The organism is Candidatus Methanarcanum hacksteinii, assembly GCF_964305265.1.
Classification (GTDB): Archaea; Thermoplasmatota; Thermoplasmata; order Methanomassiliicoccales; family Methanomethylophilaceae; genus Methanarcanum; species Methanarcanum hacksteinii.
In genome coordinates this window covers 458436-573778 of record NZ_CAYATA010000002.1, presented here as the reverse complement: position 1 = coordinate 573778, position 115343 = coordinate 458436, and the positions used below count along the sequence as shown (strand labels likewise).

Below are 115343 nucleotides of genomic sequence, written 5' to 3'. Positions count from 1 at the left end.
TGCATACTCATGCCCTGAATGCGGTCAACTCACTGAAAAAGGTAAAGCGAACATCCAGAGTGCCGAGAGGAAGATCACGGCATTACCTGCAAAACCCAATCTCAATCCCCTGATATCGATAGCTATCGTAGTCATCCTCATAGGCGTCGCATTCTCAGGGATGACGTTCATGACCGACAAGAACGGGAGCAAGGATCCCTATCACATCGATTATGAATGGAGTGCCAAAGGTCAGAGTTTCAAGTACACCTTGGATATAGACAAGGACGATTACACTCGCATGATGAAGAGTGATATCGATAGGAGCGGCACTGTATCCTCCGATAATTATGTCAAGGTCGTCGATGACGTCAAGACCACCGTCAATGGTGTGAAGGACTACATCGTGGTGGACAAGTACATCGAGGCCATGGCGAAGGATCTGAAGAAGATGTGCGAAGAATACAATGAGAAGACCACAGTTAGCAATAGGGTCGGATATGCACAGTTCATCTCGTGGTTCGTACAATCTGCCATCGATTACGAAACGGATTCTAAATTCAAAGGTGTTGACGAATATTGGAAATATCCGCTTGAGACACTTTATGATAGGAAAGGTGACTGCGAGGATGGCGCGATATTGCTTGCAGCGTTACTCTATGCGGCAGGTTATGACGCCGGCATCTATCTCCTCCCAGGACATTCTGTCGCTGCGGTCAGTATGAAGAGCATCATGAAGATGGATATCACCGAGATCGGCAAATACGAATATCAGAAGAGATACCAAGGATACTATCCCATCGAGACAGCGTATGGAGCACATACGACCACATCGGATATCGGCGAGATAAACAACCTGTATCACAACTGCTACTTCCATCTGTACACAGGATATTCCAAGACATACTACATCAGTAAACCCAATTCCAACACATCATGGGTCGATCTGAACCTGTGAACGAATCATTGTCTTGTAGGTTCCCGTTACGAACGGCCATTTTGTAGAATAATAGGGCCGATGGGATGACGGATTCGTTGTCTTCGCCAATAATGCCCAGAACACTTCGACTGAGGATACGATCGACTTGCTACCTTGGCATGAATTGTTCCATAGCCTACGATCGATCGCGCGATATGCTCAATTTGAGGATGCCTTTCGGATCGGAATCCCCTTTCAATGAGAGTTCCCCATCCTTGAATGATTCATATGTTACAGATATCCCGCTCACACCGGCTATCTCAGGCATGATGCTCACATCCTTCACATAGGTCGATACGTCATAGAGATCGGCCATATCATCAACGGCACCTATCGCACTTGTACCTGTCCTATACATCAAGAATATGCTGAATGTCGGATTCTCGGAGGATGTCCTGAACTTACATGTGTTATTCTCACTCAGTACGAGATTCCCTTTGTTGACCTTGACCTTCCATTTCTGCGACTCCACCTCATCTCCGCCAGACGATATCTTGAGGAAGACGGTCGTATCCCCATTAGCATCGGAGTACACATAATCAGTGGAACAATCGATACCTATCTCATCGACGGTTATCGTATACGTATACTCTTCAGGCTGCATCAGATACGGAACGAGGATGGATGTCAATGCTATGACCGATAGGACGATCAATAACAATGGCATCAAACTCTTGGAACCATTGGTCGCCGATGGCCCCTGAGGTGGTACCTGCGGCATAGAATCGAGACGTGCACCGCATTTCTCGCAGAATGCATCACTATCGCCGACCTCCGAACCACATCTAGGGCAGAAACGCATACGCAGTGATTGTCTCACGATTATTTATCATGAACCATACCGACTAGTGACGATGCTCGATGATATTCCGAAGTGTGGTACGGATAAAGTATATAGTCTAAAATGACAACACCTGCCGCAATGAGCATCGAATCGGACGTACTTAAGAGAGTCAAACCGTCGGAGAGCGAAGTAGCCGAGATCAAGAAGAAGGCATACAGCCTTGAGATCCTTGTGAAGGACTACATCCTAACCCACGGGATCGATGCTGAGACCAAATATGTGGGATCCGTTGCGAAGGGTACGTTCCTCACAGGCCCCGATCTTGACCTTTTCATACTTTACCCTGAAGGGAAACCGAAGAAGGAGATGGAGGCAGAGGTCATCAAGATGGGAGAGGAACTCATCAACGGCAAGAAATCCTATGCAGATCACCCATATTCTAGTGGTAACTTCGAAGGACTCGACGTAGACCTCGTACCATGTTACCACATATCCGACACTTTGAAACTCCTCACGCCTGTGGATAGGTCACCGTTCCATGCGGAATACATCCTGTCAAAGGTGGACGAGAAGATGTGTGACGAGATACGCCTCATGAAGCAATTCATGAAAGGCGTTGGTACGTATGGCGCAGAACCTGATACGAGAGGTTTCTCAGGCTACCTCTGCGAACTCATAACGATACATTACGGCGGATTCCTCGATGCGCTCATCGCTGCATCCGAATGGAAGGATGGTACGACGATAACGATGGAGAAGAAAGGGCCTCTCATGAAAGCCCCGCTCATCGTTTACGATCCCGTCGATCCAAAGAGGAACGTTGCATCCGCTGTGCACATAGAGACGTTTGCGGAGTTCATCGTCGCATGCAGATCGTATCTGAACTCTCCGAAGATCGAATACTTCTTCCCTAACAAGAGAAAGCCATTCAAGAGGGAGGATATCGAGAGACTCGTGAACGCCCACGGGACCAGATTGATAACGGTGACATTCGACGACCCGATGATCAATAATGACAATCTCCACAGTCAGATATGGAAGACGCAATATGCGCTCGTCAAAAAGCTTGATTCATTCTCGTTCAACACACTCAGGGCCGTGCATGAGATAATCGATGGCAAGGTCACGTTCATATTCGAATTGGAACGTGATGTATTGTCGAAGACATGCAAACGTATAGGTCCGCCGGTATGGTCCAAGAGTTGCGAACCATTCTTCCTCAAGTGGAAGGACAATCCCTATGGAAGACCGTTCATAGAAGAAGGCAGATGGACAGTGATAGGTGAACGTCTGCATTGCACAGCATCTGAGATGCTGTATGAGGAAGCCGCCATATCCGGTATCGGGAAGGATCTCGAACCCGATACGATGGTCATCTTCGACCATGATGAGACACTGGAATCGTCGGATGCCATCCTTCTGACGGAATTACTGTATCCGCAGCACAGATGGGAGAATTGAGTGAGATTCGATAGAAACCATGAAGGTTAAGTGGTTTTAGGTCACGCGAATGGTGCATTGACCATCAGGATCCATACGCCCAATCCAAGAAGGATGAACAGGATGTAATTCCCGATCATCGTCTTCTGCTCCAGATATTCAGCCTTCAATCTGAAGAAACCAAGTATCTTCGGAAGACAGAACATGGAGAGGAAGAGCAATGCCAAACCAATCCAGAGACCGAGGGAATCGCCGAACGCTTTCTGAACGCATGAGCACAGTATCCCGATGATGATGGATAACAATGCGACAGCCATCAGTACCTTCGTGCCATAGATGTCCTTCAGAATAAACTCCTTCTCATCGAACTCGGGAGGTATGAACTCATATTCCTCTTCGACCTCCTTCTCGATGATACGCCTCTTCTTTGCCATCAAGCACCCAATCCTGATTCGGCTTATAAACATTATTGCACGAACAATACATTTATCGATACCATAAGTGCGAATGATGTTCGTACAGCGATTATTTTCATCAATCGGTGACCCCCTGATTTCGTTTAAATACTAATTTGATGTCATATGGGATGGTGAAAAACAATGGCCACAAAGACCCTTGAAGACATACCAGGAGTAGGACCAGCTATAGCAGAGAAACTCCAAGAAGCGGGTTATTCGGACATCATGGCCATTGCCGTGGCATCACCTGCGGATCTCTCGGAGAAATGTGAGATCGGTGAGAAGAAGGCAATGGACATCATCGAAGGAGCGAAGCTATGTGCTGACATAGGCGGTTTCGAGACCGGAGAGGACATTCTCGAAAGGCGCAAGCAGATAACGAAGCTGACGACAGGATCGAAAGCATTGGATGAACTCATTGGAGGGGGCGTAGAAAGCCAATCCATCATGGAGTTCTTCGGAGAGTTCGGAAGCAGCAAGACACAGATATGTTTCCAGCTTGCAGTCAATGCGACACTTCCCGAAGAGATGGGAGGACTCGATTCAGATGTCGTGATCATCGATTCCGAGAACACGTTCAGGCCTGAGAGGATCATACAGATGGCAACATACCTTGGTGTGGACCCGCAAGAGACACTCAGAAGGATCCATGTCGCGAGAGCATTCAACTCGCAACACCAGGTGCTCCTTGTGGAGAAAGCTATACAGCTCGCAGAGGAGAAGAAGATCAGACTCATGATCGTCGATTCGCTCACATCACACTTCAGAGCGGAATACGTAGGAAGAGGTGCCTTGGCAGAGAGGCAACAGGTCCTGAACAGACACATGCATGACCTGCTCAACTTCGCGACGCTCAACAACGCTGCGATAGTCGTGACGAACCAGGTCGCAGCGAAACCAGATGCATTCTTCGGAGACCCGACGAGACCTATCGGAGGACATATCGTCGGACACACTGCGACCTTCCGTGTCTACCTCCGCAAAGGGAAGGCAGGCAAGAGGGTGGCAAGGCTCATCGACTCACCCAACCTCCCTGAAGGCGAGGCAGTGTTCCTGGTCACCGAGGATGGTATTAAAGACTAAAACACATTGAAGGGGGCGTGAAGCCCTCTTTCCTTTTCGAATTATCTGGCGAACACAAGACGATGTGTACAGCCGAAGCTGTGAAATGCATTGAAGCCGAGGCGGATGATCATCAGATAGAGAAGATTGGACCAGGCTATGTGATCGCATCATTCGATGAGGATCTCCTACAACCCATTGCGGACCGCATATCATTGACACACAGGATGGGACGTCATCTCGGTTCATTCGATGTGGATGATCTCTCAGGATTCGAGGACATCGAAATCCCTGAAGGCTCTTTCGCCGTCAGATGCAAAAGATTTGAAGGGATGATGAAGGACATCGATTCACAGGACGTCATAAGAAAACTCGGTGCATCATTGTCAAGAAAGAATGATGTCAAACTGAAGGATCCTGAGCAGGAAGTATTCATCCTGATGAGTGATCGCATCCACGTATATCTGTCTGAGAAGGTCATCGACAGGAACATACTCGAGACACGCAAAGTTGGTGAGAGGCCATACTTCTCACCGATATCACTCCACCCCAGATTCGCTAGGGCCGCCATCAACCTTACCGGTGTAAAGAAAGGAGGTACTGTCCTCGACCCGTTCTGCGGTACTGGAGGGATTGTGATCGAGGCGGCATTCATGGGGATGAAAGCGATCGCATCGGATTTCGACCCCGAGATGATCGCAGGTACACAGGAGAATATGGATTTCTATGATCTCGAACTCCATGATTTCGATGTCTCCGACATATCCGACATCCACGACAGATTCGGAGAGGTGGATGCCATTGTGTGCGACCCGCCCTATGGAAGGTCCACATGCACAGGAGGAGAGGATATCGAGAGCATATACGCAAGGGCGATGACTGCATTCGATGATACGCTCAAACCTGGTTCTGCAGTCAGTGTCGTGCTCCCGCATCCGATAAGCAGCGACACGTTACAACTCGAGAGCATGTTCATACAAAGAGTGCACGGATCACTCTCCAGACATTATCACACATTTAGGAAACAGTTGTAAGTATCGATAAAGGAATTGTGAACTCACGAAACTGTCGAGGATGAAACGATATTGGAACATCACTGCATTGAAAATCCTTGAGTGAATTTATCAAATCAAGTGTTTTCACAACATGCAATATTTAATATACGCCGCAACCATCCTTTTCAAAGACCCACATAGGTCACGGAAAGTGACGGAGTTCACCTGGTGGTGGCTTTGATATCATCCGGTCAGGAGCGATTTGATGTCAGTAAAACAATACATATTGGATGGAATCAAGAAAGGTACGATGCACATGGCCCTCTTGGATCCAGACAAACAGACTCCTGAGGAAGCAGCAGAGATAGCTCTCAGATGCAAGGAAGCAGGGACCGATGCGATAATGATCGGTGGTTCAACAGGCATAACTACTGAGAATGTCGATGCTACCGCAGTCGCCATAAAGAAAGCGACCGGCTTGCCAACGATCTATTTCCCTGCAGGCCCGCATGCACTTTCCACGAAATGTGACGCATTGTACTTCATGAGCATGATCAATTCCACCGAATTGAAATATGTCATCGGTGCACAGATCTATGCATCCCCGATAATCAAGAAGATCGGCATAGAGCCAATATCGATGGGCTACATAATCATCGAACCTGGGATGAAGGTCGGTGAGGTTGGTAAAGCCAAACTCATCAAGAGGGATGACATCGAAAGCGCTGTAGCTGCAGCCTTGGGAACACAGTACCTAGGTATGGATATCGTCTATCTCGAAGCAGGAAGCGGTGCGGATGTACCCATAGATCCTAAAATGATCTCAGCTGTGAAGAATGAGATCGACATCCCGTTGATAATCGGCGGAGGCATAAACACACCAGAGAAGGCCAAAGCCGCAAGGGAAGCTGGTGCGGACATCATCGTCACAGGTACATTCGTCGAAAAATGTCACGATGAGAACATCCTCAGAGATGTTATCGCTGCTGCAAAAGGAAATTGAGATCTGATGCAGGTTTCCCTGCATCGATTCAATCTTTGTTATCCCTAAGGTCAATGATCTTCTTGGCCTTCACTGCATATTGCATAGTGCCCACATTGACGAAAGATATCTTGGGTACAGAGACCAGATCCTCTTCGATGCCTTCTTTGACCTCCATGATATTGGATACTGCAGACACTATCCTCTCGGCCAATTCATCCGATGGATGCTCTGCCTCCACATCGAATGTCAACAGATCCTTGTAACCGTCCTTCGTTATCTTGACCTGATAGTCCACCACGGATTTGTCTATGAATATAGCCTCATCGAACAATACAGGATAGATCTTGTGACCCATCCCTATCTTGAATTGAAGATCCATCCTACCGCAGGGCTTCATCAACTTCCTATTGAATTTGCATCCGCAAGCACATGGAGGTGCGATCATCGCTGCGATATCATGTGTGCGGTATCTTATCAATGCCGTTCCTTCGGCATTGAGCGACGTTATGACCAATTCTCCCTTCTGTCCATCAGGCACATGCCTCAATGTCTCTGGATCGATCACTTCGAAGAGCAAGTTTGCTTCATCTGTATGCAGACCATCCTGCTCATCGCATTCCACTGCGCAAGCGAGACCGAACTCCGTCATACCCCAGACGTCCAACACCTTACAGCCCCAAGCATCCTCCAAAATCTTCCTCATACTCTCTGAGAGAGGCTCGGATGTGGAGATGATCTTCCTTATCCCCAATGATCTGAGATCGCACCCTTCTCCCATGAGAACGGTCACGCGATAGATGAAAGATGGCAATCCGATTATGTATGTCGCACCTGATTCTTTGATGATATCATATTGTTTCTTGACATCCGCGTCGGAACAGACCGATGAACCGTATCCGAGGATCTTACATGCGCCGACCATTATCAGACTCGGGTCCCATGCTGCGACAAGAGGGAACATGATATGGAGCGAATCATCCGAACCCATGCCCACATTCTTCAATGCGGATGCCACGATATCGATCTTTGAGACCAGATCGTTGGTGGTGTACCCTATGAATTTCCTGTGGCCCGTCGTACCTGTGGTGGTGAACTCGGTAGCCATCTTGGTCCTTGAGACCGCATAGAAATACATGGAATTCTCGGCGAGATCGATAGGTTCCGTGAAGGGCACCTTCTCCAGATCCTCCCAAGTCCTGATGTCCTCTGGTCTCACGCCTGCATCCTTGAATTTGTTCCTATAGTATGGGGAATTCTCCTCGACATACTTCATCTGCTCTCTGAAACGGAAGAGCTGATATTCGTCGAAATCCTTCCTTGTCACATCGTCCAAGACGTTCTTGCCTATGCGTTCACGCAATTCCTTGTTCTTCTTGAAGGTCATGCGTGTCTTCACAGCGATCCATTCTTCCAATGGTGTCTTACAATCCGCAGGCACCAGGTTGGACAACAACCTGCGCCTAACAATGAACATCTTCATCGATTCCCATGCGCCCATGTTGGTCACGATGCCCATACCATCATATAAACAGTTCTAGAGCCAGTACGCATTATTCGTTACACATGACGACATCTATGTGATTATGTGGTGGATACCCCGTTCAATGTAAATACTGCTTCAGCCATAAGGGACAGTCGGAGGAATAGATTATGACCTTGACACCAGAGATGGCAAGAGCAGGTGTGACACCTCAGTTGCTCTCTTCGACACATAGGTTCACATGTCCGAACTGCGGAAAAGAGTTCAGCCTCTTCCAGTCCAGGGCTATCGCTTGCAGGGCATGTCCGCAAGCAAATAAGAACTGCAAGTATGTGAGATGTGTCCACTGTGATATGGAGTTCCCTATCAACGGATTCATCGTTAACACGAAAGAGAAAGAGAAATTCTTGTCGAATTACATGAGAGGAATCGTTGGTAACTACCACAACTCTTTCGGATACTACAGAAGATAAACCTATTGAAAAGGACTTTTCAGATGATCGTTCGCTCTGTCACGAACGACCATCTGACAACATTCATTGACAGAACGTCTTCTTCCTGTACAATGTCTCTCCTTCGTTGTTGGTTACGTTGAACAGACAGAATGGTATCAATCTGCCATCCAATGTGACCACATGGATACAACAGCGCTCCCATCTGTCGGTCTCACCGGTCCAAACATCCTGGAATGCCATTGCGGATACTGTGAGATAGTGAGTCTTCGCACGTGAGACGAATGTTCTCCATGAACCGTCATCACTCCTATTCTCATCCTCGCCATCCATGGAATTCTCTATGAATCTCCAGAATTGGGATACCTCTCCTCTGGTCTTATCTGCGACATCATCGGTCTTCTTCGGTGGACCCAATGCCATCGTTGTGAGCGGGAAGAGTGAATGATCAGGCAATACCACAGATAATGACTTCATGTCACAATGTACGTTGGAACATGAGGTGGGGATGAAGTTATCCGCCTTCAACATACCTTTGGTCTGTTTCTCTATGGCCTGTGCTAACTCGGGTATGGTCACACGATCATTGTTCTCAGGATCTACAGGATAACGGCCGAAATATGATATTGGCTGGAAGTGAACACCTTTCACGGTAGGCACTTTGGTTGCCGCATACTTGATTATCTCTCCTACATGGTCTAAATTGATGTTCGGAGATACTGTGACGACCAATGTTATCCCGATACCTACCTCGGCACAGTTAGCAATGGCCTGTTCCTTCAGTTCGAACAGCGATTTACCACGGGTCTGAAGATAGATATCATCCTTCGTACCGTCGAATTGCATATAGAAATCATCTACGCCTGCTTCTTTCAGTGCCCTGAGATATTCGATATCCTTTGCGATACGTACTGCGTTTGTGTTGACCTCAACATGTTCGATGCCCATCTCCTTGGCCATCCTCACGATCTCTGGAAGATCATCCCTGACAGTAGGTTCCCCGCCGGACAATTGGATGCACCTGGGGCTCTTGACATAATCCACCACTGTCTTGAACATTCCGCGGATGGTCTCCATATCGGGATGATAATCATATCCGCACCCATTCGCTGTTGCGAAACAGATTGGACAATTGAGATTGCAATGATTCGTGACCTCGACCACGTTGAGACACGAGTGTTGCATATGTTGATTGCAGAGACCGCAATCATGAGGGCAGTCCTTTATCTGAGGTACTGCGAACTTCTCGGGGGTCTTTGGTACGGCTGCGAATTCATATAGATACTTGTAGTGCTCGACACCATTCCATATCTTTACCTTCCATGAACCGTGTTCTGGACATGTCTTGACGATGTAGACAACATCATCCTCTGCGATCTTCTCAGCCTTGATTGTCTTCATACAAACGGGGCATAAGGTATTCGTTTCTCCAATCTTATCGACCATAGCAAATCCCGATAAGAGGGCGAATACAATCCAATGATATAATTGATTGTACCGTTTGAAATTTCAAATAAAGAATAAGGAAAAGGGAAAAGGTTTGTGGTTTGAGAACAGAATGCGAGCTTATGCTCTCTTCTGCTGGAACAGTCCCTCAGCTGTGGTGAGTGCACCGACTGCGAGGTACTCCTCGAACCAGGAGTTTCCTGATACGGGCTCAGTGAGTGAAGGTCCAGACCTTGTTGCACCGAGGTATGTGAGGTTGGTGTGTCCGTTCTTGAGCGGCTGGCCGTTCTTGACGTAGACCCATCCGGAATCCTCTTCTCCAGGGAGAACGATGTCCAAGATCTTCATCTTGTGGCTGTATGCCGACTTGACATCGCCTGCCTCATCGAAGACTGCGTAAACTGTTGCATCTCCGATCTCTTTCTTTGCGATGTAGAGACCTTTCTCCTTGTTAAAGATCTTGTCGTCACCGCATCCATCAATGATACCGATGATGTCTGCCTCTTTGAGTCCTCTCTTCTCGATGATCTCTTTCACTGCTGCTGAAATTGTAGCCATCTTTCTCACCTCACCATGTTCCGTATGTACCGAAGTCTCTGGCTGCCCTTGTAAGTGCAAGGAGCTGTCCGGGAATGGTGTACGGAGGCGTCTCACAGCTTGTACCGAGGATGTAACCCTTCTTTGCGTCACGTCCAGCAAGGAGTGTCTCCTTTGCCCTGTCGTAGACTTTCTTGGGGTTTGCCTGGATCATGAGTTTCGTATCGACTGAACCCATGATGGTTGTGACATCCTGGAACTCTTCTTTGAGGATCTGTGTTGGGAACTCTTTCTGTCCCATGTATCCTATGTGCAGAACGTTGAAGGGTGACCATACGAGGTTCTTCTTGAACACCTTGTAGTCTGTCTCGTGGTTACCACAGAGGTGATAGAAGATCTGAGGTCCTGCTCCCTTTCTGAAACACTGATCTACATAGTAGTGCATGAGTTTTGCAGAGAACTCCTCAACCTGTTCATCTGAGAAGATATCGTTGTTCGCGAGAACTGATCCGACGATAAGCATTGCCATTCCGTATGTGTCGGAAAGGAGGTCTGCTCCGTTAATCGATGTGTCGACGTAGACTTTCTGGAGCTTGTGAGCAATGTCAGGCTCTGTGAATGTCCACATGATGAAGTTCTCGACACCGCACAACTCTGCACCTGCTCCTGCAAGATCGAAACCATATGAGATGGGAACGAGTGTGTGCGGGAGGTTCTTCTGAACGTATCCATAGAGGTTGTGGAAGAGTGTATCTGTGCTTCCACCCTTGAGTTTGTCCTTGGGGATCGACTCGAGTTTCTCGACTTCCTCAGGCTCGCTGATTATAGGTCCTGTGGAAACTGGCGGCAGAGTGTCCTTGTACTCCAATGTGATTCCGAGATCTCTGATCCACGGGAGTGAGAAGAACCAGTGTGTAACCGGCAGAAGGTCGAAAAGTTCAGAGATGTATCCGACTGAGTGGATACCGAGTTCAGGTTTCTCATAGAAGTCCCTGATGGTGAAACCACACTGAACGGCAGCGTTAGACAGGATAATAGGATCCACGTCTATTCTGTCGTGGTAGTTGTCCACGAAAGGACTTGCGAATCTCTTTGCTGCATTTGCATGCCAGCCTTTGAGATCGTTTGTTGGGAATAATTCTTCATAGCCCATTGTAATCCCGGACTGGTGTAGGTCTTCTACGATATATATAGCTATTCGACTTAAAAATGCAACTTTGTTACATTTAGTATATTCTCAAACGGTTAAAATAAAACTTAATTCCATTAATTTCGAATTAATGAAACATTGTTGTAAAAACGAAAAAACGGAATCTGATTGTACGTACCGTTTTTTATAGTATAACAATCAGATTGGAAGAAAGTTGATAGGTTTTAGAGCTCAACGGTACTTGCTGTACTTGTCCATGAGCCTGTTTATCTTATCGCATTCGTCCTTTGTGAGGTCGCCGGAATCCATGAAACCCCTGACGAATTCCTTCGCTTCTTTGGTCGAGAGACGTGATGCTTTGGCGATCAAGGTTGCAAGAAATGCAGATGCTTTAGCTTCATCCATCTGTGTGTTGGATAATATCTCATTCATATCGTACTTGAATGGGGCCAGCTTATGGGTGTTGAGCATGGATTGTCTCTTAGTCGCTTCCTTCGTCCTTACCTTGCCCTTCTGTGAATTGGGTGTCGATGCGGGCCTTCCGCCGTTACCGTTAGGACCGTTGTTGCCATGGTCTTTTTCTGCAGGCACTTTGTTGTTGGACGAATTTTTGTAAACTACCAAGATTATAACTCCGCAAATGTCATTTATGAAACCCTATATAAACAACGCGGACGAATCCATAGAAATTGAGATCATATGACGGATTCTTTCGCGTATCGCACATAGCGAGAATCGGTCGTCAGTGCTACGCACATATTACACGATTAATATAAGAAATATAGAATGAAGGATTGGATAAGGCGATGGTCGGACCATCGCCTGAATTAGTTTATCGAAAAAAGAAGGACTACTCCTTGTCGCATCCTTTCTTCTCTTCTTTCTTTGCCTCGATGGCCTTGAGCTTTCCGATGGAGCGGGCAATTAACATCGTGGCTGCGACTGCGATGATGGTGACGATGATCGCGTAGATCAGGTTGCCCCAGATCGTGTCATCTGAAGAGAAACAGACTTCGATGATCGACTTTATCGTCTCATTCCATGCTAGAGCTGCGACCAGACCGAATGCGGCTGTGATCAATGCAGCTGTGGTCTCTAACAATTGAATCTTGAATGTGTTATCCATTGAAACACCTTGAGGCAAGCATCTTGATTGAAGGATATCAATCTTTAGTAATGATTATGAACGGACTCCATTGTAATTTGGATGGAGTTCATATCGAATTTCATGGGAATCTTTTACTCGATGGCATCAATCGGATACATGGCCATCTCCTTCCGAGATCCTTACCGTACAATTGGACCTTTCGTCATTGGATATCTTGATGTTACGTCTTGGATCCACTTCTATTGAGGCATCTATCTGATTGGTACCTCCGCCCTTCCTCCGGACATATATGGATACGACAGGTTTCTTCTTCCTGTGGACACTCCCTTTGATGTAGAGGATGTATCCATCATCGACTGGTATCCAATCATCATGATCGAAATCCTCCACGAATGAATCATCCACATCCTTGGATCCGTAATCCTTTCCATCGAGGAATTGTGTCATGTACACTGGAAGATACAGTATCCCATCCACATAGCTCAGATTCTTAGGGGAGATCACGACAGGCGTCTCGATCTTCAGACCGTTTCCAGACATGAATGCATCCAATGATCTATGACAAGTCGCACATGATGATTTTGTCTCTATGGGGCGCACTTTATCGCCTACTGCTGTCATGAAATCTATCTCATAGGAATGCTTCACATCACCCTCTTTCTTGAATGTGTGGTAATAGAGCTTGAACCCGATTGCAGTAAGCGCTTGCGCGACAGCATTCTCATAGACATAACCTAGATTGGCCGAAAGTCTTCCGCTGACTAGTTTTTGATATATGATGTTCTCTGAGAACTGTTTGTCATAGAAACATAAAGTGACGAACAATCCTGTATCTTCCGTGAACATCTTGAAGAAATCTTTATCAATTGTGGTCGTAAGGCCCACCCTCGGATCGCTGATATGTTGACATATTTGAACAGTCTGCGAATCCTCAAGATTGTAGAATGACTCCCTTTCCCTCTTCAACCTCCCGTTGGAAGTGATTCCTGTTATCTTATATCTAGTGGATTGACTCGAGAGTTCCGATGGTATTGCTAGATAGAATCTCCCAAGTTTTCCGCTAGGATCCATCTTTCTGAAATCATCCAAATACAATTGGATTATGTCTCTCTTAACTTTATCAATGGTCTGATAGTTCTCACCCTCCACATACTTCAGAACAGCTTGGGGCATGCCGCCAACGGCAAGATACTCTCTGAAAAGTTTCATCATGTGATGATGTACATTATCCTCTACCTTGGTCCTTCTTTCATAGTACGGGTAGAGAAGAGGCAATGTATCGATACCTTTAGCCCACAGGAATTCCTCAAAATCCAGAGGATGGAGTTTCATCTTCTCCTCTTCTGAGGGAATGATAATGTCTTTTACATTCTTCCTTATCGATACCAAAGAACCGGTCTCGATGAAATCATACCTCCCATCCTGCACCAATGCCTTGATGGCCTCTCTTGCCCGAGGGAACAATTGAACTTCATCGAAGATTATCACTGAATCCCTCGTCTTAAGTTTCGTATCATAGTACAATTGCAGACCGCGATAGAGATCATCCAGATCGTTCAAATCCTTGAATAACTCCTTCACCTCATCGTTAGCTTTGTAAAAATCCACTATGATGTTCGAAGCATATTCATTCTTAGCGAATTCTCTGACCAACGTCGTCTTACCTACTCTTCTGGCGCCCTCGACGAGCATGGCCGTTGAACCTCTTGACCTGTCCTTCCATTCTTTCAGGACATCATATGCCTTTCGTTTGAATACTGCCTCAGTCATCATTCTGAAGAAGTGCTTACGAATATTTGTACGTTTTCCATAAAGTTCAGAGAGCAAATTTGTACGTTTTCCATAAAGTTCGGAAGATTAAAATGTACGTTTTCCAAGTATTTTCACAAGGATAGGTACACATAATCGGAATCTGGTGGAGATTGAGAGTTCACGCTGAATCATAACACGATGATGGGATGGTGCGAGAGAAGGGATTCGAACCCTCGAACTTCTACAAGACAGAATCTTAAGTCCTGCGCCTTTGGCCAACTCGGCTACTCTCGCAACGGACGTGCGATGTACGATTTCACTTAAAAGACTAACGATTGCATAAATATAGATATCAATATACTGGATGTGATGACGTACAGCATACCCAGTGACGAGAAGGTCATCGATGCCATATTCTATGTGATGTACAGGCACCCTCAGGTCAGGTCCCAAAGGGAGATGGTGGAGCTCGTTTCCAATGAGCTGAACAGATCCGGAGGCAACTACCGCATCAGTGGCCAAAGGATAAGGAGACTCGCCATCAAGAACGATATGCTGGTATTGTCGATATCGTATAACGAATCCGAAGGGGAATTACCTACCGTCTGTCCTGTCTGCGGCGGAGGCATGACATCGGTCATGAACAGCACGTTGGACGGAAGGACCATAGAAGTCTGCAGGAGATGCGATGTATGTCCGTACACCATCGGCACGACGAAACATGTCCCTGGAAGATACTCATTCAGCAGGAAGAGAAGATGACGCCCGAAGAGAGGATCACAGCATTGAAGGAAGCAGAGGTCGAATTGCGCAGGATAGCTGCGATGATAGAGAAAGCTTTGCACATGTCGGGTTCAGAGAGAAGATTCGGCGGCATACCTGAGGATATCCTCACGATCCTAGACTCTGACGACGGTCTTGTGAACTTCATCAGAGAGCTCGAATATGCTGATGAGGAACACCCTCCGTGGACCCGCCCGTTCGCCTCACCCAAGAATGTCACGCGAAAGGATATATGAGGAAACGTGTTCCGTCCTCATCAGAGAGGGTCCTCATGAAGAACTGGGAATTTTCGAAGGTCAACGGAACCAAGATCATGCTCGACAATAGGATGTCGGACATGATGGGCATAGTCGAAGGCGGATTCGTATATAGCACACTTTTCGAATACGTCGACAAAGGTCCAAAGAAGTACGAGCTTCTGCTCTCGATGTTCCCACAGGAGAACTACCGTACACTGACGAACATCACCGTCTATATGCAGGATGTACCTGGTGCAAGTGCACAGAGTGCAAGATTCCTTGCTGACAGGAGCATAAACATCCTGAACTCGATCTCATTGGACGGGATTTCAGACACGACCATAGTTTGGAAGGTATTGGCCGACCTCAGCTTCGTCGGAGAGATGGATATCCTCAAAGAGACCTTCGATGAACTGAAAGCAAAGAACGATCCATCCGTATCGCTAATAGACCACATAGAGGTCAAACCTGCGGATATCGGCCGTGTCTTCCGTACAGAACCCTCCAAACAGAAGAATGAGGTGAAACGCGCCACACCTGTCGTGTTCGAAGGCGGCGCATACGACCTCGCACCCGAATATGGGGACATACTCAAGGATATCGACGGGAAGCACGTACTGATCGTCGCTGACGTATCATCATGGATAGTTTCGGTCACATTCTTCAAGGATGAGACAAAACTCGTCAAGATGGTCATCGAGATACCGGATTGCCCTGGCGCTACGACACAGGTGCTCGATTGGATAGCCGCGACGAACGTGAACCTGATATCCGTGTTCAGCAGGATCAAGATCTGCTACCACACCACCACGTTGGAATTAGTGGCGGATTTCAGTAACAGTAACTACTCCGTGGAGAAGATGAGGAAGGAACTCCCCATCGCATTGGAGAACATGAATGGGATTTTTGAACTCAAGGAATTCACTGAGTTCTGAGGTGAGATTGACATGGACCGCAACGAGATAAGATCGATGTACGGCATCAAGGATGATGCATTGCTCGATCGCACACTGAAGACATATCATGAGATAGACGTACCTCGCCTGCTCTCGATGGCGGCCGATGGTTCGAATGCCATCGTTGAGATGGCGAAGGGATTGGTGGATGACGCCATGGCGACCCACGGCGCGGATGCTGAGCTGGTGTATCCCGAGACAGGATACGGATTGCCGGCGATATTCGCATGGAAAGGGATAGAGAATCTCACATTGGAGAAGGCCAAGGAATTCCTTGACTCACTGCCTACAGCTGGAGAATCATCCGTCGAGGATGGTATGGTCGCTGGAGAGAATGCGATGTATGCCGCGGATATAATCGAAGCGATAGCATATCTCAACGGCAAAGGCAACGGATTCATCCCAGACCGTGTCCTCAGAGCATTGGGATTGCCTTTAGTCGATGATACGATCCCTGGTGCAGCGGTGTTCCTCGGAGGGCATGTATCCGGAGAGGACGTCAGCGCGATGATCAGGAGTGTTCAGGGCAAAGGGATGGTGGCGATAGCTTCCGGAGATTATCCTGCACTCATCCAAAGACAGGGCATAGAGATGGGACTCGACAGGATGCTGTATCCCGTCGGGATGTTCACAGGTACCGTTCACGCATTGAACTTCGCTGTCAGGGCAGCACTCACATTCGGTAACGTCGCTGGTGGCGACGCCGAGAGGTTATCAGATTATCTGAAAAAACGTCCGAAGGTGTTCGTGATACAGACAGGCCCGTTATGTGCATTGGATGCGGCGTTCGCATTCGCCGCCTTGAAACACAGCGCTTGCATAGTGACCGATCAGAACCTCCCAGAGATACCTGGTGCGGTGAAGGTCTGCAAGGATCATCTGAGTTCGATACAGACGGGTATCGAAGAGAGAGGCATAGTGATCAATGTCGAACCCATCGAACTACCCGTACCATATGGGCCATCGTTCGAGGGCGAGCTCATCAGGAAACCCGATACATACGTGGAAGCTGGAGGAACGAGGAGCACAGCGTTCGAGGTATTGCTGTCGAAGGACGAGGATTCCATCGAGGATGGTTCCATCAAGATGATCGGGAAGGAGATCGATGATTTCGAAGCAGGTTCCATCATACCTTTGGCGATGATCGTCGAAGTGTATGGGAAGGATATGCATGATGATCTCGAACCCGTCATAGAGAGAAGATTCCACAGTTCAATCAACTTCGCACAAGGCGTATGGCATGCAGGACAGAGAGACTCCGATTGGGTCAGGATAAGCAACAAGGCCAAGGAAGCAGGATTCAAACTCGCCGATCTCGGAAAGATATTGGTACATAAGGTGAAAGAAGAGTTCGGCGGTATCGCAACAAGGGTACAAGCGACCATCATCACCGATGAGTCCGAGATACAGAGACGTATGCCCGAAGCCAAGGAGGCATATGATAGAAGGGACGAGAGGATGAAGGGTCTGAAGGACGACCTGGTGGATGATTTCTACACGTGCACGATGTGTCAATCCTTCGCTCCCGCACACATATGCATCGTATCCCCTGAAAGGATCGGACTTTGTGGTGCCATAAACTGGTTGGATGCCAAGGCAGGACACGAGATCTCACCGAACGGTCCGAACCAGCCCCTGAAGAAGGAGGATGCTATAGATATCGACAAGGGTGAGTTCAGAGGCATCAACGACATGATATCATCAGCATCCCATGGTGACATCGAGAGGATATGCATGTACAGCCTGATGGACGCCCCCATGACCTCGTGCGGTTGTTTCGAGGTCATTGCAGCGATGACCGTGGATATGCAAGCAGTGGTACTTGTCGACAGGGACTTCCCAGGGATGACTCCAGTGGGCATGAAGTTCTCCACATTGGCCGGAAGTATAGGTGGAGGACGCCAAACGCCTGGATTCATGGGCATCGGAAGGAAATACATCACAAGCGAGAAATTCATATCCGCCGAAGGCGGTATAGCAAGGATCGCATGGATGCCTAAGCATCTGAAGGACCTCATCAAGGAGCAGTTCCAAAGAAGATGTGAGGACATAGGCATGCCCGATCTTTGGAACAAGATCGCGGACGAGACCATAACGGATGATGCGGAAGGTCTCATGGCATGGATGGCGCAGGTGGAACACCCCGCACTCACCATGAATCCGTTGTTATGAAGGTGATTTTAGGATGACAGAGATCCCGAATGTAAGCGAGAAATACAACGGAGAGACGATACAGGTCGCCCTCGGTAAAGGGGACTACGTCGCAGGCGGTGCTAAAGGCATGCCCTTCCTCTCCTTCGAGAATCCGAATAAGCTCAGGCCGATGATCGCAGGAGAGGTGTGGGATGATATCACCGATTACCCTGAGATCGCCAAAGAGATGTTCTCCGGAAGATGCGATGATCCTGTTGAATGGGCTACCATGTGGAAGGAATTGGGCGCGGACATAATCTGTATCCGTCTGATGAGCATAGATCCGTTCAAGAAGAATGCTTCCGCGGATGATGCTGCAACATTGGTACAGAGGATCGTCGATAAGACCAATCTCCCTGTCATGGTCAGTGGATGCGGGAACGTTGAAAGGGATATCGAAGTCCTCACTGTCGTCTGCGAAAAGGTGAAGAACACCAGATTGCTGATAAACAAGGTCGAAGAGGGAGAATACAAGAAATTGGCCACAGCCGCGATGGCGAACAACCACGTCATAATCGGATTCTCCAATCTCGATGTCAATCTTGCGAAACAGATGAACATCCTCTTGAGTGATTTCGGAGTCGAGACCAACAACATGCTCATGGATCCGCTCATGGCTGCATTGGGCATGGGATTGGATTATTCATATTCAGTAAATGAGAGGATCAAACTCTCCGCATACTCCGGAGACAAGATACTCCAGATACCGATGATATGCGATTGCACATCATCATGGGATGTCGGGGATGCGACCGAGGAGGATGATGGTACCATGGGGCCTGCATCATTCAGAGCCACATGGTGGGAAGCGATAACAGGGATGGCCGCGATGGTGTCCGGTGCGGACATACTCGTAGTACGTGGGCCTGGTGCTGCAGATATGCTCAAAGTATATGCATGCGAACTCACGGAGGTGATGTGAGTGCCTACAGCCATAGAATTCTTCAAACTGCTCCCTAAGACCAACTGTAAGGATTGTGGACAACCGACATGTTTAGCATTCGCGATGCAGCTCGCCAACCAGAAGGCGAAGATCGAGGATTGTCCACATGTTAGCGGCGAGACGAAGGAGACTTTGAATGAAGCCTCTGCGCCTCCTGTAGCGACCATAACGGTCGGCGTGAAGAACAAGATCGATATGGGCGGTGAGACCGTGCTCTATCGTCACGAACGCCGTTTCAACAATCCGATCGCATATGCGGTGACAGTATCCGATTCGTTGGATGATGAGAACGTATTGAAGAGGATAGACTATATCAAAGGACTCAGTTTCAACCGCATAGGCATGGTGTTCGGAGCTGATATGATCTCGATAAGGAACGATTCCAATGATGCTAAGAGATTCGCTGATGTGTGCAAGATCGTATCAGAGAATTGGGACAATCCGTTCGTGTTGGAGACGGATAGTGTCGATGCCATGAAGGCTGCCGTCGATGTCGTTGGTTCATTCAGACCGTTGTTGTATGGTGCAAAGAATGACAACCTCAAAGAGATGATAGATCTTGCAAAAGCATCCAAATGTCCGCTCGGTATCAAAGCGACATCATTGGAGGAAGCGGCTGAACTCTCAGAGAAGACGAAAGCAGAAGGATTTGATGACATCATACTCGATCTCGGTGCAGATCACATCAAGGATCTTCTTGAAGAGCAGACGATCGCGAGACGTGCAGCGTTGAAGAAGAAGTTCAAACCCTTCGGACACCCGCTCATGAACAAAGTGGGTTCTGGAGAAGGTGCAGTGATGTCGGCTGTCATCTCCACTCTTAAGTATGGAAGCCTCGTGATATTCGATGACCTCCACAACTATGAGGCATTACCATTGTTCACATTGAGACAGAACATCTACACTGACCCGCAGGTCCCGATACAGGTAAAACAGGACCTATATCCGATAAACAACCCGGATGAGCATTCCCCTGTTATGTTTACAACGAACTTCTCGCTCACATACTTCACAGTACGTGCGGACATCGAGAAGTCCAAAGTGCCTGTGTGGTTACAGATAGTGAATACCGAAGGCATGTCCGTCCTTACAGCATATGCCGCGGGTAAGTTCGATCCGGAACGTGTCGCTGATGCGTTCGAGGAATCCGGAGTCCTGAAGAAGACCGATGGTGTGGTCATCATCCCTGGTCTGGCATCTAGGATGTCCGGTAAGCTTCAGGAGATCATTGGAAGGGATGTCATCGTAGGTACGAACGAATCCAAACATATCCCCAAACATCTTAGAGGACTTCTGAAACACTGATGTGTGTTGACGGATGCGAAAGCATCCGTCAACATCATCACAATACATCGAATGTGAAGTACGGCTCCTTTTCGAAGAATGCGATGCCGTGGATTACGGCCTGACCTTTCAGACCATGCGCGTGATCCATATCCATAATCTGCTTAATGGCTTCTTCAGCATCATGTCGCAGCATCCTTTTCCTGACTCGAAATCAGCAGTGATCCCATACCTTCCAAACAATGACGTCGACATGTCCGCGATGAATGCTGATATGGATGTTCATCATCGAGTACGAACGAACTCAACGTCTTGACTATCAATGTGTATAGAGCCCTACAGAGATTCATCACATTGCAAACATTTATCATCATGTCAACGATTGTGAACCACATGCAACTGTCTGACCTCGTACGCTACATCTGGATGGTCTTCGGAGAACAGAAACTCTCAAGCAAAGAGGTCGAGACCAGATTGGCAGAGCTTTTCAACTACCATTGTCCCGACGCATTCATCAAGACGATGACCAAACTGAAGATGGTTGGCCTCGTGAAGGGCGAGTTCTCAGTGGACAAAGGCACATGGTTATGGTGGGTTGACGATGAATGTAAATCGCTCGATCCCAAAGAGGTGCTCTCTGCAGACACCGTCCATAGCGATGCCTGCAAGAGATGATGGTAACACTCTTATGCTAATGGGTGCATGGCCCATACATGGCAGACAAATCCTATTTCATAGAGACGGAGTTCAGTGAATACGAATCAGAGGTATTCACTGAGGAACAGATCAAGGATAACTTCATATCAGTCCTCAGGACAGTCGATGATGAGGATGAGGGGATCGTGATGGTCATGGGTGCATCAGAACCCATCGGAGACTACATATGCATCTCATCGATCGTATTCAGTGACCACTGCAGGGTGGAGCTTTATGATGATTTCAACAACAGGGTCCCGAATGTTGCGAAGGACCTTGCGATCGATGACGCCATGGCGGCATTCATCGAGTTCTTCCACGGGAATGTGCCTGACCTTGGAAAAATGAAGGATTGCGGAGAGGCATACACGCTTGAGACAGAGTACACGGACTTCCCTGTTCCCGTACGTGACAAGAGGCAGATCGAGGAGTGCATAATGGCGATCTCCACCGTATGCCCTGATGACGAGGAAGAAGAGTGCGACTGTGAGGACGACGATTGCTGCTGTGACGAGGGTTGTGACTGCGAATGCGGGGATGAGATGTCATTCATCGTCCTCCAGGCACCTGCTCCTGTGAACGGCGTGGATTTCGTTCAGGCAACACCTTCGGATTGCGGATGGTACGTCGAGATGAGCTTCCTCGATGGCCGCAGACACCAGAACTTCGGTACGTTCTTCGACAACGACAATGACGTTATCGACATCTTCTGCGCATTCATGGACGGAATGGTCCCTGAGACGGATGATTGGATCAAAGTGAGGATCTGAGAGGATCATCATCGGCGGAGAGGTTCCCTCTCCGCCAGAATATCTTTACTTCATGAAAATGAAGATTCTGTATCTATCTACGACATCATCCTTCGATGATGTCGATGAGTTCTGACATCGCTTTACCGAATGGAGTATCGGATGGCACCTCGATGACATCGCCTTCCATCGCAGCTCTGCTGATGAAATCATCGTGAGGCATGACGAACACGTCATCGAATCCATGCGATCTTGCCTCATCCATCAACTGCTCGCTGATGTCCCCGAATACATTGTTGATGATCAGTATCCTCTTATCGGATTCTATGTGCACCTCATCCGCCAACTCTGACAGACGAGCTGCTGTCCTCACACCGACCTTCGTAGGGTCGGAGACGAATAATATCACATCAGCCCTCGGCAGTACGCGTCTCGAAAGATGCTCCATGCCCGCTTCATTATCGATCACTGCATACCTGTACCTTGGGATCAGATCATTGAAACAGTTCTTTAGGACATCATTGGTGAAACAATAACAACCTTCGCCTTCAGGCCTCCCCATGACCAGGAGATCTATATCCTTGGTCTCCGTCATTATCTGACGGATGTGCGTTGAGATGTAATCCTGCTTGCTCACGCCTGCAGGTACCATATCGGGATGTGCTACTATCTCATTCCTGAGCCCACCGATGGTACCTGTGACCTCCATACCCAACTTATCGCATAGATTGGAGTTAGGGTCGGCATCCACAGCCAACGTCACATCCCTCTTGGAGAGCGCTCTGATCAATTGAGATGATATGGTGCTCTTCCCGACGCCTCCCTTGCCGACGAGTGCTATGATCATCAGAACCCGTATCTCCTCTTCATCTCCTTAGAGACTCCGTCAAGAAGATCGAACACCTTCTTTGCATTCTCTTCGGTGAGGCCGCTGAGACCGCACTGAGGCGTGATCATGGATTGATGTGCGACCTTCTTCCTATTGATGCCTTTCTCCTCCATCTTGTCAAAGAGGGATTCCAATCTTGCGACTATCGTATCCACAGTCTCCTTGGATACGGAATCATCGCTGTTCGGGATGATTCCCCATGCGATGCACTTACCCTTACTAAGGAAATCGGTAAGCTCATCGGGATACATCAGGAGATTGTCCCCATAGTTGTATGCATCAAAGCTTAGAATATCTATATCCGTGGACAAAATCATCGCCCAGTTAGTGTTCCCGCAGCAATGGATGCCGCGGAATGCATCCACGCCATCCATGGATTCATTGATCCATGCCCTGGCCTGATCATCCGATATGGATGCGAATGGCGTACCTAGGATCGATAATGATGGTTCGTCAAAGAATATGATGACATTATTGTTGGACATAGATAATCTTCTAGCTTGCCATTTGGCCATCATGTTGACCGTTTTCCTTACGATCTCACTGTATGATTCGTCATAGATCACAGGACGTGAGTTCTTGTCGAGGATCTGTAAGCCCTCGCTTATTGGTCCAGTGACCTGTCCTTTGACCGCATCATATTTGGATAGGTCACGGTTGAGGAACTCGTACATCCCCTCGTATAACTCTGGGGGGTGGATGAAGTGGTCGATGTCATCGGACAATATGGCGGTGTACGCTTCGGTCGGGTCGTAATCATTCAGATCGACGATTATCTTGTCATCGTCTATCTTCAATCCCGGCAAGTATGCTCCTGTCTGAACATACATACTCTCGTTGATTCCTCTCGTAGGCAACTGGGGCCATGATGGGCATGCTACCCTGCCGTCCAATGTTATATCGACACTGTCGATCGAGTTCGCAAAAGGCAATGAACCGATGAGTGTCGTGGCGAAATTCCAATCCATCGTCCACCTCTATCGAATACATATTTAATTAGATGACGGGAGCAGAGAACATAGTTATTGATGAATGTTCATGAGTTTCTAAGATAGATATAGTGTTCAGAATAAGATTCCGAATGAGTTGATGATCCATTCTGTCTCCGATCCTCCATATTTGGTGTTATTTCCTCGATGATTCTTGGATTTAGGAAAATGTGTCGAGAGATTTCAGTGCCCATCCCTAAAGAAAAGAATTAGCTACGGTCGTCTTCGTCGTTCTCAGATCATCCGGTTCATCTACAGGCGGAAGATTCGGGAACATCATATGATCAGACAATGATCAAAAATGAAGGATGCCGTCACCGAAGTGACGGCTGTTTATGTGAATTCAAGCTACGGTCGTCAGAAGATTGGAACTCTTTAGAGTTACGGTCGACGCCAGATCCTTCGTAGTGTACTCGATCTTGTAGATCACTCCGTTGATACCATAATAGATCTTGAACGTGACAGGGTTGTCCGGAATCGTTGTGTTGACCATCGTCCTGACGGAGACTGTACGCTTCCCGAACACCGTATCGATGACTTCAGTAACCTCATCACCCACCACCGTTGCATTCTGACCACTGGTTTTGAAACTCTCATGATAGAAACCGATACCAATGACGTCCAAGAAATGGTCCTTCGATTTGATTTCCTTGTCTTCGGTCGTATCCACAACGAGTTTTCCGTAGGGGCCTATCTCCTTGATGGTCCTGGTATGATCCGTCACGACTGTACTCGCGATGTTAGATATGGTGCCATATGTTCCATCATCATTCACGGAGGTTATCGTCTTTTTCAGCGTGATTTCCCCATCGGAAGTACTTGACACGCGACCAGAGATCTTGATATCGATGAAACTTCCATTCGACAACACCAGATCATCCTTCTTCTTGGACACGTCCATATTAGTGTCCGCGAGGGTCGTTGTAAGAAGTCCACCGAATTGGGATTCCTCCAATACATAGCAGAAACCTGAATCGACGGATATGTATGCCTTGGCCTTCTTCTCGGGCATCTCATAGATGAAACAATCAATCTGCTTTCCCTTGTATGTTATCTTTGTTTTCTCCAGATTCGGCGGGATGTCATAATAATGATCTCCGATGATTTCCTCCTTTGTATCTTTATCAGGTATTTCGAACTTATATGCGATCCTCTCGGTGAACGCGATACTGTCCCCGACTTTGAGGTCGGTCCTCAAAGTCTCCATGGCCGTTGGCTTCGTATCATCCTGTTTTTTGACTATGAGGTTAGTATCTTTGAGAATGAAGGTGCTATTCTCTCTCTTTTTTTCATTCACCATGTCGATCTCTTGCTTGTAAATGAGACCTTTTTCACCATATGTCACTGTGATGTTTTTGGTTTCCTTGTCCTTCACCATCTTAAGTGCTTCAATGGTCACTTTACGTTTTCCAAATTCGGTATCGATCGTTTTCGATGTCTTCTCGCCGTGAGTGATCGTATATCCATTCTTTTCCGAATATTTCAGAAGAGAATCATAGCTGACCATGCCGAGATATACATCCCTTGTTCTTTTGTTGACACTTTCTTTGATGATGACATCGCCATTGTAATCGAATCCCTTGATGGTGCCCTTGTAGTTACCAGGCTCAGATTTTACATTGATGGTGACAGTGGCTACCCCCCGTCTGGTGGTCTCATTAAAATCTGTCATCTTCGTTTCAGACTCGCCGGTGAATGTGCCGTCATATCCTGCTACTGTTCCAGAATATTGATATGTGTAGTATGAGCCTTTTTTCACATCCTGATCTGAAGATCCCTTACTTAAATCCAGATTCGAGTCCTTCAAGGTTGACTCTGAAACGAATCCGTCCGGATCGACATATCTGCTGTAGTAATTGACCCCTGATTTTGGTTCATTGTAATAACAGGATACTTCCTCTCCGGTTGACATCGTCACTTTGTAGACATCACACATGATCTTAGTGCCTTTATATGTGATCTCTTTCGTGCCAGACGGATCGCCACTGTAGTAATATAATGGTATCAAGAACCCATATATTGCGGTATCAGTATTATCAGTGCTTATTGTCAGGTTTGCACTCCCTGAATAGAAATCATTGATAGCTAATTGGTTAACGGTTTTGGGTGTATCAACGTCTAGTGATTCCTCAGAATCGTTCGATAGAGCAAATGCAGCGATACTCCCAGCAATGACAACAATAGCTACTGCGGCTATTGCAATTATGACTTTGGTATTCACGATGAAAAACCGTGGTCAGACTATTTTATAATATTCAAAGATACTAAGAACTATATTATACATTATATATTATTACTAGTATTGTATTCATTGATATCTTGGGGAATACGTCAATAATACCCCATCCCCAAGTACCTCTGAACCTTTGAATTCCAGTTGTATACCATCGTCAGCGACCCACCCATCTCCATCGACTGGTGTCGGTGATGTCCTTCCTCCGATCAGCATACTGCCTACGAACACGGTGTATCTGTCGACCAACTTCTCTTTGAAGAATGATGCTATGGTCTCTCCTCCGCCTTCGACAAGTACACTTTCGATACCGCATTGAGCGAGATGTTCCATGATATCCACAAGAACGATCTCATCACACCTGATTATACTCACACCAGGCCATACCTTATCACACGACTCCAATGTGATGATCACGGTCTTCGCCCTATCATCGACGACAGCTGCGTCCAAGGGCGTCCTTCCATGCGGGTCGATGACTATCCTGATGGGATTCTCATCGAAATCGCATCCTTTGACCGTGAGGTGCGGGTCATCCGCGAGTACCGTACCGACGCCGACCAATATCGCATCATATTGTCTTCTCAAACGTTTGACACGTTCCTTATCCTCAGCTGAGGATATCCTCACCTGTTTCCTGTCGGAACCTGCGATCTTCCCATCAGCGGACATCGCACAATTCACGTGAATGAATGGCTTCATTTCCTTCCCCCGGGTGTGATCGTGAAGTGATATAGATCTCCCTTTCTCTCCACTCCGAATCTCACATCGAGGAATGTCTCCAATGTATCCATCTGACTGAGCAGGTGTCTGCTTATCCTGGAGACGGAGAATGCGCTGTCCCCGTCGGCCATCGCCATATACGGTAACAATTGATCCGCCGTGTGTACATCCAGTGTCGCACCCGAATCTATGATCTGAACAAGATCGTTTGCGGCATCGATGCCTGCTTGATCGGCCGGACGTCCTCTCGTTGTGAGTACGTTACTTCCAAGCAGTCCATTGTCATATTCCGCCACCAAGGATAGTCCTGCCCCTCTGGAATCCCCTGTGGTCCTTTGGGTGACGATCTCCACATCGCAATAATCCTCGAGTATCGATCTGCATCCTTCGACCATCTGTTCGGAGATCCATTTCGGAAGGCGTTGCGAGAAACATGTGCCCCTCACCCTCCTTAATTTGCCCAGATCCGTGAGTTTCAATGGTTTGATATCATCTATAGGATAGAATGTAGCTTTCACCCTACCTCCGCCTTCGGGATAGAAACCTCTGCCGATGATATCGAGTTCAGCTTGTATGTTCATCCTCGCCATCAGAGGATAGAGTACCTGTTGATAGTAGTCTATCGGAGGTGCCCACATGACATTCGTCCCTCCGGATATGTCGATGTTCACCTTCTCCTTGAAACCTACGGTAGCCAATTGCATGGCCTGGAGCACAAGACTGACGCTGCCAGCGGTACCGATGTCCATCTTCATGTTGTATCTGTGCTCATTACCAGGTATGACCGTCAATTCCCTGGAACCGAGCGTGTTCCCGATGACCTGTGAACAGGTCATATCCGCTACGGCCTGTACCGCAGTGCAATGTTGTTTTGACAATCCGTTGGTTGGACGGTTCTCCCTTATCCTGATGAGATGGATCTCATTTCCGGTGACCGTGCTCATCGCTACGGACGTACGGACGCTCTGGCCTCCGCCTTCGCCCCTCGAACAATCTATCTCAAGCATTCGGTTCACCTCTTGTCCCCTATGTAACATAACTTAAAGAAACTAACCGTTAGATTTCTAGGAATTAACAATTGTTAAATTAAGATGAATGACAAGAGAGTGAAGAATCGGAATATGATGAGTGCTATCCGCACCTAGTCTAATCGCATTGTGCAGAACTCTAGAGAGATGGATGGTGCGATAGCCGGGAATCGAACCCGGGGCTGGTGCTTGGGAAGCACCTGTCTTAACCCCTAAACCACTATCGCGTGAATAGGATGAATGAGAAGGTAGTATAGATAAACTACTATCATCCCGATTTCTATAGCGACTCCATCGCAACAACATAGCATGATGACTGAAGTCAGATGAAATATATGATGTCTGATTGATGCCACATATATTTTATAGTAATTCACTAATGGGTGAGACAACGGGCCCGTGGTCTAGTGGTTATGACGCCACCCTTACAAGGTGGAGGTCGCCGGTTCAATCCCGGCCGGGCCCACCATTGGAATTTTAAGAACGATACTGACAAGCAATCCAATATAGCGAGCGCTTTCACATATAACTTAAGTCATAATGTGATTTGGCATGTCCTTTTTTTAGTCTCTCGAAAACCAACATCCATGCATCAAGCGTAATCTGATAATCTATTGACCAGTAGATGGACGGTAGTTCTAGAACGATCGCCCAAAAGACAGCGTCCCACTGCATTCTCAACGACATGGATGTCCTTCATACCTCTTCTGACGGCGTTATCGATCATATCGTCATCCGCCACAATACTCGCACCTTTCTCATACGGTCTTCTCAAATGATTTGACAGACGTTCTATCAGATCATCCCTCTCTATCCACTTCGTCATATCCTCGAAATGCATAAGAAGCCACACCTCAAAATCGATGTTAGAGACATAGAATTCGATATGCTCTTTGACACATACTCTCATTGTCTCTCTGACCTCGTCAGCAGTATGTTCATCGACATCGGCCACGATAGCCAATACATCACCGCCACCAACATTAATTTCAAATCAAGACTGTTGAACGTCGATTCGGATGAAAAGTATCATCAGAAATAGGATAATTTTAAAGAAAATTGTCTTTATTGTATCATTCTTTAAATTAACAGCGTTGAATATAGAGCCTAGTTAGGTAATCTTTATAAGTTCATCACACATATTTTATTCCGGTGATTTAACGGAACATAAGTCTCTAGTGATAGCTAGCACTATGGGCGGGAGGAACAGCGTCAGCTAGGCTGGGCCTCGTTGAGTGATCCTATTCTCGATATTGTGCGCTTCTGTCTTGCTTTGCGATTCCAAGTTGTCTCCAACCCATGGAGGCAATACCTATCGCACGCAGAAGATTGGACCCCGATATGTGGTCGATCGCCGATTCTTATCGAAATCGGTCGATTACGTCACATGTTTACGAAACCACTTAGAAACCAATTAGGGAACCGTCTATATGATATTCTGACAGGAATGCTCGATTGAGAGCGTATTCGTCCCAATATGATATCATCTTGTATTCTTATTTGCAGATATCATATCGATGCCAACGTTCGCCTTGTGTCATATATTGATATTTTATTACTACTAAAGGGGGACTTGCGTCGATGATGGGATATGATTTCACTCTGATGTGATGTCAGACTCGTATTCAAGTAAGTGTCCCTCAACATAAAGTGAACAAGAACCCACTATTGGTATTGAATAGGATTATTGAATTTTTGACGTAAAACTCACTTCGCCTTCAGAACACTAGGGAACAATGACGCATCCGTATGAGGAAGGAATTGTGCAGACATGTATTCATCGAAGAAAATAGGATCTGATGAGAGATCGACATATGTCATCTTCGGGAACACCTCATAGATACGTTCCCTGAACGTATGCGATAGCAATGCCTTCTTCGCACCAGACAATGATGAGTTCCCCAGATAATGGTACTTATCCCTATCCACATCAGGGAACAACCCTATAGCGATCGCAGAATCCATGTTTATGAAATTACCGAAGCCGCCTGCGATATAGATGTTCTCCAGATCGTTGAACTCCACGCCGAGATTACGTACCATAGACCTCGTTGCCGAATATATCGCCGCCTTCGTCATGATCACATTCTCGATCTCGCTCTCGGTGATGACCACATCACCGACCACCGTGAACACGCCATCCTTCGCACCCGATATCTCTGTGAACCTTCCGCGCTTATCCACATAACCATTCAGGAACAGCTGTGCTACCAGATCGATCACACCAGAACCGCATATCCCGATGGGTTCCGCATTCCCTATCACAGTATACTCGACCTTGCCGTCGGATATCCTCACACTGTCCACAGCACCCGTGCATGCGATCATTCCCGATGTCATCTGAGAACCTTCGAATGCGGGCCCAGCTGATGACGAACAGCACATCAGCATATCCTGATTGCCCAATGCTATCTCCCCATTCGTACCGACATCTATCAGCAGCGACAGACCATCTATCCTGTCCATCCCAGAATCCACTATGTCGCTGGTGATATCTCCTCCGACATACGAAGAGACCGACGGCATGCATATCACTGTTGCCGATGGATCGATATCCAACATACTCTCCTTGCCCGTTATCTTGGCATCCTTCACCACAGGTTCGAACGGTGGCAATCTTATCGGCGACGGATCTATCCCGAGGAAGAGATGCGTCATCGCAGTGTTGCCTGCGATGTATGCGGATTTTATCTTTGTTCTATCTTTGAATCCCGATAATAGACGATTTATGGAATCGATGACCAATAATCTAAGCTCATTGATCCCTCCTTCCTCCGCATATTGTATCCTTGCCAGCACATCCTCTCCCCTGGAGCGCTGTGCGTTGGCTCCGCTGGCGCTGTAGACCTCATCACCATTGGACATATCTAACACAGATATCGCAATGGTCGTCGTACCTATGTCCACGGCCAACCCATATCCGTCGGATATGGGTGACAACTCATCTACCTTGGATTTCCTATCCGTAGCGGCTATGACCTTGCCCACATCCTTCCTCGGTACCTTGACGACCATCCCATCATATACCGCGGTCTGACAGGACAACACCCTCTCATTGTCAACGAGTACGATGCATCTTCCGCATCTTCCCCTGCCTCCGCATGGAAGTCTTATCTCCACTCCCGCTTTGACAGCGGCATCGGATATCATCGTACCCTCAGGTACCTCTGCGACCTTATCATCTGGAAGGAATCTCACACGGCATGCCATATGTGCAACATATGGCCACATCATGATAAAAACAAAGCGGAATCAGAATTCGGATTCGACGATGGAATCATACAACGAATCCACTTCCTTGTCATCCATACCTATGGTCGGGAAATATACAGGAACGGAATGTTTGGTGACATCCACGGAATCCAGGTCCTTCAGGGAGGTACCTTTCACCACACCCAATATCTCCTTCTGCGTCTCGGTGCTTGATGGTTCTATGACTCTCAAAGTGGGATCATATCTCCTCAATAGATCGATGTCGTGATTACCCACTACCAATGCACGGCAGCCGCGCTTCATCATCATCCATGCGGATACTGTGCCTCTCTTGTCATAGGATTCTGCGATCACACGTCCCTGACTCCCCAATGGCAATCCTCCAGGGCATGCGATGTATTCGTCGAAGATGTATGCTTTATTGTTCCTAACCTCTACGTAGATTGTCTTGTCAGGTTCCTTCAGATCTACTTTGATCCCCTTATCCTCATTGCGTATGAAGATAGCAGAACCTGCCTCCCTGCCAACGTCCATACTCGTATACGGTTGGGAGCCTTCCCTCCTAGCCTTCACAGCGAACGATTGCCCTTCGGATATGCGTCCGACGGAATAGTCCGCCGCCGTATCGCAGATATCCTGCATATCCGATGAACATACCTCAGCCACGGACAATGAACCTATCCCAAATACTTTTTTTACGGACCTTACGCACCCTTCGATGTCCTCGGTCTCGATGTAATAGCGTGCATCGGCGAATGTGATGAATGCCTCTATGCCATCAGCTGCCAACATCGTCAGCATATTGTCCTTGAGTATGCTCTCGAACCTCCTCCTCACAGGAGTGCTCTTGAGCCCGATCTCACAGTACCTTACGAGGACTATCGTCACGATACAACCCTAACACACATCATGGTATAATTGTGACGGACGGCTTATTACATAGGCTACTATCCTGTCATAATCTAATTGAGCGCTGAATTCCTCGTTATCTTTATTTTCAGTAAAATTTTTACTGAAAACGGCCATAAGTTACTGAAAATCCTTCATATTATTACTTTAGCGTTTTTCTCAACACATGAACCATCGACCCAAATCGAAGTAAGGGTTTAACAACCGATAAAGATAATATGGGCGATAACATCCCACAGGACCATGGAACCGATACTGTTGCTATCGCTGATCATAATTGGCCTCTTAGCGGGTGTCCTCGGTGCATTGTTCGGTATCGGAGGCGGGATAATCATCATCCCTATGCTAACCATATTCTACGGCATGTCCGCAGCGGATGCTGCGGCAGTCAGTCTTATCGGTATCGTAGCGACATCCGTAGGCGGCACATTGTATTACATGGAGAATAAGGTCACCAACATACGCCTGGGCCTATTGTTGGAGATAAGTACCGTCATAGGTTCCATGATCGGTGTCTTCCTCACTCTGGCCTTGGAGAGTTGGATCATAATGCTTGTGTTCTCCGCCGTGCTCACACTCACGGCGATAAAGATGCTTCTCAATCCTTCTATGGATGTCACGGGTACGGAGGACGGAGAGTTCTCATACAACGATCTGAAGACTGGTGAAACAATAAGATACGATATCGAACACAAAGGGATCGGATTCTCATCATGTGTGCTGGCAGGGATAATATCCTCACTCACTGGTGTAGGTGGAGGATTGATCAAGGTACCTATCATGAACATGGTCATGAAAGTGCCTATGAAGGCCGCGACTGCGACCAGCAGCTACATGATAGGCATCACTGCATTCTCTGGTTCCATCCTCTACTTCCTGAGCGGACACGTTGACCTGGAGATGGCGGCATTCGTAGCAATAGGTACGTTCCTCGGAGCTGTGATAGGCAGCCGCTTATCAAGAAGATTCGACAGCTCTTCGATGAAGAAGTACTTCTCGATCCTCGTATTGGCGATAGCATTCGTCATGGTGTTGCAAGCAGGAGGCATCCTATGAATATCGAATCCATAACAGCGAGGACGATGAAATACTCCGTCACCGCCAGTATAATATTGATCATCATAGGCGTCATCATCGATATGATGGATGTCACCGATGTCGTACTCTATGCAGGCATTGGTGCGTTGATATTGTGCCCGTTGTTGGGAGTGATCGTGACAACGATATGTCTTCTCATCGAGAAGGACAGGAAATGGATCTTGGTCGCTATGACACTCATAGCGATTTCCGCCATAAATATGGCGATTTCCGTAATCATGATTGATTGAATTCGTAAACATATCTCGAAACCCATCGATTATCGTAAGAAAATTCCAATTTCTTAGGGCAAGTTAATATATCGGCTACGTCTCTATTATCCGATAATAACAGCCGCAAGGAGAGATTTCGATATGGCAGACAGTCTTGACAACCGTATCCTGGAGATCCTCAAGAAGGATTCCAGGTGCCCGTTCGTCGATATCGCGGCCAGACTTGGCGTATCCGAGGGTACGATCAGAAGCAGGGTCCGCAAACTCACAGAGGACGGGACGATCAGAGGATTCACGATAAAGACGAGCTCGAAGAACGTGAAGGCATTGGTGGAGATCCGTATCGATGTCAACACGGACACTGAGGAGATAGCCAAGGAATTGGCAGAATACTCTGGTGTTTCCGAGGTATACGAGGTCACAGGCGACCAGGACATAATCGCGATCGTGGATGTGGAATCATCACATCAATTGAATGAGATAATCGAGAAGGTAAGGCACTATGATAGTATCATCAGTACCCGTACCCGTCTCATATTGAAGGAACATGTGGGGGTGATCTGATGTTCGGAGGAACAGCAACAGCATTGATAACACCGTTCAAGGACGACGGTTCTGTCGACGAGGGCGGATTGAGGAGATTGGTAGATTTCCAAGAAGAGAATGGAGCGAATGTGCTCATTCCATGCGGTTCCACAGGGGAATCCGCAACGCTCAGTCATGAAGAACATATCCGTGTAGTGGAGATAGTGAGGGATCAGGCGAAGCATGCGAAGATCATCGCAGGCGCCGGTAGTAACTCCACGGCCGAGGCCGTATATCTCAGTAAGGCAGCTGCGGACTTGGGATGTGACGGTATCCTGTCCATCTCGCCGTACTACAACAAGCCTACTCAGGAAGGCATCTATCTTCACTTCAAAGCCATCAGCGAAGCGATCGATATCCCGCTGATCATCTATAACGTGCCTGGAAGGACGGGAAGTAACATCACTGCGGACACGACGCTCAGGTTGGCAGAATTGCCCAACATCTCCGCCATAAAGGAGGCTAGCGGCAATGTCAATCAGATACAAGAGATACTCTGTAAGAGGCCGAAGGGTTTCGAAGTCCTCTCCGGAGACGATGGACTCACATTCCCATTGATGGGAATGGGATGCGACGGAGTGATATCCGTCGCAGCTAACTGCTGCCCCCGCTCCATGAGCCAGATGATAAATCTCTGTAAGCAGGAGAAGTACCTTGAGGCAAGAGAGATACACTTCAAGCTCATGCCTCTGTTCAATGACCTGTTCATAGAATCCAACCCAATACCGATCAAATACGTCATGAAGAGACTCGGATACGGCAACGGTAGACCTAGGCTCCCGCTGACCGAACTCTCGGCGAAGAACCGTCCGATACTTGACATGGACATCGCAAGACTGGGATTGATATGATCAACCTTGTGGTAGGAGGAGCCACTGGAAAACTCGGTCGCATGGTATGCGACCTTGCGATGGAATCGGAGGATATCGAACTAGTCGGTGCTACGGTATCGAAGTCCGGAGGCAATGTAGGTAGGATGCTCTATGACGGCGTCAAGGCATCCGCACCAGAGGATCTTATGAGATTGTTGGATGATGCCGACGTATACGTCGACCTCACCACGCCCTCTGCTGCTTCGAAGATTATCGCAGATGTACCATCGACAGGTACGAACATCATAGTGGGAACCACAGGGATCGATGCCACATCGATACAGGAACTCACAGACAGAGTGTCCGAATATGGCGTATCAGGGATAATATCCGCGAATTTCGCTAGAGGCGTCAACGTATTCTGGAAGATGTGCGAGGTAATGGCCTCCGCACTCCAAGGATATGATATCGAGGTCATCGAGACGCATCACAGACACAAGAAGGACGCACCGTCCGGTACCGCCATGGAGGCCGTACGCAGGATACAGAGCGTCACAAATATAAACGATTTAGAATACGGCAGACAAGGCGTGACCGGAGAAAGGGGACAGGAAATCTGCATCCACTCCGTCAGAGCAGGGGATGTCTACGGCGACCATACTGTCATGTTCGGCGGCAGTATGGAATTGCTTGAATTGAAACATAGATCGGTATCGCGCGAAGTGTTCGCGAGAGGATGTATGGATACGATCAGATGGATAGCCGACAAGAAGGACGGGAAGATGCATACGATGAACGAGGTGTTCAATCTATGATCACGGTTTTGAAGTTCGGCGGAACGAGTGTAGGATCCGCTGAAGCCATAATGAGATCCGCAAGGATAATAACGAGCGAGAAAGGAAAGAAAGTGGTCGTGGTATCCGCCATGTCCGGGATAACGAACTTCCTCATCCATGCGATCGAGGATAAGACAACGGATACGGATACCATATTGGAACAGTTCAGATCGAAACATGTCGACACTGCCAAAGAGGTCGTCGCAGACGACCTCATGGACGAGTTCATGACAGAATTCGAGAAACGTTTCAAGGAATTCGAAGAACTCCTAAAGGATAAGAGCAGAAGGAAGGATCCCTTCTTCACAGACAATCTCACATCCCAAGGAGAGAGATTCTCCTCGTTGTTGCTCTCATTCGCGATACGTTCACTTGGATTCAAATCGGTAGCACTCACATCGGAGATGGCGGGAGTGTTCGCGATAGGTAAACCGTTATCAGGTTCATGCGACCTCAACAAGACATCCGCAAGGATGAACATGAACGTCAAACCGTTACTACATGACGATATCATCCCCGTGATCACAGGATTCTACGGGATAAATGAGGAAGGCAAACCCTTGACGTTCGGAAGGGGCGGTTCCGATTATGCGGCAGCCGCCATCGGTAACGCATTGGATGCGGATTCCATCGAGACCTGGACGGATGTGGATGGTTTCATGAGTGCCGACCCCAGGTTGGTGCCTACGGCTGTCGTCATCAGGGAGATGAACTTCAATGAAGCCGCTGAATTGGCCCATTTCGGTGCCAAGGTCCTCCATCCGAGAACGATTGAACCGGCAAGGATGAAGCACATCCCCGTATGGGTCAAGAACTCCTACAAGCCCGAGGAACCCGGTACACAGATACATCATATCAAGACACCGGGCGACACGCCGTTGAAGAGTGTCGCGATGAAATTGGATCTGTCCAGGATAACCATCATATCAGGAGAGATATCCTACAAACAATGCACAGTGGCAAGGATAATGGAGAAGTTCGCTGCCGCCGAGACGGTCATCTATGCGATATCCACATCATTGTCATCGATAGCATTCCTTGTTCACAGTCTCGATGTCAATAAGGCTCTGAAATATCTCAATGAATTGGACGATAAGGAGATAGAGAGGATCGATGTCAGAAGCAACTTCGCATTGATCTGCGCCGTAGGCGACGGATTGTTGCACAGAGTAGGATTCTGTGGCGATGTCTTCAGAGCTGTGAAGGAAGTTGGCGCAAGTGTCGAGATGATCTCCGAAGGTGCATCCGAAGTATGTCTCAACTTCGTCGTATCCACGGATATGGCCGCGAACGTCGTGAAGACACTGCATAAGAACTTCATCGACGGAGGCGAACAGCAATGATGAGGGACTTCGAAGGGAAGGATGGCATCATGCAGTTCGGCGGCATGTCCGCCGTGGAGATAGCCGAGAGATTCGGAACACCCATCTACGTCACGGATGAACAGATCGTCAGGGAGAATTACCGCAGAGTGTACGAAGCATTCTCTCGTTTCATGGAGACGGAGATACACTACGCGTGCAAAGCCAATACGAATCTTGCGATCCTCAGGATATTGGAACAGGAAGGGAGTTGCATCGATGCCGTTTCCATCGGAGAGGTACTCACTTGTCTCAAGGCAGGATTCTCCCCTGAGAGGATAATGTACACCGGAGTGAACGTATCTGACAAGGAATTGAAGGAGGTGGTGGACACTGGATGCAGGATAAACATCGATTCCGAGAGTGAATTGGAGAGATTGTCCGAGATACTCGGCGATAAGCGCAAGGGTTTCCCCATATCCTTCCGTGTCACACCTGGAGTCTCATCGGGACATGGTACGAAGGTCATGACCGGCGGCAAAGGTTCCAAGTTCGGGATCCCGTACAACAGGGTCATGGACACATATGCCAGAGCTAAGGAATTAGGCTATGACATAAAAGGCATTCACGCACACACCGGCTCCGGAGGGAACACGACCGATCCATTCATAGAAGTGGTGGAAGTGCTCATCGAACTCACCAACAGACTGAGGGATGAGTTGGACATACATCTCGAATTCATAGATTTCGGAGGAGGGTTGGGAGTACCTTACAAACCTCAGGAGGAGGAATGCGATGTCAACGAACTCGGTGCCGAGATAACCGATATGATATTGGAGGAGACCGATGTGAAGAAGGTCTGCCTCGAACCGGGAAGGTACATCGTATGCGATTCCACCATACTTCTTTCAAAGATCAATGATGTGAAGGATGCAGGACCAAAGAGATACGTCGGCATAGATGCAGGATTCAACGTCCTCATCCGCCCATCGTTCTATGATTCCTATCATCACGTCGCACTCGCCAACAAATTCAACAAGGCATGTGTCGCCAAATACGAAGTGGTCGGACCGATATGCGAATCAGGAGATTACATAGCGCACGACAGGATACTTCCGGACCCCAAGGAAGGGGACATCCTCTGCGTATACAACGCAGGAGCGTACGGATTCTCCATGTCATCGAGATACAATTCAAGACCGTTATGTGCAGAAGTCTTAGTTAACGATGGAAAGGCCGAGCTCATAAGGGAAGCAGAGACCATGGATGACCTCTGGAAACACCAGATCATACCGGAGAGACTCAGATGATATTCTGGAAATATCACGGCATAGGGAACGATTTCATCGTTCTCAATGGGATAGATGAAGATCTTGAGATCGATAACACTCTTTGCAAAAGGATGTGCGACAGACACTTCGGCATAGGCGCCGATGGCGTTCTGTATGTATTGCCCGGAAAAAATGGTTCGGACATCACCATGAGGATAATCAATGCCGACGGAAGCGAAGCTGAGATGTGCGGCAATGGGATAAGATGTGTCGCCAAGTTCGCATATGATTTTGGTAAGATCGATGGAAAGAGATTCACGATAAACACGCTCAGAGGCAATCTCACCGCCGATGTCACCGTTGAGAATGATAAAGTAAGGACTGTGACCATCGATATGGGCGCACCGATCCTAGAAGCTCCAGGTAAAACGAACATGGAGTCCTTAGAGACTACGACGATCAACACAGCAGCAGGACCTGTCAAAGGATTCTGCATCTCCATGGGCAACCCGCACTTCGTCACATTCGATAGGTTGACAGATGAGAAGATCGACGCATTGGGCCCGATACTCGAATCCCATAGAGTATTCCCTAAGAAGACCAACGTGGAGTTCGCCACCGTGGATGATGAAGGCAAGATACACATCCGCGTCTATGAACGCGGTGCTGCATGGACACTCGCCTGTGGAACAGGCGCGTGTGCTACAACGACCGCAGCTGCATTGAACGGCATGGTACCGTTCGATGAACCTGTCGATGTCGAACTCCCCGGAGGATGGTTGAGAGTAACCGTCGACAAGGATCTCAGATACGTGAGGATGGAAGGGCCTGCGACCTTCGTATACGCAGGAGATTATGAGGAATGAACATGAGATATGAATTCGCTGACAGATTACAGAGACTCCCTCCATACCTCTTCGTGAGACTGGAGGAAATGACAGCCAAGAAGAGGGCAGAGGGTATCGATATCATCGATTTCGGTATCGGTGACCCTGATCTCCCGACGCCTGATGAGATCGTTGAGGAGATGTGCATCCAATCCAGGATCAATGCTAATCAGAAGTACTCATCATCCGCTGGAGAGAGGGATCTCAGAGTGGCGGTTGCAAGATGGTACAAGAAGAAATACGGCGTTGATGTCGACCCTGATACACAGGTATGCGTCACAATAGGTTCGAAAGAAGCGATATTCAACATCGCACAGGCATTCGTAAATCCGGGAGAGACGATAATCGCACCTAGTCCAGGATATCCTGTGTATTCAGGCGCTTCGACCATATTCAACGAGGCTGAATGCGTCAAGGTGCCTCTCAGAGCAGAGAAGGATTGGCTGTTGGATGTGGACGAATGTCCGAAAGGAGCGAAGATGCTCTACATCAACTACCCCAACAATCCCACTGGTGCGACATGCGACAAGGATTATCTCAAGAAGGTCTACGATTGGTGCCAAGAGAATGATACCATCCTCTGTGTGGATGATGCATACTGCGAGATGACCTATGACGGATATCAAGCGCCATCCATCCTCGAGATAGGGGAGGATGCGATAGAGTTCGGTTCATTCTCCAAGACGTTCAACATGACGGGATTCAGATTGGGTTATGCTGTCGGACATCCCGACCTCATCGCCGGATTGAAGAAATGCAAAGGACAGGTGGATTCCGGAGCTCCGATCTTCATACAGAAAGCTGCCATCAAAGCACTCGAGATGTATGGCGAGAATGGGGAAGCGCCCGAAGCCGTCAGGAAGAACATGAAGGAATACTCCGACAGGAGGGAAGTTCTCGTCAACGGATTGAGGGAACTCGGATTCGATGTGAAGATGCCGAAAGGGACGTTCTACATCTGGTTCGACTCCAAATGCAAGACATCCCTCGAGTTCACCGAGAGGATGTTGGACCTCGGCATCGTGGTCACACCCGGTTCAGGATTCGGTGAATCCGCAGAGGGCTATGTGAGGATGACCGTCACACAGCCCATCCCCAGGATCAAAGAGGCCCTTCAGAGGATGAAGGAAGGGCTCAACTGAGTTTCCTTTGGAGATATGCGACTCCGGCGACCATCACGATTATCGAAGAGATGGTCACGATCGGGAGTATCAGATTAGCTCCTCCATCATCAGATGGAGGGGCGATCCTCTTCCATGATGCATAGACATCGGTACCCAAACCATCTTTGTAGGGGAATCTCTCGCCCTCTATGATCACATACCAACTATCGAACTCGTATCCTTCTTTCACTGGAATGGATGTCATATCTTTTACATTGCCTTCGAACCATACATCTCCGTTCTCATCCAGATGGAATCTGCTCTTCACTTCGACCCATGATGCATACACATCGATGTCCTTGTTGCATACGCCTGCGAATATCTTGTGTTCACCATCCTCGATGTAATACCAATGATCGAATCTCTTACCGTCTGATGTTGGTGTGGGCAATCCTCCCAATTCCAATGAATTGCATTTGTAATAAGCATCCTCTCCTTCGTTGAGGTGGAATGATATCACATAGCCTGGTGGAGACACAGGGATTGGATTCCAAGTGGCATAATAATCCGTATCACGATCGATGTGATCCCTCAATACGCCTCCCGTCGATTCCCATCCGCTGAACTCATATCCTGCTCTCGATGGTGTTTCGGGTGTCGTCACAGGACCTTCAGTGTAGTACTCCATGATGAGATTCCCACCTTGTGAATCGAAGAAACGGACGAGATATGTCTGATGTACCACCGGAGGAGGTGCTATTGCCGTCCACTTCGCTTTTAGTGTGATGTCTGAAACGAAACCTGTCGTATCATCTATCTTCGTGTCGCCATCATACCATCCGTCGAATATGTGTCCGTCTTTCGTAGGCGTTGGAAATGTCTTCATTTCGACCTCATTGAATATCAATTCCTTACTGCCGACACCTCCGTTGAGATCGAATGTTACCTTATGCTGGATAGGCGTTGCGATGATTGCGTATCTGATTGGCTCACAGACGTCATCGGTCGATATCGTGGCCGTACCATCAGCGTTTAGTGTGTATGTCGCTCCAACGATCGAGTCGGTGCTCTTAGGCAATGAATAATGAGGTTTTGGCGTTATGGTCGCAGACCATTTCTTACCATAATCTGCGAATTCGTATTCTGAAGTTGAAGTGCAATATTCTAGATCGGGAGTTATTTGGGCGGCCCATTGCGCACATAATACTATTTTATCCGTTTCTGGAAGTACTTCTCTAGTGAGAGTTAGCGTATTTCCTGAAAATAATTTTAAACTCCCAAACAACCAATATCTGAAAATAGAATCACTTTTTTTAAAAATCGGATCTTGAAGGCGAATGCTTTCGTCAATTCTCATCGATAATCCCATCGAGATGTCTTCATGAATGCCATCATTTACGTTACATACCACAGAATATTCTATTTTTATGAATTTTGGATAAAGAACTATCTTTTCCTTTGAAAAACAGTCAATACAACAATCATCTAGTAATTCTTCGGTTATTGTTACCATACCTGGGAATAAATCTATGCCACTTCCATCTTTTTTTGTATTCCAATTATGCGATTCGTATCCATATTTAACAAAAGAAGGTGAAACGTTTGGTAAATCGATTTTATCATAAAGGCACACATCTTCCTCCGAAAAATGAAAATTATCCTTTCTCATATCAATTACATCTACATCTCCTGATGAAAAAATAAGTGTGTGATGGCAAAGGTCCACAGAGAATGCCAAATCACCTATGTTGTCATCTAATTTTTTGGAACTGCCTGTATAAGTATCTCCATTTAATTTTGGCACACAATGTCCAATTTTTGCAGATGCGTATACTATTACTTCGTCATCTGGTTGAATTGTGCTGAAATCTCTTAACTCATTTAGTGAGTATATTTCACTCTCTCCGTTGTTGTAATTAATAGTACAACTCACGAAGAATAAATTTTCATCAAATTCTATCTGATGCTCTTTTATTGAAATTTTTACCAAGTCCCCATCAGCCTCATCACAACCCATCGTCAATAGCAGCAACACCGTTGTTGTTGCTATAACTAAAATCAATATTCTTTTTATCATATTCCTTATTATAAATTATAAGGTATTAATATATTGATTATATGGAGCGAACAGGATCCACCTTGCCCTCATCAAAATGAAAAAAAAAACCACCTCCGACAGAGATACACCATCGGAGGATTATGATTCAACGTCTCTTCTTGTTGTTGAATCTCTTCTTCCCGCCCTGATTCTGCGGCCTCTTGGTCGGATTCGGATATCTGCGCTTGATATCCTCGACGCGTTTCAGGAATTCCTCGTTGAGCGCATCCCCTCTGAATTCCCCGCCATACTGATCTATCTTCGCAGCTATGGAGATCTTGCCGGCCAACGCCCTGGAGATGTTCCCTCTCTGCCATTTCGGTGCCCTATGTACCTCAGGGTGTTGATAGATCACACCATGCTTCGGAGGCCTTTTTCCAGATTTGAGATGTCTGAACATGGCCTTCTCCGCGCCCAACATCTGTATCGTGGATGACGGTAGCGAGGCCAACCTCTCCAATCCTCCAGCCAACGAGATCAGTCTAGCGGACAACGGACCGCCGGCGATAGCACAGAGATTAGGACAGGAATCCTTCACTATGCTTGAGATGTACTCCTCCGTCCTCTCCCTGTCATCGTATATCCTGCAGAGGGTGTCCGCAAGGTCCTGTACGGCCCTCATGTCCTCCTCGTCCAATTCAGCGCCTATGGATTCCAGTTCCAATCCTAGATCCTCTATTATGCCGTCCCTCTCACCATATCTCGCGATTAGATCGGCATATCTCTTATCCTTGGCATGATCGGCCAATTCAGGGAAATGGAGGCCGTACCATTCATGCAGTCTCTCATTCAGGAGATTCGATGTCTCTATGAGATCATCCAGATTCCTTATCGCCTGCACAAGGCTCCTGTCCCTAGGGATGGGCTCTGATGTCCTCAGTCTCCCGAGACCTAACATGGCCTCATGCATCAGCTTGTTATCGTAACCGAAGTTCTCCGCTTTGATGAATGATGAATCGAATAATGTAGGTTTACCGAGGAGTGCTTGACGTCTATCCGCGACGAACATCCTGCTCTTGCCTTCGACGAGTTCATATTCCTCGGGTAACGTCCCTCCCCTCTGCATCAACGCCAATCTCTCTGATATCTCTGATGCATCCTTCGGGAACAATCTCTTGTCGATTATCCTGTTCTCATCGCAGAGGAAACATCCGAACCATTTGGTTATCAGTATCATAGCATCCCTCTTATCTTCTCTATCTCGGACCTTGGCAGATTCCTCGCACGCTTGGCCAATATCTGCATATGGGCCTGGAACTCCATCTCCTCCATGCGATCGTATGCCTCTTCCAACGTCCTTCCCTGTGTGAGTGCCCCGTGTTTGGCCATCAGCATCGCCATGCTGTCGGAATGTTCCTCGACAGCCTTCACCAATTCATCGGAACCTGGTGTGAAGTATGGTACCGTCGGCACTTCTCCAAGGAGCATTATCCCCTCTGGCGTGAGACAGGTGTTCATCCTCTTCCCGATGACCGCCAATGTAGTACAATACAACGGATGACAGTGTACGATGGCATTTATCTCAGGATTCTTCCTGTACAATGCGAGATGGAACTTGTGTTCTATCGATGGTTTCCCGCCAGAGATGATCTCTCCATCCAATGATAGTTTGACAAGATCATCAGGTGAAAGCATCCCCTTATTCCTACCTGATGGTGTGATGAGGACATAATCATCCACCCTCATGCTCATGTTCCCGCCAGCGGATACCGTGAGATTCCTGTTGTAGATCATCCTGCACATATCCGCAAGGAGCTCTCTCGCATAGTACTCATTCATTCCTTCACCTTCGATATCTCGGATGGCTTCAGGATGCCTTTCTCGGTGATGAAACCGGTCACGTACCTTGCAGGGGTCATATCGAACGATGGGTTCAACGCCTTACATCCGATCGGTGCTATGCGTACGCCTTTGACCATCGTCACCTCCTCTTCGGAACGATCCTCAATGACGATATCCTCTCCTGTCTTGGTGTTGAAATCGAATGTGGAGATGGGTGCTGCGACATAGAACGGTACGTTGAACTCTTTGGCTAGGACAGCCTTCTCGAATGTACCGATCTTATTGGCAAAATCACCGTTCGCGGCTATCCTATCCGCTCCGACGATGATCATGTCCACGCCCTTCCTTATGAAATGTCCCGATGATCCATCGGGGATTATCGCATGGTCTATCCCTTCCTGGAGTAACTCCCATGCGGTGAGTTGCATCCCCTGTAGTCTCGGTCTCGTCTCCGAAACGTATACGAAGAAATCCTTACCGTCACCGTGCGCTTTGCGCATGGGCGCCAATGCGGTACCAACATCCACGGTAGCCAACGCACCTGCGTTACAGTGCGTCATCAACCTATATCCGTCCTTGATCAATTCCCCGCCGTACTCTCCGATCTTGATACATTTATCCACCATCGATTGGGCATATGCATCTGCGGATCCGATGGGATCCTTTCCTTTCGAGAGATCGTCCAACATATAGTCGACAGCATAGAACAGATCGTTGGCGGTAGGTCTTGCGGCCTTGATGTCCTTGGCCGCCTGTTCGATATCGTCACCGTTTATCGCTGCGAGGCACATGCCGTATGCAGCTGTAGCACCTATGGATGGCGCTCCGCGTGTGGTCATGTTCCTTATGGCCTCCGCGACATACCTGTAATCCTTGAACGATACTATCGTCACCTTATCAGGCAATTCGCGTTGATCGATCATCATCACTTTGCCATCCTCGAACCATACGGCGCGGATGTCCTCTGTCCTTCCGTTGATATTGGCCTTCATGTTTGATCATCCCTTGTTTAAGACGGGTCATCGAATGATTGTATGGATGAGATATAATGGATTGCAATGGTAGAGTGAAGATGGAATCTATTACAGACTCCTAAGTCGGTTCATGCCTTCAATATGTCACGTGCATTCTTCGATACGATGTCAGATAGCTCAAAGATATTCATCTCTAACACGGATGCCACCTTGCATATGTGCTCATGCATATCCATAACACCATCACAATGGTCGGATTCCAACAACAATCTGTCCTTCGGTATGGAGTTGATGATGTCGCGCACCTTCTCGATGGGTTTTTTGAATAATCTTGGAGATATCGAAAGACAACAACCGCGTTGTACGAACGCGTTTACGAAACCCGCCGGTGCATCATATGAATGTATGATCGTTCTGATATCATGTCCTTTCAACGCTGAGAGGACATCATCCGTCGAACGGACCATGTGGATGGATGCTATCCTATTCATCCTTGATGCTACATCCAATTGTTCTTTGAATATCTTCAAGGCATCATGTCCTGAACGCGTCCCATCGAGACCTATCTCGCCCACATTCGCTTCGGGATACTTCTCCAGGATCTTCACCAATGCATCCTCTCCGTCATATTCATCGGAATACCACGGATGGATACCAAAGAATGGAACCACTCTCTTGTCGGATTGCATCAACTCTTCCAAAGAAATCCAATCCGATGGTCTGGATGCGTTGCAGAACAACAGTCCTGCTTCCGATATGTCCCTGTAGCCTACGCCGAATCCAGCGTTTGAGATGTGGAGATGCGCATCCGTGAACATGTCTCTGTAAATGTGATATTGAGTTTAGAAACTGTCGGACACTATTGAAAAAGGAGGACCTGCGGACAGACATGTCCGCAGTAAATTGTTTAGGGAAATGAATGAATCTTCACTTCTTTCTAAGGAAGAAGAACACACCTATTGCGAGGAGTGCGACTACAGCGACGACGACACCGACGATGAGTCCTGTGTTACCGTCATCCGACTTGTAACCTGTTGTGGACTCGGAGATTTCCTTTATGTATTGGTATGCTCCAGGATATCCTGTGTCCTTCCATGTCTTCTTCTCAGCATCTGAGAGTGCATTGTACACATCTGGACCGATGTAACCATTTCCAGTAGCAAGTGCGATCGTATCATTGAGATAATCTGTCTCTGTCTTTTCTACAGCCACCCATTTTCCATCCTTTGCGTAGAATGTAGCATTGATTCCAGTCTTCAACCAACCTGATGACAAGAATACGACGTCAACAAATCCTTCGTTTGCAAGTGCCTCATTGGCATTTGCAACGAAAGATTTCAATGTCTTCAATGTCTGGAATTCGATCCATTTTGACGATACATCCTTTCCATCTGCACCAATGACCTCTACAAATATGTGACTTGTGAATTCTGCAGGGAACTCTTTGGGTACATCTGTTGTTTTTGCTTCGAGGATAGTTTTGACATATGCATAGTCAGGGTAACCTTCACCCATATCAGACTTTGCCCAGAATTTCTGATTTTCTCCGAGAGCATCATACACCTCTTTAGAGATGAAACCATTACCAAGAGCTATTCCTGCATATGTTGCAGGAGGATACTGAAGTTTTGTATCTTCGACTTTTACCCACTCTTTTCCATCTTCGCTACCGACAAAACATGAATTCTTCGCCGTACCGTTATATTTCAGGCTCAGATATTTTCCATTCACAAATTGAAGTTCTGGGTATCCATAAAATTTGAATGCTTTGTTAGCTTCTTCTACATAATTCTCAAGCTCAGCTGTTGATGTAAACTTGATCCAGTCTGTACTTGTGACCATACCGTCTTCGTTCACGATTTCAATGTAGAAATAGTGCACCTTATTGTCATCTGCAGACGTGTCTGCGTCACTCACGACACAAACGACAGCAGTGAGACAGAACATGGCGACGACAGCCATTGTCAACGCTTTGAATTTTCCGTTCATGATAATAACCCTTATTGGATATTATATCCAAATTGAATGCTCCAAAATATAAACCTTTTGGATTACTGGTCCAATAATTATCACGTCATACATAGAATTTAATAGAATGCTGGATATTGGCAATATCATCCAATTGATACGATGAAAGATCCTGTGAATGACAATTCCAAAAAACAGCGGAAAATGACCGTTAATCAGGTCAAAGTCTACTCCACAGTGTCGATAATCCTAATCGGAATATTACTGTCGGGGATCGTATCACTGCAAACGAGCGAGAGTTCTCTAGCGCATGCGAATGGCATCCTGATAGATTTCGAGAAATACGACACGACATGGTTCAAATACGACCTCAATGTCTCTCACAACCCCATCTCGCTCCTTGACAAATGTTGCAAAGAGAACAATTACGAATACACGGTGGAGAAGGGTGTCGTCACTGAGATTAACGGGGTATCGAATAACGACACACATTCGTGGGGATTGTGGTATGTGGTGAAGAACTCCACATCATGGTCGAAATCCGATTCCTATGATATCGACATGAGGAACTATTCCATCGTCGCATGGGCATACAGGGATTCGGAAACGACCCCGACAGTAGCAGTCGATGCCACGGGCGTCAGCATCTATGGTTATCCGCAAGCCATGCGCATCGTCACACTATCTCCCGTAGCCACAGAGACCGTTGGCGCATTGAAGGCCACCGGTGCCATCGTCGGCATGGATTATTACAGCAACTACCCCAACTCTCTCAATAAAGCGAGGACGGAGGGAAGAATCGCCACAGTAGGGACGTACACCGACCCCAGCTACGAATTGATCATGAAACAGTCCCCGGACATCGTCATCGCAGATAGTACACAGTACAATCAAGTACAGGTAGCGAAGGCCATCAGGGATGCGGGCGTGAACTCCGTCGCACTCTACCAAGGAGAGGATATGGACACCATCTACGATAACACATTCATCGTAGGAACGGCCATAGGATACGAGATGACCGCAAAGAACATCATAGCTGAGGATGGGCTCGGGGCGAAAGCGGTCGCATCCAAGGTCGCGTTCACCGATAAGAAAAGGGTCATGGTAGCACTCTCGCCGGACAGCGCACCGTATGTCGCTGGAAACTACACCTACGTCAACGACATCATCAACACGATATCTGCAGAGAATGCATTCGGTTCGATGAAAGGATGGGCGCATGCGAACACCGAGATGATCGCTCAGAAGAATGCTGATGTCATAATCATCGTAACAGAATCGTACAAAGCGACACAGGCCGAATGGGATTACATGTACTCGCATCTCCCTGACGCGTGGAAGTTGACGAATGCGTACGCTAACAAAGAGATATATCTGGTCACGGGAAAGGCGGCTGACCTGGCATCACGTGCGGCGCCCAGATTCCCGCAACTCTCTGAACTCTTAGCCGAGATCATCCATCCGGATTCATTCGAGACCGAGGTCCCGAAATACATCGGTGATGAATACAGAGATTACCTCACGATCACCAAATACCTATCATACGACAACTGAGGAGGAGCTAAATGAATAGAAAGGCGACAGGAATCATCACACTCATCGCTGTGGCGATGATCCTCATAGTCCCCTTGTCTTCGATATCGTCGGACGGCGATGAGACACAAGGGGGCAAATTCATGCTCGACGAAGGCAACGGTGCCAAGACATGGTTCGATGCCGCGAAGGGCGACACATATAGCGATATCATAAGAGAGACGCTGGAAGCCAACGGACATACCTGTACGATATCCGGGGCGAGCATCACGATCGATGGGAAGACGACGAATACTGTGGGTACAGGCTCAGGCAGTTCGTCAGATGTCATCAAAATCCCTGGATCGTCCACCATCAAGGTAATATCGAAATGGATCCCCTATGAATGGAATAATGGAAAGAACAGATGGGATGTCGTCGCCGATCTCTCCGCTCCCTGCTCCTCAGGCCACATAGCGATCGGTTTCTATCCAGAAGGCATCGTACCGTCCGAGACTCCATACAACCAATCGGTCACATGCATGGGGTATGATGCCAAGGCATCCAACAGCCAAACCGCGATCATATCCGAAGATGGTCCGAAGGTCAATTGGGCCGAACTCGGATGGGATGGTGTGACATACGGCTCCATCACTGACACCAACACCAGCACAGGCATGGGATCCGATGGGGCCACATACACTGGAGCATATGCACAGGTGCTGATAGCAGGCGGATATGCATTCATCAAATACGGCCTAGATAACGATAGGAGTAGTACCGCAGCCCTCGTCTGCAGAGATATCGCGACAGGCGCCGTGAAATGGTTCTTCAAGTATCCGAGAGCATATTATGAGACAAGTAACTTCATAATCGTCGGCGACCACGTCATAGTACAGAGCTCCGCAGGCTTAGAAGGGGAGACCACGAGTTCCGTGGGTTCGATCTACAAGATCAACTGGAGAACTAGCAGCGGTCTTGCCACACCGGAGAAGACACTCACAGGAATCCCAGGTACGCTGACGGATTATCCTGCAGTCGGTTATGACGGGTATGCTGGTGCAAGTGGTGTCACATCACTCGTGTATGACTCCGGAGCAATATTCACCCTAGGATCGAACGGCATGGTCTACTGTTTCGACTTCGATCTGAATCCCGTATGGTCATACCACACCAATGGCAGAGCCTATTACTCTGCTCCCGTGGTATACAACAATCTACTCTTCGCCGGTATGCTCGATGGACATCTGTACATATTGGACAAGAACCTCGGCACGCTGAAGACGGACATAGAGGTCTATCAAGCCGACTACAAAGGAGATATTATCGGATCGGTCACCATGCCATCGATCGTTGAATCCGACGGCAAATACTACATCTTCTGCACATTCTCGGATGGACGTGGAATGAGCGCTCAGTTGTATGGTAACGCACTCTACGAATACGATGGGGAAAGCGATGTCAAGACCATCGTTGAACCCAAGGACAGAGGATACGGAAGTCTCGGAAGGATAACAGCAGTCGAAACTGGTGATTTCAAAGGCGTGTACTTCGAGGGTAATAAGAAACTATTCCGTATGAACCTCAACGGGAACATCTCCATATTGAACAAGGATGTGAACACATCACACTCATATCTCGTTCTGATCAATGGAGATAAGTTGGCCGCGACCAGTTATACTAAAGGTACGGCATTGATGGAGTTCGACCTCGAAGGCAACATCATAGGCAAGTATCTCGAGGATGAGAAATACCAACACTACTGCATGGCAGGACTCACTGTCTTCAATGGCGGATTCATCTATGGAAACGATTCAAGCGTGATATCCATCAGAGGAGGATTCGGAGATGGTTCGCCCGATCCGATCCCTGAGCAGGGCCTAGCCCCATGGCAGATACTTCTGATCGTGTTGGGCGCATTAGCTATCATATTGACATTGGCATACGTAGGCATGAGATACGGTCTGAAATGGGAACACCCCTGGAATCACATCGTATCATCCATCAACAACTTCCTGTTCGGCGAGGAATACTCGCACAATACACTGTCAAGACACCGCCTGTGGTTGGTCATGGGCATCGGATTGACACTCACACTCATCGCTGCGATAGCATCATTGTGCATAGGTCCCACCACTACGTTAGGTGTCGGAGAGATGTTCCAAAACCTCTTCTCCGCGGTAGGTAAAGGCGGGAACAATCTCACATACAACGAGCTGATGGTATACAGCGCAAGGCTTCCGAGGACGTTGGTCGCGATAGCTGTCGGTGTGGGATTGTCGGTCGCAGGTGCGATGTATCAAGCCATAATCAGGAACCCGTTGGTCGACCCGTACATAATGGGTGTCTCCTCGGGCGCAGGTACCGCGGCCATAGCTGTGATATCATTCGATTTCACATTCTTCGGCCTGTTCCCTGCGCATTCGATATATCTCACAGCATTCACCGCTGCGGTCGGAGGCATACTCGCATTCATGTGTACCATGTTGCTTGCAACGAAAGCAGGAGGGACATCCATCAACTACGTCCTCTCAGGAGTGATCGTGGGATTGGTGTTCTCCGCAGCACAGACACTTATGTTGACGTTCGCTGGCAACCACGTCACAGGTGCCCTCTCATGGTTATACGGTTCATTCTCCGAGATAACATGGTCCAAGGTATGGTTGGTGTTGATACCATCGTTCGCGATGTCGTTCGCCGTACTGTTCTGGGCGAAGGAATTCAACCTCGTACTGTTGGGTGAGGATCAGGCAAGACAGATGGGACTCAACGTCAAAAGATTCAACAGATGGATGCTCATAATCGCATCCGTGCTGACATCGATCTGCGTAGCGTTCGTTGGTATCATCGGATTCGTGGGATTGGTCATCCCTCACCTGTGCCGTATGATGCTCGGAGGAGACCACAGATTGGTATTGCCGACTTCGATGGCATTCGGAGGATTCCTGATGATCGTCGCAGACATAGCGTCAAGGATGCTCGTTCCAGGATTCGAACTCCCTGTCGGAGCCATAACAACGATAATAGGCGTACCTGTGTTCGCCTATCTCCTTATCAAGAGGGGGAAGATGTATGACGGATGAAATCCCGCTGTTGGAGGTCAAGGACCTTCAGAAATACTATGAGGACGGCTATCATGCCGTCAAAGGCGTATCGTACAAGATAGGATCAGGATTGTTGGTAGGTCTCATCGGACCCAATGGTTGTGGAAAGACCACGATGATGAAATGTATCAACAGATTGCATGACCCGACATCCGGCAACATCTTCATCGACGGAGAGAGCGTATTGAATAAAAGTCCGGGAGAGGTGGCGAAGATTGTCGCTAACGTTCCCGCTGAACTCAGAACTAGTTTCGGTCTGACGGTCTTCGAGACCGTCATGCTGGGAAGATACCCCTATCTCAAGAACGTATGGTGGGAGACGAAGGAGGATGAGACATTCGTCGAGGAATGCCTGAAGAAGTTCGGTGTGTATCATCTTAGGAATCGTCCGTTGCATATGCTATCCTCCGGAGAACAACAGCGTGTACTGATTGCCAAAGCATACGTCCAACAACCTAGGCTGATGCTTGTCGATGAACCTACGTCACACCTCGATATGAAATACAAACTCGATGTGATGGAATATCTCCGTGCGATGGTCAAGAAGAACATGACCATCCTTGTCGCTGAACACGATATCTCCCTGATGGCTAGGTATTGTGACCTGTGCATCATAATGAAGAAAGGTGAGATCGTTGCGATGGGTGACCCGAAGAAGGTCATAACATCCGAACTCATCGAGGACGTGTATGAGGTATCCGCATCCGTTGGGTTGGATAAGGACGGAGAACTGTACGTATTGCCGAAGAGATATCACGATAAGGACTACCAATACCACTTGGATACTTTCAAAGATGATGAGTGATGGTGACATCTGGGTTATAAATGGCAGAACATACCTGCAACAATGCGATGGATGACAATCTCGTACATTTATATCCATGAAATGATGTGTATGGACGATGAATCCATCCATGTTGTCCAGAAAGACATTGCACGAATTGCCGATGACCGTACACGGTGGACAGGCATGGAAGATCGGCGGCATAGAGGATTACAGTCACAATCTCAACCCATTCGGACCGCCGGATGACATCAAGGACATAATATCATCATCCATCGAGGGAATAGACCATTACCCCGATGATAACAGCACAGAACTGAAGGAAGCGATTTCCGAGAGATTCCATGTTGGAATGGAGAATATCATCATAGGTGCCGGTTCATCCGACATCATACGCATGTTCCCGAATACGTTCATCGAAGATGGTGAAACGGTCATAATCCCGAGTCCATCCTTCGCAGAGTATACGCACCAATGCAGGATAGTGGGTGCGAGAGTGTTCACTCAAGATCTTGAATCCAAGGATGATTTCTATATGGATTTCGATTCACTCAAATCCAAGATCGATGACAATGTAAAAGCAATCTACATCTGCAACCCTAACAACCCCACGGGAAGGATCGAGAGAAGGGAGGACATCCTGGATCTTGTCGAATATTGCGGAGACAAGGGGACATTCGTATTCCTTGACGAGACATTGCTGGAACTCGTACCAGAACACAAGGATATCTCATGCATCGAATACGTTGACAGATATCCAAACCTCCTGGTCGCAGGTTCTCTCACGAAATCATTCGCCATCCCTGGAATACGTATAGGATTCGGATTCTCCAATCCAGAGACGATCGGTGAATTGAACAAGGTGCGCATGACATGGAATGTCGGTCAAATAGAACAGAAGGTAGCCGCCGAACTCATACACAACAGGATGGGGCATGTGGAGAAGGCCGCCGCATTGATGGCATCCGAAGCGAGATGGATGTATCAGCAATTGACGGATATCGGGCTCCCCATAAGGATGACGGACTCATACTTCTTCTTCGATTCCATGCGCCCGTTGGGTATGAGCGGACATCAATTCGTTGAAAAGATGCTCAAGAACAACATAATGGTGCGCAATTGCGCATCATTCGGTATGAGATTCACAGATTACGTCAGATTCTGCGTGAAGGACAGGATACGCAACGAAAGATTCGTCGAAGCTGCCAGGAACGCATTGAGGTGATCCGATGGACATCTGGATGGATGCTGCCCTGATCATCGCCCTTGCGGTCATAATCGACTTCGTGATCGGAGAGGTGCCCAACGCCATACACCCACTGAGATGGATGGGAGACATACTCTATTGGATAGATAGGCACATAAGCAGAAAGAATCCAACGGTCACGAGACTCATGGGATTCCTATCATACCTGTTCGTACTCATCCTATTCGGAGGGATCGCGTTCCTATTATCCGCAGCCACGAAATACTATCTCGGAGAGGTAGCATGGATAATAGTCACAGCCATATTGTTCAAGGTGACGTTCGCGATATCATCATTCAGAAGACATTTGAGACCGATACGTAAAGACCTAGAGAAAGGGAACATAGAAAATGCCGCATCCAAACTGCAGATGATCGTCAGTCGCAACACCAAGGGTATGGATGAAGGACACATCGTATCATCATGCACCGAGACCGTATCCGAGAACTACGTCGACAGCGTCGTATCCCCTACGACATATTTCGGCATATTCGGACTCATTGGCGCCATAGCATTCAGATGCGCCAACCTCATGGATGCCATGTGGGGTTATCTCAACGATAAATACCGCCACTTAGGCACATTCCCTGCAAGATTCGATGATGTCCTTGGATTCGTCACATCCAGGACATCTATAGTATTCATCACAATCGGCGCATTCATCCTCAAGATGGATTGGAGGGCGGTCATCCCTGCCGCACTCAGAGAACATGATAAGACACCTTCTCCCAACAGCGGATGGTCCATGACCGCATTCGCGGCAGCATTGGGGATATCGATGGAGAAGAAGGGCGTATATGTCATGGGCACAGGCCCTATGCCCACCGTGAAGGACATGAGGAGATGCTGTCTTCTCGTTGAATTATCATCGATAATATATATCGCAGCGGTGGCATTACCCCTTTACATGTTCTGTGGGATCCACATACAGGGTTCCATCGAGAATCTATTCATACAATTGTTCGAGGTGCTAGCATGACACCTAAAGCCGATGTCCGTATCGAATACGTGAATGACTATCCTGTAGCAGTCATCGTATTCGATGAGAGAGTTGAGATATTGAGCTCGTGCGTATCCAACGGAGGATTGCGTGAAACGGATACGATCATAATCATGCAAGTCGATTCCACATACAACCATGATGATCCGCAGGTCGACATCGATCATGTGATCGAACAATTGGATCTGCCTAAGGACACAGTATCATTCATGACCGCCGCAGAGGTGGATCGTGTGATATCTGATGTTACAACAAAATATGATGGATATCAAGCGCGTGCGATCGCTACCGCAGGATTGTCCAATCATGTAGTGGCAGGGGACATCCTTGAGAATTATGAGGAGAGACACAGGATCTCCATGGAAAGAAGGAACAGATTGATGCATGCAGGGACGATCAATATAATCGGGATTTCTGAGATACCGCTCACTGATGCCGCTAAGGTAAATTCCATCATCGCCATGACGGAAGCCAAAACTGCAGCGATGAATGACCTAGGTTTCAAAGAGACCGGCACGACGTCCGATGCCATTGCCATAGTCTGTTCGAAGGAGGGTGAACGCGTGAACTACGCCGGAACAGGATTCGGCGTAGGGATCGCATTGGCACGCTCTGTTCGTGACGCTGTCAGAAGATGTCTGATCAAGAGGGGAGATTTCCCGTACGACATGAGTGATGAGGAATCCAAAGAGCTCAAGGGGAGATATGCATGAGTGATGATGTACAAAGATACAGATGCATCGATGCCATCACAGGCATGTTCTCGTTCTTCACCATGCTTCCGATAAACATCGAGATGAAGCATATCAATGCCATGAATAGAAAATTCTGGCTCACACCTATTGTTGGATTGTTCTACGCATTATTGGCCGTAGGTTCGTTCTCACTCATCGATTGGATGACGAATAGCACGATGATATCCGCCGCATTGACGATACTGTTGGTTGGGATGATGAATCGTTTCCTCCATCTTGACGGTACGATCGACATAGGCGACGGATTGACCGTAGCAGGGAAGAGAGAGGACCACGTCCGTGCACTGAAGGACACGTTGATAGGTGCAGGCGGGATGGCGACAGGATTGATGATAGTCCTATCCTTATTCGCCGAATATTCCTCCATGGCCGTATTGACATTCATCTTCGTAGGAGCCGCGGGAGAGATATTCGCAAGGAATGCTCAGGTCTCCGCTGCGGCATTCGGCACACCAGGCAACGGGATGGCAGGGGATTCCGTTAGATATACAGGAATCAAGAGTCTCGTAGCTTCCACAATCCTTGCGATTATCATCTCAATATCATATTGGGCCGTAGCATCATATGCCCTATTGGACGGATTCACATACTCGCATCTCGCGATACTCTTCACAGGGATTGCCATATCGATCGTCTGGGGTTTCATCATCTCCAGGATCGCCGAAAGGAACTTCGGCATGGTCAATGGAGATGTGCTCGGTGCGACGAACGAGACATCCCGTGTCGTGATCATATTCGCGATGTTATCGATGATAAGATTCATGGGGCTCTGACATGGAAGCCCTCATCATGGCCGGCGGGAAGGGCACGAGACTGTGCAAGAACGGTGTGGAGAAACCGTACATAAACGTCGCAGGCAAACATGTGATCGAACATGTCATAAATGCGCTCAAGAAAGCGAAATGTGTCGACAGGATACTCGTAACGGTCAGTCCAAACACCAAGAAGACAGAAGAATTCCTTATGACGCTTGACGATGTCGAGATAATAAGGACTTCAGGCGAGGACTATGTCGGCGACCTGCATGCCGCATATAGCGTAATGAATGGGAAATATGTGTTCTCCACACCTTCCGATCTCCCTCTTCTCAAAAGCTTCACCGTTGACAACTTCATAAAGGCGTTCGAGAAGGATCCTCATGACTCGTTCCTAGCCGTGGTAGATGAGGAGGTCGTAGTCAACACGGGCATCGTACCATCGTTCTCATTCGAGATGGATGGTTCCAAATGGGTGCTATCAGGACTCACGATAATGAACAGACAGATGATATTGGATGGAGAATGCCCCCCGGATTACTATTACAGGACAGATTGGGTCGATCTAGCGGTCAACGTCAACACCATGTACGAACTGCAATTAGCACGCGGTTACTTCGGCTGAACACCGAGTATCCCTTCATAGATCTCATGGACCTTCTTCAGAAGGATGTCACAATCCACCTTACCGGCAGAACTCGCTATCGCAGCTACCGATGAGCCTCCGCAACCAACACCTTCCTTGATGTATCCCCACTCATAGGCCTGAAGTCCTTCGTACGGACTCTCGCTGTAATCCATATTCACATACACCAACGGGATATCATTGGTGATCGAATCATTCATCTTACAGACGTTGGAAGCTGCATCCTTCACCAACCATCTCGTCGTACCATGGATCACATTGCCTTTGATTGATGGTTCCAACTCATAGGCACAGGCTATCACAGCTGACATCTGCGTCCCCCCGCCTACGATCACAGGGATGGATTCGGCAGCACCGATGATCATTCCGACGTTTACCGGCATCATGGGGTCCCCGACACATTCTATGGCCTTCAACGGATCATGGGCCAACGACCCCACCTCTATACCTGCGGCCTTGAACCCTTCCATCACCAGATTGGTCTTCAATTCCTTCGGATTCTTCGGTGATGAGCTGCTGACGAGATTCTCCTTGATCACTCCCATGGCCATCATGACAGCGAGTGCTGTCGTGGTACCTCCTGCGACGGATTCGCTCACAACGAGGAAATCATGACCTCTCGCAAGATTGCGACCGAGTATCTTGGCCTTCTCGAACACCTCCCTCACATTCTTCACGGCATGTCCCGTGGTGATCATGTCCCCGTATTCTCCGCCCATCTCGATGTATGGTACCTGGGGCATGACCTTGCATCCTCCGTTGACGATGAAACAAGGCATATCGGATAATTCCAAGGCCGCCATGGTGAGTGTTGCGGGCGTCGGTATGCCTCCGGGGTTGATAGGTATGCCCTTCATGCAGAGCGTCCTTCCACAGGACAGCAACTCCGCATCAGCAGGTCCGGTGAACAATGTCAATTCAGGCGTATCCCCTGCGTCCGATACCCCTGGTATCGTGGATGTCAATGTGTTACCGACGGTACAGGTGAATATCCCGCGCTTCCCCCAGATCCTCGAAAGAACATCTTTCGCTATGTCCTCATTACCGTAAATACTCAAAGAATCTGGAATATGGAAGCCTTCTGCCATATCCCGTGGAATGACAGCATATGATATAATGCCTTGGCGACCGCGGATAGCGTACGATTCCATAACCTCGGTAAAGAAGACGCCCCTAAAGTTACAAATAACCGAACGTCCCGCCCCATAATTGAATTTATAATCCACTACACGATATCCCGATACGCACGGAACGGGATCGAATGAAATGTATCAAGAATAAGGTGAATGCGGAACTGAAAGCCGGGAACATAGGCTCCAACACATCCTGTGAATATAACCCATGTCACTACAGAGGACAGAATTGTTCATTCTGCTATTGCCCATTCTACCCGTGTAACGATAAGGATCTTGGGAATGAGCTTCATTCAGAGAACACATCCAATGATGTATGGGATTGTTCACAATGCCTGTTCTGCCATGATAACAATGTCGTTGAGTATTCTTACAAAAGGTTCTCCGAACTTGGCATAACCGACAGCGATGACGAAAGGATCAGGGACATCGTGTTCAAAGAGGCCAAAGAGAGATTCTATCATTTAGGCAAATCCGTCATGATCGTCGGAGCGACATCCGATGCAGGCAAATCCATCACCGCAGCGGCATTATGTCGCATCATCAACAGGAAAGGATATTCTGTCACACCGTTCAAATCTCAGAACATGAGCCTCAACTCCAGGGTGACACGCCGCGGGGACGAGATATCCATGATACAGACCCTGCAGGCCAAGGCAGCAGGTGTGACCAGTCCATCATACACGATAAATCCGATCCTTCTGAAACCCAAGGGGGAGAGGAGGTCGCAGATAATCGTCGAAGGGAAACCTTTCAGAGATTGTTCCGTCTCATCCTACTACAGGACATTCGTCGAAGAGGAAGGCAGGGACATCGTCAAGAGGAACATAGATTTCCTCCGTTCGAGATACGATTATATCGTCATGGAAGGAGCAGGATCCCCTGCCGAGATCAACATCTATGACAGGGATATAGCGAACATGAGCGCCGCCGAGATGGCTGATGCGACATGCATACTCGTCGTCAACATGGAATGGGGAGGCTCATTCGCATATGCGCTAGGTACCATTGAACTGATACCCGAGAAGGACAGGAAGAGGATCAAAGGCATCATACTGAACAATCATAAGGGGAATGTGAAAGCCCTCGATGGTGCAAAGAAGAGGTTAGAGGAACTCACAGGCATACCTGTGCTAGGAGTCATACCTCACCTGAACGTTGATCTTCCAAAAGAGGATTCGGAATATTTCCGCAACACCAAGGAAGCGGGCAATGGTAAGTACATCATATCAGTGATCAAACTCCCGCACATATCCAATTTCACCGATCTCGATCCACTCATGCTCGAAGACGTGAAAGTGAGATTCGTCACGTCATCGGATGAACTGAAAGGATCCGATGCGATAATCATCCCCGGCACCAAGAACACCACTGATGACCTCCATTGGATGAACGTCAGTGGATTGTCGGAGCACATCAGGAACTATGTCGGCAGAATTCCGATCATAGGCATATGCGGAGGATACCAGATGATGGGTCGCAAGCTCATGGACCCCAACGGTATCGAGGATGAGAGATACCGTAGCATATCCGGATTGGGATTGTTCGACATGGAGGTCAGATGGAACTCCTACACCAAACACGTGTGCAAGAACACCGGCCATATGCTAATCGGAGATGAGGGGCGGATCTCTGGATATGAGATCCACATGGGCAATACAGTCAATAACAACGAGGAACCGTTGTTCTTCTTAGACCGCCTCAGAGGCGGTTTGACCGAGGGTTCCGTCAATCAGGACAGGAAACTCTTCGGAACATATCAGCACGGTGTATTCGAGATGCCTGCATTCAGGGATCATATCATGAAGCTCATCGGTGCAAAGGATACGAAGAGATTGGACTACAATGCATACGTCGAAGAGAATCTAGACAAACTCGCGAACGGATTCGAGAAGGCATTGGACATGGATAAGCTATGGGAGCTGATAGGATGAAGAGCATAATGTTCCTCGGAACGTCGTCATCCTCTGGAAAGACGCTCATCTCCGCAGTATATTGCAGATATCTTCATGATAAGGGACTGAGCGTAGCTCCGTTCAAAGCATCTGGTATCGCTCCTCACATCCACAAGTCCGATAAGAACAGGATCATGAACATGGAACAGGCGATCCAGGCATGGGCATCAGGGGACATCCCTGAACAGAGGATGAACCCTGTGCTGTTCAAGCCCGGAAGATCCAAGACCGTGGGCATCTACATCGATGGCGTGAAGGAATACACCCTGTCGGCAGGATGCAGACCTGACAACGGCAGACTCCTCAACTCTGCATTGGAAGCCTTCGACGGATTATCCAAGGAATATGATGAGGTCGTATGCGAAGGATATGGTTCTCCTATCGACATGAATCTCTACGATGATGATATCGCCAACATGAGGATGGTCACCGAGAGGGACATCCCTGCCGTACTCGTCTCCGATATAGAACGCGGAGGAGTGTTCGCTGTCATCTACGGCACATGGAAGCTCATACCTGAGAAGGATAGACATCACCTGAAAGGATACATCATAAACAGGTTCAGAGGGGACGAGAGCGTATTGAAGGACGGTATCGACAGGATCGAGGAACTCACTGGTCTGAAATGTTTCGGTGTCGCACCCTATGTGAACGTGGATCTCCCGACAGAGGATGTAGAGAACATCGACGATATCTGCGTCTCCGAGATCGATAGGGTACTTTCGATAATGAAGGAACATATCGACTTCGAGGGATTGGATTCATTGTGAGCCCATTATCCTAGGTATGACATCCTTCAATTCCACGTGCTCATCCTGATCGATGGATGTCTCGAAGGATGTCCAGAACGGGACCTTCGTTATTATGTGGTTCCCTGTCACGGATGATGTGCCGTGATCGACGAAATAGACTATCCTGTCTATATCGGAGAAATACTCCTCCATCTTCCTGTCTATGTGCTCCAGGATCCTCACCTTCTTCGGAGGATCCTTCTGATGACTATACTCATCGACCTCATCCATGTGCAGGAACACGTTGGTACGCTCCAACGCTTCTCTAGCGACAGGGAATCTGTCATCGATATCATCGATCAGCCTTATCTCCTGCCCCAATGACGCACATACGCCCAATGATGTAGGGCTATCGGATATCGCGAGCATCCGTTCTATGTATGGAGGATATTGTCTCTCGAACCTTCCGCAACCCCATGGATAATCCGTTATCCCATCCAGATCCTTGGCGACAGCCATGACCATCCTCCCCAGATCCCCAGGGACCTCCACGAACGGTGCAGGTACCGGCGGACTAGGCAATTCGGGTATGATATCGCACCTCATCGTCAATACAGCACGACCATTGAGGAAGAACTTGATCTGAGGATCATAATCCTTCAGGATGTCCATGTGCTCCTCCACCTTGGGGATCAGACGGTCGCAGAACTCCTCGGCATGATATGACCAATTGATCATACCATTCTCGATTATCGCAGGCGATAGACGGTATGCGGTCCTCCCTCTGACATCCAATCCAAGGCCCATCCCCTCCAATGCTGCCCTTGCTATCTCTGGCGGGTGTCCGGTGAAGAATTCGTTCAAGAAAAGATGAGTGTATCCTCTTCCATCAGTGAAACCCCTGTGCGTCGCCTTGGACCTCATGAACGGCATGTTAGCAACATCCAATGGTTTCCTGCCACCGTATTCTGGAACAGGATCGTCCTCAGCACCGTCAAGAAGAACGAATAACGTATTCATCCGATATCCACCGCTGTGAACGGTGATTATTGTTCGGCGATTTAACTATATCATCTGCATGAGTGGATTCGCACACCACATGAGAATGTGGTGAATCAGCATCGTCAATCTTTGACCATGGGATGGATGTCTACACGATCCTGATGAAACCGCGAGACATGAGCGCGCTCAGCACATCACATGCGGATTCTGCGATTGCGAGACAATCCTCGGCAGTATCGCCTATATGCTCTATCTCCAATGTCTGTGTTCCTGAAAGGTGGATGCATTGGGTCGTGAATGACTCGATACGATAATCGAAATCGTCATCGATCAGTCTCCTTTCACCAAGGTATGTTCTTTGCTCATCCTCTGAATATTCATCAGTAGCGTACAGACTCATCTTGAAGACCCCTTGTACTAGATCACCTGTATATGAGAATAGAACATTCGATAGACCGTACTTCTCGCACAACTCATTATAGTAATCGGTACCTTCACTCATGTCCGCATATGTGGTCACGGTCATCTCCTGAACATATGCACCAGGTATGGTCACCTTACATCCCGCCACATCGCCATCTGTTGTATGTTGATCTCCACGTGAGAGAGTGAGTACGCCATCCACCTCATCATACACACTTTCCGAATACCCATCGATGATGACAATCATACGCCCCTCATGACTGGAAACTTCCAATTTCGACGTTGCATGGTATTTGCCATCGCTGTCATTCAATTCAGGATTCGAATGCGTAATGGAATACCTGAATCCAAGAGGACTGAAATGCTCATCATTGTGTTTCTTGTTGTCCTCTTTTTTGTTGTCCTCTTTTTCATACAACTTATCTTTCCACTCATTCCACTTATCATTATCGATTGTGGAGACCGTCGTTACCGAATCCACTATCCTAACATACATACGGGACGTTAAGACCTGGAGGAGATTGTTGGCTGATTCTGTTTTAGCAAGACAGTCCTCGGCAGTATCGCCTATGTGTTGTATCTCCAATGTCTGTGTTCCTGAAAGAAGGATGCCGTAGACCGTAATCGACTCCATACGATAATCGAAATTGTCATCGATCTGTCTTTCGTTGACCGTGTGACTAAAACCACCGTTCTTATTATATTGGATGTCGGCAGCATATAGGCTTATGATCCTCTTACCATCATAATCGAGAACACATCTGTATGAGAAACTGACGTCGGACAGATTGTACCTCTCACACAGCTCATTGTAATAATCGGTACCTGGGCTCATATCCGCGAATGTTGTTACAACCATCTCCTGCATACGCACACCAGGGAAGAATGCCTTGCACTCCTTCGGAACACCATCTATTATATGCTGCCCGTTCCTAGAGATGAGTATGCCTTCATCCGTGATATCGAAGTTGATATCTTTCGTTGCAATTCCACTGAGAAGCACCATCTGACCGTCGCTACCACGGATCTGCAACTTCGACACTGCATGATATTTTCCATCGCCATCATCCAACAATGGAGATGTGTGATCGATTGAGTATGCAGACTGCTTACCATAGTTGTTGTTTTGTCCACCGGTAGCCTCCTTTTGCCACGGATCCCATACTACATCAAGGACAGGGAAGGCATTGTTGACCGAATCCACCATCCGGATGTTTCCTTTGTTCATCAGATAATTCAAAAGGTTCTCGGCAGAATAAATGCTAGCGAGAGATTCATCAACGGTATGATCGATATGTTGTACCTCAAGATAGTCATCTGACGATAGGCGGATGCCATATGCTGTGATCGGCACCATACGATAATTAAAATCCTGATCGATGACCTTATCTGAATCACACTTATTATGCAGATGATATTTGAGCCCGCCCGTAAAATGGGACGATACGTAGAACAATGCTTTCGATAAGTTGTATTTCTCACACAGCTCATTGTAGTAATCAGTTCCGGGACTAATATTATCATATGTTGTCACGGTCATCCTTTCCAACATGGTGTGTGGGAAGAACGCTTTGCATTCCGTCGACCACTCTAGCGAATCAGGATTCAAGAATGATTTACTCTTGGATGATATCTCGATACCGCCAGGGACGAATTGATAGTCGATCTTCTCGTCCGAAGCACCGGTGAGAAGAAGGACCATCTCCCCCTTGCCGTTATGAATCTGTAACTTCGAGACGGCATAATACAGCCCATCTATCTCATTCAACTGAGGGTCTGTGTGAATGACCGAGAATCTGTATCCAAACATATTGTCCTTCATGCCCTCATAGTGATTGCCTGTGTGATGCCATGCATCCCAATCGACATTACCTACGGTAGCGACGGTACCTACGGCAACACCTCCTCCCAAGACGACGAGGGCAATGAGAAGGGTCAGAGTCTTCATATACGCTACGAGAGCGTTGGTAGCTATAAATGAATTTGTTCTACGATCCTGGATCCAACGTCCTTTGTCAGATAATGATGTGAAAAACGATGAGAAAGATGTTTGGATCGCGAACCGTATCGCTTTGAAATGAAAGGATCGTGAGTATCGACCCGTACTGAATATCAATCCCTTGGAACAACGTACGGCTTGCTTGCTCCATCGACCACCTTGGTGTCGATGTTGTAGACCTCACGAATGATATCCTCTGTCATCCCATCGTTGGCGATCTCGGTGAATACGGTTCCGTTCTTCGTGAGCACAAGCCTATCAGACAGGTGGATTGCCATGTTCAAATCGTGAGCAATCATTATCACTCCAACATTCCTCTCACGGGCTATGTCGCGGATAATATGCATAGTCTCGTACGCATTGGAGATATCTAGGTTGGAAGTGTGTTCATCAAGCAGAAGCGTTCCCGCCTCCTGCACCAGTGCCCTGGCGATCTGAACCTTCTGGAACTCCCCTCCGCTGAGTGTATCCAGACATTTCACAGCGAACCTATCCAGATCCATGGCGTGGACCACTTCCCACACCACGCCCATATCCTCCTTCCTGATGTTGACATCTATGTACGGACGTCTGCCGACGAGTATGTAGTCCATCACTGTGGAATGGATGCGCGGAAACCTCTGCGGTACGTATGCGATCAGCTTCGAACGGTCCCTGAGCGAGATGTTCGATAGATCGGTGTTGTTGACCATCACCTTCCTGTGGGACGGTTTCAGGATCCCACACAGACATTTCATCAACGTGGTCTTACCCACTCCATTGGAGCCTAACAAGGAAACAATCTCACCCTCATCCACGGATATGTCCACATCACGAAGGACCTCCCTCTTGTTGTAGGAGAAGCTCAATCCAATGATCTCAACGCGATGATCGCCTGTCCGACGGATATCCCTCCGTCGCCATTCGGCACCTTATTATGCAGGATCGGTTTCATGCCTCTCGCTCTGACTGCATTCTCGAACATTTGGGTTATCGGCCCATTATATGACACTCCGCCTGTGATGCCTATCGCATCTATGCCCCTATTCTGAGCATCGTCACAGGCCACATTGACCATCTCGTCCATTATCGATCTGACGATGGAATATGCGACATCCTCTTTCTTCGCTTCACTCGAAACATCGTTGAAAAGATGTGCGGTCTTGATGACACCGGACTCCGTGTATGTCTCATAACCCTCTAACATCGTACCTCTTCTCAACAGAGGTTCCATCTTCATTGCCGGTTCCCCATCATATGTGCGAACATCACATACGCCCAACCAATATGACAAGGCATCCAATATCCTTCCCAAGGATGACGAGCCGATGCTGTTCGGGATGATCTTCCTCATGATCTGTGCATCCTTCTCCGGAACGATGCCGGTGTCCACACCATTGATCTCATCGATGGCGAACTTCAATCTCCTTATGTCATGGAGTGCCCTTTCGGAACCGATCAATGGTATGTATTCCAGATGAGCGAGTCTATCATAATGATCATATGTTGTGTGAAGGACCTCTCCTCCCCACGCCTGGCCGTCATCACCATGTCCTGTCCCATCGACAGCGATGACGACCGCATCATCGACATCATTCTCTGCCATCAATGATGCTGCATGGGCCCAATGATGTTGAACTTCGATCAACTTCGCACCGAATCTCTCAGACAATGTCTTAGCATACCGTCTATTGACATATCCTGGATGGAGATCCATCGTTATCGCTTCTGGTCTGCATCCGAGCAGATCTATGAATGAATCCGTTGCAGATTCCAGATAATCGACCACACCGAACGACTCCCCGTTCCCGATGTGCTGCGTAGTGTACATCCTGCCGTCGGATGCGATGGTCGCTGTGAGATTCTCCTGAGCTCCCACTCCGACAGCGGAGTGTTTCGAGTCCACTTTGATGTATGAAGGGATGTAACCTCTGGATTTCCTAATGATCTGTTCCCTATCGCCGTATGCTCTGACGACAGAATCGTCCGCACGGTTGATTATCCTCTGATCATGTAGGAGATACACATCCGCACCCAAAGACATTATGCCGTCATCCTCCAGCACCATGGGTTCACCTGGAAGGTTAGCAGATGTCATTATCAGAGCATCATGCTCCAGACAATCGAACAATATGTGCTGCATCCCCGTGTATGGAAGGAATATCCCCACATTGTCCAATCCTGGGGCCAACCCTCTGCAGATATCCTCGGAGATCTTATCGACAAGGACTATCGGTCTGTTAGGAGATAATAACAATTCCCTCTCCTTGGATGTCAGTTCCACATACCTCTCCGCAACATCGATGTCCCTGACCATCACGGCGAAGGGTTTCTCCTTCCTGCCATACCATTCCCTCAGACGATCTATGTTCTCAAGAACAGTGCAAATGTGCATCCCGCCCCAACTCTTAGCGATCCCGATCCTTCCTGAATCCATGTATTTGGCGAAGGTTGGTATCGGATCGCCATCGATCCCTGAACCGTTCCCGTCCACGATACGATATCTTGGGCCGCAATCTGGACAGCATACGGTCTGATGATGGAATCTCCTATCTGCCATATCCGCATATTCGCGCCTACATGGATCGCACATTGGGAATTTCGCCATAGCAGTATTATCCCTGTCATACGGCAATGATGACAACAATGTGAATCTCGCACCGCAGTTGGTACATGTGGTGAACGCATAACCCTTACGCCTACCCTCTGACCTCATCTCCTTGAGACATTCATCGCAAACTGCGGTATCGGTAGGTATGCTCACTCCCTTGCTTCTATGTTCGGAATGCACTATGGAGAACGATGTGCAATCGGGCATTGGTGTATCCAATATCTCTATCCTGTCGATGATCGCCAACGGAGGGAGACTCCTCTTGATGCCTTCGATCAACGCATCCGCATCATCTACATCAATCATCACCTTGGAACCGTCGTTCCATACCCTCCCCCTGAGACCTAAGGAAGAGGCCACACGCTGTACCATAGGTCTGAAACCGACCCCTTGGACCGTGCCTTCGATAATGATCCTCATATCCACTCCGAATCCTTGTTCAAGGATGATCGAGATAGTTTCCGAAACAATCCTCAGATCTTGTTGAATCCTTCTATCGCACCGCTAGCCGTAGGCTCATCGATGCAACTGCATGCAGGCAATCCCTCAAGCCTTGGAAGGGCGAGTTCGAGTATCCTGCATATCTTGTCAAGACATTCCGCCATCGTTTTGACGACCATCTCCATTGTGACGGTCTCCTCCTTCCATGCATCATAGTCCGTGATTGTAGCGAGTGAACAGTAACACATTCCCGCTTCCCTTGCGAGTTGACATTCGGGGACCAAGGTCATACCTATGAGGTCTCCGCCGAGTATCCTGAACATCCTACTCTCCGCTCTTGTAGAGAATCTTGGGCCCTCTATGCACACATATGCTCCGCCCATATGGTATGGTATGCCCATCTCCTTCGCGCACTCGTCGAATACCTTGGACACCTGGGGACAGAATGGTTCCGGCATGGCCATGTGAACCGTGCTGTCCATGAAGTATGTGTAATCCCTCTTCTTGGTGAAATCTATCATCTGATCGACGATCACCATATCCCCTGGCACATAATCCTCTCTCAATGAACCGACAGCACATGGTGATACGATTATCTCCACTCCGAGCTTCTTCAGAGCGTAGATGTTAGCTCTGTATGGTACGCTCGAAGGAGGATACTGATGATTGTTACCGTGTCTCGGCAGGAAAGCGACCTCCACACCGTTGATCTTCCCGATCAATATCTCATCCGAAGGCTTTCCGAAAGGTGTGTCCGGGAATACTTTCTCCTTGAGTTCGAATCTCTCCGGATTGTATACTCCGGTCCCTCCGATTATTCCGATCTTAGGCATGACCACATGAATAACGTGGGCGTATAAAACAAGGGGTGCCCGCCCGTATGAGGCGGTTCACCCTATTCACAGATGCTTTATCGCATCGAAAGGTGTTTTCTGTATCGCAAGGTCAGCTTCATCCTTTGAAAGACCTGCGCCCAATGCGACGATGTATGCATCCTTCTCGGACATCAGATCCTCGGGAGCGTGCGCATCGGAATTGATGATCATCTTTGCCCCGAATCTCCTTGCGAGATTCACAACATAGCCGTTAGTGATGTTGTGACCCTTCCTTCCGGTTATCTCGATGAGTACATCATTGTCCTTGGCGAACTGCATCTCATCCTCGGTGATGAATCCAGGGTGTGCCAACACATCCACATCAGGATTCTTCGCAGCCTGCATGTTGGTCCCACATTCCACGGGCTCGACCACGGTCTCCCCGTGCACAACGATCCATTCCGCTCCGAATCTCCTCGCATCTGCGATCACCTTGTCCATCTTGGATGGAGGGACATGCGTTATCTCCACGCCAGGGATGACCTTTATCGAATCATCGGTGAGTTCCACAGCCCTGATGACATTCTTGACGACATGCTCCACATTGGTCATGTCCACGTGATCCGTTATCGCGATTGCGCTTGCACCCAAGGTCTTGGCCGTCCTGACCAATTCTGCAGGGATCAATTCACCATCGCTGAATGTGCTGTGAGTGTGGAGTTCTGCTCTCATTGTGCCCTCTCCGATAATTTCCTGTAGACCTCTTCCATCGGAAGTCCTGTCTTCTCTATGGCGACCATCGTGTGGTAGATGAGATCGGCGAGTTCCCATGCCACCTCATCCTCCTCCTTGTCCTTTATGGCAAGAACGAATTCGGCCGCTTCCTCGACTATCTTCTTACACATCTTGGTCTCATCGTTGAATAACTTGACAGTGTAGCTCCCTTCCTCGGGATTGACCTTCCTGTCGTGGATAACCCTCTTCAGATCGGGGATTATGGCGGATGTCTCATCGAGTTCTCCATAGATGAGGTCGTAGAAACATGATGGTTTTCCTGTGTGACATGCAACACCTTCCTGTTTCACCCTTACGAGCAACGTATCCGCATCACAATCCGTCTGCATGGATACGATCCTCTGCACATGTCCGGATTCCTCTCCCTTCTTCCAGAGCTTCTTCCTACTCCTGGACCAGAAGTGGGTGTATCCCGTCTCCTTCATGAGACGGACAGCCTCCTCATTGGACCAGGCCATCATGAGCACCTCGCCTGTTGTGCTATCCTGGACGATCACTGGGATCAGACCATTCGAATCGTATTTCAGATCGGTCATCTGACAACAACCCCTCTATCCTTGAGATACTGTTTCACATCCCCTACGGTGTATTCCTTGAAGTGGAATATCGATGCGGCCAATGCTGCTGCCGCATTCGTCTGTGTGAACACCTCATAGATGTGCTCCACACTACCACATCCGCCTGAGGCTATCACTGGTATGCTGACCGCATCCGCGATCGCAGCTGTAGCGGGTATATCATATCCTGTCTTCACACCATCGGCATCCATCGATGTCAAGAGGATCTCTCCTGCACCGAGGTCCTGTGCCCTCTGTGCCCACTCCAATGCATCGAGTCCCGTATCCTTGGTACCGCCGTGTGTGACGACCGTCCACCCATTGTCCTTCTTCTTCACATCTATCGCAACGACGACACACTGCCTTCCGAAGTTCTCCGCACACCCTGTTATCATATCGGGATTCATCACGGCGGCTGAATTGATCGATACCTTGTCCGCACCTGCGTTCAGTGCCTTCCTCATATCATCCACGGATGATATCCCTCCTCCTACACAGAGAGGAACGGTCAATCTCTCCGCAGTCTCCGTCACGATGTTGAGCATCGTCTTCCTGCCTTCGACCGATGCGGAGATGTCCAAGAACGTAACTTCGTCCGCACCCTGTCCCTCATACTCCTTAGCGAGGTCCGGCGGATATCCAACGTCCCTTAGATTCTTGAATTTGATACCTTTGACGACTTTGCCGTCCTTCATGTCAAGACATGGGATGATACGTTTAGCCAACATCAGTTCACCTTGACCTTGTCTTTGGTACTCAGTTCCGTATCACGTTTGACCAATGCGGCACACAATGCCTTGCCCATCGATTTGAATGATGCTTCGATGATGTGGTGCTCATCGAATCCTCTGAACTGCAATATGTGGAGCGTTATGCCTGCAGACATGGCGAAGCTCCTCATGAAGTGCTGATACAACGGATCGGGAATGTCTGTCTCGCAATATGGCCTATCAACGATGTCCAATGATGTCATGACCATAGCATCATCCATTACGACCGTTGCCGTGGACATCCTCTCTATCGGAGAATCGTCAAGAGCCTTCGCGAATGCTTTCCCTATGCTGATAGCTACATCCTCGATCAAGTGGTGATCGTTATCTCCTGTGGCCCTCATCATTATGTCTATATTCGAGTACCTTGCGAACGTCTCGACCATGTGTTTTAGGAATTGGATGTCACATTCAACATCGAACGAACCCGTTCCGTCCAAATTGAGCTCGACCGCGATATCTGTTTCACGTGTCTTACGTTCAATCTTTGCGATCCTGTCTGCCATGATATATCAACATCGATACGTACGGCATCGTCTTATTTAACACTTATAAAGAGAGGAATAGAGACCATCCGTTACAAAAAATTGGAGGAATAGATTTGGCGCAACGGATGTAAGATGTTTCTCCTGTGGATGGATTAGTTATCCAACATATATACTTTACTAGCGAGCCTTCAATCTGCGGTCTTTAGAGTTTAAAATCACGCGAAAAATATTCATTTTCATCAAAAATTAAGCGATGTCATCCCAATAACATTTATAATGTTATATCTGTAGAAGATACGTATGGCATCCGGAAAGAAGGACAGGATCGTAATCTCATGCGTTACATTCGATGTCGCCAAAGTGGTCTCACCCATAGTCCACTACGAAGCCAGCAGAGTGCACCTGATCCACTATGTGAAATCCGATGACATATACCAAGAATTCTATGATGAGGTCTGTGCCCGTATCTCCGAGGAGATACCGAGATGCGAGATCGTAGAACATAATGCGGAGGTATTCGATTTCGCGAAGATGATGAATGTCGTCTCCAGGATCATGGAGGATGAGATCGAACGTGCCGAGATCAGGCCGGACATCTACGTCAATGTGTCTGCAGGAACATCGGAATACTCTGCAGCATCACTGATGGCATCCATGATGCATGAAGGGGTCATGCCATTCAACGTACCTACAGAGAGATACACCGTGTCCCCTGACAGGATAAAGGACGTTTATTTCGATGACGGACGCCCGGTCGGCCTATCCATGTCCGTCAGGGAACCCACACTGATCTCCACCTTCACCATGAAGATGCCTGATAAGGGTCAGATCAAAGGTTTATGGATATTGAAGAGGCGCCTTAACAACAAAGAGCCTATCAGCGCCGCTGCCATAATACCAGAACTCTCTGAACTAGGTCTCATCAAATGCAACTACTCCATGGGTTCGAAGAAACCAGATCAGAACACACTGATGAACTATCAGCGTAACTTCGTCGATAAATGGATACACAACGGATGGGCGGAAAGGACTTCCAAAAGGATGATGAGGATCACACCGGACGGAGAAGCCGTCCTGAAGATGTTCATGGATTGAAGTTATCGCGTGGACACTCGAGACATTTGTTCAGATCCTCTTTAGCGCCCTGTATCGCGTATATCTCGTCGACCATGCCGATGCTCTTGACAAAACAGCAGATATCACATAGCACATCTGCGAAATTCGCGCCTTCGATCATCATATCGGCGGACGATACGATCTTGTTGAAGAACATAACCCTGTAGATGCTGTTCTCGATGTATGAGTTGCCACCCCTCAGGCCCTTGATGTATTGAGAGACCGCTGCACTCGTGACCCCGAACATCTTAGCGACCTTCGCTTGGGTCAGGCCATGCCTGATGACCAATTGCCTTGCCAACTCCCCTCTGGCCGTAGGTAGTATCTCTGATACGATCAACTCACATGGCATCTTCATATTACCTCACAATGTCCGATTACATACATAAACATGACTTGATGTCTATCATCCCTTGGCGATCCAGGGTGTTTCCCATGTCCAAGGCTCCAAAAGACCTGTGTATATCGCTATACCGACGACTGCGGCGGGTGCCCCGCATCTGTCCAACAGCTTCGCATCATCCAAGGATGTCACTCCTCCGGATGCTATCACCTCATGAGGACATCTCTTTATGAAATCGGATGCCTGAGCCTGATCGATACCTTTGCCCTGACCCTCGACATCTATGTTCGTGTTGAGCACGCCTGCAAGCGGTAGATCCTTGATCCTATCGAACATCTCATCCAACGTTATCGATGCGACATCCTGCCATCCTTTCACGGTTATCTTGCCGCCTTTCGTGTCAAGGGACAATACGATCTTCCCAGGATACTTGTTGACCATCTCAGCGAGCCAGTCTGGCTCCTTGATGCCTTTCGTACCTATGATCACCCTGTCCACGCCGATATCGATGAGCTCCTTTATCGTGGCCTCATCCCTTATGCCTCCGCCGACCTCCACAGGTACGTCGGATTCCGATATGATCCTCTTGATCACAGGGATGTTGTTCTCCTTCCCGAAAGCGGCATCGAGATCCACGAGGTGCAGATACTTCGCCCCCTTCTCCAGCCACGACCTTGCAACGGTCAATGGGTCGTCGATGGTGACCTTCTGACTTCCAGGTACGCCACCGACCAATTGTACGACCTTGTGATCCAACATGTCTATTGCGGGTATGACCATCATAGCGCTCCCTCCGCGAATTGGATGAAATTCTCAAGGAATCTCATGCCTGATCTGCTACTCTTCTCGGGATGGAATTGCGAACCGACGAAATTCCCTTTCCTGAAGAATATAGGATAATCTATTCCTTCATATTCACAGTATCCCTTTATCGTGGACCGCTCCGTCGGATTCCCGTAGTATGAGTGGGTGAAATAGAAGAATCTGTTGTCGATCCCATCGAACATCGGATCGTCGGACACCACTGTGTTCCATCCCATCTGAGGTATCTGTTTGGCCTTGAGCCTCTCCACCCTTCCGTTGATGAAACCCAATCCAGGGAGTCTGCCCTCATCCGAACCGTCCATCAGAATCTGCATGCCTATGCATATCCCAAGGCATGGTATCCCTGATCTCAACCTGTCCAATATATCATCCTTCTCAGGAAGGATGCTCTCCATGACCTTATCGAACGCACCTACGCCGGGGAATGCTATGCATTCCGCCTCAGTGACCTTCCTCATATCCGACGTGACCTCTACATTGGCCCCGCACCTCTCCAATGCTCTCCTGAGTGAATGAAGATTACCAACGCCATAATCAGCGATGGTCACATTTAGCATCCGTCAATCACCTCAGCCATCTTCTCTAAGAGCATATCGTTGAGCTCTTTCGTACCGACGGTCATCCTGACGCAATTCTCTGTCCTTCTCTTGGAACCGAAATCACGGATCAACACTCCCTTCTCCTTCAATCCGTCCACAAGTACCTTGTGGTCTATCGGAGCCCTTGCGAGTATGAAGTTCGCATCGGAGGGGAATGGTTCGAATCCGAGTTTCCTGAGGCCGTCCATGAGCAATGGTCTCTGTTCCTTGACCATCGATACGCTCCTCTCGATGAAACTCTGATCCTTGACAGCGGCTGTGGCCGCCAATTCACTTATCTTGTCCAATGAATAAGGGATCTTGACGTCGTTCATCATGCCTGCGACATTCAGATTCGATACAGCGTATCCGACCCTCAATGCCGCCATGGCGTAAGCCTTGGAGAATGTCCTCAATACGATCAGATTATCGAATTCGTTCACTCTCTTGAGCATCGAATCCTCTGCATATTCCGCATATGCCTCGTCAACGACCATTATGCCGTCGAAGTTCGTCAATATCTCTTCAAGATCCTTCGACCTGAACGTGTTCCCTGTAGGATTGTTGGGCGACGGTATGAGCATTATCTTGGACTTGGGTTTCAACATGGCATCGACATCGAGTTGGAAATCCTCTGTCAGATCCACGAAACTCGTCTTCCCTCCGTTCACTGATATGAAGTAATCGTACAATGTGTAGGAAGGGGCCGGTATGGTGGACATATCTCCCCATTCCGTGAACGTCTTGAATATCAGATCCAACATCTCATCGGAACCGTTACCGGCGACGAAATTCTCCCTCTCCAGACCATAGAGTCCAGCCAATGCATCCCTGAGGTTGTCCGAATATGTGTTCGGATATCCGTCCAATCCATCCACAGGGTGTTTCAGGAACTCGTATGCGGCAGGGTTGCTGCCAAGAACGTTGGTGTTCGTGTCCAATCTGACCGCATTGCCGACGACAGGATTGTAGTATCTCTCGAATCCCCTGGTCGTGCTCCTCATGACGTCCCTTGTGAGCATCACAGCACCAACCTTTCGATAGGAAGTGTGAGGATTCCCTTCGCACCGAGCTTCTGCAACTTGTTGACCGAATCGAATATGGTGCTACTGTCAACAACGACGTGGATCGCGACCATGTCCGTCCTTCCGCTGATATTCATCACAGTGGGGCCGGCCAATCCTGGGAATAGCTTGTCTATCTCAGGGAGTTGGGATACGGGCACATCCGCCATCAGATACTTCTTGTTCTCAGCATCGATGACGCTCTTCACGGAGTTCACGATGTCCATTATCCTCGCACTGTTGGCCTCCATCGCTTTCTCCGATGTGACCATCACGGCCTGTGATGTGACCAAGGTCTCGATCTCCATGAGCCTGTTCGTCTTGAGCGTCGCTCCGCTGGAGACGAGATCGACGATTATGTCAGATACGCCGATGTACGGCATGATCTCTGCAGCCCCGGATACATTCACGATCTCGACATTCTTGCCTTTGGAATCGAAGAATCTCTTCGTAACGTTAGGGAATGACGTAGCTACGCGACATCCATCCTTGATGTCGTCGACCGTCCTTATGTTGGACTGTTCCGGCACAGCTACGGAGAGGCGACAATGTCCGAACTCTAATTCCAGAACCTCTTTGAGTACAAATCCTGAATCAGCAATCTGATCCTGTCCGGTGATACCGAGATCCACTGAACCGATCGCTATGAATCTTGGGATGTCCTGTGCACGGACGAACAGTATCTCTATGTCCTGATTCTTGGCTGTCACGTATAATCTTCTGCCCCAATCCTCTCCGAGATCGAGTCCCGATTTGAGAAGGAGCTCTATTGTCCTGTCGTGAAGCCTTCCTTTGTTTGGTACGGCCATCTTAAAGGTCATTTCTTCGCCTCTAGTCTCACAATACGCATGTATGATAAAAAACCCACTATATGTATCGCGCCATGTAGTCGCACAATGGTGCCATACTTGTTCGAAGTCGGGTTGGTATGAATGAATGTATTTTTTTACAGAATATAGGTGGGGTGTTACCCCACCGCTTGTTTCAATACTTACTGTCCTTGGTGAGATAGAATGCCTTCATCGCCTTGTACAGCATGTAGATGTCCGCCTTCGATGTGACCTCGAACGGCGAATGCATAGAGAGCACGGGAACTCCGAAATCGACGGTATCCACGTTGTGCGATGAGATGTACATCGCGACCGTTCCTCCTCCGCCGTTATCGATCTTTCCAAGCTCTCCGACCTGCCATACGATCCCGTTCTCATCCATCGTCTTACGGATGAATGCCATCATCTCGGCCGATGCATCGTTCGTGGAGTATTTTCCTCCGGAACCTCCGTATTTGGATATCGATGGTCCGCGATTTATGTATGAACAATTCATCCTCTCGTAGTTCTCCCCGAATGCAGGGTCGTATGCTGAATTGACATCGCATGAGATGCACATGGATCTCGCAAGCACATGCCTAAGTTCAACGCCGTATGCTGATGCGAACTCCTCGATGAAATCGATCAGGAACATCGAACTGAGGCCTGTGGGTCCATCCGATCCCGTCTCCTCTTTATCCGCAAGCACCGTGACCGTGGTGTATTCTGGATTTTTAGTGTCGATCTCTGCCATGATGTTAGCATATGCGCATACGCTGTCATCCTGACCGTATGCTCCGATCATCGACCTATCGAATCCTACATCCTTAGGCCTGAATGCCGGCACGGCACAGAGTTCTGCTGAGAGGAAATCGGATTCATCGATACCGTATCTCTCGAATATCGTGTTGGCGATGTTCAATTTCACCTTCTGTGATGCCTCATCGTCATTGAACGGCCAACTGCCTATGAGGATGTTGAGCTGTTCGCCCGTTATGATCTCTGTGGCGGGCTTCTTCATCTGATCCCTTGCGAGGTGCGGAAGGAGATCCGTCACACAGAATGTGAGATCGTCATCCTCCTCTCCGATAGCGACCTTCACCTTCTTTCCATCCTTGAGGATGACAACGCCGTGAAGAGCGAGCGGTATTGCGGACCATTGATATTTCTTGATGCCTCCGTAGTAATGTGTCTTGAAATATGCCAGATCGCTGTCCTCGAACAATGGGACGGGCTTGAAATCGAGTCTTGGACTATCGATATGACTAGCTCCGATCCTCACTCCTTCGGATACGCCCTTCTTACCGACAGTGACCATTATCAGATTCTTTCCGCGATTGTTGAAGTAGATCTTCGAACCGCTCTTGTATTTAGTGCCTGGAACGAATTCCTTGTAACCATTCTCCTCGAGGAGTGGTATCGTGTAGTCAACGACCTCCCTCTCGGTCTTGTTCATAAGGAATTTCTTGTAGCCTTCGCAGAATTCCATCGATTCCTTCAGGAAGTCGGGATTGCTCTCACCTATCGTCTTAGGTTTCCTCAGAAGCTTCTCCTCGAGCTCCTTGCCTTTGGACTTGGTCTTCTCTTTTGCCATCCTATCACTGCTGTGGTGATGGACGCACGAATATTAACCGCTTACCTATCGGTGCGATACGGTCGTTCCATTGCATCAAAAGAAGAGGATGATTGAAAGATCGCAATAATGTTCATTGGAAGATGTTTGTCCGATGATGTTGAATAACATCATCGGAACATGATATTCACTTCTGATCCTTTATCAGGATTACGTGGTAACCGAACTCTGTCTTGACAGGACCGATGACATCACCCTTCTTACCGTTGAAGCATGCCTCATCGAATTCCCTGACCATGTCACCTTTTCCGAACCATCCGAGGTTGCCTCCCTTCTTGCCTGAGGGGCATTTGGAGAATCTCTTCGCAAGAGCTTCGAAATCCTCTCCCTTCTCAAGACGATCCATAATCTTCTTCGCATCATCCTCTTTGTTCACAAGGATGTGTGCAGCATTGACTGATTTCACCATGGGTCGGTGATTGCAATATTGGATATAAATGGTGTAAGTGGTTTTTCTTGTCAATGCAGGATCCTTGCCCCGCCCACATGAACGGAGCAAGGATCGTTCTTGACATATCGTCTCATTCAACGATCAGCACGGGATCACTTTGAGAACGTTGTAACAGCTGTATGCATCGTAGTACGCTCTGCCTGTGTACGAAGGTACGTCACCCACTCTGAACTCGTTGCCTTTTCCATCGTCTATCGTTGTCGTCTCGCAGTAGAGATAGTATGAAGGCGTCGTTGGGATGTTCTCCCTGTAGACGTATGTCGAGATGTCGCTGTTATCAATGGTGTAATATGATACCACTCTAGAGAAGAAGCCTGCACCGACCCTCTCTGTCTTCAGTTTCACGTCCGATGTGTCATATCCCATGTCTGCGATACTTATCGCACCAGTGGCATGCCCGCTGAAGAGCATCAATGCCGTATCGTACCCCATAGCTTTTCCGACGGCACAGAAGAGGATCGATGTATCCTCACAGTCGCCGTTACCATCGTACAACGTCTCCAAAGGATATTTCCAATACTCCTCTTGTCCGACTGATTCGCTGTCGTACATGTATGGGATGGTCTGCGTGAATCTCAGGAGAACGTTCACGACCTCAGCCTTATCGAGGCCTACGGTCGCACCCGATATGTATTCGGCGATCTGTTTCACATACTTGTCATCGGATGTCACGAACATCTTGTCATGTTCGGTCGTCCCCTGACTTCTGATTATATCGTCCGTCTTGTATGTGTGATAATCAGAATATCTTATGCCGAGTGTTATACTGTAATCCTTCCCGCCATATGACCAATCGAATGTCTTATTATCGACACCGTCGGCGATGATTGTTAGGATCTTTCCGAAGAACTTCTCATTCTTATCTCCAGAATACGTCAACGTGTACTTACCCACAGTCTCGAATGTGTAGCTGTATCTCTCGCCCTCGGATTCATTGACGATATTGTTGGATGAATCACGGAGAGTCCATGTGACATTCTCGACATCCTCTGCGGTGACCGTCAATGAGTTACCACAATCCTCTGTGATGTCGCATATCTTCGAATTGTATGCATAAAGTGATTGATCTGAAAGGACCTTCTCTATCTTGTATGTATTATCGGTGGAGAGAAGATTCCCTGCCTCATCATACCATCCAAGGAAGTCATCGCCTGTCGCTGTGAACTCTGCTGGTGATCCAATGTTATATGTCCCTGCACCAGTGACATCGATACCGTCCCCGGAATACACCTTGATCGAATATTCGTTCTTAATATCCTCCGAGAGTATGCTATCAATCTGATATATGCTGTTGACAACGACGTTACCGCTTGAGTAATTAGAATCCACCATTATGAGAAGCCAATCGTAGATGTAGTATTGTTTCTCCACGTGGGATACTGTGCTATTATCTTTCAATGTGAGTGTGATGCATTTGGCGGCGACATTCCAACCGTTGAGATCCAATGTTACGACCTCTTCATCCGACTGGTCGTATTCATCCTTGTCATCATCATCTTTATCAGTATTCCACTTCACAGTGCTGATCACATTGCTCTGACCTGAGGATAACTTCGTCTCCCTGATCTCGCGATACAAGTACTTGTCATCACTTTCGAAAGCAAGGAATATCTGCGAATATGTACCGAACGATTCATACTGATAGGCCATATTGCCGAAGATCGTCTCCGTCCTCTTCGTGTATGTATCCAACTTGTATCCATGTCCCTCGTAACCATCATCCCATAATGCATACAGTGTGAGATTGCCGCTCATCTTCGATGGGATGTACAACAGATTCTTCGTACATTCCTTATCGAGATACCAACCGAAGAATGCCACATCCTTATTCTCGTTAGTAGGGCAGCCTAGATCGGTCACCGTACCAGAGACGTATGTTGAAGGCGAGTTCGGATCTGCGATGCCTCCGTTCAACTCGTATGTTATCGTATACGTATTGCCATACGTATCTGCATCATCCTGCGCCAGGATCGCGACTATCGCACCCGTGGAGATGCCGATGATGGCTAACAGTGCGATTATAGTCAAAGTCTTTGAAGACATGATATCGCACCGTTCAGCCGAATCATTTGATTAATATCTTACCGCAGACGGATTCCCTTACCTTGAACGTCGCTCCCAGTTCGGCAGCTATCCTTGCACATTCCTTCTCGGATTCCGGACTTATGGATTCGCCTACGATGGACATCGTGATGTTCGGGACCACTTTCTTGGATTCCCTCGTGAAATCGATCATCGCTTTGTACGATCCCGGTCCGAAAGATGGTCTCGACAGAGCAAGATATTCCTCCTCATTGGATGCGTTGAGGCTTATTGATAAGGCATCGATCACCCCTTCCATCTCAGGCACGATATCCCTGCCGTTGATCAGATTGCCGAGTCCGTTGGTGTTCACTCTCACGGTTTTGTGGAACTCTTCCTTGATCCTGCGTGCACATTCCTTGAGATCGTCGAAACGAACGGTAGGTTCACCGTATCCACAGAACACGATCTCATCAGAGATCGAGAGATCGACCTTACGCAATTCATCAATGACCTCATCTACAGTGGGTTCATGGTCCAACCACAGGGTCTCCGCATCGCCAAGGGCTGGTGTCGTATTCCTCAGACAGAATACGCATCTGCACGGACATCTGTTGGTCATGTTGATGTAATATTCGTTCCCGTAACGATAGATGATGCTCATACCCCTTCGACAGTGGGATGATATTAAAAACGTTACCTATCAGCGATGAAAGAATGAGTGATACACCTGTAAACTATATCCAATCGGTCACGTATGTGAGGGCGATATCATGCAGAATCCCGATACATTCTATCTTGAGACTGATACGGCCATGTTCCTGATGAAGAAGGACAGGAGATCCTTCGGAAAGGATAGGTACACAGCATACGCGAACGGTTTCCTATGCACCATAGGAGTGAACAGGAGATTCTCGTACACAGTATCGTTGAAGACCGATAGGACGTATTGGGGAGTCTGCGAATTCGTCGAGAAAGGCAGAGCGTTATCATTCGAAGGGATGTTATCCGACATCTCCAAATGGATAGATGACAAGGTTTGGGATCTTGTATCCGACGATGATGACAATGATGCACAACCGTTCAAGACATCCAATGGAACGATCGCATACTACCAATACAACACGCACCTGGATGGGATACCTGTCATCTTCCTCCATGGAGGGCCGGGTGACGGTGCGAACACCACCAGAGGAAGGAAGATGCATCTCAAACATCCCATTTACACATACGATCAGATGGGGTGCGGGAGATCGGACAGGATATCCGACCTATCCTCATGGGATCAAGAGGATTATTACAGGGAACTCAACGAATTCATCGAGGGCATGGGGTTCGAGAAGGTCATCCTCATCGGTGCATCCTGGGGAGCAGGATTGGCCGTAGGATATGCTGCGAGATATGGTTGCGAGAGGATAGAATTGATGATCCTCCCATCCCCGTTCATATCATCCGAAAGATGGATGACGGATCAGATGAGGAATATGGAAAGGCTTCCTGATGAATATCGTAAGGAAATGGAAGCATTCATGCGCGGAGAGGGATCGATAGAGAACTATCAGCATGTCATGTCCGAATATTATTCAAGATTCCTGTTCACACGCGAGATCAACAGGGAGATAGCTATCGCGGCAGGACAGACCGTTCAGAATGACGTCTTCCTATCCATGTGGGGGCCGAATGACCTTGTCTGCGAAGGAACGATGAAGGATTTCGACCTTACATCCGATTTGCAAAGGATAGATGTCCCCGTACTCTTCATGTGCGGTGACAGCGACGAGGTCACGATCGACACCATCAACGAATATGTCAAGATGGTCAAAGGCTCCAGATTGTCCGTCATTCCCTACGCAGGCCATGCCATAGGGAAGGATCAACCTACATTGTACATGAACAGTATGAAAGCATATCTTGAAGAAAACGGACAATGATATCCGATTTATACAAGCGATAACGTTCGGTGAGACGATGAATGTCGAAGAACAGAATGCGGACATGGGTCCCGAATCCATACCTGCTACGAATGAAACGATGAGACTGAAAAGGATCTCCAAGATGACCAGGGCGTGGTATGCACTGTTCGCCATCGCGACCGCCGCCATAATCGCTGTTGGTTCATACGTTGGAGAGATAGGGGATGTCGTGATAGCCATCCCCACATTGGTCATCACGATAATGATGCTGTTCTACGACAAGGAGTTCATCCACGTCCCGCCTATGCTGATATTCATCGTGATCGTGACGATGATCGTCTCCCTCGTCGCATCGATGATACCCAATTCATACATACTATCCAACCTATGCTCATTCCTTGCAGGTGTCGTCCTATCGCTGATAGGTCTGATAATAGCATACATCTCACTTGGTAAGAGGCCTGGATTCGTTGATGAGAAGCCTATCATCATTGCGATCGAGGCTCTGACATTCGGCCTTGCATCAGTCCTGATCTGGATGATGATCGTACATCACGTGAATGCGAACCTGATAAGCAAGGACATAAACTCACTCATGGATGATGCGATATGGATCGCCTTCGGTTGTCTGTTCATAACGATACTCTACATGATCGACAGCAAGAACAGGATAATGACCATCACTGTGGACAGATTCCTTGCGAACAACTCCACGTTGATGGGTATCGCTGTCGATAGGGCAGAGGAGACCAAGGATCTCATAGACAAGGGAGAATCCGGAAGATTGGAATTCAAATCCACATTGATGACCAATCTTCAGACCGGGGAGATAGATAAGAGGATGGAGAAGGCCGTCCTCAAGACCATCACTGCCTTCCTGAACACCGATGGAGGCACATTGCTCGTCGGAGTGGAGGATAACGGGAACATCATGGGTATCGACATAGAGAGATTCGAGAACCGTGACAAACTGAACCTCCATGTCACCAACGTCATCGCATCACAGATCGGTAACGAATTCATCCCATTCATCAAATTCGAACAGATAGATTACGGCAAGAGGGATGATGGGAAAGACAGGATAGTGATGAGATTCGATTGCACACCGACATCCACCCCTGCATTCCTGAAGAATACCAAGGAGAAGACGGAAACGTTCTTCGTACGTTCTGGACCGTCCAGCGTGGAACTCACTGGTAACGATCTCATAAACTACGTTATGAACCGTAGGAAGACAGGTAAGAAATTACGTTCTGCTCTTACGAACAGGGAATGATGGGGTTTAGAACCCCACCCATCCATTCAGATACCGGGATATTTTATCAGAGAGAACACATCATAATCTTTGAGTTTCTCTCTTCCCTTCAGGCCTTCGAGTTCCATGACGAAACCGATCTTGACGACCTTTCCGCCTTCCCTCTCCACAAGCCTGATCACTGCCTGAGTGGTACCGCCGGTGGCAACGAGGTCATCTATGATCACAACCTTCTGACCCTTCTTCACAGCATCGGCATGCATCTCGAGCGTAGCCGAGCCATACTCGAGCTCATAATCCTCGGATATCACCTCTCTCGGCAATTTGCCTTTCTTCCTGACAAGGATGAAGCCTTTGTTCATAGCATATGCAACCGGTGCGCCGAAGATGAATCCACGGGATTCTGAACCAAGGATCAGGTCGAAATCAACATCCTTCAACGCCTCGATGAGGCCGTCTATGGCTAATTTGAACCCATCCTTATCGCTAAGTATGGTCGTGACATCACGGAACATTATCCCCTTCTTCGGGAAGTCCGGGATCGTTGTCACGTAGTCTTCCAATGCTTTCATGATTGGGTGGAACAGATAATCCATTTATAACATTGCCTGAACTCCGCAACTCATCGCACTGTACACAAAGGCTCCTTCGCATATGATGCGATTTTGATGGGAAGTATAGAAAAGATACATAATACCGTGAACATGATGGTATATACTCGATACACGTTCGACACAGCATGAGGAGCAGAGTGCATTACGGATGGCTCATCGTAGCTGTCTGCATGATGATGATATTCGGCGCCTCATTGGTCAGCACAGGCATGTCGATAGGCATCAATGCGTTGCACAGGGATTATGGGATGTCGGGTACAGAGACATCGGCCATCATCACCGTGTGCAGTGCAGTGGCATTCATCTCCACATGTTTCGCTGACAAATTCTACAAGAGACTCGGTCTGCGCAACGGTATGTTCGTTGCTGTCGCATCCGGGTGTGTCGCGTTCCTGATCTACACTTTGGCTGACGGGACACAGTACATCTACTACATCGGTTCGATATTCGGAGGAGTGACATATGGGTTGGGATTCATGCTGCCTGCATCCCTCCTCATGAGGAGATGGTTCACCACGAACCGTGCGTTGGCCCTATCCATCTGTTCCTCTGGTTCCGGATTGTCCATCGCCATCGGTTCGCCCATCCTGGAGACGATCATCGAGAACATCGGCCTCAACATCTCGTTCTTCATGGAAGCAGTGTTCATGGCAATCACTGCCATACTGATCCTCCTGCTCGTCAAGAACGATCCCTCCGATATCGGCCTTGAACCGTTGGGCGGGAAGGAGATCCAATCGGATACTAAAGAGAAGAAGAGATTCCATCTCTCCCATACTGCGATAATACTGTTGATGATCGCTGCAACGTTCGGAGGGATATGCGGTTTCCCTGCGACATCTCACTTCGCATTGAACTTCTCCACAGCTGGTCTGGATGACATGACGGTCGCATTGGGCATCTCTCTGTTCGGCGTGATGTTGTTGATCAGTAAACTTGTATTCGGGGAGGCTGTGGACAGGAAAGGAACGCTCTTCGCCACATTGCTGTTCGGTTCATTCACTGTCCTAGGATTGTTCGGAGGATTCATGATCTGCAATATCAGCGAGAATTGGCTGATGTTCACCTCACTCATGCTGATGGGCATAGGATATCCGGTCATTTCCCTAGGATATCCTAATTGGACAGCTGATTTCACATCCATGGATGAATATCCGATCAATCTCAAGAGGCTGCAGATGGGATATCAATTCGGGATCATGGCAGGCTCGTTCCTCCCAGGCATGATATTCGATGCATCAGGGAACTACTCATGGACATATCTGATGTTCTCGATATTGATGGCCGCATCATTGGTCTTAGTATCGATCGCATACAAATCGGCCAAGGATTTCACGCCATCCGGATGAGTTCATATCAGCGCAAGTTCCCTTCCTGCTATGGCACCAAATATGCAGACAGCTACATTCAGGAACACGTTAAAGGCGAAATACCCGTAATTCCCGACGTACAGCATCTCCACAGTCTCGTTAGCGAAGGTGGACATGGTAGACAAACCGCCCATGATACCCACTGTGAAGAACACCCTGAATGATTCGCTGATCGAACCCCCGAATCTCATCGTGACGAATGCCGCGAGGAAACAAGCGATCAAGTTCACAACGAACGTCGCCCATGGGAACTCAGAACAATCTATGACCTTCGATGCGGAGAAACGTAGTATCCCTCCGATAGCGGCGCCCGCGCCAGCACAGGCGATGAGGAGCAAGGTCTCTGACTGCATATCGCAAGGATATCTGAACGATTAATAAAACTGCTTCAATCGTTCGCTGTCTTTCACGATCTTCACCACATCCTACATCCATCAACGACAGGTACGCTGAAGTCAATGATTTTAACCGATAAACCGATGTGCATACATGGTCAGATACAGGGATGCTATCTCGATTATAGTGGTCACGATAATGATATTCTCGGCCTTCCCGATCTGCGTATCCGATTCATCGGATGCAGTAGGAATGACGAATGACGGAATATTGCTATTCGAATTGGACCCCAAGGATGCCACGGACGGCATAGCACTGAAAAATTACAGCTCGAAGGCCATCGATATCGATGGATACGTGGTGAAGAACAGCAGTGGCAAAGAATACAGGTTCGAGCCTCTGAAGGTCTCTTCCGGGAATACCGTCGCATTGGTGAAGAAGACGGTTGATGGGGATTGGTTCTGTGAGAAGACGGATACACGCAATGTAATGGTCAACTCATCCTCGATCGCCCTCAAGAACTCCGGCGATGCAGTATATCTCTACGACAGATCGGGCAATCTCGTGGATGTCGTATGCTACGGAAACTATACCGCATCCGATGGATGGACGGGGATTCCTGTCGATCTCGGGTTCAAGGAACACGTCATCAGAAGGGTAGAGCCCACAGATACGAACACATACTTCGATTGGGCAGCCGTAGGTAATGGATACACAGCGAAATCATTCGCTGATACGAAGACAGTATCCGCAGATGTGAAACCATTCACGTTCCCTGAATGCGGCGGTAAACCTGTCCTGGAGTCCCTGATGGGTGCGACGAAGAGCGTGAAGATCTCGATATACATGCTCACGAGCGCATATGTCTGTTCGGTATTGACTGATCTCGAGAAGAAAGGCGTCGATGTGCAATTGATACTCGAGAACAAACCTCTCGGTTATGAACAGGATGGGGGACTTCTCAAGACCATCGTCGATGCTGGTGCAGAAGTGAAATTCATCGGCGGAGGGACATATGACAGATACAGCTATGTCCACAACAAATACGCCATAATTGATGATAAAGAGGTCATAATAACATCCGAGAACTGGACCGATGGGAACATAAGCACCAAAGGCAACAGAGGATGGGGTGCGGTCGTTTATGGTAAGGAATTCGCTTCACAGATGAATGAGTTCTTCATGAACGATTGGAAATTCAATGACGACTTCCTCTTATTCGACAAGAAATATCCGGATGTGACTGCGAAGACGTTGCCTACCGTGTCAACAGTGGAATCGTATGTCAATTCTGTGGATTATGCTCCAAAGACCTATGAGAATGTAGGTACGAGCATCTACATGTCGCCGGACAACACGTTCAAGGCACTCATGTATCTGATCGAGAATGCAGATACGAGAGTGTACACCGAACAGATGGACATAGGTTCATCCTTTAGGACATTCGCAACGACATCTCCGCTCTCTGCGATGATCAAAGCATCAGATAGAGGGGTCGATGCGAGATTCATGGTCACTAAAGACAAGAATGTGGATTTCATCGAAAAACTCAACACGGAAACTAATGTAAAATCCGCGGGAATGACCAGATCAGGATACCAAACGATGCACAACAAGGGCGTGATCATCGATGATACCGTTTGGGTGTCCTCTGTCAATTGGACGGATAACGCGTTCATGAACAACAGAGAGTGCGGATTGTATCTGCAGTCCAAGGAGATCACACAATTCTACTTGGATTCATACATGAGCGATTGGGATTACAACTACAAACTGACGGATACGATCACCGTCAAACCCGATGCTGCCAGAAAAACATTCACGGCAACAGGCACCACAGGCACTGTGGAGTGGTCATCATATAATGTGAATAATGAGGTGATCTCATCATCCACGGGTACAACGTTCACCATAGATTCAGATGATGTCAACTACATCAGAGTGAAGGATCAATCTGGTAACACTGGAAGATACATCATACCAGGATATTCCGCACCTCCGAGTGATGAGGTCAACATATCCGAGATCGTCACTGAGAATGCTCCTGCGATAGGGATTGGTGCGATCATACTCGCAGTGATCGGTGCGATGGTTGCAAAAGTCAAGAAAAAGGGTTCCAAGAAGAAAGGAAAGAAAAAGAAATCCAACAAACGCAAATGAGGTCCGAGGTCCGCATGTATTCCATGCGGGTCCAACCTCATTCTTTTTTTTTTGAATCGGATCAGAGTGCGGATTTCTTCGCTTCCTTCCTTCTCTTGATCTCTTCCAAGAGTTTCTTCTTTGTTATCTCCTGGAATTCTTTGATCTCATAGTCATGCATAGCTCTGAGTGCCGAGAACGCCAAGTGCTTGTTGCTGGAATAATTGCTGGCAAGATACATTATCGTGTTCTCCCTCTCATATTCCTCCATCAACATCTCCAATTCCATCAAGAGAAGCCTCACCTTCTCATCGCTCAATTCCTGTATGAAAGTCTCCGGATCTACAATAAGTGTCTTGATATCCGCTCTGGGTCCGCTATCCATGTGCCGTGTTAACGATGGCGCGATATAATACGATTGTGAACAAAGCGATAGCCGATACGCCATCACATCCTGTGATTCTTGCTACGTTAAGGACACATCTGACGGAACCGTTATATCAAACCCATATATTGGAAGTCACATGACCGCCTTCTGTCCTCATTGTGGTAGCTTGATCATGCCTGGAAAGGATACCTGTATGAAATGCAGACGGAAGGTGGATGATGAATCCTATGACGATCTTGATGATGTCATAGAGATGATACCACAAGCAGAACCGAATGTCATAGAGAAGGAGGATCCGAACCTCCCCTGTTTCCCATATGTTCCAAGGCCGATACAGGTTCAGATCGTTAAGGATATCACCAACGCCCTGGACGAAGGCAAGCACATAGTGCTTGAATCGGGAACGGGTACAGGAAAGACGATCGTGTCACTCGCATCCGCAGTCGATCACGCATTTCGGACGCACAAGAAGATCCTGTACCTTACGAGAACGATATCACAGAGCGACCAGGTAATGAGGGAATTACGTGCGATATCCAAATTGAGAAGGGTATCCGGACTCACGGTCACTGGTAGAGGGAGATCATGCCCATACCTCAGGACGATGTCCGATTATGAGAAGATGCCCCCCTCCGTCCTATCGGCATTATGCGAAGACAACAAGAAGAAAGCAAACAGCGGCAACGGAGGTTGTCCCTTCTTCAAAGGCTTGATGGATAGATTGGGTGAGGTCGAGAGTTATTGTCACAACTCATTCCCTACATCCAATGAATTGGACAGATTCTGTGAGGATAGGAACATCTGTCCATACGAGACCAAGAAGATGCTCCTCAAGAATGTGGATGTCATCGTAGCGCCATATGTGCACATCCTATCTGATGACATCAGGGATGGATTCCTCGGGAATATGGAGAGCGATGGTTCCGACATCGTGATCATAGTGGATGAGGCCCACAACATCATAGATGCCGCCAGGGAACAAGAGAGCTACACCATAGACATAAAACTCATCGAAGCAGCCATCGATGAATCCACGACGATGAAAGGCGATCCCCCATTATTCGATAATGTCACATTGATGCCTTTCGTCAAGGAGATGAAGAACATCCTCAGATCCCTAGCAAATGAGAAGATAACATTGACCAAGAAGGAGTGTCTTATCGCAAATGACGAGATCGAGAATAGACTCGGTCAGAAATTCGAATTGAACAGGAACGAACTCGAGATCGCGATAGATAGGATGATATCACTGGGAGAGGACAGGACCGAAGCCCTCATGGAGAGAGGCGAGAACAGGATATCCGACATCTACACACTAGGTTCGGACCTGAAGGATTGGATCATGTCCCCTCATGACAAGTACATCAAATCCGTGAAGGTGGACGAAGATGGAGAATCACTACATGCCGCATGCATCGATCCATTTGAGGTAACGACATTCCTCAGAAGGACCAAAGGCGTGGTGCACATGTCGGGTACATTGCAACCATTGGAACAATACGTCAAAGTCATGGCATTGCCTGCCGATACCGTCACCAAGATCTACCCATCACCATTCCCGCCCGAGAACAGATCTGTGATCTATCTCGGCAATGTCACCACGAGATATGAGGACATGCAGAAGGATCCATCGATATTCTCCAGAATGGAGAAGAACATCGCCAAACTCTGCAATAATGTGGACAAGAACACCTTGGTGTTCTTCCCGTCATACAGCATGATGCGCAAGATGCGCCCATTCCTTGACAGGGATGTGAAGAAGGACGCGTATTGGGAGGAGTCCGGCCAACAGAAGATGACTATGAAAGCACTCAACGAGTTCAGGAAAGGAAGGAATGGAGTGTTCTTCACAGTGATGGGGGGATCCATCGCAGAAGGCATCGATTTTCCGGGAGAAGAACTGTGCTTTGCAATAATCGTCGGCATACCATACCCTCCACCGACACTCGAAACGAGGGCTATGTCCGACCTGTTCGATCAGAAATATGGTAGAGGAGTAGGATGGCGCTATACATCCGAAGTACCGGCGCTCAGGAAGATGCAACAAGCCATCGGACGTCTGATAAGAACGGAGACGGACAGGGGAATGGCCGTCATATTCGACAACCGCTGTTCCAAATATGCCTCGAAACTCGGAGCTAAGTTGTCCACGGATCCTTTGGCCGATGTGACCAGATTCTTTGATGAATGACGTTATTTTCGTACTTATCCAAGCATCAGATCTGCGATTCTTCAGGAAAAATGACCTCGACCCTATCGCTTTTATATAATGACGATATACCAACAATCCAAGCGGAGATAGCTAAGCCTGGCCCACGGCGCCGGTCTTGAAAACCGGTGGAGTTTCTCCCCGGGAGTTCGAATCTCCCTCTCCGCGCCATCTTATCATCATATCATAACAAGAGCCTGGGCTCTCGATCATATCCATATCAAACTGAGTGGTAACTCTCAGAAAGGACACATCTCGATACAAAAATGTAAGAGCATGATGTCTGTTGTATCAGACATCATGTTTCACAGCGTAACGGTGAAAGGGGTCACAGAACAACTCAACTAACGTGATAGCATGGACTTGGAAACACTCAGAGAGGAGATCAGAAAGAAGGATTCGATGATCATCGAGTTGATCGCAGAGCGCACCGCACTTGCGGAAGAGATCGCTAAGGTCAAGATCGAAACAAATGAACCTCTGAGGAATCTTGAGGTTGAGAAAAAGGTCATCACCAGATATATCGATGAAGGCGTATCGAAAGGATTGAGTGCAGATACGATGAAAACTGTCGCTTCAGCACTCATAACCGAAGCCGTGGAATCCGAATCGAGATTGATGAATGAAGATAGCGGAAACTTACCCGCGATCGGAAATGCGGACAGACAGCATCTTGCAGATGACAATAAATAAGATGTAGAAGGATAGAATCGAAGGTACGAGGCATCTAAGATGTACGGGAAGAGCATAAGGATGGAGAGGATAACCGATAGGAAGACCGGCAATGCCGTGATAGTTCCTATGGATCACGGGATATCAATCGGCCCTCAGGAGGGACTGATAGATATGAAACAGACCGTCGATGATGTCTCCGAAGGTGGTGCGACTGCCGTACTCATGCACAAAGGACTCATAAGATACTCCTATCGTGGATCGGGCAAGGATGTTGGACTCATCGTACATCTATCTGCATCCACGGATCTCGGTCCGACAAGCAACAGCAAGGTCCAGATAACGACCGTGGAAGAAGCGATAAGATGCGGTGCGGATGCCGTGTCCATACACATCAACTTCGGTTCAGAGGATGAACCCTCCATGTTGGAGACCGCAGGCAGAATATCAGAACAGTGTAACGATTGGGGGATGCCGTTGATGATCATGGCGTATCCGCGCGGCCCTAATATCAAAGATACTTTCGATCCATGTGCTATAGCACACTGTGCCAGGGCAGCATCGGAACTCGGAGCTGACATAGTGAAGGTCAGTTACACCGGAGACATAGATTCATTCAGAGAAGTCTGCAAAGGCGCATTAGCACCTGTCGTGATCGCAGGCGGACCGAAGATGGATTCGGACATGGACATATTGAACATGGTCCACGATTCCATAGAGGCTGGAGGACATGGTGTGTCCATAGGGAGGAATGTATTCCAGAACAAGAACACCTACGGGATAACTAAGGCGATATCAAGCATCGTATTGGACGGTTATTCTGTTGAGGAAGCATCCGAATTCATCAAGTGATCGACATGAAAAGACTGATGATCAGGGCAGATAGATCCGATGATCGGGATGTGAGGAAAGGGTACATCACCGATGGTCTTGAAGCAGGATTCAGCGGATTCGTCCTCAGGGAAGGTGACGAATGCTTCGAAGAACTGGGCAGGATGGATGCGATCTACACTCATGACAATGAATTCACGGATCATTCGTACATATCCGTGAGCATAGACGGCCCAGTATCCATGGAGGATGTCATGTCCCTGGCTGGGAAGAAGAAGGCTGTCATCGTAGAGACGACCGATTGGACCATGATACCATTGGAGAATCTTATCGCTGCATTCGATGGTAGCGGGACCGAGTTGTACGTATCCGCGAAGAACAGTGATGATGCTAAACTGTATCTCACAACGATGGAAAAGGGAGTGGACGGAATCATCATCGATATCAACGATCCGACCGAACTTTCAGAATTCAAAAGGATACTGTCAGCAAGTCCTAATGAAGATCTGAGTGAGGTCACCGTAGTATCCGTAAGACGGGTAGAGATGGGAGACAGGGTATGTATCGATACCTGCAGCATGATGTCTCCAGGCGAGGGGATGCTCATAGGCTCATACTCCAACTGCCTTTTCCTAATACAGTCGGAGAGCGAGGACAACGGATACGTCGCAAGCAGACCTTTCAGGGTGAACGCAGGTGCCGTCCATTCTTACATAGAGGTCCCTGATGGAGGTACGAGATATCTATCTGAATTGAGAAGTGGCGATGATGTACTATTGTGCAATGGAAGCGGCAGGACAAGAGTCGCTTCAATAGGTAGATGTAAGATCGAGAAAAGACCGCTCCTGATGGTGACGGCCACTGATGGAATGAAAGAATATAGCGTCATACTGCAGAATGCAGAGACCGTCAAGATGGTTAAGAAGGACGGTTCCGAATCCGTTACAAAACTGAGACCAGGGGACAAGATATTGGCGAGGATCGATACTGGGGGAAGGCATTTCGGCATCTCCGTCGATGAATCGATCTCGGAGATTTAGATGAAGATTTCCACATGTGGCTCTGATATCCTCCCTAAGATGGATATCCATACTTTATCAGATCTGATGGATGCTTACAAGGTCAGAGGACTCATAGCTGATCGTGTGATCACAGGCATCATCGGACATCCCCTATCACATTCGGATTCACCTTCGATGCAGAATGCGGCGATGAAAGCTGCAGGGGTGAAAGGGATCTATCTAACGTTCGATTCCACTGATATCGAACACCTCAGGGATGTCGTCTTGGGATACGGCATCCGCGGGATGAATGTGACGATCCCTTACAAACAGAAGGTCATCGAACATATGGATTCCATCTCAGAGATCGCTGAACGCATAGGCGCAGTGAATACTGTGATCAATGATGATGGAGAGATCAAAGGCGAGAATACCGACCACGTAGGCATAAGATATGCATTCTCAAACATCGATCTCAAAGGGAAGAATGTGATCATCATGGGTTCGGGGGGCGCCGCACGTGCGGCAACATACACCTTCATGGATGCAGGATGTGATGTCTCCATCTCTGGAAGGAATGAACTCACAGTGAACATGATCTGCGATAATTTTGGATGCGCACCATACCGTGGAAGTGTGAAGACATTCGATATCATCGTGAACTGCACGCCCATAGGCCTCGTGGATGGAAGATATCCTGCAGATATCGATGATATTCATTCCGAACAAATCGTGTTCGACATGGTTTACGGTCACGACACACCTTTGATCAAAAAGGCAAAGAAGAGTGGATCTATACTCGTCGATGGCAAGGAGATGCTCATCGGACAGGGTGCGGAATCGTTCCACCTTTGGTTCGACAGGAAACCTGACGTCGACGTCATGAGGAGGGCGATTCAATGAAAGGGCATGGAAGATCATATGGTGCCATTTCCGTGATGAATGCTATCCCATGCGGCATCGGTTCCACCATAGGCATAGAACTAACCACGGATGTCGAATTCTCCGATTCTGATACAACGACGATAACGCTCGTCGATAGACCTGATGTCGATACCAAACTTGTCAGAACATGCGTAAAAAGGACTTTGGAATCGATCGATCAAGAACCTATCGACTATTCTCTCAAGGTGATCAGTGAGATCCCTCCATCCATAGGATTGAAAAGCTCTAGTTCCGTGTGCAATGCAACAATATCTGCAGTTCTAGATGCATTGGGAGAGAGGATGGAGATGCTTGATATCATCAGACTCGGCGTCAGATGCGCCAGAGAATGCAATGTCACGGTGACGGGATCCTTCGATGATGCTTGCGGGTGCGAATACGGTGGACTTGTCATCACGGATAACAAGAATGATGATATCATCAACAGGATGAGAATTCCAGAATATGACGTTATAATCTGCCTACCAGGATCTCCACCGAAGGAAAAGATACCAAAGGAAAAATACACAGTATTATCCGACATGTTTCAGGCCATGGCCCCATCGATCAAATCGGATTATCTGAATGTACTAACAGAGAATGGGAGGTACATCGGCAGAATAATCGGCGATACTTCGGATCTCGCCGAATCCGCATTGAAGGCTGGTGCATTGGCCGCAGGCGTATCGGGTACAGGGCCAGCCATAGCCGCATTGACCGAAAAAGGGAAAGGAAAGGAGATCGCGGACAGATTCTGTTCCAATTACATACTCACGAGGACGAGATGATGGATATCACATTCTCAGGAGGAGAGATCGACGGCACCATATCTGCACCCGCATCGAAAAGTTGCACACACAGAGCGATCATCTTGGCAGCACTCTCCCGTGGAAAATGTGTTATAACCAATCCACTCGATTCATTGGATACCAGAGCGACCGCGGATGCCATAATCACTATGGGTGCATCCATCGATTGGGCGGATGATCGCATCTGCATCGAATCCAAAGAGATACATGCGCCCAACAGGATTGTCGATGTACTGAATTCGGGTACGACCATGAGGCTCATGACAGGGATCGCTGCATTGTTCGATTCGGAAACGACAATAGTTGGCGATGACTCCGTGATGAAAAGGCCCATGGAACCGCTTCTTAATGCTTTGAAGGGTTGTGGAGTACGTTGCGAGTCGAATGATGGTAAAGCACCGATAAGGATCAGAGGACCCGTTGAAGGGAACAGGATATGCATCGATGGAAGTACATCATCCCAATTCATCTCATCCGTGTTGATGATGTCCCCATTAGTCGGCAGACCGATGGACATCATACTGGAAGGCGATATCGTATCGCAACCCTACATCGATATCACCACAGATATGATGGAAAGATTCGGAATCCACATCATCAGAACAGATTCTGGATTCCATGTGGAACCACAGAGTTATGTTCCATGCGACTACGTAGTCCCATCAGATTTCTCATCCGCCGCTTACCCCCTAGTGGCCGGAGGATTGTCTGGCAGGGCATCAGTGAAAGGATTGGATATGTCCGACCAACAAGGTGACAAAAAGATTGTGGACATCCTCAGGATGGCGGGATGTTCCGTTGATATCGATGGCGATGTGATCACTTGTACGCACAATGGACATCCGAAAGCGTGCGACATAGATATCTCGAACGTACCTGACCTTTTCCCGATAGCTGCTGTTCTCCTATGCACAGCGGACGGAAAGAGCAAACTCCATGGAGCACCACAATTACATTTCAAAGAGAGCGATCGCATAGAATCTGTGAGCGATATGCTCAATACATTGGGGGCCGATATCCGCCCGACCGATGATGGTTGCATCATCGAAGGCGTAGAACATCTCAGGGGCGGATGGGTCGATCACAGAGGGGATCACAGATTGATGATGGCCGCTTCCATCGCTTCGTTGGTATCCGATGGTCCGATATCAATGAAAGATGACCACTGTTGGGATGTTTCCTACCCAAGATTCATAGAACATATGCGTTCTCTCGGGATGAGGTGTTGATATGTACACAACAGGCGATAGATTGAAGGTCTCCCTCTTCGGCAAGAGTCATGCCGATCGCATAGGTTGTGTGATCGAAGGATTGCCCCTTGGTATGCACATCGATATCGACGACATCAAAAGATCGATGGATCTCAGAAGACCATCTGACAGAATAGGCACATCAAGAAAAGAGACTGATGACGTCATCTTCGATTCCGGGATATCCGATGATGTCGTGACATCACGTTATGTCATACTCACGATAAGGAATGAGAACAAAGATCCTACATCATATTCTGAATTCAACAGGAAACCGAGGCCGGGACACGCTGACCTTCCCGCTCTCATCAGATTCAAAGGGATGGATATCAGTGGAGGCGCACAGTTCTCTGGAAGGATGACTGCGCCGCTAGTAGCGGCAGGCGCGATCGCATCACAATATCTCAGAGCTAAAGGTATCGGGATCGCCGCATACACCAAACAGATATCCGACATCAAGGACGAGAATGAGCACACGTTCGATGAGGTATATGCATCAAGATCATTCGTGACGCGCTCCATCTCGAAAGAATACGACTCCATGATGACTGAACGCATATTGTCAGCATCCGAAGATGGCGACAGCGTTGGAGGTGTCGTCGGATGCATGGTGAATGGATTACCAATAGGATTCGGAGGGATATGGTTCGATGCGCTGGATGTGACGATCGCCAAGATGATGTTCTCGATCCCTGGTGTGAAAGGCGTGGAGTTCGGGAAGGGATTTTCCATCGCTGAAATGAAGGGATCAGAGAGCAACGACCAATATCACATGATGGGTGGGGAGGTATCCGCATCGAGCAACAACATGGGAGGAGTATGCGGAGGCATGAGCGACGGGATGCCTTTGACGTTCAATGTCGCATTCAAACCGACACCGTCCATATCGAAGGAACAGCATACCATCGATCTCCATGAGATGAAGGATACCGCGATATCCATCAAAGGCAGACACGACCCGTGCATCGTACCGCGTGCCGTGGCAGTCGTAGAAGCGATGACCGCCATCGCGATCATGGATCAATACCTCTCGCACCATCCTAGCGAATGAGAGCATGACCATCATCATTTATCTATCCCTTCTTCGTAACATCATCGCATTACAGGATTCGGTGTTATCAGATGGAATCGAGAAGATACTATGAAAGATCTCTTGTGAGATCGATTTTAGCAGGGATGGCGATCGGTATCGGTGGGTGCGTATTCATCGGTTGTAGCCTACCGAAATACAATGTCCCATGGGTTGGCTCAATTCTGTTCGCTGTCGGCCTCTGTTCCGTATTCATGTTCGGATTCGATCTGTACACAGGGAAGGTCGGTTATGCTGTCAACAACAAGATCGACTACATACCGTACGTGCTTGTAGTCATCCTCGGTAACTTCATCGGAGCGATGGTCTTGGGTTACATCGCCCCCGTCAACATAGCGGAATTCTCATCCACGTTGTTCTCTGGCAAATTAGAGGACGTCGATTATCTCAGGGTCTTGTTCAAAGGTATCCTCTGTGGAATACTGATGTACATAGCTGTCGACTACTACAAGAGGGAGAAGAAATTCCTTGCTGCGATGTTATGTGTCCCGACCTTCATAATGGCTGGATTCGAACACAGCATCGCAGATATGTTCTACTTCTGGGCCGGATTCTTCGGTGATGCGAGCGCATTCGCATTCTCTGAGGGTTTATTGTTCCTCCTGGTGGTGTTGGTAGGTAACGCGATCGGTTGCATGCTGATACCGTTCTGTCAGAAATTCATGTATGAGGAGAAGGATTAAGGGGCCATCGATAACCCTTATAAACAAATAGGGATATGGGTGCGCCAGATAATCATGTGTGCACAACGTGAAATCCGCCTACCCTCTGGGGTGAACAAAAGGTATTTCTCAGCCCACATGCTGTAAAATGAGGTATTGAAATGGCAGATTGGGAGACCAAAGAGATCAGAGAATTGAAAGTCGGAAGGTATGTCAACATCGACGACGAACCTTGTAAGATTGTATCTATCGACACATCCAAACCTGGAAAACATGGATCCGCTAAGGCGAACATCGTTGCGACCAGCATCTTCACCGGTGCAAAGAAATCATTGGTCGGCCCTGTCAGCACGAAATGTCAGGTACCTCTCATCGATAAGAGGAAGGCAACGATCCTGTACACGAACGGATCCGAAGTCTCGGTCCTTGATGCAGAGACCAACCAGGAGGTCGTCATCGAGATCAATGATGACCACGAGTGTTCACTCGAGCCTGGAGCAGAGATCCTGTACATCGTCGCGATGGACAGAATGAAACTTCTGTGAGGCGAGTGACATGCCTTTCGGGACCGGATTTGCTGATGCGGAATCGGACTACAATGATGCAGACATCTGCATTTACGGCATCCCGTATGATAAAACAGCCTGTTTCAAACCAGGTGCTAGAGAAGCACCCGGTGCGATCAGGCGCGCTTCCTATAACTTCGAAGCGACACATTTTGAACATGGTAGACACCAGAGAGAACTGAATGTCTACGATTATGGAAACTGTGATGATTTCTTCTATCCAGAAGATATGATCGACGAAGTGAAATTCGTCATGAAACCTGCGATTGATGACGGTAAGTTCACAATCGCAATGGGCGGGGACCACGCTGTGAACATCCCCATCATCCAAAGCTTCGAGAAGAAGGATATCGCAGTCATATCCGTCGATGCCCACCTGGATTACAGGGACACCTACATGGGCATCCAGAACAGTCATGCCTGTATCACAAGAAGGGCTTCCGAGCACCTTGGTGTCGATAATGTCTTCGTACTTGGAGTACGTTCGATATCCGACGAGGAATTAGATTCCGATGTTGTCATCCCGTACATAGATGCGTATCAGATCCATGATAAAGGTATGGAATGGGCAATCAAACAAGCACTCGATACCGTGAAGAATGAAAAGGTCTACATCACATTGGATATAGATGGTATCGACCCCGCATTCGCACCAGGCACAGGTACACCGGAACCGTTCGGTCTGCACCCACTCGATGTGAAGAAACTCATAAACATGGCTGGAGACCGTCTTGTAGGATTCGATGTCGTAGAGGTAGCGCCTCCATTCGATCCAAGCGGCATAACATCCATGCTCGCTGCAAGATACATCAAAGAAGTCATTGCAGTGTACGGAAAGAACCTCAAGTGTTGATGTATCTCTCTATATCATCAGAGAAGGTATCTGCCAACTCTTTTGCAGTATCGATATCAGATGATTCAGCCATCAGTCTGATCTTATGATCGGTACCGGATGGTCTGATGAAGACCGTTCCATCATCCATCTTGAAATGGACGCCATCAGCACATTTGACCGCGTACATGGCATGCAATTCGGAGATCATGTCCATCACAGCATCCTTCATCCCTTCCGGACAGTCAATGTCCCTTCTCTCCACAGTGTATCTGGGCAATTCCGACATCTGCACACTGAGCGGACCATTCTTTGCTATGGCGCACAACATCTTAACTATCGCCATCCCAGGATCCCTACAATATTGATGATTCGCAAAGATGTATCCTCCAGAACCGTTAGCCCCGAATGGTGCGGACGTCTCCTTCATCTTGCTGATGACCCTCAATGTACCCGATTGGGATTGTTCGGGCACTCCGCCCTGTTCTTTGATTATATTCTCCAATCTATTGGATGAATCCACTGTGTAAACGATCGCAGAACCAGGATGTGCGGATTGGATGTACTTCGATATGATGGCGATCACCTGATCGACCTCCATGTGCACGCCCTCATCAGTGACGAATTTCACGCGATCGCCATTGATGTCGGTGGCGATCCCTAGATCCGCACCGTTTATCCTGGTCAATTCCATGAGATCGATTATGTCATCCTGTGACTTCCAATCCGACCTACCTGGGCGATCCACACTGAGATCGGAATTCAATGTCACGACTTTGACACCCAATCTCCTCAATATGTCCGGTAACTCCAACGATGATGGGCTGTTCGCACAATCCATCACGACGGACAGATTAGCCCTTTTGATCAGTTGAATATCCGTATTCCTCATGATGGATTCCAGATATGGGCGATATGCCATCTTCTCCACGACGTCGATATGTCCGATCTCCGATGCAGATTTCATCCTTATGGAATCGTTGTAATTGGCCTCGATCTTCGATCTACCGCCCTCGGAAAGTTCGATGCCGTCACTGAAGATGCATTTGACACTAACCATGTCATCGCTGCCGTCGAATGATATTATCGATATCCCTCCAGCGAGATTGTCCTTGTCGCCGACATACATCTGCATCACAGACAAGGGCATTATGCCCATATCGAGGACATCACACCCCGTAGCTGTCAACCCTGCAGATACGGAACATTTGATCATATCAGACACGGAACGTCCATCCGTGACCATTGCCAATGTGCCGTTGAAATATTTGCCTATGGCCTTCCCGAGTTGTATCGCAGCATCGACTGTGAATTCGTCCCTGACGCTTCCGCGTATACCTTTGGTACCGAACAACCCTACCATAGAAACACCTTATCGATATCTCGATGATATAATAAAAATGGATTGAGGCCGAAGGCCTCGTCCGATCATAACAATGCGATACTTACCACATTATTTCCACGGAGAACGACCGTTCCAAGTCTCCTCTCATCCGCGGATGCTGTCCTCTCGACGGTCTCGTCGAGGACCATGTTCATGTACTCATCGTATCCAGTGAGCTTTCCCTCAAGGACTCTTCCGTCTTTGAGCAGGAGAGAGATGCGTTTATCCACTGTCTTTTCCAATAAAGCGAGGGGCATGACCATGTTTATCAACACGACAAAACAAAGTAGCGGATATATACCTTTGTATCAAAAGGCTTCTTTCAGTACTAGGGTGATCGTTCGAAGGGATTTATATCGGCCCCACATGGGGCATGGGGCCGAGAATATTATCTCTGTTTCTTATCGATCCAAGCGCGGATGTCCTCTTTTTTAGTACTTCCGATGCCGAAGTATTCGGAGAATTTCTTCGTTGTCGTGAGCTCGGCGGACTGTCCAACACGTTTCTTGGAAACGAGACCCATGTCCACCAATGTGCGGACATCATCATACACCCTTGCGCCGAGGTTCTTGAACAGCTCGGATTGCATGAGAGGCTGATTGTATGCTATCGTCACGAGTGTCTTCATCGTGCCTTTGGTGATCTCTCCGTCGGAGGTCTTTCCAGCGACATGTGTGTACTCCTCGCGCAACTGCATCAGGTATTCCTTGCCGGTCTTGATTATCTGGATCGCTCCCTCTCTTCTGTTGTAATCATCGATGAGAGATTCCGCAGCATCATATGCGCTCTCTTCCGACAGACCGGTCTTCTCTGCAAGGTCCCTCAGATGGAGCGGACCGGAGGCTGAGAACAACGCAGCCTCCACCAGCCCTTTATCGAATATCATGTCACATCACCGCTTCAGCGACCTTGATCGATTCCTCTGCATCCTCGAGTTTACCTGATGACCAATCGACCTTGATGTCAATCATGATCTCACCGTACGGGAGGTCATCCTGCCATATCGCAAGTTTACCATCCCTCACCAACTGCAATGCAGACCAGAACACCGTTATGTTGTTGTCCATGTCAGCTGTGTAGAGGTCCGACAACGGAAATGCACCTGTACCGATCTTCTGGATCCTTTCCCATACAAGCTTGACATCGCTATCATCAATCTCCCTGTGAGCCATATTGTCGAACTTCTTGGGCTCCATCTCCTTGAGCCTCTGGCGGGTCCTCTCCCTCTCCTCGGCGATCTCCATCTGCTGACGGGCCTCATCGAAAGCATCCAACAACTCGACCATGGATACAGGCCTCGTAGGGGTGCGTGTGTACAATCCCTTCAACTGGATATTCGGTACACTCAGAGACTCCACATCTCCCATAGCGTCGAAATCCCATGAATCGTCGAACTCGAACAGATCCTCGACCTCATAGTTCCTGTCGGATTCCTTCTTGGTCTCATCCGACTGCAATCTGAGAACCTTCCATGCCATGAGCATGAGCTTTCCTGCAACGATGATGTCGAACTTACTCATGGTCACTTTCTTGGTATACAGCCTGACGAATTGCCTCAGATCTATCGCCCAGGGATCAAAATCCCCTTCCAATACCAAACGGAACACCGTTCTGATCGATTCGTCCGTATCATCCTGCAACCTCTCATGGTCCTTCTCCTCACCCAAGACCTTCAGATACCTGTCGATCTTCTCGGAACTGACCGAGTCGTTTATCATCGATTTGTGGAACAGAAGGTGCTGTTCCATCTCCATTGTCGTCGCATCCCCACTCATGCTATTCCCTCCTTTGCCTGCTCCTCCGCGATCTTACGCTGAGCCTCCTCCTCATACTTGGAGACCTCAAGGAGATCCGGTTGGATTATTATCTTGCTCACGCCGTTCGGCGGTCTTGTCACCCCGATGAGGTGATCCGCCTTCTTCAAGGCCACATTCCTCAATGAGACCTGTATGAACTGTGTCTTCGCAGAACTCTTCTGTATGCGTTCTGCGACTATCTCCGCATTCACGGAATCAAGGAACATGTCCACCTCATCCAACACGTAGAATGGCGATGGTTGGTGTTCCTGTATAGCGAAGATGAAGGCCAATGCTGTAAGGGACTTCTCTCCTCCTGAGAGCGCCTCCAATTTCAGCAGCTTACCGTTCCTGGGCTTGGCGTTGATGTACAACCCGCCCTTGAACGGATCATCCTCATCCTCCAATGTCATCGATGCCTCTCCGCCGCCTGATATCTCAGCGAAGATCGTCTTGAAGTTCTCACTCACTCCGTTGTAGACGTCCATGAACAACCCTTTCTTCTTGGAGTTCAGATCCTCCATCAGAGCAACGAGTTCATCGATCTGATCGTTGAGCTTCTTGACCTCGTCCACGAGACGATCATACCTTGCCTTCTTCTCATCGTATTCATCGATGGAGTTCATGTTGACTTTACCAAGTGCTTCGATCTCGTTCTCGCATCCTCTTATCGTACGTTTCAGAGTCTCCTCGGACGGTATCGGCTGTTGGACCTCGAACTTGATCTGAGCTATCTCCGCCCTGAAGATCTCGATGTTCTGGTCGCAGATTATGATTGTAGCCTCGACTGATGAGATGTAGGATTCCTTGGCTTCTATCTGAGAGGTCGTGGTGGACAGATCCGAATCAGCCTTTGACCTTCTGACCAACAGATCCTCCTTCTTGTCCCTGAGTTCCTGAATGCCGGATTCCATCTCAGCCTCCATGGCCTTGAGTGCATTCAGCTCCACAGCATATTCGGATGATTCCTTGGATGCCTCCTCGATCTCCTGTCTCAATTTGGTTATCTCCTCATTGAGTCTGTCGATGTCGTTGTTGATGCGTTCCTTGGCGCTATCGAATCCGGATTTCTCCACCCTCTGTGCGGAAAGAATATCCTTCACGGTGTTGATTGCATCCGATGCCTCGTTGATGATCTTCCTTGCATTCGAGAGGCGCCTCTGAAGCTCTGTCGGCGCTATCTCCTCGATACGTGCCCTGGCCTTGTTCCTCTCCGCCTTCAATGCATCGAGCTCGTCTGACATGGCCTTGTCCTTCGAGACGAGTTCGGATTTCTCTGATTGTATCTCTGCATAGGCCGCTTTCTTCTCATCGACCATCTGAATAAGGCGTTTCTTGGACTCCCTGTATTCCTTGAGCTGTGCTTCGAGTGCTGCGATCTTACCTTTCAGTTCGATGCTGCCAGCACCTGCATTCCTCATGCCGTCGTCCGCCTCGCGTATCTGGTTGCGTATGTCGGCGAGTCTTGATTTTATGTTGTCAAGGGATGCTTTTGCCGATGACAGTTTCGCACCGACCTCATCCAACTTGGTCTGTGATGCAGCGCCGAACTTCAATGTCGTGTTCGGCCTGATGCTTCCTCCGGTCATCGCGCCCGATGCTTCGAGCAACTCTCCGGATTTCGTTACGATCCTGACGCCGCCCATGAGGCGCCTTCCAGTGTTTATGTTGTCAACTACGATCGTATCCGCGAAGACATACCAGAACACCGAGCGATACTCGGGTTTGAAGTCTATCAGGTCGATCGCATATCCCAATGAATCCTTGACGGACATTATGGCCTTCGCACGAGGCTTTCCCTCGGTCATCTTGTTCAAAGGTAGGAGTGTCGCCCTTCCGTGGCCGCCTCTCTTCAGCTCGGAGATGATATCTGCTGCGACCTGATCGTCATCAACGACGATGTGTTGCATCTTACCTCCGGCAGCGACCGATAATGCTGTCTCGAACTCCGGATCGACACTCGCCAACTGTGCGACCGTGCCATGGATGCCTTTGATCAATCCCTTGTCCCTCATCTCGAGGACAGCGGATACCGCCTCGCTTCCACGGGATGCTTTCTCGGATGAACGTTTCTCGATCAGGAGATTGTTGTATTCCTCGCTCAGTTTGCCCATTGCGGAATTGATGTCCCTCTCCTGCTTCTCCAATTCGTTCTCCTGCTGCTTAAGGGCAAGGATCCTGTTCCTGAACGTATCGATGTCCACGATAGGTCCTGCTTCCTTCTTGACCTCGGAGAGATTGTACTCTGCATCCTTGATCTGGAATTCCACATCGGACAGGTTGGTCTCAGCCTGACTGATCTGACGGGACATCTCATCCTCTTTGGCCCCCACACCTGTCAATTTGGAGCGTATCTGAATTCCCTCATCAGATTTCTGGTCGATCCTCGATTCCAACTCCTTGAGTTTCTTATCGAGTGCGGCATGTTCGCCACCAAGTGCCTCCATCTCCTCTGAGATGCTCTTCTCTTCGTCTCTGGCGGCATTGAGGCTCTTCCTCTTGGATTCCAATTCCATCTCGGATTCTCTGATGGATTGGATGATGCTCTGCAATTGGGATTCGTTCTCTGCGAACTCCTCCTGATATTCCTGAAGATCGCACTCGTCTTCGGATATCCTTTCCTCGTTCTTCGAGATCTTGTCATCCGCCAGTGCTTTCTTGATCTTCACATCGTCTATCTTCTTCTTGAGTTCGGAGTATTCTGGACCGACACGAGCTTCGATCTCCTTCTCCGTCTCCGCTATGCCCTCTGAACATTCCTCCATGACCCTGTTCAGTTCGACCTTCTTCTCACGCAGGGATGCGATCTCCTTGTTGGCCTTGTCTATGGCTTCGAGCGTCGTGTTCTTCTTCTCGATCTCGTTCGCGAGATGCCTGTGCTTGAGCTGAGCGTTCGCCATATCCAATCTGTCCTTGAGTTCGATATGTTTCCTGGCGACCTCCCTCTCCCTTTCGAGACGCTTGAGCTGTTCCTCCAATTCGCCTATGACGATGTTAGTGGATTGCATGTTGGCATCGGCTTCCGCCCTCTCCCTCTCTGCGGCTGCGATGTCTGAATCGTAGGATTCTATACCGGAGATCCTGTCGATGACACGGCGCCTCTCCACCGCACCCATCTTTGTGATGTCGGTGACATCACCCTGCTGTACGAGGTTGTAACCATCAGCGGATATCCTTGCTCTTGTCAATAATGAATCGAACTCTGCGAGGTTCGATTTCTGATCGTTTATGTAGAATGATGAGTAGTAATCCTCTCCATTACCGGCCATCTTGACGACACGTGTGAATCTGACCTCGTCAGAATTCCACGACAACATACGGTCGGTATTGTCAAAGACAAGGGTGACCTTCATGAAGTCCGCCCTTCCAGAAGACTTATTGCCGTTGTATATCAGATCCGTCTGCTTTCCCGCACGTACGACCTTAGGACTCTTCGGTCCAAGAACGAACATAATCGCATCAGTGATGTTTGATTTCCCTGAACCGTTCGGTCCAGTGATCGCCATATAGCCTTCCATCAAAGGTACTGATATCTTCCCTCCGAATGATTTGAAATTCTCCATATCTACTCTTTTCAAGTACACGTCCAACAACCCCTCGACGGGGGCGATTGCGGCACATACCGCATGCATCCCACTTGCGCGCTTACGCGCGACAAAGTGTATGCTTTATAAAGAATATAAATATATGTCTGGGTGGAAATGAAAAGCGATAAACGGACCTAGGATGTGCATTCGTCTATCGTCGAATAGTTTTTCATTCAACCATCAGGGAAGATTGTCTCGATTATATCTGCGACCGAATCCAATACATATGTTGGTTTCACATCGCTGTGCTCCAGATCCTCCAACTTCGTCTCTCCTGTCAGGACCAGTATGGATTGAAGGCCGTTGTCGTATGCCATCCTTATGTCCGTATACAAACGATCACCGACCATCGCCACTTCTTCTGGCTCAATACCCATCTCTGCAGCCGCCATCTCGAGCAGAAGACGATTCGGTTTACCTATTACCAAAGGCTCTTTGTTGAGAAGATACCTATACATCGCTATGAATGCGCCAATGTCTACATCATAATCATCCTCTGTAGGGCAGAGGTCATCAGGGTGTGTTGCGATGTATTCCGCGCCTTTCTTTATGAAAGCGTATGCCTTGTTTATCTTCTCATACGTCAACTCCCTATCGAAAGATAGGAGAACGATATCTGGATTCACATCATCCAGTGGGATCTCGTATTCCTTGACGTCCTCCATGTACGATTGCGTACCGACGACATACACCGTCTTCCCCTGACGATTATCCTTCAGAAAACGCAACGCAGCCGTGCCTGACGTCAATACATTCCTCATATCGACATCGAAACCCATCTTGGACAATTTCTCAAAATACATCCTCTTGCCCTTGGAGGAATTATTCGTGACAAACATGTACGGTATGTTCCTCTCATTCAAGCCTTTGATGAACTCATCAGCCCCAGGGATGACGTTCATCCCTTTGTAGACCGTTCCATCCATATCTATGGCCAAACCCTTGATCATAACATCGCCTCCTTCACTATGGATATCGTCCTCATCAACTCCTCTCTGGCGAATTTACGGTATATGCATGCCATCGGATGATAAGTAGGCAGGAAATTCACAACATTGCCTCCTATCGTGACCGTTTGTATCTTGTTGACGATATCTGCCATAGGCCCTTCGTATCCGATGATATCACGTATCGCACTCTTCCCAAGTCCGACTATCAACGAACGTGATTCCAACTCACTATCGAGAAACGGTCTGCATGCGGACATCTCCTCTTGAGTGGGATCCCTATTATTCGGTGGACGGCATTTCACAGTGTTCGTTATCATGACCGATTCCCTGTCTATCCCTGCCTTCGCGAATGCGTCATCCAGGATCTTACCCGCCCTTCCGACGAATGGTTTCCCCATAAGGTCCTCGTTCTCACCAGGGGCCTCGCCTACGAACACCACTCTAGACTCTAAGTTCCCACTGGGAAGTACGATGTTCGTCCTCTCCCTACATAGGGGACAGAGATCACAATCCGCCTTCGGTCTGATCATATTCATTCCAATAACTCTGATGCTCTGACGAGTGGGAGGAATCTCACACCGATCTCCTTGAGTGCCTCGGCCCCTCCTGCTTCCCTGTCTATCACAGAGAATATGTCCTCGACGACCGCGCCTGCATCCCTGAGGATGCCGATCGATGTTACGGATGAACCCGCGGATGTTATCACATCCTCGACGACAAGGACCTTCTCTCCAGGATTCAATACGCCTTCGATCATCTTTCCCGTACCGTGATCCTTCTTCTCTTTCCTGACCATGACGTACGGTATCCCTGTCTCCAAGGACAATGCTGTAGCGAGAGGTATGGAGCCTAGAACGATCCCGGCGATCCTATCAACTTTGATATCCGTCGTATGTAACTGTTCCGCCATCGATTCGGCTATCAGCTTCAATACCTTGGGATTCGTACTCGCTTTCTTGATATCGATATAATACTTTGATTTGGCACCTGATGCAAGCGTGAAATCACCGAATTGCAACGCGCCACAATCCTTCAATGCATCCACTAGAACGGACATATCATCACCATGGTTCATTCTTGACACCGAGTTTGTATCCTATTATGTTCACGCCTCTGTGTATAACGAATGTTATGATGAGTATGAACACGAACGCCCATATGTGTATCCCTTCGAAGAAGTTGGCGTATATGAAATCGGGATAGAATAACGTCGTGAGAAGGAACGCTCCAACGACGAAATCATATTGATCCAAGATAGGTGCCTTCTGCCCCCTCTCCATACCAAGTCTTCTCTTCGTGAATGCTCCACAGAGGTCTCCGAGCAAAGCACCTGTGGAAAGACAGAACATGATACCTATGTTACTCCAGAATGGTCCGAATCCGAAATAGTTCTCAGGATCGAACGGATATGCGATAGCAAGTTGTAACACACCAAGGAGCACACCTGTAAGTATGCCCCATATGAACCCTGCCCATGATTTTCCATCTCCGAAGATCCTTTTCCCTTTCCATGTCTTTCCAAAATCCATCTTGACCTTCCCCCATCTCTTTCCGATGAGTGCGGCGTTGGAATTCGGAACATAAGCTGGCAGGAATAACCACAATCCTAGGGCCATCACTGTCAGGACATCCATAATCTCTGTCATGAGGTCCGTATCCCGCCTGATAGATATTAACTATCTTATCTATCGGAACGCTAGGGATGTCGATAAGGTTTATATCATTTGAACGGATGTTCAATTGAACAATCATTCAAGTGATAAGATGAAAGACGATGGATGCTGCAGATTTGATGACGCCCACAACATGAGAGAACTCGTTAAGATGATGCCATCAGAATCCGAGTTGTTCGATCTATCCGATCTGTTCAAACTCTTCGGTGATAGCAGTCGTCTGAAGATCCTCTTCGTTCTCAAGGAAGGCAAGGAGCTCTGCGTGCGTCACATATCAGAATGTTTAGGTATGTCAATGTCCGCAGTGTCCCATCAACTGAAACCTCTGAGGGATGCGAAACTTATCAAATCGAGACGCGAAGGCAAAGAGATATACTATTCTCTAGACGACGAACATGTGGATGAACTGATCACGATAGCATCCATACATATATCAGAACTGGAAGGATGAAGATGAATTCCGAGAATATTGAACTGATCTTGGGCACGATAGCGCTTGTCGTCTGTCTGATCATGGAACATGTGATGCATATAGGCGAGATGCCGATGATCATCGTTTCCATCGTAGGATACATAATCGTGGCGCATAGAGTCGTCATCGAAGCCATCAAGAACATCATCAAAGGGGATCTCTTCGATGAAGAGACATTGATGACAGTAGCGACGATAGGTGCATTCTTCGTCGGAGGGTATTCCGAAGCTATCGCCGTCATGTTGTTCTTTAGAATGGGTGAGGAGATCGAGGGATTGGCCGTTGGAAAATCCAGGTCATCGGTAAGATCCCTCATGGACCTTCAGCCCGATACAGCCAATCTTGTGGATGGCGATGATGTGATCACCGTGGAATCCGATGAACTCGATATCGACGACATCATCTTGGTGAGAGCAGGAGAACGTGTCCCTGCCGATGGTATCGTGATCGACGGAACATCCTCCATGAATACGATGAGCCTCACAGGCGAATCCATGCCCAGGGATGTGTCTCCTGGGGACAACGTATTGAGCGGTTTCATCAACATGAGCGGTGCGCTCAGGATCAGAGTGGAGAGGAAGACTCAAGAATCCACAGCATCCAGGATCATGGAGCTCATGGAGGATGCAGAGAGGAACAAATCAAGGAGCGAGAGATTCATCACATCATTCTCAAGGGTATACACTCCGATCATCCTTGTGATTGCGTTGATGGTCGCTGTCATACCTCCATTGTTGTTCGGTGGGGAATTGTCGACGTGGGCGTATCGCGCACTCACGATATTGGTCATCTCCTGCCCATGTGCATTGGTGATATCCGTCCCATTGTCATTCTTCTGTGGCATAGGGAAGGCATCATCCGAAGGCATACTCATCAAGGGAAGCGATTCGATAGAGACGATGTCCAAGACAAGGACTGTCATCATGGATAAGACAGGTACACTCACCAAAGGGATCTTCGCGATCACCGATGTTCATCCTGAAGGCATAAGCAAGGATGAATTGGTGGAATTGGTCGCAGCGATCGAATCCTTCTCCGACCACCCGATGTCGAGACCGTTCAGAGAGATGGATGTCGGGGATCATCTCATAACCATTGTCAATGAGGTCTCTGGGATGGGCATCAAGGCCATGATCGATGATGATGTCGTTTGTGTAGGCAATGTGAAGATGATGCATGCCGAAGGCATCGATATCATGGACCAGGATGTTCCCGGGATACTGTTGCATGCATCATGTAACGGCGTGTATCTTGGATACATAGTACTCGAGGATCAACTCAAAGAGAGTTCGAAAGAAGCTGTTTCCGATCTGAAGCATGATGGTGTGAGAACGGTCATGCTCACAGGGGACAGATTGCATGTTGGAAAGATCATCGCAGAAAGACTTGGCATAGACGAGGTGCATGCTGACATGTTGCCTGCCGATAAACTCGATAAGATGGAGGATTACCTTGACCCTACTGGGAAGGGTAAGTTGATGTTCGTCGGCGATGGGATGAATGATGCCCCATCGCTTGCGAGATCGGATGTCGGTGTAGCGATGGGCGGTATCGGATCGGATGCCGCGATAGAGGCTGCAGATGTCGTGATAATGTCCGACGATCCCTCCAAGATCCCATACGCTATCAATCTCTCCAAGAAGGTCATGACGACAGTATGGGTGAACGTCATAGCGGCATTGTTCGTGAAATTCGGATTCGTATTCCTTGCGATGTCCGGACTCGTGACGATGTGGGCAGGTGTGTTCGCTGATGTTGGGATCATGATGCTGTGTGTACTCAACTCGATACGTATCCTCGGAAGAGGTGCTCTGAAGAACGTGATCAAAGCGGATGTGGAAGAAGAACATACGTGCTGTTGCGATCACTGCTGAATGAGATGATCATTCATTCTCGAAGAATGACCTGATCCTTGGGATAATATCATCATGACCATCGATGTCGAAACCTGGGAGGGCCGGTACCCTCCTATCCAGGACGACACATACGCCTCTGTCCGTCTCAGACCTTATCAGCCTGCCGCGAGCCTGCCTCATCTTCCTGATCGTGGGAGTCCTGACCACATGCTCCCATCCGTTCCCGAATCTGAAATCGGAATAACGTATCAATGACTCCATCTTTACCGTGGGATATGGATATGGTATGCCAACGATGATGGCGATCTCAAGATCCTTGTCAGGGAAATCCAATCCCTCGCTTATCCTCCCTCCAGCTACCGCGAACAATACGCTACCTTCGGACGTACGGAAATTGTCCACAGTGTCCATGAGATCCATCTGCGACATGCTCCTCACTTCCACATACACATCACGCCCGGTCCTCTCGGGCACATCATCGACGATGAAACGATTCATCATCTCGTACGATGGGAAGAATACTGCGACATTCCTCACGACGGTCTGAACTATGCGCACGACCCAATCTTCAAGGTATGATATCATCTCTGGTTCCCTCGACATATCATCATGCCTGGTGGTCACATCCGTCGCACAGAGGGTGAGAAGATTCGCTGGATCGAATGGTGACTTGAAACTACGCATGACTGCATCATCCAGGCCCAACTCCTCCGCATATTCCTCGAGCGGTTCCAATGTACCCGACATGTGTATCGATGACCTGCAGGATCTGAAGGGTTCTGCCGCCAGATATGGATCCATGCAATATGCCTCGAATGATATCCTGTCCCCGCCATTGATCAGTTTCGCAAAACACTCATCATCGCAATCCATCCATCTGCGGATGAATGAACCCAATGACCTCATGTATGACCTAGGGAGTTTTCTCATCTCCTTCTTCTTCGCGACAACGATCTCCCCGAGATCGATCAATGATTTGCATATCGTATCCAATGAGTTCGATGTCACCATCAGACGTGACATCAACTCCTCCTGTAGGAAATGCGGAGGGATCAGGCCATCATCCCCTTTGAGATATTCTTTAGAAGCGACATCGAAGCATACGCGCATGACATTGGTTATGTCCGTTACACGTATGTCCTCGAATACCACAGGATCTCCCCATTCCCCAGCTTCCTTATCTACATAATCCAAAGCACGCCTGGTGTATTCGGTGGTGATTATATCGCGCAGATAATCAGGAACGTTATGCGCCTCATCCACTATGATCACGAGATCGGACATTATCACCTCCATCCATCCGAGGAATGCCAATCTGGATGCAGGCGAAAGGAGAAACGGATATGGGGCGCATACGACATCCGCGAATGGGATGGCTATCTTACTCATCTCGTATGGGCAAAGACCCTTCTCAAGACAGGCCCTTTGGAATGACTCGGGATCGGGAAGATTCGTACGCATCTCAGAGATCAGCACATCGACATCGATATTGCTGATCCTATCGAAATATGGGCATCCGCCTTCCTTCCCTTTCCTCTTCTTGAACTCCGAACACCATTTGGAAAGTTCATCGGGCGAACCGGATGACAGCTCCGGATCAGAGGACATCATAGGGCATGTCGTCGGAGTTCTACCTTGTATGGCCACGCAGAATGTGCTGCGTTTAGCATTGATCATGCGTATCTCTGAGATCACTTGCTTCTGCTGTGATTTTGTCCTCGTAAGATACAATACCTTGAATTTGTGATATGGTTGATCCTCAAGTACGCCGACCAAAGAACAGATGGTCTTCCCTGTACCGGTGCCGGACTCTATGACGGCGTTGCGTCTCTCCACAACCGCCTTCCTTATGAACTCGACCAGTTCCTCCTGTTCACCTCTTGGAACATACGGGAAAAGAGACATGTCGGTCATGTTGAGAACTAATAATGATATATTATTTAATAACAAAAGGGGAGGTCACCGAAAGGTGACCTGATGATATGACTTCACTATTGTCGAATCAATTGGCGCTTCCGCGCTCCCAGATGTCGTCAGGAAGATCATCGTATGTTGTGTCGCGTTCCTCTTCCTCATCCTTCTTCTTGATCAGACCGTCGATCAGATCCTGTATCTTCTCTCTCCTGAACAACCAATAATGGATCCTCCACTCCCTACCATCGTAGAGTGTGGTCTCTTCCCTCTCGGTCGTAAGGATGGTAGCATCCTCGAGCATGTAGAACGCGTCACGGTCCTCCGGCTCGAGGATGTTATCGATTATCCTGTCCGAATATCCGAAGAAATTCAGGACATGATGGGCCAATTCATATGCCGCCTCTTCCTGTATACCTTCGTTATTGGGGCTGTTCTTGATCGCCTGGGTCAATTCCTCTACGGTCACGATGCTCCTCATGGTATCACTTCATAGGGCGATGAACTTAGCTTTCTCGAAACCTGCTGCATCGATGACCTTCTTGGCGACATCGTCCTTGATGTCATGGTCCACAGTGAGGACCATCATCGCGGTTCCGTTGGGTTCGTTCCTTGCGACGACCATCTGTCCTATGTTCACATCGTTGTCACCGAACGCCTTTCCTACAGCACCGATGACTCCAGGCTGATCCTTGTAACGTGCAACGAATATGTCGCTCTGGAGAGGCATCTCGAATGTGTATCCGTTCAGCTTGGTGAGACGCGGGACACCTGCGAACACCGTTCCCTTCACGCATGTGATCTTGCCGTCGGTCCCCTCGAGCTTTATCTCGACCGCATCATAGGTCGATGAATCATCGAGTTTGGATTCCTTGTATGTTATGCCCTTGCTCTTTGCGATGGAGACTGCATTGATTATGTTAGCCTTCTCTCCGATTATCTTGTTGAGGACACCGATCACTGCGAAGATGCCGATCCTCTTCGTATCCCTCTTGGATACAGGTCCGCTGTAGATGACCTCCATGTTCTTGACGGGTCCACCTACGAGCTGCTGTGCGATCGTACCGAGATCCTCTGCCAAAGGCAGGAACGGTGCGAGTTCGGGATCGAGCTTTCCGCGAGGTGCGTTGATAGCGTTGTTGATGACTCCCTCTTTGAGGAATTTAGCAGCTGCTTCAGCCACTTCCACTGCGACCCTCTCCTGTGCTTCGACGGTCGATGCACCAAGATGCGGTGTGACGATGAGGTTCTCCAACTCAAGGAGTTTCATCTCCTTCTCATCGAGAGGTTCGTGCTCCCAGACATCGAATGCCGCACCTTTGATTATCCCGTCCTTGAGTGCTGTGTAGAGATCGTCCTCTACGACGATACCTCCGCGTGCGACATTGACCAACATCGCATTCGGCTTCATCCTCTTGAACTGATCGAGATTGATCATGCCTCTTGTCTCAGGGAGAAGTGGCGTGTGGATGGTCATGATGTCCGAATGCTCGATGACATCCTCGAGTGTCGTCAACTTCACCCCTACCTCGTCAGCTACCTCCTTCGGAAGATATGGATCGTAACCGAGGAAATCCATGTTGAAATGCTTGAGACGCCTTGCGACCTCGCTTCCGACACGGCCTACTCCGATGATACCTAGGGTCTTGCCGTTGAGCTCGATACCTGTGAATTTGCTTCTCTTCCATTCGCCCTTGTGCATGGACATGTGTGCCTGAGGTATGTTCCTCGCAAGGGACATGATCATGGCGCATGTGTGCTCTGCTGCAGATAGTGTGTTAGCAGCAGGGGTGTTCATCACAAGGATACCTTTCTCTGTTGCAGCAGGAACATCCACATTATCGACACCGACACCAGCACGGCCGACGACCTTCAGGTTCTTGGCGGCATCGATGACCTTGGCTGTGACTTTCGTACCGCTCCTGATGATCAATGCATCGTAGTCTCCGATGATCTTGCATAGGTCTTCCTCAGAAAGACCTGTGTTCACATCGACGTTCAATCCTGCATCCTTCAATATATTGAGTCCGTCCTCAGAGAGCGGATCCGAAACCAATACCTTCATTGTCATTGCATCTCCTCCGATGTCTCATCCATCGCTGAAAGCAACTCCTTCAGCATGGATGGTGTGATGTCACCCATGTGACCGATCCTGAATGTGGACCCTTTGACCTCCCCATATCCGTTGGAAATCTCATATCCCTTGGATTTGAGTTTTGAATGGAATGTGTCGAAGTCGAGATCCCCACGGTTCACGACACCGATCGTCTTGGACCTGTACCCTTCCTCAGGGAACAATCCGTTGAACTTCTCATCAGCCCACCTCTGTACCATGGATGCCATCTCCTCGTGTCTCTTGTACCTGTGGTCCATCCCTTCCTTGAGGATGTTGTCCAACTGATAGTCCAATGCATACATGAGCGATACAGGGGGTGTCGTCAATGCGTAGTTGTCATCTGCATTCTTCTTGAGTTTCACGAAATCCGTGTAAAATCCTTTGTTCTTGACATTCTTGGATTTCTCGATAATCCTGTCGCTGACAACAGCTATCGCGAGTCCAGGAGGGAGAGCGAGTGCTTTCTGCGTCCCGAATATCATCGCATCGGGCTGGAGTTTTGGAAGATCCAAGTCCGCTGCCATCGCGGATGTGACCGCGTCGACGATTATGAGCGCATCCGGGTTCTGTTTCCTGACCTCCTCTGCGAGTGCTGTGCTGTTGCTCAATACACCTGTAGAGGATTCGTTGCTCACCCATGTGACCGCTTCTACATCCTTCGTCACTTTGCCTTCAATATCCGAGGGCCTCATCGCCTTTCCCCAAGGAACGTGGATCTCGGCCACGTTCTTACCGTTGGCTGTTGCGCATTCGATCAATCTGTTACCGAAAGAACCGTTCGAAATACCGAGACAGTTGCTCGACACCGCATTCCTGACTGCACCCTCGATCAATACGGTTGCTGAACCTCCGACAAGGAATATGTCGTCGTCCGTCCTGAGTGCTTTCCTTATCTTCTCTACGATCGCACCGTGAAGGTCCTTGTATTCCTTGCACCTGTGTGTGATCATCGGCTTCGTCATTGCCTGAAGGGTCTCCTGTGCTACATACACAGGTCCAACGGTGAAGAGTTGTCTACTCATATTCTATCCCTG

109 protein-coding genes and 4 tRNA genes (1 of these 113 only partly in view) are annotated in these 115343 nt (G+C 48.3%); 53 read left to right on the top strand and 60 right to left on the bottom strand.

Annotation, left to right across the window (positions count from 1 at the left end; all coding sequences use genetic code 11):
• Nucleotides 1–937: the 3' portion of a transglutaminase-like domain-containing protein gene (locus ACI2NF_RS03805; protein WP_400148275.1), read on the top strand. It extends 44 nt beyond the left edge of the window; only the last 937 of its 981 coding nucleotides appear in the window; the start codon falls outside the window, past its left edge; its stop codon occupies nucleotides 935–937.
• Nucleotides 938–1094: 157 nt separating this feature from the next.
• On the opposite strand, the gene ACI2NF_RS03800 is transcribed toward ACI2NF_RS03805, so the two are convergent.
• Entirely contained in the window at nucleotides 1095–1760 is a 666-nt protein-coding gene (locus tag ACI2NF_RS03800) for a zinc ribbon domain-containing protein (RefSeq protein ID WP_400148276.1), read from the bottom strand.
• 120 nt (nucleotides 1761–1880) lie between these two features.
• Between ACI2NF_RS03800 and cca the strand changes: the two genes are divergently transcribed.
• Nucleotides 1881–3203 carry a CCA tRNA nucleotidyltransferase gene (gene cca, locus ACI2NF_RS03795; RefSeq protein WP_400201468.1) on the top strand — a complete coding sequence of 441 codons (1323 nt, stop codon included), beginning with the start codon at nucleotides 1881–1883 and terminating at the stop codon, nucleotides 3201–3203.
• A gap of 41 nt (nucleotides 3204–3244) precedes the next feature.
• Here the strand turns inward: cca and ACI2NF_RS03790 are convergent, their stop codons facing one another.
• Complete coding sequence (locus tag ACI2NF_RS03790; protein WP_400148279.1) at nucleotides 3245–3616, bottom strand: hypothetical protein; 372 nt, start codon at nucleotides 3614–3616, stop codon at nucleotides 3245–3247.
• Between the two features lie 165 nt (nucleotides 3617–3781).
• Here ACI2NF_RS03790 and radA point away from each other — a divergent pair, with 165 nt between their 5' ends.
• The 3 genes from radA (at nucleotide 3782) to ACI2NF_RS03775 (ending at nucleotide 6700) form a co-directional block, all read left to right on the top strand.
• Nucleotides 3782–4723 carry a DNA repair and recombination protein RadA gene (radA, locus tag ACI2NF_RS03785; protein WP_400148281.1) on the top strand — a complete coding sequence of 314 codons (942 nt, stop codon included), beginning with the start codon at nucleotides 3782–3784 and terminating at the stop codon, nucleotides 4721–4723.
• Between the two features lie 62 nt (nucleotides 4724–4785).
• Nucleotides 4786–5736, top strand: coding sequence for a methyltransferase domain-containing protein (locus ACI2NF_RS03780; RefSeq protein WP_400148283.1), 951 nt, complete (start codon nucleotides 4786–4788; stop codon nucleotides 5734–5736).
• A 226-nt stretch (nucleotides 5737–5962) separates the two neighbouring features.
• A complete protein-coding gene (locus ACI2NF_RS03775) occupies nucleotides 5963–6700 on the top strand; it encodes a geranylgeranylglyceryl/heptaprenylglyceryl phosphate synthase (RefSeq protein WP_400148285.1) in 738 nt (245 codons plus the stop codon).
• 28 nt (nucleotides 6701–6728) lie between these two features.
• On the opposite strand, the gene ACI2NF_RS03770 is transcribed toward ACI2NF_RS03775, so the two are convergent.
• Nucleotides 6729–8198, bottom strand: a complete 1470-nt coding sequence (locus ACI2NF_RS03770) for a phenylacetate--CoA ligase family protein (protein WP_400211086.1) — start codon at nucleotides 8196–8198, stop codon at nucleotides 6729–6731.
• A 134-nt stretch (nucleotides 8199–8332) separates the two neighbouring features.
• Here ACI2NF_RS03770 and ACI2NF_RS03765 point away from each other — a divergent pair, with 134 nt between their 5' ends.
• Nucleotides 8333–8635, top strand: coding sequence for a hypothetical protein (locus tag ACI2NF_RS03765; RefSeq protein ID WP_177971858.1), 303 nt, complete (start codon nucleotides 8333–8335; stop codon nucleotides 8633–8635).
• A 63-nt stretch (nucleotides 8636–8698) separates the two neighbouring features.
• On the opposite strand, the gene trsS is transcribed toward ACI2NF_RS03765, so the two are convergent.
• The 7 genes from trsS to ACI2NF_RS03730 form a co-directional block, all read right to left on the bottom strand.
• Nucleotides 8699–10060, bottom strand: a complete 1362-nt coding sequence (trsS, locus tag ACI2NF_RS03760; RefSeq protein ID WP_400148289.1) for a radical SAM (seleno)protein TrsS — start codon at nucleotides 10058–10060, stop codon at nucleotides 8699–8701.
• A 120-nt stretch (nucleotides 10061–10180) separates the two neighbouring features.
• Entirely contained in the window at nucleotides 10181–10618 is a 438-nt protein-coding gene (locus tag ACI2NF_RS03755; RefSeq protein WP_400151193.1) for a hypothetical protein, read from the bottom strand.
• Nucleotides 10619–10628: 10 nt separating this feature from the next.
• A complete protein-coding gene (locus ACI2NF_RS03750) occupies nucleotides 10629–11750 on the bottom strand; it encodes a uroporphyrinogen decarboxylase family protein (protein ID WP_400148293.1) in 1122 nt (373 codons plus the stop codon).
• A 228-nt stretch (nucleotides 11751–11978) separates the two neighbouring features.
• Nucleotides 11979–12371 (bottom strand): hypothetical protein, encoded by a 393-nt coding sequence (locus ACI2NF_RS03745; RefSeq protein ID WP_400152642.1) that lies wholly within the window; start codon nucleotides 12369–12371, stop codon nucleotides 11979–11981.
• 226 nt (nucleotides 12372–12597) lie between these two features.
• Nucleotides 12598–12873, bottom strand: a complete 276-nt coding sequence (locus ACI2NF_RS03740; RefSeq protein WP_400146706.1) for a DUF5654 family protein — start codon at nucleotides 12871–12873, stop codon at nucleotides 12598–12600.
• Between the two features lie 126 nt (nucleotides 12874–12999).
• Nucleotides 13000–14625 (bottom strand): ATP-binding protein, encoded by a 1626-nt coding sequence (locus ACI2NF_RS03735; protein WP_400146704.1) that lies wholly within the window; start codon nucleotides 14623–14625, stop codon nucleotides 13000–13002.
• 189 nt (nucleotides 14626–14814) lie between these two features.
• A tRNA-Leu gene (locus tag ACI2NF_RS03730) sits at nucleotides 14815–14901 on the bottom strand.
• Between the two features lie 75 nt (nucleotides 14902–14976).
• On the opposite strand from ACI2NF_RS03730, the gene ACI2NF_RS03725 reads away from it, so the two are divergent.
• From ACI2NF_RS03725 to ACI2NF_RS03690, 8 genes are all read left to right on the top strand, one after another.
• On the top strand, nucleotides 14977–15369 hold the full coding sequence (locus ACI2NF_RS03725) for a hypothetical protein (protein ID WP_400150444.1): 393 nt from the start codon (nucleotides 14977–14979) through the stop codon (nucleotides 15367–15369).
• The gene (locus tag ACI2NF_RS03720) at nucleotides 15366–15626 is read left to right on the top strand and encodes a hypothetical protein (protein ID WP_400146701.1); all 261 of its coding nucleotides are present in this window, start codon (nucleotides 15366–15368) and stop codon (nucleotides 15624–15626) included. Before ACI2NF_RS03725 ends, ACI2NF_RS03720 begins: the two co-directional genes overlap by 4 nt.
• Nucleotides 15623–16564, top strand: a complete 942-nt coding sequence (locus tag ACI2NF_RS03715) for an ACT domain protein (protein ID WP_400146698.1) — start codon at nucleotides 15623–15625, stop codon at nucleotides 16562–16564. The genes ACI2NF_RS03720 and ACI2NF_RS03715 overlap by 4 nt, the downstream gene beginning before the upstream one ends.
• A gap of 12 nt (nucleotides 16565–16576) precedes the next feature.
• Nucleotides 16577–18757 carry an acetyl-CoA decarbonylase/synthase complex subunit alpha/beta gene (acsB, locus tag ACI2NF_RS03710; protein ID WP_400211085.1) on the top strand — a complete coding sequence of 727 codons (2181 nt, stop codon included), beginning with the start codon at nucleotides 16577–16579 and terminating at the stop codon, nucleotides 18755–18757.
• Between the two features lie 13 nt (nucleotides 18758–18770).
• A complete protein-coding gene (locus tag ACI2NF_RS03705) occupies nucleotides 18771–19700 on the top strand; it encodes an acetyl-CoA decarbonylase/synthase complex subunit delta (RefSeq protein ID WP_400211084.1) in 930 nt (309 codons plus the stop codon).
• Nucleotides 19701–21026 carry an acetyl-CoA decarbonylase/synthase complex subunit gamma gene (acsC, locus tag ACI2NF_RS03700; protein WP_400211083.1) on the top strand — a complete coding sequence of 442 codons (1326 nt, stop codon included), beginning with the start codon at nucleotides 19701–19703 and terminating at the stop codon, nucleotides 21024–21026. It begins immediately after the preceding gene.
• 351 nt (nucleotides 21027–21377) lie between these two features.
• Nucleotides 21378–21680 (top strand): hypothetical protein, encoded by a 303-nt coding sequence (locus ACI2NF_RS03695; RefSeq protein WP_400152640.1) that lies wholly within the window; start codon nucleotides 21378–21380, stop codon nucleotides 21678–21680.
• 38 nt (nucleotides 21681–21718) lie between these two features.
• Nucleotides 21719–22471: a hypothetical protein gene (locus ACI2NF_RS03690; protein ID WP_400146688.1), complete on the top strand. Its 753-nt coding sequence runs from the start codon at nucleotides 21719–21721 to the stop codon at nucleotides 22469–22471.
• Nucleotides 22472–22556: 85 nt separating this feature from the next.
• Here ACI2NF_RS03690 and ACI2NF_RS03685 read toward each other — a convergent pair whose 3' ends face one another.
• The 6 genes from ACI2NF_RS03685 to ACI2NF_RS03660 all read right to left on the bottom strand — a co-directional run bounded on the left by ACI2NF_RS03685 (nucleotide 22557) and on the right by ACI2NF_RS03660 (nucleotide 28539).
• On the bottom strand, nucleotides 22557–23297 hold the full coding sequence (locus ACI2NF_RS03685) for an ATP-binding protein (RefSeq protein WP_177971316.1): 741 nt from the start codon (nucleotides 23295–23297) through the stop codon (nucleotides 22557–22559).
• On the bottom strand, nucleotides 23297–24307 hold the full coding sequence (locus ACI2NF_RS03680; RefSeq protein WP_400211082.1) for a hypothetical protein: 1011 nt from the start codon (nucleotides 24305–24307) through the stop codon (nucleotides 23297–23299). Before ACI2NF_RS03680 ends, ACI2NF_RS03685 begins: the two co-directional genes overlap by 1 nt.
• A gap of 364 nt (nucleotides 24308–24671) precedes the next feature.
• Nucleotides 24672–26336: a hypothetical protein gene (locus tag ACI2NF_RS03675; RefSeq protein ID WP_400210311.1), complete on the bottom strand. Its 1665-nt coding sequence runs from the start codon at nucleotides 26334–26336 to the stop codon at nucleotides 24672–24674.
• Nucleotides 26337–26636: 300 nt separating this feature from the next.
• Entirely contained in the window at nucleotides 26637–27263 is a 627-nt protein-coding gene (locus tag ACI2NF_RS03670) for a 2,5-diamino-6-(ribosylamino)-4(3H)-pyrimidinone 5'-phosphate reductase (protein WP_400211081.1), read from the bottom strand.
• Nucleotides 27260–28291 carry an RNA 3'-terminal phosphate cyclase gene (rtcA, locus tag ACI2NF_RS03665; protein WP_400152635.1) on the bottom strand — a complete coding sequence of 344 codons (1032 nt, stop codon included), beginning with the start codon at nucleotides 28289–28291 and terminating at the stop codon, nucleotides 27260–27262. Before rtcA ends, ACI2NF_RS03670 begins: the two co-directional genes overlap by 4 nt.
• A gap of 173 nt (nucleotides 28292–28464) precedes the next feature.
• Nucleotides 28465–28539: transfer RNA gene (locus ACI2NF_RS03660), tRNA-Gly, on the bottom strand.
• 166 nt (nucleotides 28540–28705) lie between these two features.
• Here ACI2NF_RS03660 and ACI2NF_RS03655 point away from each other — a divergent pair.
• Nucleotides 28706–28781: transfer RNA gene (locus ACI2NF_RS03655), tRNA-Val, on the top strand.
• 123 nt (nucleotides 28782–28904) lie between these two features.
• On the opposite strand, the gene ACI2NF_RS03650 is transcribed toward ACI2NF_RS03655, so the two are convergent.
• From ACI2NF_RS03650 to ACI2NF_RS03640, 3 genes are all read right to left on the bottom strand, one after another.
• On the bottom strand, nucleotides 28905–29276 hold the full coding sequence (locus ACI2NF_RS03650) for an RloB domain-containing protein (RefSeq protein ID WP_400151500.1): 372 nt from the start codon (nucleotides 29274–29276) through the stop codon (nucleotides 28905–28907).
• 743 nt (nucleotides 29277–30019) lie between these two features.
• Nucleotides 30020–31522 (bottom strand): ASKHA domain-containing protein, encoded by a 1503-nt coding sequence (locus tag ACI2NF_RS03645; protein WP_400211080.1) that lies wholly within the window; start codon nucleotides 31520–31522, stop codon nucleotides 30020–30022.
• A 42-nt stretch (nucleotides 31523–31564) separates the two neighbouring features.
• A complete protein-coding gene (locus ACI2NF_RS03640; RefSeq protein ID WP_400146679.1) occupies nucleotides 31565–32413 on the bottom strand; it encodes a THUMP domain-containing protein in 849 nt (282 codons plus the stop codon).
• A gap of 264 nt (nucleotides 32414–32677) precedes the next feature.
• On the opposite strand from ACI2NF_RS03640, the gene ACI2NF_RS03635 reads away from it, so the two are divergent.
• From ACI2NF_RS03635 to ACI2NF_RS03595, 9 genes are all read left to right on the top strand, one after another.
• On the top strand, nucleotides 32678–33490 hold the full coding sequence (locus ACI2NF_RS03635) for a sulfite exporter TauE/SafE family protein (RefSeq protein ID WP_400211079.1): 813 nt from the start codon (nucleotides 32678–32680) through the stop codon (nucleotides 33488–33490).
• Nucleotides 33487–33762, top strand: a complete 276-nt coding sequence (locus ACI2NF_RS03630) for a hypothetical protein (RefSeq protein WP_400146675.1) — start codon at nucleotides 33487–33489, stop codon at nucleotides 33760–33762. Before ACI2NF_RS03635 ends, ACI2NF_RS03630 begins: the two co-directional genes overlap by 4 nt.
• A 123-nt stretch (nucleotides 33763–33885) precedes the next feature.
• Nucleotides 33886–34308 (top strand): Lrp/AsnC family transcriptional regulator, encoded by a 423-nt coding sequence (locus ACI2NF_RS03625; RefSeq protein WP_400146673.1) that lies wholly within the window; start codon nucleotides 33886–33888, stop codon nucleotides 34306–34308.
• On the top strand, nucleotides 34308–35180 hold the full coding sequence (gene dapA, locus ACI2NF_RS03620) for a 4-hydroxy-tetrahydrodipicolinate synthase (RefSeq protein ID WP_400146671.1): 873 nt from the start codon (nucleotides 34308–34310) through the stop codon (nucleotides 35178–35180). Before ACI2NF_RS03625 ends, dapA begins: the two co-directional genes overlap by 1 nt.
• The gene (gene dapB, locus ACI2NF_RS03615) at nucleotides 35177–35956 is read left to right on the top strand and encodes a 4-hydroxy-tetrahydrodipicolinate reductase (protein ID WP_400151497.1); all 780 of its coding nucleotides are present in this window, start codon (nucleotides 35177–35179) and stop codon (nucleotides 35954–35956) included. Before dapA ends, dapB begins: the two co-directional genes overlap by 4 nt.
• Complete coding sequence (locus ACI2NF_RS03610) at nucleotides 35953–37320, top strand: aspartate kinase (RefSeq protein ID WP_400146667.1); 1368 nt, start codon at nucleotides 35953–35955, stop codon at nucleotides 37318–37320. The genes dapB and ACI2NF_RS03610 overlap by 4 nt, the downstream gene beginning before the upstream one ends.
• Nucleotides 37317–38588, top strand: a complete 1272-nt coding sequence (lysA, locus tag ACI2NF_RS03605) for a diaminopimelate decarboxylase (RefSeq protein ID WP_400196690.1) — start codon at nucleotides 37317–37319, stop codon at nucleotides 38586–38588. The genes ACI2NF_RS03610 and lysA overlap by 4 nt, the downstream gene beginning before the upstream one ends.
• On the top strand, nucleotides 38585–39415 hold the full coding sequence (dapF, locus tag ACI2NF_RS03600; RefSeq protein ID WP_400195798.1) for a diaminopimelate epimerase: 831 nt from the start codon (nucleotides 38585–38587) through the stop codon (nucleotides 39413–39415). Before lysA ends, dapF begins: the two co-directional genes overlap by 4 nt.
• A 2-nt stretch (nucleotides 39416–39417) precedes the next feature.
• A complete protein-coding gene (locus ACI2NF_RS03595; protein ID WP_400211078.1) occupies nucleotides 39418–40578 on the top strand; it encodes an aminotransferase class I/II-fold pyridoxal phosphate-dependent enzyme in 1161 nt (386 codons plus the stop codon).
• Here the strand turns inward: ACI2NF_RS03595 and ACI2NF_RS03590 are convergent.
• From ACI2NF_RS03590 to ACI2NF_RS03565, 6 genes are all read right to left on the bottom strand, one after another.
• On the bottom strand, nucleotides 40571–41617 hold the full coding sequence (locus ACI2NF_RS03590) for an InlB B-repeat-containing protein (RefSeq protein WP_400211077.1): 1047 nt from the start codon (nucleotides 41615–41617) through the stop codon (nucleotides 40571–40573). The genes ACI2NF_RS03595 and ACI2NF_RS03590 overlap by 8 nt on opposite strands.
• A 1126-nt stretch (nucleotides 41618–42743) precedes the next feature.
• A complete protein-coding gene (locus ACI2NF_RS03585) occupies nucleotides 42744–43814 on the bottom strand; it encodes an NOP5/NOP56 family protein (RefSeq protein WP_400211076.1) in 1071 nt (356 codons plus the stop codon).
• Nucleotides 43811–44416: a class II aldolase/adducin family protein gene (locus ACI2NF_RS03580; RefSeq protein WP_400211075.1), complete on the bottom strand. Its 606-nt coding sequence runs from the start codon at nucleotides 44414–44416 to the stop codon at nucleotides 43811–43813. The genes ACI2NF_RS03585 and ACI2NF_RS03580 overlap by 4 nt, the downstream gene beginning before the upstream one ends.
• Complete coding sequence (gene mtnA / locus ACI2NF_RS03575; protein ID WP_400153097.1) at nucleotides 44413–45411, bottom strand: S-methyl-5-thioribose-1-phosphate isomerase; 999 nt, start codon at nucleotides 45409–45411, stop codon at nucleotides 44413–44415. Before mtnA ends, ACI2NF_RS03580 begins: the two co-directional genes overlap by 4 nt.
• A 110-nt stretch (nucleotides 45412–45521) precedes the next feature.
• Nucleotides 45522–46211: a TatD family hydrolase gene (locus ACI2NF_RS03570; RefSeq protein ID WP_400153095.1), complete on the bottom strand. Its 690-nt coding sequence runs from the start codon at nucleotides 46209–46211 to the stop codon at nucleotides 45522–45524.
• Between the two features lie 109 nt (nucleotides 46212–46320).
• Nucleotides 46321–47382 carry a hypothetical protein gene (locus ACI2NF_RS03565; protein WP_400153094.1) on the bottom strand — a complete coding sequence of 354 codons (1062 nt, stop codon included), beginning with the start codon at nucleotides 47380–47382 and terminating at the stop codon, nucleotides 46321–46323.
• 183 nt (nucleotides 47383–47565) lie between these two features.
• Here ACI2NF_RS03565 and ACI2NF_RS03560 point away from each other — a divergent pair, with 183 nt between their 5' ends.
• From ACI2NF_RS03560 to ACI2NF_RS03525, 8 genes are all read left to right on the top strand, one after another.
• The gene (locus ACI2NF_RS03560) at nucleotides 47566–48915 is read left to right on the top strand and encodes an ABC transporter substrate-binding protein (RefSeq protein WP_400211074.1); all 1350 of its coding nucleotides are present in this window, start codon (nucleotides 47566–47568) and stop codon (nucleotides 48913–48915) included.
• 11 nt (nucleotides 48916–48926) lie between these two features.
• Nucleotides 48927–51956 (top strand): iron chelate uptake ABC transporter family permease subunit, encoded by a 3030-nt coding sequence (locus ACI2NF_RS03555; RefSeq protein ID WP_400211073.1) that lies wholly within the window; start codon nucleotides 48927–48929, stop codon nucleotides 51954–51956.
• Complete coding sequence (locus tag ACI2NF_RS03550; protein ID WP_400195810.1) at nucleotides 51946–52782, top strand: ABC transporter ATP-binding protein; 837 nt, start codon at nucleotides 51946–51948, stop codon at nucleotides 52780–52782. Before ACI2NF_RS03555 ends, ACI2NF_RS03550 begins: the two co-directional genes overlap by 11 nt.
• 97 nt (nucleotides 52783–52879) lie before the next feature.
• On the top strand, nucleotides 52880–53986 hold the full coding sequence (locus ACI2NF_RS03545) for a pyridoxal phosphate-dependent aminotransferase (protein ID WP_400211072.1): 1107 nt from the start codon (nucleotides 52880–52882) through the stop codon (nucleotides 53984–53986).
• A 4-nt stretch (nucleotides 53987–53990) separates the two neighbouring features.
• Nucleotides 53991–54986 (top strand): adenosylcobinamide-phosphate synthase CbiB, encoded by a 996-nt coding sequence (gene cbiB, locus ACI2NF_RS03540; protein ID WP_400147871.1) that lies wholly within the window; start codon nucleotides 53991–53993, stop codon nucleotides 54984–54986.
• Nucleotides 54983–55720 carry an adenosylcobinamide amidohydrolase gene (locus ACI2NF_RS03535; protein WP_400211071.1) on the top strand — a complete coding sequence of 246 codons (738 nt, stop codon included), beginning with the start codon at nucleotides 54983–54985 and terminating at the stop codon, nucleotides 55718–55720. The genes cbiB and ACI2NF_RS03535 overlap by 4 nt, the downstream gene beginning before the upstream one ends.
• Entirely contained in the window at nucleotides 55717–56535 is an 819-nt protein-coding gene (gene cobS, locus ACI2NF_RS03530; protein WP_400211070.1) for an adenosylcobinamide-GDP ribazoletransferase, read from the top strand. Before ACI2NF_RS03535 ends, cobS begins: the two co-directional genes overlap by 4 nt.
• Nucleotide 56536: 1 nt before the next feature.
• A complete protein-coding gene (locus ACI2NF_RS03525) occupies nucleotides 56537–57142 on the top strand; it encodes an NTP transferase domain-containing protein (RefSeq protein WP_400201733.1) in 606 nt (201 codons plus the stop codon).
• Here ACI2NF_RS03525 and cobT read toward each other — a convergent pair.
• Nucleotides 57130–58251, bottom strand: coding sequence for a nicotinate mononucleotide-dependent phosphoribosyltransferase CobT (gene cobT / locus ACI2NF_RS03520; RefSeq protein WP_400153086.1), 1122 nt, complete (start codon nucleotides 58249–58251; stop codon nucleotides 57130–57132). The genes ACI2NF_RS03525 and cobT overlap by 13 nt on opposite strands.
• 173 nt (nucleotides 58252–58424) lie before the next feature.
• Here cobT and ACI2NF_RS03515 point away from each other — a divergent pair, with 173 nt between their 5' ends.
• Together ACI2NF_RS03515 and ACI2NF_RS03510 are read left to right on the top strand one after the other, a co-directional pair.
• Complete coding sequence (locus ACI2NF_RS03515) at nucleotides 58425–60230, top strand: cobyric acid synthase (RefSeq protein ID WP_400147863.1); 1806 nt, start codon at nucleotides 58425–58427, stop codon at nucleotides 60228–60230.
• Nucleotides 60212–61021 carry a nucleotide-binding protein gene (locus ACI2NF_RS03510; RefSeq protein WP_400210282.1) on the top strand — a complete coding sequence of 270 codons (810 nt, stop codon included), beginning with the start codon at nucleotides 60212–60214 and terminating at the stop codon, nucleotides 61019–61021. Before ACI2NF_RS03515 ends, ACI2NF_RS03510 begins: the two co-directional genes overlap by 19 nt.
• Here the strand turns inward: ACI2NF_RS03510 and ACI2NF_RS03505 are convergent.
• From ACI2NF_RS03505 to ACI2NF_RS03465, 9 genes are all read right to left on the bottom strand, one after another.
• The gene (locus ACI2NF_RS03505; protein WP_400147859.1) at nucleotides 61013–62002 is read right to left on the bottom strand and encodes a phosphoglycerate mutase; all 990 of its coding nucleotides are present in this window, start codon (nucleotides 62000–62002) and stop codon (nucleotides 61013–61015) included. The two genes, ACI2NF_RS03510 and ACI2NF_RS03505, sit on opposite strands and share 9 nt — an antisense overlap.
• 130 nt (nucleotides 62003–62132) lie before the next feature.
• On the bottom strand, nucleotides 62133–64355 hold the full coding sequence (locus ACI2NF_RS03500; protein ID WP_400201731.1) for a hypothetical protein: 2223 nt from the start codon (nucleotides 64353–64355) through the stop codon (nucleotides 62133–62135).
• Between the two features lie 164 nt (nucleotides 64356–64519).
• The gene (locus ACI2NF_RS03495) at nucleotides 64520–65254 is read right to left on the bottom strand and encodes an ABC transporter ATP-binding protein (protein WP_400211069.1); all 735 of its coding nucleotides are present in this window, start codon (nucleotides 65252–65254) and stop codon (nucleotides 64520–64522) included.
• The gene (gene hypF / locus ACI2NF_RS03490; protein WP_400211068.1) at nucleotides 65251–67416 is read right to left on the bottom strand and encodes a carbamoyltransferase HypF; all 2166 of its coding nucleotides are present in this window, start codon (nucleotides 67414–67416) and stop codon (nucleotides 65251–65253) included. Before hypF ends, ACI2NF_RS03495 begins: the two co-directional genes overlap by 4 nt.
• A 53-nt stretch (nucleotides 67417–67469) precedes the next feature.
• Nucleotides 67470–68270 (bottom strand): S-methyl-5'-thioadenosine phosphorylase, encoded by an 801-nt coding sequence (mtnP, locus tag ACI2NF_RS03485; protein ID WP_400150778.1) that lies wholly within the window; start codon nucleotides 68268–68270, stop codon nucleotides 67470–67472.
• Between the two features lie 66 nt (nucleotides 68271–68336).
• Complete coding sequence (locus tag ACI2NF_RS03480; RefSeq protein ID WP_400147851.1) at nucleotides 68337–68984, bottom strand: histidinol phosphate phosphatase domain-containing protein; 648 nt, start codon at nucleotides 68982–68984, stop codon at nucleotides 68337–68339.
• A complete protein-coding gene (gene hisIE / locus ACI2NF_RS03475; RefSeq protein WP_177972115.1) occupies nucleotides 68981–69583 on the bottom strand; it encodes a bifunctional phosphoribosyl-AMP cyclohydrolase/phosphoribosyl-ATP diphosphatase HisIE in 603 nt (200 codons plus the stop codon). The genes ACI2NF_RS03480 and hisIE overlap by 4 nt, the downstream gene beginning before the upstream one ends.
• Complete coding sequence (gene hisF, locus ACI2NF_RS03470; protein WP_400150776.1) at nucleotides 69580–70332, bottom strand: imidazole glycerol phosphate synthase subunit HisF; 753 nt, start codon at nucleotides 70330–70332, stop codon at nucleotides 69580–69582. The genes hisIE and hisF overlap by 4 nt, the downstream gene beginning before the upstream one ends.
• Nucleotides 70332–70880: an imidazoleglycerol-phosphate dehydratase gene (locus ACI2NF_RS03465; RefSeq protein WP_400150774.1), complete on the bottom strand. Its 549-nt coding sequence runs from the start codon at nucleotides 70878–70880 to the stop codon at nucleotides 70332–70334. Before ACI2NF_RS03465 ends, hisF begins: the two co-directional genes overlap by 1 nt.
• A gap of 282 nt (nucleotides 70881–71162) precedes the next feature.
• Here ACI2NF_RS03465 and ACI2NF_RS03460 point away from each other — a divergent pair, with 282 nt between their 5' ends.
• Entirely contained in the window at nucleotides 71163–71957 is a 795-nt protein-coding gene (locus ACI2NF_RS03460; RefSeq protein ID WP_400150772.1) for an HFX_2341 family transcriptional regulator domain-containing protein, read from the top strand.
• On the opposite strand, the gene ACI2NF_RS03455 is transcribed toward ACI2NF_RS03460, so the two are convergent.
• The 9 genes from ACI2NF_RS03455 to ACI2NF_RS03415 form a co-directional block, all read right to left on the bottom strand.
• A complete protein-coding gene (locus ACI2NF_RS03455; protein ID WP_400201727.1) occupies nucleotides 71947–72330 on the bottom strand; it encodes a transcriptional regulator in 384 nt (127 codons plus the stop codon). The two genes, ACI2NF_RS03460 and ACI2NF_RS03455, sit on opposite strands and share 11 nt — an antisense overlap.
• A 54-nt stretch (nucleotides 72331–72384) precedes the next feature.
• Nucleotides 72385–73104: a 1-(5-phosphoribosyl)-5-[(5-phosphoribosylamino)methylideneamino]imidazole-4-carboxamide isomerase gene (gene hisA, locus ACI2NF_RS03450; RefSeq protein WP_177971478.1), complete on the bottom strand. Its 720-nt coding sequence runs from the start codon at nucleotides 73102–73104 to the stop codon at nucleotides 72385–72387.
• Complete coding sequence (hisH, locus tag ACI2NF_RS03445) at nucleotides 73101–73703, bottom strand: imidazole glycerol phosphate synthase subunit HisH (protein ID WP_400150767.1); 603 nt, start codon at nucleotides 73701–73703, stop codon at nucleotides 73101–73103. Before hisH ends, hisA begins: the two co-directional genes overlap by 4 nt.
• A complete protein-coding gene (hisC, locus tag ACI2NF_RS03440; RefSeq protein ID WP_177971491.1) occupies nucleotides 73697–74746 on the bottom strand; it encodes a histidinol-phosphate transaminase in 1050 nt (349 codons plus the stop codon). Before hisC ends, hisH begins: the two co-directional genes overlap by 7 nt.
• Nucleotides 74746–75609, bottom strand: a complete 864-nt coding sequence (gene hisG / locus ACI2NF_RS03435; RefSeq protein ID WP_400147837.1) for an ATP phosphoribosyltransferase — start codon at nucleotides 75607–75609, stop codon at nucleotides 74746–74748. The genes hisC and hisG overlap by 1 nt, the downstream gene beginning before the upstream one ends.
• 163 nt (nucleotides 75610–75772) lie before the next feature.
• Nucleotides 75773–77191 (bottom strand): aminopeptidase, encoded by a 1419-nt coding sequence (locus ACI2NF_RS03430; protein ID WP_400211067.1) that lies wholly within the window; start codon nucleotides 77189–77191, stop codon nucleotides 75773–75775.
• A gap of 166 nt (nucleotides 77192–77357) precedes the next feature.
• On the bottom strand, nucleotides 77358–77693 hold the full coding sequence (locus ACI2NF_RS03425) for a peptidylprolyl isomerase (RefSeq protein ID WP_400150765.1): 336 nt from the start codon (nucleotides 77691–77693) through the stop codon (nucleotides 77358–77360).
• A 69-nt stretch (nucleotides 77694–77762) separates the two neighbouring features.
• Nucleotides 77763–79724 (bottom strand): InlB B-repeat-containing protein, encoded by a 1962-nt coding sequence (locus tag ACI2NF_RS03420; RefSeq protein ID WP_400211066.1) that lies wholly within the window; start codon nucleotides 79722–79724, stop codon nucleotides 77763–77765.
• A 22-nt stretch (nucleotides 79725–79746) separates the two neighbouring features.
• On the bottom strand, nucleotides 79747–80367 hold the full coding sequence (locus ACI2NF_RS03415) for a TatD family nuclease-associated radical SAM protein (RefSeq protein ID WP_400147831.1): 621 nt from the start codon (nucleotides 80365–80367) through the stop codon (nucleotides 79747–79749).
• Between the two features lie 109 nt (nucleotides 80368–80476).
• On the opposite strand from ACI2NF_RS03415, the gene ACI2NF_RS03410 reads away from it, so the two are divergent.
• Together ACI2NF_RS03410 and ACI2NF_RS03405 are read left to right on the top strand one after the other, a co-directional pair.
• Nucleotides 80477–81634: a proline iminopeptidase-family hydrolase gene (locus tag ACI2NF_RS03410; protein ID WP_400211065.1), complete on the top strand. Its 1158-nt coding sequence runs from the start codon at nucleotides 80477–80479 to the stop codon at nucleotides 81632–81634.
• Between the two features lie 37 nt (nucleotides 81635–81671).
• Nucleotides 81672–82892 (top strand): RNA-binding domain-containing protein, encoded by a 1221-nt coding sequence (locus tag ACI2NF_RS03405; protein WP_400150755.1) that lies wholly within the window; start codon nucleotides 81672–81674, stop codon nucleotides 82890–82892.
• A gap of 26 nt (nucleotides 82893–82918) precedes the next feature.
• On the opposite strand, the gene ACI2NF_RS03400 is transcribed toward ACI2NF_RS03405, so the two are convergent.
• Complete coding sequence (locus ACI2NF_RS03400; protein WP_177971487.1) at nucleotides 82919–83443, bottom strand: adenine phosphoribosyltransferase; 525 nt, start codon at nucleotides 83441–83443, stop codon at nucleotides 82919–82921.
• Nucleotides 83444–83610: 167 nt separating this feature from the next.
• On the opposite strand from ACI2NF_RS03400, the gene ACI2NF_RS03395 reads away from it, so the two are divergent.
• Complete coding sequence (locus ACI2NF_RS03395; RefSeq protein ID WP_400150753.1) at nucleotides 83611–84834, top strand: nitrate/nitrite transporter; 1224 nt, start codon at nucleotides 83611–83613, stop codon at nucleotides 84832–84834.
• A gap of 2 nt (nucleotides 84835–84836) precedes the next feature.
• Here ACI2NF_RS03395 and ACI2NF_RS03390 read toward each other — a convergent pair whose 3' ends face one another.
• A complete protein-coding gene (locus tag ACI2NF_RS03390) occupies nucleotides 84837–85208 on the bottom strand; it encodes a fluoride efflux transporter FluC (RefSeq protein WP_400201720.1) in 372 nt (123 codons plus the stop codon).
• A 136-nt stretch (nucleotides 85209–85344) separates the two neighbouring features.
• On the opposite strand from ACI2NF_RS03390, the gene ACI2NF_RS03385 reads away from it, so the two are divergent.
• Nucleotides 85345–87351, top strand: coding sequence for a phospholipase D-like domain-containing protein (locus ACI2NF_RS03385; protein WP_400211064.1), 2007 nt, complete (start codon nucleotides 85345–85347; stop codon nucleotides 87349–87351).
• A 61-nt stretch (nucleotides 87352–87412) separates the two neighbouring features.
• Here ACI2NF_RS03385 and ACI2NF_RS03380 read toward each other — a convergent pair whose 3' ends face one another.
• Nucleotides 87413–87715 carry a hypothetical protein gene (locus ACI2NF_RS03380; RefSeq protein WP_177971458.1) on the bottom strand — a complete coding sequence of 101 codons (303 nt, stop codon included), beginning with the start codon at nucleotides 87713–87715 and terminating at the stop codon, nucleotides 87413–87415.
• Between the two features lie 196 nt (nucleotides 87716–87911).
• Between ACI2NF_RS03380 and ACI2NF_RS03375 the strand changes: the two genes are divergently transcribed.
• The 12 genes from ACI2NF_RS03375 to speB all read left to right on the top strand — a co-directional run bounded on the left by ACI2NF_RS03375 (nucleotide 87912) and on the right by speB (nucleotide 98585).
• On the top strand, nucleotides 87912–89909 hold the full coding sequence (locus ACI2NF_RS03375; RefSeq protein WP_400211063.1) for an ATP-dependent DNA helicase: 1998 nt from the start codon (nucleotides 87912–87914) through the stop codon (nucleotides 89907–89909).
• A gap of 101 nt (nucleotides 89910–90010) precedes the next feature.
• Nucleotides 90011–90098, top strand: a tRNA-Ser gene (locus ACI2NF_RS03370).
• Between the two features lie 186 nt (nucleotides 90099–90284).
• Complete coding sequence (locus ACI2NF_RS03365) at nucleotides 90285–90620, top strand: chorismate mutase (protein WP_177971456.1); 336 nt, start codon at nucleotides 90285–90287, stop codon at nucleotides 90618–90620.
• Between the two features lie 39 nt (nucleotides 90621–90659).
• Nucleotides 90660–91451 carry a 2-amino-3,7-dideoxy-D-threo-hept-6-ulosonate synthase gene (locus ACI2NF_RS03360; RefSeq protein ID WP_400206716.1) on the top strand — a complete coding sequence of 264 codons (792 nt, stop codon included), beginning with the start codon at nucleotides 90660–90662 and terminating at the stop codon, nucleotides 91449–91451.
• Between the two features lie 17 nt (nucleotides 91452–91468).
• Nucleotides 91469–92470, top strand: a complete 1002-nt coding sequence (locus tag ACI2NF_RS03355; protein ID WP_400211062.1) for a 3-dehydroquinate synthase II — start codon at nucleotides 91469–91471, stop codon at nucleotides 92468–92470.
• Nucleotides 92471–93334 carry a shikimate dehydrogenase gene (gene aroE / locus ACI2NF_RS03350; protein WP_400205210.1) on the top strand — a complete coding sequence of 288 codons (864 nt, stop codon included), beginning with the start codon at nucleotides 92471–92473 and terminating at the stop codon, nucleotides 93332–93334.
• Nucleotides 93331–94143 (top strand): shikimate kinase, encoded by an 813-nt coding sequence (locus ACI2NF_RS03345; protein ID WP_400211061.1) that lies wholly within the window; start codon nucleotides 93331–93333, stop codon nucleotides 94141–94143. The genes aroE and ACI2NF_RS03345 overlap by 4 nt, the downstream gene beginning before the upstream one ends.
• Entirely contained in the window at nucleotides 94143–95393 is a 1251-nt protein-coding gene (aroA, locus tag ACI2NF_RS03340; RefSeq protein WP_400211060.1) for a 3-phosphoshikimate 1-carboxyvinyltransferase, read from the top strand. The genes ACI2NF_RS03345 and aroA overlap by 1 nt, the downstream gene beginning before the upstream one ends.
• A gap of 1 nt (nucleotide 95394) precedes the next feature.
• Nucleotides 95395–96465 carry a chorismate synthase gene (gene aroC, locus ACI2NF_RS03335; protein ID WP_400211059.1) on the top strand — a complete coding sequence of 357 codons (1071 nt, stop codon included), beginning with the start codon at nucleotides 95395–95397 and terminating at the stop codon, nucleotides 96463–96465.
• A 71-nt stretch (nucleotides 96466–96536) separates the two neighbouring features.
• The gene (locus ACI2NF_RS03330) at nucleotides 96537–97187 is read left to right on the top strand and encodes a formate/nitrite transporter family protein (RefSeq protein WP_400211058.1); all 651 of its coding nucleotides are present in this window, start codon (nucleotides 96537–96539) and stop codon (nucleotides 97185–97187) included.
• Between the two features lie 140 nt (nucleotides 97188–97327).
• A complete protein-coding gene (locus ACI2NF_RS03325; RefSeq protein ID WP_177971449.1) occupies nucleotides 97328–97711 on the top strand; it encodes a translation initiation factor IF-5A in 384 nt (127 codons plus the stop codon).
• A 10-nt stretch (nucleotides 97712–97721) separates the two neighbouring features.
• The gene (gene speB, locus ACI2NF_RS03320; RefSeq protein ID WP_400211057.1) at nucleotides 97722–98585 is read left to right on the top strand and encodes an agmatinase; all 864 of its coding nucleotides are present in this window, start codon (nucleotides 97722–97724) and stop codon (nucleotides 98583–98585) included.
• On the opposite strand, the gene ACI2NF_RS03315 is transcribed toward speB, so the two are convergent.
• The 9 genes from ACI2NF_RS03315 to ACI2NF_RS03275 form a co-directional block, all read right to left on the bottom strand.
• Nucleotides 98575–99927: a hypothetical protein gene (locus tag ACI2NF_RS03315; protein ID WP_400147802.1), complete on the bottom strand. Its 1353-nt coding sequence runs from the start codon at nucleotides 99925–99927 to the stop codon at nucleotides 98575–98577. The genes speB and ACI2NF_RS03315 overlap by 11 nt on opposite strands.
• A gap of 65 nt (nucleotides 99928–99992) precedes the next feature.
• Complete coding sequence (locus ACI2NF_RS03310) at nucleotides 99993–100211, bottom strand: LSM domain-containing protein (RefSeq protein WP_177971446.1); 219 nt, start codon at nucleotides 100209–100211, stop codon at nucleotides 99993–99995.
• 125 nt (nucleotides 100212–100336) lie between these two features.
• The gene (scpB, locus tag ACI2NF_RS03305; RefSeq protein ID WP_400147800.1) at nucleotides 100337–100834 is read right to left on the bottom strand and encodes an SMC-Scp complex subunit ScpB; all 498 of its coding nucleotides are present in this window, start codon (nucleotides 100832–100834) and stop codon (nucleotides 100337–100339) included.
• Between the two features lies 1 nt (nucleotide 100835).
• Entirely contained in the window at nucleotides 100836–101723 is an 888-nt protein-coding gene (locus tag ACI2NF_RS03300; RefSeq protein ID WP_400149393.1) for a chromosome segregation protein ScpA, read from the bottom strand.
• Entirely contained in the window at nucleotides 101720–105376 is a 3657-nt protein-coding gene (smc, locus tag ACI2NF_RS03295; RefSeq protein WP_400153059.1) for a chromosome segregation protein SMC, read from the bottom strand. Before smc ends, ACI2NF_RS03300 begins: the two co-directional genes overlap by 4 nt.
• Nucleotides 105377–105504: 128 nt before the next feature.
• Nucleotides 105505–106281, bottom strand: a complete 777-nt coding sequence (locus ACI2NF_RS03290; protein WP_400152581.1) for an HAD-IIA family hydrolase — start codon at nucleotides 106279–106281, stop codon at nucleotides 105505–105507.
• On the bottom strand, nucleotides 106278–106817 hold the full coding sequence (locus ACI2NF_RS03285) for a uracil-DNA glycosylase family protein (protein WP_400147792.1): 540 nt from the start codon (nucleotides 106815–106817) through the stop codon (nucleotides 106278–106280). The genes ACI2NF_RS03290 and ACI2NF_RS03285 overlap by 4 nt, the downstream gene beginning before the upstream one ends.
• On the bottom strand, nucleotides 106814–107338 hold the full coding sequence (pyrE, locus tag ACI2NF_RS03280; RefSeq protein WP_400147790.1) for an orotate phosphoribosyltransferase: 525 nt from the start codon (nucleotides 107336–107338) through the stop codon (nucleotides 106814–106816). Before pyrE ends, ACI2NF_RS03285 begins: the two co-directional genes overlap by 4 nt.
• 4 nt (nucleotides 107339–107342) lie before the next feature.
• Nucleotides 107343–107927: a CDP-2,3-bis-(O-geranylgeranyl)-sn-glycerol synthase gene (locus ACI2NF_RS03275; RefSeq protein ID WP_400147788.1), complete on the bottom strand. Its 585-nt coding sequence runs from the start codon at nucleotides 107925–107927 to the stop codon at nucleotides 107343–107345.
• A gap of 118 nt (nucleotides 107928–108045) precedes the next feature.
• Between ACI2NF_RS03275 and ACI2NF_RS03270 the strand changes: the two genes are divergently transcribed.
• Together ACI2NF_RS03270 and ACI2NF_RS03265 are read left to right on the top strand one after the other, a co-directional pair.
• A complete protein-coding gene (locus tag ACI2NF_RS03270) occupies nucleotides 108046–108405 on the top strand; it encodes an ArsR/SmtB family transcription factor (RefSeq protein ID WP_400147787.1) in 360 nt (119 codons plus the stop codon).
• Between the two features lie 2 nt (nucleotides 108406–108407).
• Nucleotides 108408–110300 carry a heavy metal translocating P-type ATPase gene (locus ACI2NF_RS03265; RefSeq protein WP_400211056.1) on the top strand — a complete coding sequence of 631 codons (1893 nt, stop codon included), beginning with the start codon at nucleotides 108408–108410 and terminating at the stop codon, nucleotides 110298–110300.
• 9 nt (nucleotides 110301–110309) lie between these two features.
• Here the strand turns inward: ACI2NF_RS03265 and ACI2NF_RS03260 are convergent, their stop codons facing one another.
• From ACI2NF_RS03260 to ACI2NF_RS03245, 4 genes are all read right to left on the bottom strand, one after another.
• Entirely contained in the window at nucleotides 110310–112196 is a 1887-nt protein-coding gene (locus ACI2NF_RS03260) for an ATP-dependent DNA helicase (protein ID WP_400195856.1), read from the bottom strand.
• Nucleotides 112197–112284: 88 nt separating this feature from the next.
• Complete coding sequence (locus tag ACI2NF_RS03255) at nucleotides 112285–112674, bottom strand: DUF6015 family protein (RefSeq protein ID WP_400147160.1); 390 nt, start codon at nucleotides 112672–112674, stop codon at nucleotides 112285–112287.
• Between the two features lie 9 nt (nucleotides 112675–112683).
• On the bottom strand, nucleotides 112684–114264 hold the full coding sequence (serA, locus tag ACI2NF_RS03250) for a phosphoglycerate dehydrogenase (RefSeq protein ID WP_400147159.1): 1581 nt from the start codon (nucleotides 114262–114264) through the stop codon (nucleotides 112684–112686).
• Entirely contained in the window at nucleotides 114261–115331 is a 1071-nt protein-coding gene (locus tag ACI2NF_RS03245; protein WP_400147157.1) for a pyridoxal-phosphate-dependent aminotransferase family protein, read from the bottom strand. The genes serA and ACI2NF_RS03245 overlap by 4 nt, the downstream gene beginning before the upstream one ends.
• Between the last annotated feature and the right edge of the window lie 12 nt (nucleotides 115332–115343).

Coding starts and splice junctions, on each gene's coding strand:
- ACI2NF_RS03800 (WP_400148276.1), bottom strand. CDS start 1,760: ATGCGTTTCTGCCCTAGATGTGGTTCGGAGGTCGGCGATAGTGATGCA.
- cca (WP_400201468.1), top strand. CDS start 1,881: ATGAGCATCGAATCGGACGTACTTAAGAGAGTCAAACCGTCGGAGAGC.
- ACI2NF_RS03790 (WP_400148279.1), bottom strand. CDS start 3,616: ATGGCAAAGAAGAGGCGTATCATCGAGAAGGAGGTCGAAGAGGAATAT.
- radA (WP_400148281.1), top strand. CDS start 3,782: ATGGCCACAAAGACCCTTGAAGACATACCAGGAGTAGGACCAGCTATA.
- ACI2NF_RS03780 (WP_400148283.1), top strand. CDS start 4,786: ATGTGTACAGCCGAAGCTGTGAAATGCATTGAAGCCGAGGCGGATGAT.
- ACI2NF_RS03775 (WP_400148285.1), top strand. CDS start 5,963: ATGTCAGTAAAACAATACATATTGGATGGAATCAAGAAAGGTACGATG.
- ACI2NF_RS03770 (WP_400211086.1), bottom strand. CDS start 8,198: ATGGGCATCGTGACCAACATGGGCGCATGGGAATCGATGAAGATGTTC.
- ACI2NF_RS03765 (WP_177971858.1), top strand. CDS start 8,333: ATGACCTTGACACCAGAGATGGCAAGAGCAGGTGTGACACCTCAGTTG.
- trsS (WP_400148289.1), bottom strand. CDS start 10,060: ATGGTCGATAAGATTGGAGAAACGAATACCTTATGCCCCGTTTGTATG.
- ACI2NF_RS03755 (WP_400151193.1), bottom strand. CDS start 10,618: ATGGCTACAATTTCAGCAGCAGTGAAAGAGATCATCGAGAAGAGAGGA.
- ACI2NF_RS03750 (WP_400148293.1), bottom strand. CDS start 11,750: ATGGGCTATGAAGAATTATTCCCAACAAACGATCTCAAAGGCTGGCAT.
- ACI2NF_RS03740 (WP_400146706.1), bottom strand. CDS start 12,873: ATGGATAACACATTCAAGATTCAATTGTTAGAGACCACAGCTGCATTG.
- ACI2NF_RS03735 (WP_400146704.1), bottom strand. CDS start 14,625: ATGACTGAGGCAGTATTCAAACGAAAGGCATATGATGTCCTGAAAGAA.
- ACI2NF_RS03725 (WP_400150444.1), top strand. CDS start 14,977: ATGACGTACAGCATACCCAGTGACGAGAAGGTCATCGATGCCATATTC.
- ACI2NF_RS03720 (WP_400146701.1), top strand. CDS start 15,366: ATGACGCCCGAAGAGAGGATCACAGCATTGAAGGAAGCAGAGGTCGAA.
- ACI2NF_RS03715 (WP_400146698.1), top strand. CDS start 15,623: ATGAGGAAACGTGTTCCGTCCTCATCAGAGAGGGTCCTCATGAAGAAC.
- acsB (WP_400211085.1), top strand. CDS start 16,577: ATGGACCGCAACGAGATAAGATCGATGTACGGCATCAAGGATGATGCA.
- ACI2NF_RS03705 (WP_400211084.1), top strand. CDS start 18,771: ATGACAGAGATCCCGAATGTAAGCGAGAAATACAACGGAGAGACGATA.
- ACI2NF_RS03695 (WP_400152640.1), top strand. CDS start 21,378: ATGTCAACGATTGTGAACCACATGCAACTGTCTGACCTCGTACGCTAC.
- ACI2NF_RS03690 (WP_400146688.1), top strand. CDS start 21,719: ATGGCAGACAAATCCTATTTCATAGAGACGGAGTTCAGTGAATACGAA.
- ACI2NF_RS03685 (WP_177971316.1), bottom strand. CDS start 23,297: ATGATCATAGCACTCGTCGGCAAGGGAGGCGTCGGGAAGAGCACCATA.
- ACI2NF_RS03680 (WP_400211082.1), bottom strand. CDS start 24,307: ATGGATTGGAATTTCGCCACGACACTCATCGGTTCATTGCCTTTTGCG.
- ACI2NF_RS03670 (WP_400211081.1), bottom strand. CDS start 27,263: ATGAAGCCATTCATTCACGTGAATTGTGCGATGTCCGCTGATGGGAAG.
- rtcA (WP_400152635.1), bottom strand. CDS start 28,291: ATGCTTGAGATAGATTGTTCGAGGGGCGAAGGCGGAGGCCAGAGCGTC.
- ACI2NF_RS03645 (WP_400211080.1), bottom strand. CDS start 31,522: ATGGCATGCCGTGTGAGATTCCTTCCAGATGATAAGGTCGCAGAGGTA.
- ACI2NF_RS03635 (WP_400211079.1), top strand. CDS start 32,678: ATGGAACCGATACTGTTGCTATCGCTGATCATAATTGGCCTCTTAGCG.
- ACI2NF_RS03630 (WP_400146675.1), top strand. CDS start 33,487: ATGAATATCGAATCCATAACAGCGAGGACGATGAAATACTCCGTCACC.
- ACI2NF_RS03625 (WP_400146673.1), top strand. CDS start 33,886: ATGGCAGACAGTCTTGACAACCGTATCCTGGAGATCCTCAAGAAGGAT.
- dapA (WP_400146671.1), top strand. CDS start 34,308: ATGTTCGGAGGAACAGCAACAGCATTGATAACACCGTTCAAGGACGAC.
- dapB (WP_400151497.1), top strand. CDS start 35,177: ATGATCAACCTTGTGGTAGGAGGAGCCACTGGAAAACTCGGTCGCATG.
- ACI2NF_RS03610 (WP_400146667.1), top strand. CDS start 35,953: ATGATCACGGTTTTGAAGTTCGGCGGAACGAGTGTAGGATCCGCTGAA.
- lysA (WP_400196690.1), top strand. CDS start 37,317: ATGATGAGGGACTTCGAAGGGAAGGATGGCATCATGCAGTTCGGCGGC.
- dapF (WP_400195798.1), top strand. CDS start 38,585: ATGATATTCTGGAAATATCACGGCATAGGGAACGATTTCATCGTTCTC.
- ACI2NF_RS03595 (WP_400211078.1), top strand. CDS start 39,418: ATGAGATATGAATTCGCTGACAGATTACAGAGACTCCCTCCATACCTC.
- ACI2NF_RS03585 (WP_400211076.1), bottom strand. CDS start 43,814: ATGATACTGATAACCAAATGGTTCGGATGTTTCCTCTGCGATGAGAAC.
- ACI2NF_RS03580 (WP_400211075.1), bottom strand. CDS start 44,416: ATGAATGAGTACTATGCGAGAGAGCTCCTTGCGGATATGTGCAGGATG.
- mtnA (WP_400153097.1), bottom strand. CDS start 45,411: ATGAAGGCCAATATCAACGGAAGGACAGAGGACATCCGCGCCGTATGG.
- ACI2NF_RS03570 (WP_400153095.1), bottom strand. CDS start 46,211: ATGTTCACGGATGCGCATCTCCACATCTCAAACGCTGGATTCGGCGTA.
- ACI2NF_RS03565 (WP_400153094.1), bottom strand. CDS start 47,382: ATGAACGGAAAATTCAAAGCGTTGACAATGGCTGTCGTCGCCATGTTC.
- ACI2NF_RS03560 (WP_400211074.1), top strand. CDS start 47,566: ATGACCGTTAATCAGGTCAAAGTCTACTCCACAGTGTCGATAATCCTA.
- ACI2NF_RS03555 (WP_400211073.1), top strand. CDS start 48,927: ATGAATAGAAAGGCGACAGGAATCATCACACTCATCGCTGTGGCGATG.
- ACI2NF_RS03550 (WP_400195810.1), top strand. CDS start 51,946: ATGACGGATGAAATCCCGCTGTTGGAGGTCAAGGACCTTCAGAAATAC.
- ACI2NF_RS03545 (WP_400211072.1), top strand. CDS start 52,880: ATGAATCCATCCATGTTGTCCAGAAAGACATTGCACGAATTGCCGATG.
- cbiB (WP_400147871.1), top strand. CDS start 53,991: ATGGACATCTGGATGGATGCTGCCCTGATCATCGCCCTTGCGGTCATA.
- ACI2NF_RS03535 (WP_400211071.1), top strand. CDS start 54,983: ATGACACCTAAAGCCGATGTCCGTATCGAATACGTGAATGACTATCCT.
- cobS (WP_400211070.1), top strand. CDS start 55,717: ATGAGTGATGATGTACAAAGATACAGATGCATCGATGCCATCACAGGC.
- ACI2NF_RS03525 (WP_400201733.1), top strand. CDS start 56,537: ATGGAAGCCCTCATCATGGCCGGCGGGAAGGGCACGAGACTGTGCAAG.
- cobT (WP_400153086.1), bottom strand. CDS start 58,251: ATGGCAGAAGGCTTCCATATTCCAGATTCTTTGAGTATTTACGGTAAT.
- ACI2NF_RS03515 (WP_400147863.1), top strand. CDS start 58,425: ATGAAATGTATCAAGAATAAGGTGAATGCGGAACTGAAAGCCGGGAAC.
- ACI2NF_RS03510 (WP_400210282.1), top strand. CDS start 60,212: ATGGGAGCTGATAGGATGAAGAGCATAATGTTCCTCGGAACGTCGTCA.
- ACI2NF_RS03505 (WP_400147859.1), bottom strand. CDS start 62,002: ATGAATACGTTATTCGTTCTTCTTGACGGTGCTGAGGACGATCCTGTT.
- ACI2NF_RS03500 (WP_400201731.1), bottom strand. CDS start 64,355: ATGAAGACTCTGACCCTTCTCATTGCCCTCGTCGTCTTGGGAGGAGGT.
- hypF (WP_400211068.1), bottom strand. CDS start 67,416: ATGAGGATCATTATCGAAGGCACGGTCCAAGGGGTCGGTTTCAGACCT.
- mtnP (WP_400150778.1), bottom strand. CDS start 68,270: ATGCCTAAGATCGGAATAATCGGAGGGACCGGAGTATACAATCCGGAG.
- ACI2NF_RS03480 (WP_400147851.1), bottom strand. CDS start 68,984: ATGAGAGCAGAACTCCACACTCACAGCACATTCAGCGATGGTGAATTG.
- hisIE (WP_177972115.1), bottom strand. CDS start 69,583: ATGACCGATCTGAAATACGATTCGAATGGTCTGATCCCAGTGATCGTC.
- hisF (WP_400150776.1), bottom strand. CDS start 70,332: ATGTTGGCTAAACGTATCATCCCATGTCTTGACATGAAGGACGGCAAA.
- ACI2NF_RS03465 (WP_400150774.1), bottom strand. CDS start 70,880: ATGGCAGACAGGATCGCAAAGATTGAACGTAAGACACGTGAAACAGAT.
- ACI2NF_RS03460 (WP_400150772.1), top strand. CDS start 71,163: ATGGCATCCGGAAAGAAGGACAGGATCGTAATCTCATGCGTTACATTC.
- ACI2NF_RS03455 (WP_400201727.1), bottom strand. CDS start 72,330: ATGCCATGTGAGTTGATCGTATCAGAGATACTACCTACGGCCAGAGGG.
- hisA (WP_177971478.1), bottom strand. CDS start 73,104: ATGATGGTCATACCCGCAATAGACATGTTGGATCACAAGGTCGTACAA.
- hisH (WP_400150767.1), bottom strand. CDS start 73,703: ATGCTAAATGTGACCATCGCTGATTATGGCGTTGGTAATCTTCATTCA.
- hisC (WP_177971491.1), bottom strand. CDS start 74,746: ATGCTCACAAGGGACGTCATGAGGAGCACGACCAGGGGATTCGAGAGA.
- hisG (WP_400147837.1), bottom strand. CDS start 75,609: ATGACCTTTAAGATGGCCGTACCAAACAAAGGAAGGCTTCACGACAGG.
- ACI2NF_RS03430 (WP_400211067.1), bottom strand. CDS start 77,191: ATGGCAAAAGAGAAGACCAAGTCCAAAGGCAAGGAGCTCGAGGAGAAG.
- ACI2NF_RS03420 (WP_400211066.1), bottom strand. CDS start 79,724: ATGTCTTCAAAGACTTTGACTATAATCGCACTGTTAGCCATCATCGGC.
- ACI2NF_RS03415 (WP_400147831.1), bottom strand. CDS start 80,367: ATGAGCATCATCTATCGTTACGGGAACGAATATTACATCAACATGACC.
- ACI2NF_RS03410 (WP_400211065.1), top strand. CDS start 80,477: ATGCAGAATCCCGATACATTCTATCTTGAGACTGATACGGCCATGTTC.
- ACI2NF_RS03405 (WP_400150755.1), top strand. CDS start 81,672: ATGAATGTCGAAGAACAGAATGCGGACATGGGTCCCGAATCCATACCT.
- ACI2NF_RS03400 (WP_177971487.1), bottom strand. CDS start 83,443: ATGAAAGCATTGGAAGACTACGTGACAACGATCCCGGACTTCCCGAAG.
- ACI2NF_RS03395 (WP_400150753.1), top strand. CDS start 83,611: ATGAGGAGCAGAGTGCATTACGGATGGCTCATCGTAGCTGTCTGCATG.
- ACI2NF_RS03390 (WP_400201720.1), bottom strand. CDS start 85,208: ATGCAGTCAGAGACCTTGCTCCTCATCGCCTGTGCTGGCGCGGGCGCC.
- ACI2NF_RS03385 (WP_400211064.1), top strand. CDS start 85,345: ATGGTCAGATACAGGGATGCTATCTCGATTATAGTGGTCACGATAATG.
- ACI2NF_RS03380 (WP_177971458.1), bottom strand. CDS start 87,715: ATGGATAGCGGACCCAGAGCGGATATCAAGACACTTATTGTAGATCCG.
- ACI2NF_RS03375 (WP_400211063.1), top strand. CDS start 87,912: ATGAAATGCAGACGGAAGGTGGATGATGAATCCTATGACGATCTTGAT.
- ACI2NF_RS03365 (WP_177971456.1), top strand. CDS start 90,285: ATGGACTTGGAAACACTCAGAGAGGAGATCAGAAAGAAGGATTCGATG.
- ACI2NF_RS03360 (WP_400206716.1), top strand. CDS start 90,660: ATGTACGGGAAGAGCATAAGGATGGAGAGGATAACCGATAGGAAGACC.
- ACI2NF_RS03355 (WP_400211062.1), top strand. CDS start 91,469: ATGATCAGGGCAGATAGATCCGATGATCGGGATGTGAGGAAAGGGTAC.
- aroE (WP_400205210.1), top strand. CDS start 92,471: ATGAAGATTTCCACATGTGGCTCTGATATCCTCCCTAAGATGGATATC.
- ACI2NF_RS03345 (WP_400211061.1), top strand. CDS start 93,331: ATGAAAGGGCATGGAAGATCATATGGTGCCATTTCCGTGATGAATGCT.
- aroA (WP_400211060.1), top strand. CDS start 94,143: ATGGATATCACATTCTCAGGAGGAGAGATCGACGGCACCATATCTGCA.
- aroC (WP_400211059.1), top strand. CDS start 95,395: ATGTACACAACAGGCGATAGATTGAAGGTCTCCCTCTTCGGCAAGAGT.
- ACI2NF_RS03330 (WP_400211058.1), top strand. CDS start 96,537: ATGGAATCGAGAAGATACTATGAAAGATCTCTTGTGAGATCGATTTTA.
- ACI2NF_RS03325 (WP_177971449.1), top strand. CDS start 97,328: ATGGCAGATTGGGAGACCAAAGAGATCAGAGAATTGAAAGTCGGAAGG.
- speB (WP_400211057.1), top strand. CDS start 97,722: ATGCCTTTCGGGACCGGATTTGCTGATGCGGAATCGGACTACAATGAT.
- ACI2NF_RS03315 (WP_400147802.1), bottom strand. CDS start 99,927: ATGGTAGGGTTGTTCGGTACCAAAGGTATACGCGGAAGCGTCAGGGAC.
- ACI2NF_RS03310 (WP_177971446.1), bottom strand. CDS start 100,211: ATGGTCATGCCCCTCGCTTTATTGGAAAAGACAGTGGATAAACGCATC.
- scpB (WP_400147800.1), bottom strand. CDS start 100,834: ATGATATTCGATAAAGGGCTGGTGGAGGCTGCGTTGTTCTCAGCCTCC.
- ACI2NF_RS03300 (WP_400149393.1), bottom strand. CDS start 101,723: ATGAGTGGGGATGCGACGACAATGGAGATGGAACAGCACCTTCTGTTC.
- smc (WP_400153059.1), bottom strand. CDS start 105,376: ATGCATGCGGTATGTGCCGCAATCGCCCCCGTCGAGGGGTTGTTGGAC.
- ACI2NF_RS03290 (WP_400152581.1), bottom strand. CDS start 106,281: ATGATCAAGGGTTTGGCCATAGATATGGATGGAACGGTCTACAAAGGG.
- ACI2NF_RS03285 (WP_400147792.1), bottom strand. CDS start 106,817: ATGAATATGATCAGACCGAAGGCGGATTGTGATCTCTGTCCCCTATGT.
- pyrE (WP_400147790.1), bottom strand. CDS start 107,338: ATGTCCGTTCTAGTGGATGCATTGAAGGATTGTGGCGCGTTGCAATTC.
- ACI2NF_RS03275 (WP_400147788.1), bottom strand. CDS start 107,927: ATGACAGAGATTATGGATGTCCTGACAGTGATGGCCCTAGGATTGTGG.
- ACI2NF_RS03270 (WP_400147787.1), top strand. CDS start 108,046: ATGAAAGACGATGGATGCTGCAGATTTGATGACGCCCACAACATGAGA.
- ACI2NF_RS03265 (WP_400211056.1), top strand. CDS start 108,408: ATGAATTCCGAGAATATTGAACTGATCTTGGGCACGATAGCGCTTGTC.
- ACI2NF_RS03260 (WP_400195856.1), bottom strand. CDS start 112,196: ATGACCGACATGTCTCTTTTCCCGTATGTTCCAAGAGGTGAACAGGAG.
- ACI2NF_RS03255 (WP_400147160.1), bottom strand. CDS start 112,674: ATGAGGAGCATCGTGACCGTAGAGGAATTGACCCAGGCGATCAAGAAC.
- serA (WP_400147159.1), bottom strand. CDS start 114,264: ATGACAATGAAGGTATTGGTTTCGGATCCGCTCTCTGAGGACGGACTC.
- ACI2NF_RS03245 (WP_400147157.1), bottom strand. CDS start 115,331: ATGAGTAGACAACTCTTCACCGTTGGACCTGTGTATGTAGCACAGGAG.